General features: G+C 70.7%; 94 protein-coding genes and 4 pseudogenes (2 of these 98 only partly in view). 53 read left to right on the forward strand and 45 right to left on the reverse strand.

The genetic code is table 11. The features are described from left to right. Together AB0O76_RS06525 and AB0O76_RS06530 are read right to left on the reverse strand one after the other, a co-directional pair. Positions 1–303, reverse strand: partial view of a hypothetical protein gene (locus AB0O76_RS06525; RefSeq protein ID WP_365486090.1) — the start only. It extends 1,119 nt beyond the left edge of the window; only the first 303 of its 1,422 coding nucleotides appear in the window; the start codon lies at positions 301–303; its stop codon lies beyond the left edge, outside the window. Between the two features lie 702 nt (positions 304–1,005). Then, positions 1,006–1,422: a hypothetical protein gene (locus tag AB0O76_RS06530; protein WP_365486092.1), complete on the reverse strand. Its 417-nt coding sequence runs from the start codon at positions 1,420–1,422 to the stop codon at positions 1,006–1,008. A 281-nt stretch (positions 1,423–1,703) separates the two neighbouring features. On the opposite strand from AB0O76_RS06530, the gene AB0O76_RS06535 reads away from it, so the two are divergent. Continuing rightward, positions 1,704–2,051: a hypothetical protein gene (locus tag AB0O76_RS06535; RefSeq protein WP_365486093.1), complete on the forward strand. Its 348-nt coding sequence runs from the start codon at positions 1,704–1,706 to the stop codon at positions 2,049–2,051. A gap of 159 nt (positions 2,052–2,210) precedes the next feature. Here the strand turns inward: AB0O76_RS06535 and AB0O76_RS06540 are convergent, their stop codons facing one another. After that, entirely contained in the window at positions 2,211–3,971 is a 1,761-nt protein-coding gene (locus tag AB0O76_RS06540; RefSeq protein WP_365486095.1) for a coagulation factor 5/8 type domain-containing protein, read from the reverse strand. Positions 3,972–4,174: 203 nt separating this feature from the next. Continuing rightward, complete coding sequence (locus AB0O76_RS06545) at positions 4,175–5,203, reverse strand: helix-turn-helix domain-containing protein (RefSeq protein ID WP_365486097.1); 1,029 nt, start codon at positions 5,201–5,203, stop codon at positions 4,175–4,177. Between the two features lie 143 nt (positions 5,204–5,346). Here AB0O76_RS06545 and AB0O76_RS06550 point away from each other — a divergent pair, with 143 nt between their 5' ends. Beyond that, on the forward strand, positions 5,347–6,348 hold the full coding sequence (locus tag AB0O76_RS06550; RefSeq protein WP_365486099.1) for a hypothetical protein: 1,002 nt from the start codon (positions 5,347–5,349) through the stop codon (positions 6,346–6,348). Positions 6,349–6,592: 244 nt separating this feature from the next. Continuing rightward, positions 6,593–6,790, forward strand: coding sequence for an antitoxin (locus AB0O76_RS06555; protein ID WP_365486100.1), 198 nt, complete (start codon positions 6,593–6,595; stop codon positions 6,788–6,790). A gap of 63 nt (positions 6,791–6,853) precedes the next feature. On the opposite strand, the gene AB0O76_RS06560 is transcribed toward AB0O76_RS06555, so the two are convergent. Then, positions 6,854–7,360 carry a hypothetical protein gene (locus tag AB0O76_RS06560; protein ID WP_365486101.1) on the reverse strand — a complete coding sequence of 169 codons (507 nt, stop codon included), beginning with the start codon at positions 7,358–7,360 and terminating at the stop codon, positions 6,854–6,856. A gap of 226 nt (positions 7,361–7,586) precedes the next feature. Between AB0O76_RS06560 and pstS the strand changes: the two genes are divergently transcribed. Next, complete coding sequence (pstS, locus tag AB0O76_RS06565) at positions 7,587–8,729, forward strand: phosphate ABC transporter substrate-binding protein PstS (RefSeq protein WP_365486103.1); 1,143 nt, start codon at positions 7,587–7,589, stop codon at positions 8,727–8,729. A gap of 25 nt (positions 8,730–8,754) precedes the next feature. Here pstS and AB0O76_RS06570 read toward each other — a convergent pair. Both AB0O76_RS06570 and AB0O76_RS06575 read right to left on the reverse strand, forming a co-directional pair. After that, positions 8,755–9,027 (reverse strand): annotated as a pseudogene (locus AB0O76_RS06570) (arsenical-resistance protein); the annotation flags it as partial. A gap of 139 nt (positions 9,028–9,166) precedes the next feature. Beyond that, positions 9,167–9,250 (reverse strand): annotated as a pseudogene (locus tag AB0O76_RS06575) (transcriptional regulator); the annotation flags it as partial. A gap of 139 nt (positions 9,251–9,389) precedes the next feature. Here AB0O76_RS06575 and AB0O76_RS06580 point away from each other — a divergent pair. Beyond that, positions 9,390–9,836: an arsenate reductase ArsC gene (locus AB0O76_RS06580; RefSeq protein WP_365486105.1), complete on the forward strand. Its 447-nt coding sequence runs from the start codon at positions 9,390–9,392 to the stop codon at positions 9,834–9,836. Between the two features lie 142 nt (positions 9,837–9,978). Next, a complete protein-coding gene (locus AB0O76_RS06585) occupies positions 9,979–11,559 on the forward strand; it encodes a phosphodiester glycosidase family protein (RefSeq protein WP_365486107.1) in 1,581 nt (526 codons plus the stop codon). Positions 11,560–11,874: 315 nt separating this feature from the next. On the opposite strand, the gene AB0O76_RS06590 is transcribed toward AB0O76_RS06585, so the two are convergent. Continuing rightward, positions 11,875–13,308: a cytochrome P450 gene (locus AB0O76_RS06590; protein WP_365486108.1), complete on the reverse strand. Its 1,434-nt coding sequence runs from the start codon at positions 13,306–13,308 to the stop codon at positions 11,875–11,877. Between the two features lie 232 nt (positions 13,309–13,540). On the opposite strand from AB0O76_RS06590, the gene AB0O76_RS06595 reads away from it, so the two are divergent. From AB0O76_RS06595 to AB0O76_RS06610, 4 genes are all read left to right on the forward strand, one after another. Then, positions 13,541–15,517 carry a tetratricopeptide repeat protein gene (locus AB0O76_RS06595; protein ID WP_365486110.1) on the forward strand — a complete coding sequence of 659 codons (1,977 nt, stop codon included), beginning with the start codon at positions 13,541–13,543 and terminating at the stop codon, positions 15,515–15,517. 81 nt (positions 15,518–15,598) lie between these two features. Continuing rightward, positions 15,599–16,438, forward strand: coding sequence for a hypothetical protein (locus tag AB0O76_RS06600; RefSeq protein WP_365486111.1), 840 nt, complete (start codon positions 15,599–15,601; stop codon positions 16,436–16,438). A 37-nt stretch (positions 16,439–16,475) separates the two neighbouring features. Next, complete coding sequence (locus tag AB0O76_RS06605) at positions 16,476–17,387, forward strand: AraC family transcriptional regulator (protein ID WP_365486113.1); 912 nt, start codon at positions 16,476–16,478, stop codon at positions 17,385–17,387. 115 nt (positions 17,388–17,502) lie between these two features. Continuing rightward, positions 17,503–18,135 (forward strand): NAD(P)-dependent oxidoreductase, encoded by a 633-nt coding sequence (locus AB0O76_RS06610; protein WP_365486115.1) that lies wholly within the window; start codon positions 17,503–17,505, stop codon positions 18,133–18,135. Positions 18,136–18,161: 26 nt separating this feature from the next. On the opposite strand, the gene AB0O76_RS06615 is transcribed toward AB0O76_RS06610, so the two are convergent. Then, positions 18,162–18,761: an XRE family transcriptional regulator gene (locus AB0O76_RS06615; RefSeq protein ID WP_365486116.1), complete on the reverse strand. Its 600-nt coding sequence runs from the start codon at positions 18,759–18,761 to the stop codon at positions 18,162–18,164. Positions 18,762–18,872: 111 nt separating this feature from the next. Between AB0O76_RS06615 and AB0O76_RS06620 the strand changes: the two genes are divergently transcribed. The 3 genes from AB0O76_RS06620 to AB0O76_RS06630 all read left to right on the forward strand — a co-directional run bounded on the left by AB0O76_RS06620 (position 18,873) and on the right by AB0O76_RS06630 (position 23,331). Next, positions 18,873–19,511: a class I SAM-dependent methyltransferase gene (locus tag AB0O76_RS06620; protein ID WP_365486118.1), complete on the forward strand. Its 639-nt coding sequence runs from the start codon at positions 18,873–18,875 to the stop codon at positions 19,509–19,511. A 224-nt stretch (positions 19,512–19,735) separates the two neighbouring features. Next, positions 19,736–21,955, forward strand: coding sequence for an NADP-dependent isocitrate dehydrogenase (locus AB0O76_RS06625; protein WP_365486120.1), 2,220 nt, complete (start codon positions 19,736–19,738; stop codon positions 21,953–21,955). Positions 21,956–22,131: 176 nt separating this feature from the next. Further along, complete coding sequence (locus AB0O76_RS06630) at positions 22,132–23,331, forward strand: acyl-CoA dehydrogenase family protein (protein ID WP_365486122.1); 1,200 nt, start codon at positions 22,132–22,134, stop codon at positions 23,329–23,331. A 26-nt stretch (positions 23,332–23,357) separates the two neighbouring features. Here the strand turns inward: AB0O76_RS06630 and AB0O76_RS06635 are convergent, their stop codons facing one another. Continuing rightward, entirely contained in the window at positions 23,358–24,143 is a 786-nt protein-coding gene (locus AB0O76_RS06635; protein WP_365486124.1) for a DeoR/GlpR family DNA-binding transcription regulator, read from the reverse strand. Between the two features lie 221 nt (positions 24,144–24,364). On the opposite strand from AB0O76_RS06635, the gene AB0O76_RS06640 reads away from it, so the two are divergent. From AB0O76_RS06640 to AB0O76_RS06680, 9 genes are all read left to right on the forward strand, one after another. Beyond that, the gene (locus tag AB0O76_RS06640) at positions 24,365–25,669 is read left to right on the forward strand and encodes an MFS transporter (protein ID WP_365486126.1); all 1,305 of its coding nucleotides are present in this window, start codon (positions 24,365–24,367) and stop codon (positions 25,667–25,669) included. 13 nt (positions 25,670–25,682) lie between these two features. Further along, complete coding sequence (locus tag AB0O76_RS06645) at positions 25,683–27,245, forward strand: FGGY-family carbohydrate kinase (protein WP_365486127.1); 1,563 nt, start codon at positions 25,683–25,685, stop codon at positions 27,243–27,245. After that, positions 27,238–28,752, forward strand: a complete 1,515-nt coding sequence (locus AB0O76_RS06650; protein WP_365486129.1) for an FGGY family carbohydrate kinase — start codon at positions 27,238–27,240, stop codon at positions 28,750–28,752. Before AB0O76_RS06645 ends, AB0O76_RS06650 begins: the two co-directional genes overlap by 8 nt. Further along, a complete protein-coding gene (locus AB0O76_RS06655) occupies positions 28,749–29,378 on the forward strand; it encodes a histidine phosphatase family protein (RefSeq protein ID WP_365486131.1) in 630 nt (209 codons plus the stop codon). The genes AB0O76_RS06650 and AB0O76_RS06655 overlap by 4 nt, the downstream gene beginning before the upstream one ends. Before the next feature lie 41 nt (positions 29,379–29,419). Then, positions 29,420–30,460, forward strand: a complete 1,041-nt coding sequence (locus AB0O76_RS06660; RefSeq protein ID WP_365486133.1) for a 2-hydroxyacid dehydrogenase — start codon at positions 29,420–29,422, stop codon at positions 30,458–30,460. 42 nt (positions 30,461–30,502) lie between these two features. Continuing rightward, a complete protein-coding gene (locus AB0O76_RS06665) occupies positions 30,503–31,456 on the forward strand; it encodes an oxygenase MpaB family protein (protein WP_365486135.1) in 954 nt (317 codons plus the stop codon). Then, positions 31,438–33,675, forward strand: a complete 2,238-nt coding sequence (locus tag AB0O76_RS06670) for a serine/threonine-protein kinase (protein WP_365486137.1) — start codon at positions 31,438–31,440, stop codon at positions 33,673–33,675. The genes AB0O76_RS06665 and AB0O76_RS06670 overlap by 19 nt, the downstream gene beginning before the upstream one ends. Positions 33,676–33,780: 105 nt before the next feature. Further along, complete coding sequence (locus AB0O76_RS06675; RefSeq protein WP_365486139.1) at positions 33,781–35,331, forward strand: NAD(P)/FAD-dependent oxidoreductase; 1,551 nt, start codon at positions 33,781–33,783, stop codon at positions 35,329–35,331. Between the two features lie 73 nt (positions 35,332–35,404). After that, the gene (locus AB0O76_RS06680) at positions 35,405–36,022 is read left to right on the forward strand and encodes a TetR/AcrR family transcriptional regulator (RefSeq protein WP_365486352.1); all 618 of its coding nucleotides are present in this window, start codon (positions 35,405–35,407) and stop codon (positions 36,020–36,022) included. A 147-nt stretch (positions 36,023–36,169) separates the two neighbouring features. Here the strand turns inward: AB0O76_RS06680 and AB0O76_RS06685 are convergent. Continuing rightward, positions 36,170–37,267, reverse strand: a pseudogene (locus AB0O76_RS06685) (FAD-dependent oxidoreductase); the annotation flags it as partial. Positions 37,268–37,417: 150 nt separating this feature from the next. Next, positions 37,418–39,226: a serine hydrolase gene (locus AB0O76_RS06690; RefSeq protein WP_365486141.1), complete on the reverse strand. Its 1,809-nt coding sequence runs from the start codon at positions 39,224–39,226 to the stop codon at positions 37,418–37,420. A 160-nt stretch (positions 39,227–39,386) separates the two neighbouring features. On the opposite strand from AB0O76_RS06690, the gene AB0O76_RS06695 reads away from it, so the two are divergent. Together AB0O76_RS06695 and AB0O76_RS06700 are read left to right on the forward strand one after the other, a co-directional pair. Further along, positions 39,387–40,490, forward strand: a complete 1,104-nt coding sequence (locus AB0O76_RS06695; protein WP_365486143.1) for a nitronate monooxygenase family protein — start codon at positions 39,387–39,389, stop codon at positions 40,488–40,490. A 20-nt stretch (positions 40,491–40,510) separates the two neighbouring features. Next, on the forward strand, positions 40,511–42,052 hold the full coding sequence (locus AB0O76_RS06700) for an acyl-CoA synthetase (RefSeq protein ID WP_365486145.1): 1,542 nt from the start codon (positions 40,511–40,513) through the stop codon (positions 42,050–42,052). A gap of 57 nt (positions 42,053–42,109) precedes the next feature. On the opposite strand, the gene AB0O76_RS06705 is transcribed toward AB0O76_RS06700, so the two are convergent. Then, the gene (locus AB0O76_RS06705; protein ID WP_365486147.1) at positions 42,110–44,563 is read right to left on the reverse strand and encodes a penicillin acylase family protein; all 2,454 of its coding nucleotides are present in this window, start codon (positions 44,561–44,563) and stop codon (positions 42,110–42,112) included. A 139-nt stretch (positions 44,564–44,702) separates the two neighbouring features. Between AB0O76_RS06705 and AB0O76_RS06710 the strand changes: the two genes are divergently transcribed. After that, positions 44,703–46,202 carry an acyl-CoA synthetase gene (locus tag AB0O76_RS06710; RefSeq protein ID WP_365486149.1) on the forward strand — a complete coding sequence of 500 codons (1,500 nt, stop codon included), beginning with the start codon at positions 44,703–44,705 and terminating at the stop codon, positions 46,200–46,202. A gap of 15 nt (positions 46,203–46,217) precedes the next feature. Here the strand turns inward: AB0O76_RS06710 and AB0O76_RS06715 are convergent, their stop codons facing one another. Both AB0O76_RS06715 and paaK read right to left on the reverse strand, forming a co-directional pair. Next, complete coding sequence (locus AB0O76_RS06715; RefSeq protein WP_365486151.1) at positions 46,218–46,871, reverse strand: hypothetical protein; 654 nt, start codon at positions 46,869–46,871, stop codon at positions 46,218–46,220. 30 nt (positions 46,872–46,901) lie between these two features. After that, on the reverse strand, positions 46,902–48,191 hold the full coding sequence (paaK, locus tag AB0O76_RS06720; RefSeq protein WP_365486152.1) for a phenylacetate--CoA ligase PaaK: 1,290 nt from the start codon (positions 48,189–48,191) through the stop codon (positions 46,902–46,904). A gap of 266 nt (positions 48,192–48,457) precedes the next feature. Here paaK and AB0O76_RS06725 point away from each other — a divergent pair, with 266 nt between their 5' ends. Continuing rightward, entirely contained in the window at positions 48,458–49,081 is a 624-nt protein-coding gene (locus AB0O76_RS06725) for a chorismate mutase (protein ID WP_365486154.1), read from the forward strand. On the opposite strand, the gene AB0O76_RS06730 is transcribed toward AB0O76_RS06725, so the two are convergent. The 5 genes from AB0O76_RS06730 to AB0O76_RS06750 form a co-directional block, all read right to left on the reverse strand. Then, positions 49,078–50,454, reverse strand: a complete 1,377-nt coding sequence (locus AB0O76_RS06730; protein WP_365486156.1) for a cytochrome P450 — start codon at positions 50,452–50,454, stop codon at positions 49,078–49,080. The two genes, AB0O76_RS06725 and AB0O76_RS06730, sit on opposite strands and share 4 nt — an antisense overlap. 15 nt (positions 50,455–50,469) lie before the next feature. Then, positions 50,470–51,510, reverse strand: coding sequence for a terpene synthase family protein (locus AB0O76_RS06735; RefSeq protein ID WP_365486158.1), 1,041 nt, complete (start codon positions 51,508–51,510; stop codon positions 50,470–50,472). A gap of 19 nt (positions 51,511–51,529) precedes the next feature. Next, complete coding sequence (gene uppS / locus AB0O76_RS06740; RefSeq protein WP_365486160.1) at positions 51,530–52,270, reverse strand: polyprenyl diphosphate synthase; 741 nt, start codon at positions 52,268–52,270, stop codon at positions 51,530–51,532. A 316-nt stretch (positions 52,271–52,586) separates the two neighbouring features. Next, positions 52,587–53,177 (reverse strand): alpha/beta hydrolase, encoded by a 591-nt coding sequence (locus tag AB0O76_RS06745; protein ID WP_365486162.1) that lies wholly within the window; start codon positions 53,175–53,177, stop codon positions 52,587–52,589. Positions 53,178–53,224: 47 nt separating this feature from the next. Next, positions 53,225–54,841, reverse strand: coding sequence for an acyl-CoA synthetase (locus AB0O76_RS06750; RefSeq protein ID WP_365486164.1), 1,617 nt, complete (start codon positions 54,839–54,841; stop codon positions 53,225–53,227). A 194-nt stretch (positions 54,842–55,035) separates the two neighbouring features. Here AB0O76_RS06750 and AB0O76_RS06755 point away from each other — a divergent pair, with 194 nt between their 5' ends. From AB0O76_RS06755 to AB0O76_RS06780, 6 genes are all read left to right on the forward strand, one after another. Continuing rightward, complete coding sequence (locus AB0O76_RS06755; protein ID WP_365486166.1) at positions 55,036–55,836, forward strand: crotonase/enoyl-CoA hydratase family protein; 801 nt, start codon at positions 55,036–55,038, stop codon at positions 55,834–55,836. Positions 55,837–55,973: 137 nt separating this feature from the next. After that, positions 55,974–56,945 carry an OB-fold domain-containing protein gene (locus tag AB0O76_RS06760; RefSeq protein ID WP_365486168.1) on the forward strand — a complete coding sequence of 324 codons (972 nt, stop codon included), beginning with the start codon at positions 55,974–55,976 and terminating at the stop codon, positions 56,943–56,945. Further along, positions 56,946–58,013, forward strand: a complete 1,068-nt coding sequence (locus AB0O76_RS06765; RefSeq protein ID WP_365486170.1) for a thiolase domain-containing protein — start codon at positions 56,946–56,948, stop codon at positions 58,011–58,013. After that, a complete protein-coding gene (locus AB0O76_RS06770) occupies positions 58,010–59,176 on the forward strand; it encodes a thiolase domain-containing protein (RefSeq protein WP_365486172.1) in 1,167 nt (388 codons plus the stop codon). The genes AB0O76_RS06765 and AB0O76_RS06770 overlap by 4 nt, the downstream gene beginning before the upstream one ends. A 107-nt stretch (positions 59,177–59,283) precedes the next feature. Beyond that, positions 59,284–59,526 carry a DUF397 domain-containing protein gene (locus AB0O76_RS06775; protein ID WP_363272805.1) on the forward strand — a complete coding sequence of 81 codons (243 nt, stop codon included), beginning with the start codon at positions 59,284–59,286 and terminating at the stop codon, positions 59,524–59,526. Between the two features lie 185 nt (positions 59,527–59,711). Continuing rightward, a complete protein-coding gene (locus tag AB0O76_RS06780; RefSeq protein WP_365486174.1) occupies positions 59,712–60,620 on the forward strand; it encodes a universal stress protein in 909 nt (302 codons plus the stop codon). Positions 60,621–60,663: 43 nt separating this feature from the next. On the opposite strand, the gene AB0O76_RS06785 is transcribed toward AB0O76_RS06780, so the two are convergent. After that, on the reverse strand, positions 60,664–61,395 hold the full coding sequence (locus AB0O76_RS06785; protein WP_365486176.1) for a leucine-rich repeat domain-containing protein: 732 nt from the start codon (positions 61,393–61,395) through the stop codon (positions 60,664–60,666). A 176-nt stretch (positions 61,396–61,571) separates the two neighbouring features. Between AB0O76_RS06785 and AB0O76_RS06790 the strand changes: the two genes are divergently transcribed. From AB0O76_RS06790 to AB0O76_RS06800, 3 genes are all read left to right on the forward strand, one after another. Continuing rightward, on the forward strand, positions 61,572–64,466 hold the full coding sequence (locus tag AB0O76_RS06790; RefSeq protein WP_365486178.1) for an AAA family ATPase: 2,895 nt from the start codon (positions 61,572–61,574) through the stop codon (positions 64,464–64,466). A 128-nt stretch (positions 64,467–64,594) separates the two neighbouring features. Beyond that, the gene (locus AB0O76_RS06795) at positions 64,595–65,095 is read left to right on the forward strand and encodes a hypothetical protein (protein WP_365486180.1); all 501 of its coding nucleotides are present in this window, start codon (positions 64,595–64,597) and stop codon (positions 65,093–65,095) included. A gap of 89 nt (positions 65,096–65,184) precedes the next feature. Beyond that, on the forward strand, positions 65,185–67,518 hold the full coding sequence (locus AB0O76_RS06800) for a glycoside hydrolase family 95 protein (RefSeq protein WP_365486182.1): 2,334 nt from the start codon (positions 65,185–65,187) through the stop codon (positions 67,516–67,518). Between the two features lie 93 nt (positions 67,519–67,611). On the opposite strand, the gene AB0O76_RS06805 is transcribed toward AB0O76_RS06800, so the two are convergent. Then, entirely contained in the window at positions 67,612–69,642 is a 2,031-nt protein-coding gene (locus AB0O76_RS06805; RefSeq protein ID WP_365486183.1) for an N-acetylmuramoyl-L-alanine amidase, read from the reverse strand. A 345-nt stretch (positions 69,643–69,987) separates the two neighbouring features. Between AB0O76_RS06805 and AB0O76_RS06810 the strand changes: the two genes are divergently transcribed. Further along, positions 69,988–70,989, forward strand: coding sequence for a zinc-binding dehydrogenase (locus AB0O76_RS06810; protein ID WP_365486185.1), 1,002 nt, complete (start codon positions 69,988–69,990; stop codon positions 70,987–70,989). A gap of 454 nt (positions 70,990–71,443) precedes the next feature. On the opposite strand, the gene AB0O76_RS06815 is transcribed toward AB0O76_RS06810, so the two are convergent. Beyond that, positions 71,444–71,707: a hypothetical protein gene (locus AB0O76_RS06815; RefSeq protein WP_365486187.1), complete on the reverse strand. Its 264-nt coding sequence runs from the start codon at positions 71,705–71,707 to the stop codon at positions 71,444–71,446. Positions 71,708–72,233: 526 nt separating this feature from the next. On the opposite strand from AB0O76_RS06815, the gene AB0O76_RS06820 reads away from it, so the two are divergent. Together AB0O76_RS06820 and AB0O76_RS06825 are read left to right on the forward strand one after the other, a co-directional pair. After that, on the forward strand, positions 72,234–73,649 hold the full coding sequence (locus tag AB0O76_RS06820; protein ID WP_365486189.1) for a PepSY domain-containing protein: 1,416 nt from the start codon (positions 72,234–72,236) through the stop codon (positions 73,647–73,649). Between the two features lie 87 nt (positions 73,650–73,736). Continuing rightward, positions 73,737–74,645, forward strand: coding sequence for a DNA-binding protein (locus AB0O76_RS06825; protein WP_365486191.1), 909 nt, complete (start codon positions 73,737–73,739; stop codon positions 74,643–74,645). 22 nt (positions 74,646–74,667) lie between these two features. Here the strand turns inward: AB0O76_RS06825 and AB0O76_RS06830 are convergent, their stop codons facing one another. Then, complete coding sequence (locus tag AB0O76_RS06830) at positions 74,668–75,018, reverse strand: MerR family transcriptional regulator (protein WP_365486193.1); 351 nt, start codon at positions 75,016–75,018, stop codon at positions 74,668–74,670. 80 nt (positions 75,019–75,098) lie between these two features. Here AB0O76_RS06830 and AB0O76_RS06835 point away from each other — a divergent pair, with 80 nt between their 5' ends. After that, positions 75,099–75,668 (forward strand): alpha/beta hydrolase, encoded by a 570-nt coding sequence (locus AB0O76_RS06835; RefSeq protein WP_365486195.1) that lies wholly within the window; start codon positions 75,099–75,101, stop codon positions 75,666–75,668. A gap of 24 nt (positions 75,669–75,692) precedes the next feature. On the opposite strand, the gene AB0O76_RS06840 is transcribed toward AB0O76_RS06835, so the two are convergent. Further along, positions 75,693–77,570, reverse strand: coding sequence for a cytochrome P450 (locus AB0O76_RS06840; protein ID WP_365486197.1), 1,878 nt, complete (start codon positions 77,568–77,570; stop codon positions 75,693–75,695). Between the two features lie 140 nt (positions 77,571–77,710). Here AB0O76_RS06840 and AB0O76_RS06845 point away from each other — a divergent pair, with 140 nt between their 5' ends. Next, on the forward strand, positions 77,711–78,355 hold the full coding sequence (locus tag AB0O76_RS06845) for a TetR/AcrR family transcriptional regulator (RefSeq protein WP_365486199.1): 645 nt from the start codon (positions 77,711–77,713) through the stop codon (positions 78,353–78,355). On the opposite strand, the gene AB0O76_RS06850 is transcribed toward AB0O76_RS06845, so the two are convergent. Further along, complete coding sequence (locus tag AB0O76_RS06850; RefSeq protein WP_365486201.1) at positions 78,339–78,509, reverse strand: hypothetical protein; 171 nt, start codon at positions 78,507–78,509, stop codon at positions 78,339–78,341. The genes AB0O76_RS06845 and AB0O76_RS06850 overlap by 17 nt on opposite strands. A 28-nt stretch (positions 78,510–78,537) precedes the next feature. Here AB0O76_RS06850 and AB0O76_RS06855 point away from each other — a divergent pair. Then, a pseudogene (locus tag AB0O76_RS06855) lies at positions 78,538–79,164 on the forward strand (alkene reductase); the annotation flags it as partial. Here the strand turns inward: AB0O76_RS06855 and AB0O76_RS06860 are convergent. After that, positions 79,137–81,371, reverse strand: coding sequence for an FUSC family protein (locus tag AB0O76_RS06860; RefSeq protein WP_365486354.1), 2,235 nt, complete (start codon positions 81,369–81,371; stop codon positions 79,137–79,139). The pseudogene AB0O76_RS06855 and the gene AB0O76_RS06860 sit on opposite strands and share 28 nt — an antisense overlap. 221 nt (positions 81,372–81,592) lie before the next feature. Here AB0O76_RS06860 and AB0O76_RS06865 point away from each other — a divergent pair, with 221 nt between their 5' ends. Next, entirely contained in the window at positions 81,593–83,095 is a 1,503-nt protein-coding gene (locus AB0O76_RS06865; RefSeq protein WP_365486203.1) for an MFS transporter, read from the forward strand. Here the strand turns inward: AB0O76_RS06865 and AB0O76_RS06870 are convergent. Then, complete coding sequence (locus tag AB0O76_RS06870) at positions 83,058–83,636, reverse strand: TetR/AcrR family transcriptional regulator (protein ID WP_365486205.1); 579 nt, start codon at positions 83,634–83,636, stop codon at positions 83,058–83,060. The genes AB0O76_RS06865 and AB0O76_RS06870 overlap by 38 nt on opposite strands. Positions 83,637–83,959: 323 nt before the next feature. Here AB0O76_RS06870 and AB0O76_RS06875 point away from each other — a divergent pair, with 323 nt between their 5' ends. The 4 genes from AB0O76_RS06875 to AB0O76_RS06890 are packed head-to-tail and all read left to right on the forward strand — an operon-like array spanning position 83,960 to position 88,791. Continuing rightward, positions 83,960–84,517 carry a 2Fe-2S iron-sulfur cluster-binding protein gene (locus AB0O76_RS06875; RefSeq protein WP_365486206.1) on the forward strand — a complete coding sequence of 186 codons (558 nt, stop codon included), beginning with the start codon at positions 83,960–83,962 and terminating at the stop codon, positions 84,515–84,517. Continuing rightward, positions 84,514–85,506 (forward strand): xanthine dehydrogenase family protein subunit M, encoded by a 993-nt coding sequence (locus tag AB0O76_RS06880; RefSeq protein ID WP_365486208.1) that lies wholly within the window; start codon positions 84,514–84,516, stop codon positions 85,504–85,506. Before AB0O76_RS06875 ends, AB0O76_RS06880 begins: the two co-directional genes overlap by 4 nt. Continuing rightward, a complete protein-coding gene (locus AB0O76_RS06885; protein WP_365486210.1) occupies positions 85,503–87,650 on the forward strand; it encodes a xanthine dehydrogenase family protein molybdopterin-binding subunit in 2,148 nt (715 codons plus the stop codon). Before AB0O76_RS06880 ends, AB0O76_RS06885 begins: the two co-directional genes overlap by 4 nt. Next, positions 87,643–88,791 carry an XdhC/CoxI family protein gene (locus AB0O76_RS06890; protein ID WP_365486212.1) on the forward strand — a complete coding sequence of 383 codons (1,149 nt, stop codon included), beginning with the start codon at positions 87,643–87,645 and terminating at the stop codon, positions 88,789–88,791. The genes AB0O76_RS06885 and AB0O76_RS06890 overlap by 8 nt, the downstream gene beginning before the upstream one ends. A gap of 37 nt (positions 88,792–88,828) precedes the next feature. Here the strand turns inward: AB0O76_RS06890 and AB0O76_RS06895 are convergent, their stop codons facing one another. Beyond that, entirely contained in the window at positions 88,829–89,947 is a 1,119-nt protein-coding gene (locus tag AB0O76_RS06895) for a substrate-binding domain-containing protein (protein ID WP_365486214.1), read from the reverse strand. Between the two features lie 509 nt (positions 89,948–90,456). On the opposite strand from AB0O76_RS06895, the gene AB0O76_RS06900 reads away from it, so the two are divergent. From AB0O76_RS06900 to AB0O76_RS06915, 4 genes are all read left to right on the forward strand, one after another. Then, positions 90,457–90,660, forward strand: coding sequence for a cold-shock protein (locus AB0O76_RS06900; RefSeq protein WP_150210372.1), 204 nt, complete (start codon positions 90,457–90,459; stop codon positions 90,658–90,660). Positions 90,661–90,822: 162 nt separating this feature from the next. Continuing rightward, a complete protein-coding gene (locus AB0O76_RS06905) occupies positions 90,823–92,328 on the forward strand; it encodes a DEAD/DEAH box helicase (RefSeq protein ID WP_365486216.1) in 1,506 nt (501 codons plus the stop codon). Between the two features lie 70 nt (positions 92,329–92,398). Continuing rightward, positions 92,399–92,977, forward strand: coding sequence for a TetR/AcrR family transcriptional regulator (locus AB0O76_RS06910; protein WP_365486218.1), 579 nt, complete (start codon positions 92,399–92,401; stop codon positions 92,975–92,977). 130 nt (positions 92,978–93,107) lie between these two features. Next, positions 93,108–93,890 carry an oxidoreductase gene (locus AB0O76_RS06915; RefSeq protein WP_365486220.1) on the forward strand — a complete coding sequence of 261 codons (783 nt, stop codon included), beginning with the start codon at positions 93,108–93,110 and terminating at the stop codon, positions 93,888–93,890. A 55-nt stretch (positions 93,891–93,945) separates the two neighbouring features. On the opposite strand, the gene AB0O76_RS06920 is transcribed toward AB0O76_RS06915, so the two are convergent. Beyond that, positions 93,946–94,695, reverse strand: coding sequence for an ankyrin repeat domain-containing protein (locus AB0O76_RS06920; protein ID WP_365486222.1), 750 nt, complete (start codon positions 94,693–94,695; stop codon positions 93,946–93,948). Between the two features lie 216 nt (positions 94,696–94,911). Between AB0O76_RS06920 and AB0O76_RS06925 the strand changes: the two genes are divergently transcribed. Beyond that, positions 94,912–95,952, forward strand: a complete 1,041-nt coding sequence (locus AB0O76_RS06925; RefSeq protein WP_365486356.1) for a chitinase — start codon at positions 94,912–94,914, stop codon at positions 95,950–95,952. Positions 95,953–97,401: 1,449 nt separating this feature from the next. On the opposite strand, the gene AB0O76_RS06930 is transcribed toward AB0O76_RS06925, so the two are convergent. Beyond that, the gene (locus AB0O76_RS06930) at positions 97,402–97,701 is read right to left on the reverse strand and encodes a hypothetical protein (protein WP_365486224.1); all 300 of its coding nucleotides are present in this window, start codon (positions 97,699–97,701) and stop codon (positions 97,402–97,404) included. A 315-nt stretch (positions 97,702–98,016) separates the two neighbouring features. Between AB0O76_RS06930 and AB0O76_RS06935 the strand changes: the two genes are divergently transcribed. Beyond that, positions 98,017–98,520, forward strand: a complete 504-nt coding sequence (locus AB0O76_RS06935) for a hypothetical protein (RefSeq protein WP_365486226.1) — start codon at positions 98,017–98,019, stop codon at positions 98,518–98,520. On the opposite strand, the gene AB0O76_RS06940 is transcribed toward AB0O76_RS06935, so the two are convergent. From AB0O76_RS06940 to AB0O76_RS06960, 5 genes are all read right to left on the reverse strand, one after another. Then, positions 98,439–99,485: a teichoic acid biosynthesis protein C gene (locus tag AB0O76_RS06940; RefSeq protein WP_365486228.1), complete on the reverse strand. Its 1,047-nt coding sequence runs from the start codon at positions 99,483–99,485 to the stop codon at positions 98,439–98,441. The genes AB0O76_RS06935 and AB0O76_RS06940 overlap by 82 nt on opposite strands. A 940-nt stretch (positions 99,486–100,425) precedes the next feature. Next, complete coding sequence (locus tag AB0O76_RS06945; protein WP_365486229.1) at positions 100,426–101,271, reverse strand: GNAT family N-acetyltransferase; 846 nt, start codon at positions 101,269–101,271, stop codon at positions 100,426–100,428. Next, positions 101,268–102,524 (reverse strand): ATP-grasp domain-containing protein, encoded by a 1,257-nt coding sequence (locus AB0O76_RS06950; protein ID WP_365486231.1) that lies wholly within the window; start codon positions 102,522–102,524, stop codon positions 101,268–101,270. The genes AB0O76_RS06945 and AB0O76_RS06950 overlap by 4 nt, the downstream gene beginning before the upstream one ends. Positions 102,525–102,555: 31 nt before the next feature. After that, positions 102,556–103,764 (reverse strand): hypothetical protein, encoded by a 1,209-nt coding sequence (locus tag AB0O76_RS06955; protein WP_365486233.1) that lies wholly within the window; start codon positions 103,762–103,764, stop codon positions 102,556–102,558. Continuing rightward, positions 103,761–105,071 carry an ATP-grasp domain-containing protein gene (locus tag AB0O76_RS06960; protein WP_365486234.1) on the reverse strand — a complete coding sequence of 437 codons (1,311 nt, stop codon included), beginning with the start codon at positions 105,069–105,071 and terminating at the stop codon, positions 103,761–103,763. Before AB0O76_RS06960 ends, AB0O76_RS06955 begins: the two co-directional genes overlap by 4 nt. Before the next feature lie 284 nt (positions 105,072–105,355). Here AB0O76_RS06960 and AB0O76_RS06965 point away from each other — a divergent pair, with 284 nt between their 5' ends. Beyond that, on the forward strand, positions 105,356–106,123 hold the full coding sequence (locus AB0O76_RS06965) for a class II aldolase/adducin family protein (protein WP_365486358.1): 768 nt from the start codon (positions 105,356–105,358) through the stop codon (positions 106,121–106,123). Between the two features lie 47 nt (positions 106,124–106,170). Here the strand turns inward: AB0O76_RS06965 and AB0O76_RS06970 are convergent, their stop codons facing one another. The 9 genes from AB0O76_RS06970 to AB0O76_RS07010 all read right to left on the reverse strand — a co-directional run. Further along, positions 106,171–107,385: an MFS transporter gene (locus tag AB0O76_RS06970; RefSeq protein ID WP_365486236.1), complete on the reverse strand. Its 1,215-nt coding sequence runs from the start codon at positions 107,383–107,385 to the stop codon at positions 106,171–106,173. Between the two features lie 106 nt (positions 107,386–107,491). Further along, positions 107,492–108,736: an ATP-grasp domain-containing protein gene (locus AB0O76_RS06975; protein WP_365486237.1), complete on the reverse strand. Its 1,245-nt coding sequence runs from the start codon at positions 108,734–108,736 to the stop codon at positions 107,492–107,494. Further along, complete coding sequence (locus AB0O76_RS06980) at positions 108,733–110,136, reverse strand: methylaspartate mutase (protein WP_365486239.1); 1,404 nt, start codon at positions 110,134–110,136, stop codon at positions 108,733–108,735. Before AB0O76_RS06980 ends, AB0O76_RS06975 begins: the two co-directional genes overlap by 4 nt. Further along, positions 110,133–110,621 (reverse strand): cobalamin-dependent protein, encoded by a 489-nt coding sequence (locus AB0O76_RS06985; RefSeq protein WP_365486241.1) that lies wholly within the window; start codon positions 110,619–110,621, stop codon positions 110,133–110,135. The genes AB0O76_RS06980 and AB0O76_RS06985 overlap by 4 nt, the downstream gene beginning before the upstream one ends. Positions 110,622–110,626: 5 nt before the next feature. After that, the gene (locus AB0O76_RS06990) at positions 110,627–111,136 is read right to left on the reverse strand and encodes a hypothetical protein (protein WP_365486243.1); all 510 of its coding nucleotides are present in this window, start codon (positions 111,134–111,136) and stop codon (positions 110,627–110,629) included. A gap of 36 nt (positions 111,137–111,172) precedes the next feature. Further along, entirely contained in the window at positions 111,173–112,429 is a 1,257-nt protein-coding gene (locus AB0O76_RS06995) for an ATP-grasp domain-containing protein (RefSeq protein WP_365486245.1), read from the reverse strand. Further along, positions 112,426–113,793, reverse strand: coding sequence for a TrpB-like pyridoxal phosphate-dependent enzyme (locus tag AB0O76_RS07000; RefSeq protein ID WP_365486247.1), 1,368 nt, complete (start codon positions 113,791–113,793; stop codon positions 112,426–112,428). Before AB0O76_RS07000 ends, AB0O76_RS06995 begins: the two co-directional genes overlap by 4 nt. A gap of 1 nt (position 113,794) precedes the next feature. Beyond that, a complete protein-coding gene (locus tag AB0O76_RS07005) occupies positions 113,795–114,481 on the reverse strand; it encodes a transglutaminase-like domain-containing protein (protein ID WP_365486249.1) in 687 nt (228 codons plus the stop codon). Between the two features lie 12 nt (positions 114,482–114,493). Next, positions 114,494–115,343, reverse strand: the 3' portion of a protein-coding gene (locus tag AB0O76_RS07010; protein ID WP_365486250.1) for an acyl-CoA dehydrogenase family protein. The gene runs 317 nt beyond the window's last position; the window shows 850 of its 1,167 coding nt (coding positions 318–1,167); its start codon lies off the right edge, out of view — the gene reads right to left on this strand; its stop codon occupies positions 114,494–114,496.

Below are 115,343 nucleotides of genomic sequence, written 5' to 3' on the forward strand. Positions count from 1 at the left end.
TATGACGGGCTGGAGCGTGGCAGTCGACCGGGCGTCGGCGACGCCGGCCAGCAGCGCGGGCACCACCTCGTCGGCCCGCTCCGTGAGGAGCGCGAGGACGGCCTCGGCCCGGGCCCGCTCGTCACCGTCGGCGCCGGTCGGATCCCCGAGGTCACGGAGACCACCAAGGTCACGGAGACCACCAAGGTTACGGAGACCGTCGAGGGCACCCGGATCGCCGAGGTCTTCCCGCTCGTCCACGGTGCCCAAGGCGCCGCGGTCGCGCAGCGTACGGAGGTCGTCGAGAAGGGATTCGATCTTCATGCCGCGCACGGTATCCGGCCCCACCGACACTGCAACGGCCCACCCCGGCCGAACGTCGCGCGACGGTCCGATCAGCCGCCCGCGGACCTCAACTCAAGGCTCCCGGAGCGGCTTTCGCCGACCGGTGGCACCTAGGGGTCCTCGCAACGGCGTTGGACGTGTCGATGGGTGATGAGGCGGGTGGCGAGGCTGAGGAAGGCTTTGTGGACGTCGTCGCGTCGCCCCCTGCAGTCCTCCCGACAGAAGCCGGGCACGAGGCTCAGTCACACGGGCGTGAGGTGGCACCTCGGGCCCGTGAGGCCTCCACCCCCGCCTGCGCGACGGGGAGGCGGGCGTGAAGACGCGGCCTTCCTGCCCCGCTGACGGCCACCAGGGGTGAGGGTGAGCCGGTCCGGTGTGGGACGGGTCGCCCAGCCGTCGGCGATCACGGTGTCGATGGCCGCGATCAGCGTGGGGATGTCGGCGTTCGCGGCAGGAGTCGACCGGACTTCGGTGTCGGTGGCCTGGGGGGTGTCGTGGATGACGTTGAGGACCTGCCAGGCGATCCTGGTGAGACCGAATCCCTCCAGCTGTCGTTCATGTAGCGGGTGAGGGCTTTGTCGGTGCGGTTGAGCCAGTAGCCGATGGGCTTCATGAAGGTGCTTCTTCAGCGGTGGTGCCGGGTATTTGTGCGGCATCAGCTGGCCAAGGCCGCAGGTGAGGTCACTGATGTGCGGGCGCGGAGGCCAGGAGCGTCCAGTCCTGGTCGGCGGCCCAGTCGGTGGAGCTGTGCCGGCCGACTTCGGGGTAGTCACGGCGCAGCCCGGCGACGTCGGCATCGAGGCCCGAGGTGGTGAGTGCCAAGACCGGCGACGGCGAGGGCGGCGGGCAGCACTGCCGGGTAGCCGGCGGGGCCCGCGGCGCGGTGCGCGAGGACGGCGGTTGCCAGGCCGATCGCGAGGACGGCGATGCCGGGTGCATGATGCGCGTCCCGTACCGGGGGACCAGGTGGGTGCCGGCGGCCCAGGAGCCGATCGCCAGTCCGGCGGACCACGGCAGCAGGGTGAGTCCCGCGGTGAGCGGGCCGTCGTGGAGGCCGAGTTCGGGGTGCAGCACGACGGTGATCATGACGCCGTTCATGACGGCGAAGAACAGCGTCGAGGTGGCCGGCGCGGCGGGGAACGCCCGGCCGCGCAGCAGGGCCGGTTCGATCAGGGGGGCGTGGCCGCGGCGGGCGGCACGATCAAGACACCGCCCGGGGGGGGGGAAGTCGCGGTGGTCGGCGGATGATGCGAAGCGGGGCAGACGACGCCATCTTCAACAGCCGCACGGTTCTGGCTGGTTGGAGCCTCCGGACCGGGCCGGGCCACCGGGAGGGTGCGTGAGACGATCGTGAAACAGACCTCAAGGAGAGGAATTTCATGGGGGGCAAGGGTCGGCTGCATGTCAGTGCGGAACTGGCGGGGGTGCTGGAGCGGATCGACGCGCTCGGCGGGATGCTCGATGAACGGGCCGATGCTGCCGAGGAGTTGGGGAGGCTGCCGGAGGACACGGCGCGGGCGCTGCTTGACACGGGGATCGTACGGGCCGGGCTGCCGCTGAGCCTCGGCGGATACGAGTTCGCCCTCAAGGAGCTTGATCAGGGCCATCTCGGGGCTGACCACGGCGACCGAGTCGGTCTCGGCCTGGGACGGCTCGCCCGCGGCGAGGGCGAGCCGGTCGTCGTGCTGGGCGCCGGTCGGCACGACGAGTCCCGCAACTCCGCGTAGAGGGCGAGCGCCAGATCCTCGGTGCGCGCCCCGGTTCTCTCCACGGCCCTGACGACTGTCACCGCACCGCCCCCTCGCTGTCGGTTCCCCTTCCCTGCGCGCGATCCTACGTGAACCAAGATCACGTGCTTCGGGACCCGAACGGCGGTCAAACGGCCGTCAGGGGAAGGAGACCACCGTGGAGGGCACGGTGTCGCTGCCCGACGTGGGGGCGCCGGTGGCGTTGATGACGTGGGCGTACTGGCCCTTGCCGCCGAGCGAGACGACCAGGAGGTGGTGGAACTTCACGCCCGGTGTGTTCGGGGCGGCGAAGCCGTGCTCCTGGACGATGGTCGGGTCGACGTTGTAGTAGCAGTAACTGCCAAGGCCCCAGCCCTCGTGGGCGGTGACGGAGTCGGCCACCTTGTAGGCGGCGAAGCCGCGGAGGTCGCCGTTCTGGATGGCGGCCTGGTTCGGGGCGTCGTAGGCCTTCTCGTTCTGGTAGAAGATCGTGCGGCCGCGCTCGCCCTTCCACTGCACGTCGTACTTGTTGAAGTGCTCCACGAACAGGCCGGTGGCCAGGACGTCGTCGCCGTTGACGACGAGGCCGTAGTCGGCCCGGTTGGTCTCCCAGCCGACGCCCTCGCCGTGGTCGGCGCGCCAGATCCAGGTGTGGTCGACGACGGTGTGCCGGCTGTTGATCACCATGCTGGTGGTGGCCTTGCCCGCGCCCGCGCCGCCGATGCGGACGAACACGTCCTGGACGGTGGTCGGGTTGCCGGCGTGGGCGGCGCTCGCGCCCTGCGGACCGATCTCCACCAGGGTCTCGGAGTTGGCCGCTCCGGCATCGACCAGGAAGCCCGCGAGCCGCACCCCGTCCACGTCGGCGGTCTTCACGGCGGTCACCCCGCCGTTGGGGACGAGGGTGGCGTAACCGATGCCCAGGACCACGGAGTTCGCCCGCTTGACCTCGATCGGCCGGTCGAGGTGGTAGATGCCGGGGGTGAGCAGCAGGTGCAGGCCCTGGTCGAGGGCGGCGTTGAGGGTGGCAGCGGTGTCGCCCTCCTTGGCGAGGTGGAAGGCGGACAGGGAGAGGGATTCGCCCTGCGGGGTGCCGTCGCCCCAGCTGGTGCCGCGCGCGTCGGTGCGCGGCGCGGGCAGGAAGACCTTGTACTCCTGGCCGTCCAGGTGGAGGAAGGGCTTCTCGCGGGAGTACGGGGTGGTGTCCAAGGTGGTGTACGGCGGGTCGGGGAAGGCGTTGGCAGGGGCGCCGTCGACGCCGGAGAAGACCATGTTCCAGACGCCGTTGAGCCAGCCGCCGACCGAGCTGTCGCGGGTGTACCACTGCTGCTGGGAGTAGGGCTTGACGGTGCCGTCGATGCGGCTGTCGGCGATGTAGCCGCCGCTGGCCCAGCCGTAGCCGTCGGGCGCCAGATTCAGGTCGCCGCGCACATGCATCCTGCGGAACGGGGCGGCCTGGGAGACCGCCCAGCGATTGGCGCCGCTGACCGGGGCGAGGGAGAGATTCTCCGCCGAACGCCAGAAGTTCTGCGTGGCGTTGCCGTTGAACCAGCCGGCGTCGACGGTGACGTCGCCGTTGATGTGGGTGTCGTCGGGGGAGAGGCCAAGGCCCATGATCGAGGTGTAGAAGCCGATCTGGGCGTTGAGCCCGCTGTAGGTGCCGGGCTTGAAAAGCAGCGCGTAGCGGTCCGTGCCGAACTGCGCCGACTCCTGCCGCTTGAACACCTCGTCCAGCTTCGCCTGGATCCCGGCGGTGGACGGGTCGAAGACGATGACGTTCGGACCGAAGTCCGGGTCGGCGGCGGATGTCGCAGGCGTCTCGCCGGCGGTGGCCATGCGCGAGCCGAGCAATCCGGTGGCCGGAACGGCCAGGGCGGCGGCCAGGGCACCGCGGCGTGAGAGGGGAAGGTGCGTTGACATTGGCAACTCGCTTCGCTGATGGGGGGATTGCCGTGCCGCTCTGCGTTCGGAACGTGAACGAAGAGCGCTCTGAGAGCGCTCTCTCGCGTTGGATAGTTGTGTCTGAGGCGGGGCGCGTCAAGGGGGTGCGCGTGATGTGGTGCGGACTTCAGCGAAGGAAGTCAACTATGTGATGGTGTACGTGAGTTGGGGAGACGGTTCCCTCAGGAAGCCGGGGCCGGGGCCGGGGCCGGGGCCGGAGCCGGGGCCGGGGCCGACCGGTCGGCGCGGACCACGCCGAAGGCGTCCGCCATTCGCAGCGCCGCCTCCAAGTCGCCGTCGACGGTGATGACTTCGGCGCTCAGCGCGTCCTCGAGCGGCAGGGCGCCCGCGCCCATCTGGAGCAGCGTTCCCAGGTCGGTGACCAGGGTTGCGGCCGCGTCCGCGGCGGGGCCGATGGCCGTCTCGACGGTGCCGTCGTCGACACGGGCGTGGAAGACGAGCCCGTCGACCACGAACTCATAGGTCTCGCGCACCCCACGCGCGTGCTCGGGGCGGAAGGTCGCACCGACCGCGCCCACGATGCCGTGACGGCCGCCAGTGGCCTCGGGGTGCGCGCCCAGTATCGCGATCGCCCGTGCGGCCGCCGGGAGTTCGCCGTCGAGCCGGGCGAGCCCGCGCGCCACCGCGTCCTCGACGTCCATCAGGCGGGCACCGACGGCGAGGAACGTCCCGAGGTCGGAGGTCATCGAGCAGACGGCGTCCGGCGCCGAGCCGTGCCGGATGTCGAGTACGCCGTCGTCGACACGGAGGTGGAACACGTACTCGCTCACGGAGAACTGGTACGTCTCCCGTACGCCCCGCGCTTCTTCCGGCCGGAAGCTCGCGCGCAGGCACCCGAGCACCCAGCTGAGCCGGAAGGTGTCGCCGGGCCGGGACGTGACCGGAAGGCGCATGCCCCAGCGGGTGAGTTCATCGATCAACGGGCGCATGGCGGCACCGAGTTCGGTCAGCTCGTAGACCGTGGACGCCGCCGGTGCGGGCAGCTTGGTCTGGCTCAGAATGCCCGCGTCGCGCAGCCCGCGCAGCCGCTCCGCCAGGACGTTGGGGCCGATGCCGGGCAGTCCCGCGACGAGGTCGGTGTAGCGGCGGGGGCCGAGCAGCAGCTCGCGCACGATCAGCAGCGACCAGCGGCCACCGACGACGTCCAGGGCCCGTGCTGCGGGACAGAGCTGGTCGTAGCTGCGTGTCATGCGAGAGAGCTGCCTTTCTCATTGGTAGCGGCTACTTAGATTTTCTACAGTAGCCGTGAACTCGGGGGCACTAGTGGCCTGTTGGGTCGCGTCGGGCTGACCACCCGCGCCGAACACTCGACCAAGTTTCGAAGGGACCACTTGTGACTGAATTGAGCTCTCGCACGGGCCGACGTCCGGGCCGACGTCCGGGCCGACGCCCGGTCCGCTCCGCCGCGCGCACCGTGACGTCCGCGGGCCTGCTGTCGGCGCTGCTCGTGGGCGGTGTGCAGGCACCTGCGCAGGCATCGGGGGCGACGCGGGCGGCCTCGGCGCCGTGTGCCGAGCAGGGCCGTGTGGAGGTGTTCCGGAAAGGCGGCGTTCCGCTCCTGGACTGGCGGGAGAACCTGGAGTTCGACGGGCGCGGCACGCTCTGGGTCACCCACCTGATGGAGCACCGGGTCGAGGGGTACGCCCCGGACGGGACGCTCAGGGCCAGTTTCCCGCTCAACGGTCCGGGCGGGATCGAACGCGGCCCGGACGGCATGATGTACGTCAACTATGGCGCGAACCCGCTGACTTCGGTCCTCACCGGCGGGGGCGTCGTGCGCTTCGACCCCACCGCGGCCGAGCCCAAGCCCGAGAAGTTCGCGGACGGCCTCTCCGGCATCAACGGCCTGGCCGTAGACGCCGATGGCAACTTCTACCTCAGCCGTGAACTGTCCGCCGGCATCATCAAGATCCGCCCGGACGGCACACGGGACGAGGCGTGGACGCGGGCGGCGGACCTTTTCGGCACCAACGGCCTGGAGATCGTCGGCGACCAGCTCTACAGCACCAGCATCATCGACGCCACGTCCTCGATCGTGCGCACGCCGCTGAACAACCCCGCGGGCCGCACCACGATCGCCCGCCTCACGCCCAACCTCCTGGACAGCAAGGTTCTCGACGGCCTGACCTCCTTCGACGGCGACCTGCTGGTCGTCGGCTTCCGCAGCGGCGAGCTCATCAGGGTGGACCCGGCCACCGGCCGCTCCTGCGTGCTGGTGTCCGGACTGCACATGCCGAGCAGCGTCCGCGTACCGCGCGGCTTCGGCGACCACGACCCGCGGCGCGAGCTGTTCGTGGCGGAGACGTCGGGACGCATCGTGAAGGTGACGGTCTGAGCGCGACGCAGGTCCGGGCGGACCCCCGCTGAATGTCCCGCTGGGTCAGATGTCCCAGCGGGACATCTGGAGGAGTGCAGTCGGAGAACGACCCCGCACGACGCCGCGGTCCGCGCCCCCTACTGGGGCAGCAGGGCCGACGGCTGACCGCCCGGCGCCCACGGGGCGCGGAGGCCACCGGATGCGAAGTGCGCCGTATGCCGGGAACCTGGATATGGGGGCGACGCACAAAGGAAGGTTCCCCATGTCAGTCATGGACAAGCTCAAGCAGATGCTCAAGGGCCACGAGGACCAGGCAGGGCAGGGCATCGACAAGGCAGGCGACTTCGTCGACGACAAGACCCAGGGCAAGTACAGCAGCCAGGTCGACACCGCCCAGGACAAGCTGAAGGACCAGCTCGGCAGGGACCAGGGCGAGCAGGGGCAACCCCCGCAGTCATAGGGGTGGACGGCAGGACGGCGCCGGTGACGAACCCGGCGCCGTCGCCGTCTAGCGCAGTGACGGCTACCGGGTGAGCTGCCGTTCCTCCGCGAGGCCCGGGATCAGGGGGCGTGACGCCGCGATGTAGTCGTAGATCAACGTACGTGAGGTGTGCCGTACGCCCTGGAGTTCGTCGCGTGAATCCGCGCTCGGAATGGCGTCCACGGCCTCGAGCGCTTCTCGGCCAAGGGTGGCCAAGTCCGGTGCGTCGGTGAGCAGTTCGGCACGGAACATGGCCTCCATCGCCACCGCCCTCAACCGCTGTGCCTCGCGGCGCAGTTCGTGAAGCTCGACCTCTTCCCTGATCCGGCCGTCGTCGTGCCGGGCGAACCAGTAGTCCATCTGCCCCCGGCGGTAGTTCGCCAGCGTGCCGCCGAAGGAGCAGTAGGCGTCGATCCGTTCCTGCCGCAGGCGCTCGTCGCGCGTGAACTGCTCTGCCCGCAGTGCCGTTCGGTGCTGGAGGAGATGAGTCAGCCCGGCGCCCAGGAGGGTACCGAGTACGGCGACGACACTTGTGGCTACGACATCCATGGAGCCAGGGAAGCATGCGTGGCCGCCGCACCGGGCGTACGGGGGCGAGCGTGGCCGGATAGGCGCTCTTGCGCGCCGTCCCTGACCCGCTCGCACCGTCTCGGAGGGTCCCGCTCGATTGTCGGACGACTGAGTGTCGCCTGATGTTCGCCTCTGCTTCACCGGCCCGCATCCATGATCAGCGAGCATCTGGGTTCCATGTGCAGTAGCTCCAGGGGGGACAACGGTGCAGCGCCCACGCCCGACACGTACCAACTCATCGATCGTCGCGGTCGCTTCGGCCTCCATGGCGGTGGTGGTGTCACTGGCGGGATGCGGGGTCATCGGTCTCGGCGAGAGCGACGACAAGGCGAGCGCGTCCGCAAGCCCCTCCGCGCTGCCCCACATCGACTGTGCCAAGAAGGCGCAGGTCGCGGGGTCGGGATCGAGCGCCCAGCAGAACGTGATGAAGTACTGGATGAAGCAGTACCAGCAGGCGTGCCCCGGCGTTCAGCTCGCCTACAACCCGCTGGGCTCGGGCGCGGGCGCCGCCCAATTCCTGCGGGGCGCGACCGCGTTCGGCGGCTCCGACAGTGCGCTGAAGCCGTCGGAGGCCCACAAGGCGCCGGGCGTCTGCCCGGGCGGCAGGGTGATCAATCTGCCGATGGTGGGCGGTCCCATCGCGATCGGTTATAATCTGCCGGGCGTGGACGACCTGGTGCTCGACGCGCCGACCCTCGCCAAGATCTTCGACTCGCGCATCAGCAGCTGGGACGACCCCGAGATCCAGGAGCTGAACCCCGGCACGAAACTGCCGTCGATTCCGGTCCGGCCGCTGCACCGGTCGGACGACTCGGGCACCACCCAGAACTTCCAGGCGTATCTCGCAGGCGCCGCCCCCGAGGCCTGGCCGTACGAGGCGGAGAGGTCCTGGCAGGGCAGGGGCGGCGGTTCGGCGAGCGGCACCAGCGGGGTCGCCTCCGAAGTGAACTCCGCCTTCGGCACGATCGGTTACTTCGAGCTGTCCTTCGCGGAGAGCAAGGACATCAAGACGGTCCGCATCGACACGGGGGCGGCGGAGCCCGTCGCCCCGACCCCGGAGACCGCTTCCGCCGGTATCGCCGCGGCCCAAGTCATCGGCAAGGGCAAGGACTTGACACTGAAGTTCCGCCATGACCTGTCGGCCGATGGCGCCTACCCGATCTCCCTCGTCACGTACGAGATCGTCTGCGACAAGGGAAACCAGCGCGCGACACTGCCCGCCCTGAAGTCCTTTCTGACCTACACGGCGGGTGACGAAGGGCAGCGGCTCCTTTCCGAGATCAACTACGCGCCGCTGCCGAATTCCGTCGCGGAGCAGGTGCGGCAGGTAATCCGGGAACTGGCCTGACGGCCGGGCCCGGCCCACCTGCCGGTCAGTACCGCGCGGCCTGGGCGAACTTCTTGCGCCAGGCCAGCGACACGTACGCGAGGCCGATCAGGACCGGCACTTCGATGGGCGGGCCGACGACGCCGGACAGGGCCTGGCCGGAGGTCACGCCGAGGGTGGCGATGGCGACCGCGATGGCCAGCTCGAAGTTGTTGCCCGCCGCCGTGAAGGCGAGCGTGGCCGTGCGATCGTAGGCGAGGCCGAGTCCCTTGGCCGGCAGGAACGTGCCGAAGAACATCACGGCGAAGAGGACGACGATCGCGCGGAGATCGCTCCGAAGGGGGCGCACGGCAACTCGGCCTAGGACATGCCGGGTTCGGCATCCTCGCCGCCCTTCGGCGGTGCGGTGGTGCCGGGGTCGGTCGCGGTCATCAGCAGGCCCGCTTTCGGTCTGTCTGCTTGTAGTAGGTGAAGCGACAGGGTTCCGTCTCCACGACGCCGACCTCGCGCAGGACGCGCAGGTGGTTGGAGAGGTTCGTCCGGCTCGCGGCGTCCAGCGCCCGGCGTCCCCCGACCTGACTGATACTTTCACATCAGTGGCTGGTGATACCACTGGACGCTGTTGTCATCGAGTCCGGGTTCGAATCCGCGCCCCGGTCCCCTCTGTGAGAGAGAGTCCTGATGTCCGAGAAGCCCTCCGTCCTGTTCGTGTGCGTCCACAACGCGGGCCGCTCGCAGATGGCGGCCGCGTGGCTGACCCACCTCGCCGGAGACCGTGTCGAGGTCCGCTCGGCGGGCTCCGCCCCGGGCAAGGAGGTGAACCCGGCAGCGGTCGAGGCCATGCGCGAGGTCGGCATCGACATCTCCGCCGAGACCCCGAAGATCCTCACCGTGGACGCGGTCAAGGAGTCGGACGTCTGCATCACCATGGGCTGCGGCGACACCTGCCCGGTGTTCCCCGGCAAGCGGTACCTCGACTGGACGCTTGAGGACCCGGCGGGCCAGGGCGTGGAGGCCGTCCGCCCGATCCGCGACGAGATCAAGGTCCTGGTGGAAGGCCTGATCGCGGAGATCGCTCCGAAGGGGACGGGCGGCAACTCGGCCCAGGACACGCCGGGTTCGGCGTGAGTATCGGTATGAGTAATGGAGCGGCGGGTGCTCTTCGGCGTGTTTTCCGGGCGGACTTCTGGTATTCACGCCTGGGATCAACTGCCGCCCGCGAACTCGCGTTCGCTGCGCAGGACATCGCGTACTCGACCGAGGAGTTCTCGTGGCCCCAGCACGCCGTCCGCTCGGAACCACCGTCAAGGCGTCAGTGATCGGCCTCGCCGCGGCGGGGTTCATCGCCCCCGGTGTCGTCGCCGCTCCGTACGCGGACACCGCGGCCGCCGTGTCCCCGGCCTCGGTGCCGCCGCCCCTCGCGGGCTGGCAGCACGACCGCCTCGCCTCCGGGGTCGACCTCTACCAGGGGACGATCGCCGGCCGTCCGGGCGCCGACCACTGGACGGTCACGGTACGTGCGAACGGCGCCCAACTCGCCGCCGAGCAGGACGCCCAGGCGCTGGCGGAACGGCTGCGCGGGGCCGGCTTCGGCGCGCGCACCGAGCCGGTCGCCTGGCCCGAGAGGGCTGATCGCAGCGGGTTGATCGGCGTACGGGTCCGGGTGGGCGAGTTCGCGGCCCGGGCCGATGCCGACGCCCAGCGGCAGACGCTCGCCGCGGCGGGCTTCGACGCGGTCAGCGAGTGGACCGGCGCCGACGGCGCCCCCGGCACGGGAACCGCCCGGGTCAAGGTGGCGCTCGTCGACCCGAAGCGGTACGGCGGTGCACTGAAGGCGACCTACGGCACGGCGGTCGCAGGCCGCGAGAAGGTGTCCGACATGGCGGCGGGCGAGGACGCCCTGCTCGGCATCAACGCGGGCTTCTTCGTCATGGAGGGCAAGGACGGCGTGCCGGGGGCATCGGCCGGGATCGCCGCGTACGACGGTGAGTTGCAGAGCGCGGCTACCGACGGCCGGGTCGCGGCCGTGCTGCGTGGCGACGGCCTGCGCCCGGAGTTCAAGAAGCTCAGCACGGTGCTCCGGGTCCGGTCGGGCAAGGTGTCGGCGGTCGTGGACGGGGTCAACCGCGTGCCCGGCCTGGTGCGGAACTGCGGTGGCGTCGGCGGGGACGCCCCGACGCAGCGGCCGCAGCACGACGTGACCTGCACCGATCCCGACGAGATCGTCGAGTTCACGGACGAGCTCGGCACCGCGACCCCGGCCGGTGCGGGCCTGGAGGCGGTCCTCGACGCGAGCGGCCGGGTACGCGAACTGCGCCCGCGCGGCGGCGACGTACCGGAGGGCGGCAGCGTCCTCGCGGGCATCGGCGACGGCGCATCCTGGCTGCGTACGCACGCGAAGCCGGGCGGCACCCTGACCGTGCACCGGCAGATCACGGACGAGCGCGGCCGCACACTCAAGCTGGGCCCGCACGACGACATCGTCAACGGCGGCCCCGAGCTGGTCCGAGACGGCAAGGTGGCCGTGAACTACGGCGCCGACGGCATCGAGCGGATCGGCGACCGTTCGTTCGCGTACACGTGGGGCCTCAAGCGCAATCCACGCGCCCTCCTGGGCGTCGACGGGCAGGGCCGCATGATCGTCGTCGCCGTGGACGGCCGACAGCCCGGCAGCAGCGACGGCTTCGGCCTCAACGAGGGCGCGGAGCTCATGAAGTCGCTCGGCGCGGTACGTGCGATGGCACTGGACGGCGGCGGATCGGTCGCCATGACGGTGAACGGCAAGGTGATCAACTCACCTTCGGACGGCACTGAGCGCGCGGTGGGCGACGCGCTGCTGTTGTCGCGCTGAGGGGCTGTTGGGCGGGGGTGCGGCGGGGGAGGCGGACGCGCTGCTGTCCTCGCGCTGACGGGCTACCGGACGGGGACGTGGCGTGGTCCGCGCGTCAGCAGGGCGGTTTGGTGGGGGAGTTGCTCGGGATCGGTGGCCGGTGGGGTGCGGGGAGGGGGGGGAGGCGCTGCTGTTCTCGCCCGGTGAGGGCTACCGGACGGGGGCGTGGCGTGGTCCGCGCGTCAGCAGGCCGGTTCGGTGGGGGAGTTGCTCTGGATCGGTGGCCGGTCGGAGTGCGGGGAGGGTGGGCGCGCTGTTGTTCTTGCCCGGTGGAGGCTACCGGACCGGGACGTGGCGCGGTCCGCGCACCAACAGACCCGGCCGGTAAGGGAGTTGCTCCGGATCGGTCGTCAGCTGGAGTCCGGGGAAGGCGTCGAAGAGTCGGGGCAGGGCGATGGCGGCTTCGAGGCGGGCCAGGCGTGATCCGACGCAGAAGTGCGGGCCGTGGCCGAACGCGGCGTGCGGCGCGGCACGGGTGCCGGGGGATTCCGCGGCGGAGGACGCCATACTGGCTCCTGCTCCAGCCGGAGCGGTCGCCGCGCGAGTCGACGTGCCGGTCCCTGCCCCCACCGGGGCGGCGGCCGTACCAGCCCCCGCCGTAGCCGTCGCCCCACAAGTCACCGCCCCAGCCCCCGCCCCCGCCAAGTACCTCTCCGGGCGGAAGGCGTCCGGATCCGGGAAGTGGTGGGGGTCGCGGCTCGCCGCGGCGAGTACGGCGAGGACGGACGCGTCCGCGGGTATGACCGTGCCCCCGCCGAGGTCCACCTCCTCGGTGGTCCGTCGCCAGGTCGTGCCCTCCAGCGGGCTCGCATGCCGCAGCGTCTCCTCGACGACGGCCGGCCAGCGCGCGGGGGCCCGGCGCGCGGCCGCCAGTTCCTCGGGGTGGGTGAGCAGCAGCAGGGACGCCGAAGCCAGCAGGTTCATGGTCGTCTCGTAACCCGCGAACAGGAGCAGGAACGCCATCGCGAGCAGCTCGCCGTCGTCGAGCCCGCCCTCCGTCGCGTCGTGCGTCAGCGCGCTGAACAGATCCGGTCCCGGCGTACGTCGCTTACGGGCGATCAGCTCGGTGAAGTAGGCGTGCAGGGACGTCCATGCCGCGTCCACCGCGCCCGGCGTCAGCGCGTCGGCGGGCGAGCCGACCCGGTAGGTCCAGTCCCGCAGGTCCGCCCGGTCGGCCTCCGGCACCCCGAGCACCTCGCCGATCACCAGGACGGGCAGCGGGAAGGCGAAGGCGTCCACGAGGTCCACGCTCCCGTCGCGCCGCAGCCGCTCCGCCACGTCGGCAAGGAGTCCGTCGGTCAGCTCCTCGATCCGCGGCCGCAGCGCGTCGACGCGGCGCGGCGTGAACGCGGCGGCGGTCAGCCTGCGCAGCCGGGTGTGATCGGGGGCGTCGGAGTTGAGCATGTGGCGGGCAAGGCACGCGCGGGCGTGCCGCGCGGGGGAGTCGGCCTTCGGCCGTCCTGCGTCCAACGGCGGCACGTTCGAGAAGCGGGGGTCGGCGAGCACGGCCCGCGTCTCCTCGTACCCGGTGACGAGCCAGGCGTGCGTGCCGTTCGCCAGCGGCACCCGCACCGCGGGCCCTCGGCCGCGCAGCCGCGCGTAGTACGGATACGGGTCGCGCGCGAAGGCGGGATCCGCCGGGTCCAATGGGGCCAGGACGTCTATGCCGTCTGCGCCATCTATGCCGTCTACACCGTCTGCAACGATCACCCGCCCATCTTCGCCGGGCCGGGCCCGCCACAGGGGGCTGCCCTTGGCCAGGAACCGGGTGCCGTACCTGTCGGGACCGGACAACAATCTGGGATGGCCGGACGATGCCGGACGACAACCCGGGATGGCCGGACGACAACCCCGGAGGGCCCGACGACAATCCGGGAGGGCCCGACGACAAGGGCACTGCGGAACCCTCCTGCCAGGGGGCCCATTGGGCTACAAAGAGACGGTGAACCAGTCGTCCAATGATCTGAGCGGAACCGTCGGCGGTCCGGTCGTCCAGGCGGGCCACGTGGGGCAGTTGCACATCGCGCCCGCGGCGCCCGCCGTGCCCACCGCGCTCGCGGGCCTGCCCCCGGACGTGCCGGAGTTCACCGGCCGGGGCACGGCCCTGGACACCGTCACCGCCGCGCTGCGCCCCGACTCCGCTTCCTCCCCGCTCGTGGTGTCCACGCTGGCCGGCACCGCGGGCATCGGAAAGACCGCCCTCGCCGTGCGCGCCGCCCACGACGCCGTGGCGGCGGGCTGGTTCCCCGGCGGCGTGCTCTTCATCAACCTCCAGGGGTACGACGCCGACCGCGCCGTGGGGCCCGACATCGCGCTGTCCGTGTTCCTGAGCGCCCTCGGCGTCCCCGACGAACTCTTCCCGCCCACCTTCGACGGCCGCCTCTCCCTCTACCGCTCGAAACTCGCGGAGGTCGCAGCCCGGCACGGCGCGGTCCTGGTGTTCCTCGACAACGCCTCGTCGAGCGAGCAGATAGGCCCCCTGCTCCCCGCCACACCGACGCACCGGGTCCTCGTCACCAGCCGCCACACACTCGGTGATCTGCCCGGTTCGCGGATCGTCGACGTCGGCGTCCTGGAACCGGCCGAGGCCGCCGCACTGATCAGCCGCACGCTCCGCACACGCCGCCCCGGCGACACCCGGGCCCAGGACGAACCGGACGCCGTGGATGATCTCGCCGCCCTGTGCGGCCACCTCCCGCTCGCGCTCGCCGTCGTGGCCTCGATCCTGGCGGGCGATCCGGACCAGTCGGTCGGCGAACTCACCGCGGCGCTGCGCGACCGCGCGACCCGCCTGGAAGAGCTGGCGTACGGGGAACGCCGCTCCGTCGCCGCCGCCTTCGAGCTGTCGTACGCGCGCCTCGCCCCCGAAGAAGCGAGGACGTTCCGGCTTCTCTCGCTCAACCTCGGGCAGCAGGTGAGCGTGGCGGCCGCCGCCGCGCTGGCCGGTGGGTCCGTGCCCCGCGCGCGGAAACAGCTGCGTGCCCTGCGCGACGCCCACATGATCGAGCCGGGCGAACCGCGCGGCTGGGTGCGCTTCCACGACCTGCTGCGCCTGTTCGCCGAGCGGCGCCGCCAGGAGGAGGACGACGAGGCGAGCGTCGAGCGAGCCGTCGACGGTCTGCTCGTCCACTACCGGGACAGCGCGCGCGACGCCGTCGAGCGGCTGGTCACGGCGGCGCGGGCGGGAGAGAGCGACGAGGCCACGGAGGAGTGGCTGGACACCGAGCGGCTCAATCTGCGCTCGGCACTCCACCTGGCCCAGCTGCACGGCCGGTCCGCGGTGGTCCTGCCGCTGGCCCACAACGTCAGCTGGCTCCTGCGCCGCAGGCAGGACTGGCGCGCCGGGCTTGAGGTGTGCGAGATGGCGGTGGGGTTCGCCCGCGCAGGTACGGACCGCGCGCAGCTGGCGCTCGCCCTCTACAACAAGGGCGACTTCCTCAAGCACAAGCAGGACTACGGCCGGGCGTCGCCCGTCTTCGCCGAGGCCCTCGACGGCTACCGGCAGCTCGGCGACCTGACCGGCGAGGCCAGGACACTGCACAGCATGGGCACGGTCGCCCGGCGCGACCACCGGTACGCGGAGGCGGTACGGCACTACACCGCCGCCCTGCCGCTCTTCCGCGCGACAGACGACCAACAGGCCACCGCCCACACGCTGTTCAACCTGGGACACGCGGCCAGGGGGCAGGGCGACCAGGGGCTGGCGGAGGACCGCTACCGGCAGGCGCTCGACGCGTACCAGCAGGTCGGCCATCTGGTCGGCCGGGCCCGCACCCTGCACCGGCTCGGCCTGCTCGCCGCCGCCACGGACCGGCCGGACCTGGCCCGCGACTACTGGGAGCAGGCCGGGACGGCGTACGAAGCGGCAGGACATGCGGACTGCTGCGGTCGCAAGGTGGGCGCCCTCCTCGCCGACTGACCGACTCCCTCACCTGCGAGGACGGTTAAGATCGCGGGAAATTCGGCACGAATGACAGGGAAAAAGAGAACAGTGCGCGCAATGGGGAGGGGCATCGTGATGGCAGCCGTGGGGGCGGCGCTCACGGTGACGGTCGCGGGATGCGGCGGCGACGGCGGATCCGACCGCGGATCCGACCGCGGTGACGCGGGCAAGGGCCAGGGCCAGGGCGGGGACAACAAGAGCGACGCGCGGACCGACGCGCGCACCGTGCTGCTCGCGGCGGCGAAGAAGACCGGTGCGCAGAGCTCGTACAAGACGGTCCAGACGGGACAGGGCGGCTCGGACCGGTCCGAGATGCTCTACCAGCGCAAGCCCGCCGCCACGGTCATCAAGGCCGAGGTGACGAAGTCCGCGGCCAACCCGGACGGCATCAGCCACATGCTGTCCCTCGGCGGCACGACGTATGTGAAGACGGACAAGGTGCCCGGAAAGAGCTGGTACAGCATGGATGTCGGCGGTGGTGGTGGCGCCCCGCGCGCGGCCGGATACGTCCCCGAGTTCGCCGGTGCGCTCGCCGCGACGAAGTCCACGAAGTGGATCGCCGAGGAGAAGATCGCCGGGCGCACCGCCGACCACTACCGCGGCACGGTCGTGCTCAGCGAACTCGCCGAGTACACGGGCGCCGCCCTGGACGAGGACCTCCGCGACGCCTACGTAGAGGGCGCCCAGAAGCAGGGGATGAAGTCCGTCGTCATCGACATGTGGGTCGGCAAGGACGATCTCGTCCTCAAGTCCCGTGAGACCGGCGAGAGTTCCAAGGGCCGAGAGGTCATCAACGAGGAGTACTCGCACTTTGGGGCCGTCCCGAAGATCGCCGCTCCGGCGCCCGGAACCGTCGCCACCTGGGACGAGTTCATCTCGGCCCGGGCGACGCCGTGACGCGTCGGCCCGGTCGCGCGGGTGGTATTGAGGAGCCATGACGGTCCCTCACCGGTCGGCGGCCTCGCGGGAGATCCCCGAGGTCGCCTTCGCCGCCCCGGCCGGTACCCGCGCCCCGGTGGAGGTGCTCTCGCTCGCCGCGCTGCGCGAGCGGGCCCGCGGCAGGCCCTTGCAGCTCATGCGGCAGCCGCAGCGACCGGACTTCCACCATCTGCTCACCGTGGGCGCGGGCTCGCTTGAGCACATGGTCGACTTCACCGGATACGTCCTCGAACCGGGCTCCTGGCTGTGGGTGCGGCCCGGCCAGGTCCACCAGTGGGGCGACCTCGACGGCGCCGAGGGCACCGTCGTCTTCTTCGAACGGGGGTTCCTCGACCCCGCCACCGTCGCCGCCTCCGGGGCCGACGACGCATACGCCCCGGCCGTGCGGCTTCCGGCCGGTGACGACGCCGAGGGGCTGCGGATCGCCATCGCCCACCTGGAACACGAGTTCCGCGCGCTGCGCCAACTGCCCCTGGAGATCCACGTCGCGGTGCTCCGGCATCTGCTCGGCGTACTCGTCCTGCGCGTCGCCCATGTGTCCGTGCCCGGCAGCGCGGCCCCGGAGCCGGGGGAGACCTTCCTGCGCTTCCGGGACGCGGTGGAGCGCGACTTCACCCGCAGCAGACGGCTCGACGACTACGCCCACGCCCTGGGCTACTCCCCGCGCACCCTCTCGCGCGCCACCCTCGCCGGCGCCGGGGTCGGGGCGAAGGAATTCATCGACCGCCGGGTGATCCTGGAGGCCAAGCGGCTGCTCGCGCACAGCGACCAGCCGGCGGCGCGGATCGCCGACCGGCTCGGCTTCTCCAGCGCCACCAACTTCAGCAAGTTCTTCCACAAGCGCACCGGCCAGACGCCGATCGACTTCCGCGGAGCCATGCGGGGGCGCGGACCGCGCCCCTCGTAGCGTGTCGGATTTTGACCATACGGCGTCCGTAGCTCACCTCGCTCACCTGCGTAAACGCCCGTAGCGTCGTAGGTGCAGACGGAAACAGGAACTCCGAGAAAAGCGAGAAGAACTCATGCGCATCCTCCTCTTCGGCGCCACCGGCATGGTCGGCTCCCGCATCGCGGCCGAGGCCCTGTCCCGCGGCCACGCCGTCACCGCCGTCAGCCGCTCCGGCAAGCCGGTCGGCGACGCCACCCCCGTCACCGGCGACGCATCCGACGCGGTCAAGGTCGCCGAACTGGCCGCAGGACACGACGCCGTGGCATCGGCGCTCGCCCCGCCGCGCGACGGATCCGCGCCGGCCGTGCCCTTCCTCGCGGTCAACGCGGCGGTCGTCGACGGCGTACGCACCAGCGGGATCAACCGCCTGGTCGTCGTCGGCGGCGCCGGCAGCCTTGAGGTCGCCCCCGGCCAGGACCTCGTCGACCAGCCGGACTTCCCGGACCTGTACAAGGCGGAGAGCCTGGCCCAGCGCGATGCCCTCGGCTACTACCGCACCGTGAACGACATCAACTGGACCTACATATCCCCCGCCGCCCTCATCGAGCCCGGCGAGCGCACCGGCACCTTCCGCATCGGCGGCGACCAGCTCCTGGCCGACGCCGAGGGGAACAGCCGGATCACCGCCGAGGACTACGCGATCGCGTTCGTCGACGTGCTGGAGAAGAACACCCACCCGCGCGCCCGCATCGGCGTCGCGTACTGATCGGTTGCGCGTACCGATCGAGCGGGTCAGGCCCGCGCGGAGGGCCTGACCCGCACATGCACGCGCTCGCCCTGGGCCCCGTACAGGGCGAGGAACTCGACAGGATGGTCGCCCGCGTTGGCGAAGCCGTGCGGGGTCCGCGTGTCGAACTCCGCCGCCTCGCCCGCCGTGAGGACGAGATCGTGCTCGCCCAGGGCAAGCAGCAGACGGCCGGAGAGGACGTACAGCCACTCGTACCCGTCGTGCGAGCCCTGCTCGGGGCGGGCGCCGCTCCCCGCGTCCTCGTCGACGGGCATGATCTGCTTGTAGGCGTGCATGCCGCCCAGATGCCGGGTGAGCGGCACCCATGTCTTGCCCTGGCGGGTGAACGGGCGGGGGTGGATGCGCGGGTCACCGGTGGCGGGCGCGCCGACCAGCTCGTCGAGGGGCACGCCGTGCGCCTTGGCCAGCGGCAGCAGGTGCTTGAGGGTCGGCTCGCGCTGTCCGCCCTCGAGCCGGGAGAGGGTGCTCAGAGAGATCCCGGTCTCCTCACTGAGCCGGGCCAGCGTGGTCCCGCGTGCGGTCCGCAGCGCCCGCAGCCGTGGCCCGACGGCGGTCAGGACCTGCGAGAGATCGTCGTCGCTCATCTCTCCATTTGCTGCATCGGCAAAGAACTTTGTCAAGGCGCCCGGGGCGGGCGCACGGTGGGCACCGGGCGGTGAACGACACCGTCCACCGCTCACAGAAGGAGCGCAGCGATGACCGACCTCACCGCCGCATCGGCCGCAGAGTTCTGGGACGACCGCTACCGCGACAGCGACCGGATGTGGAGCGGCGAGCCCAACGCGTCTCTTGTCCGCGAGACCGCGGGCCTGACGCCGGGCAGCGCCCTCGATCTGGGCTGCGGCGAGGGCGGCGACGCCATCTGGCTGGCCCGGCAGGGCTGGCGCGTCACCGCGACCGACGTCTCCCGCGTCGCCCTCGACCGCGCGGCCGGCCACGCCGACCGGGCCGGTGTCGCCGAGCGGATCGACTGGCAGCGCCACGATCTCGCCACCTCCTTCCCCGCGGGCTCCTACGACCTGGTCTCCGCGCACTTCCTGCACTCCCTCGTCGACATGCCCCGCGAGCAGATCCTGCGCAACGCCGCGGCGGCGGTCGCACCGGGCGGCGTCCTGCTGGTCGTCGGCCACGAGGGATTCCCCTCCTGGGAGCCGGGCCCGCACCCCGAGGTGCACCTCCCCACGCCACAGGAGGTCCTCGCCTCCCTCGACCTGGCGGCCGGGGCGTGGGACGTGCTGGTCAGCGACAGCTACGAGCACCACCTCACCGCGCCCGACGGGCAGCCGTCCGTCCGTACGAACAACACCCTCGCGGTGCGCCGCACAGCGGCGTGAGCCGCCCCCGCACACCAGCTCCGCACGGCGTCGACCGGCCCACTGGCCGCCTCCTGTCGCACCCCGGGTGGGGGTGGGACATGAGCGTCCACGGAGCTCTTCGACTGGCTGCATGAGCACTACGGACTGTGATCGCGCCAGTACAACAGGGCCGCTTCGTGGAAGAGGGCGATCAGGAGATATCTTGATGTCGAGCAATGTTGCAGACGTGGAGCGGAGCACCGGTGACTGACTCGACCATCATCTACACCCACACTGACGAGGCCCCGGCCCTGGCGACGTATTCGTTCTTGCCGGTGGTCGAGGCCTACGCCTCGACGGCCGGGGTCACTGTGGAGAGCCGTGACATCTCCCTGGCGGGGCGCATCATCGCCCTCTTCCCCGAGTTCCTCGAGGAGAGCCAGCGCATCGACGACGCCCTGGCCGAGCTCGGCGAGCTGGCCAAGACGCCCGGCGCGAACATCATCAAGCTGCCGAATGTCTCGGCCTCGATCCCGCAGCTGAAGGCGGCCGTCGCCGAGCTGCAGTCGCAGGGCTACGCGCTGCCGAACTACCCGGACGACCCGAAGACCGACGCGGAGAGGGACATCCGCGCCCGGTACGACAAGGTCAAGGGCAGCGCCGTGAACCCGGTCCTGCGCGAGGGCAACTCCGACCGCCGCGCCCCCGCGTCGGTCAAGAACTACGCCAAGGCGCACCCGCACCGCATGGGCGCCTGGACGGCCGACTCGAAGACGAACGTCGCCACCATGGGTGCCGACGACTTCCGCTCCACCGAGAAGTCCGTGACGATCACCGACGCCGGTTCGCTGCGCATCGAGTTCACCGGTGAGGACGGCGCGACGACCGTCCTGCGCGAGTCCGTACCGGTCCTCGCGGGCGAGGTCGTCGACGCGTCCGTGCTGCGCGTGGCCGCGCTGCGCGAGTTCCTCACCGCGCAGATCGCCAAGGCCAAGGCCGAAGGCGTGCTGTTCTCCGTGCACCTCAAGGCCACGATGATGAAGGTCTCCGACCCGATCATCTTCGGTCACGTCGTGCGCGCCTTCTTCCCGAAGACCTTCGCGGCGTACGGCGAGAAGCTGGCCGCGGCCGGCCTGAGCCCGAACGACGGTCTCGGCGGCATCCTCAACGGCCTGGCCGCGCTGCCCGAGGGCGCGGAGATCAAGGCTTCCTTCGAGGCCGAGATCGCCGAGGGCCCCGAGCTCGCGATGGTCGACTCCGACAAGGGCATCACCAACCTGCACGTGCCGTCCGACGTCATCGTCGACGCCTCGATGCCCGCGATGATCCGTACGTCCGGCCACATGTGGGGCCCGGACGGCGGCGAGGCCGACACCCTGGCCGTGCTGCCCGACAGCAGCTACTCGGGCGTGTACCAGGTCGTCATCGACGACTGCCGCGCCCACGGCGCCTTCGACCCGGCCACCATGGGCTCGGTGCCCAACGTCGGCCTGATGGCGCAGAAGGCCGAGGAGTACGGCAGCCACGACAAGACCTTCGAGCTCGCCGCCGCCGGTACGGTGCGCGCGGTCGACGAGGCCGGCAACGTCGTCCTGGAGCAGTCCGTCGCCCCCGGTGACATCTTCCGGATGTGCCAGGCCAAGGACGCGCCGATCCGCGACTGGGTCAAGCTCGCCGTCTCCCGCGCCCGCGCGACCGGTGACCCGGCCGTGTTCTGGCTCGACGAGAACCGCGCGCACGACGCGCAGCTCATCGAGAAGGTCAAGGCGTACCTCCCGGAGCACGACACCGATGGCCTGCAGATCGAGATCATGTCGCCGGTCGACGCGACCAAGTTCTCCCTGGAGCGCATCCGCCGCGGCGAGAACACCATCTCGGTCACCGGCAACGTACTGCGCGACTACCTGACGGACCTGTTCCCGATCCTCGAGCTCGGCACCAGCGCCAAGATGCTCTCGATCGTCCCGCTGATGAACGGCGGCGGCCTCTTCGAGACGGGCGCCGGCGGCTCCGCGCCGAAGCACGTCCAGCAGCTGGTCAAGGAGAACTACCTGCGCTGGGACAGCCTGGGCGAGTTCCTCGCCCTTGCGTCCAGCTTCGAGCACCTGGCGCAGACCACGGACAACGCGCGCGCCCAGATCCTCGCCGACACGCTCGACCGCGCGACCGCCTCGTTCCTGGAGAACGACAAGTCGCCCAGCCGTCGCCTCGGTGGCATCGACAACCGCGGCAGCCACTTCTACCTGGCCCTGTACTGGGCCCAGGAGCTGGCCAAGCAGACCGCCGACGCGCAGCTCGCCGAGGCGTTCGGCCCGCTCGCCAAGACGCTGGCCGAGCAGGAGCAGACGATCGTCGACGAGCTGATCGCGGTCCAGGGCTCGCCCGCCGACATCGGCGGCTACTACCAGCCCGACTCGGCCAAGGCGGCGTCCGTGATGCGCCCCTCGGCCACGCTGAACAAGGCCCTCGCCATCCTCGGCTGAACGCCTTCCGGCTGAACCGACTCCGCCCCGGCCGCACTTGTGCGCGGCCGGGGCGGAGTCGTATGTCACTGTCCCGTACCGCTGCCATTCCCTATTTCTGAAACGAGTTCTACTGTGTGCGCCGTCAGTCCGCGGCCGCCCCGAGGCCGCCGGAGCAAGCGAACGCAGGAGGGGCCGTGCACCTCGAATACACGCCTGAGCAGCGGCAGTTGCGCACCGAACTGCGCGCCTACTTCGCCGAGCTTGTGCCCGACAACGCCTACGCCCGGTACGCCGACCCCGCGGCACAGAAGCGGTTCTACCGGGAGACCGTCCGCCGTCTCGGCATCGACGGCTGGCTCGGCGTCGGCTGGCCCAAGGAGTACGGCGGGCGCGGGCTCACGCCCATGGAGCAGTTCATCTTCTTCGACGAGGCCGCCCAGGCCGGGGTCCCGCTGCCGCTGATGGCCCTGAACACCGTCGGGCCGACGATCATGCAGTTCGGCACGGAGGAGCAGAAGACGTACTTCCTGCCGCGGATCCTCTCCGGGGAACTGGACTTCGCGATCGGCTACAGCGAGCCCGACGCGGGCACCGACCTGGCGGCCCTGAAGACCAGGGCGGTCAGGGAGGGCGACGAGGCCACCGGCCACTACACGGTCAACGGCCAGAAGATCTGGACCACCAACGGCGACACCGCCGACTGGGTCTGGCTCGCCGTCCGCACTGCCTTCGAGGACCCAGCCGCCCCGCCGCACAAGGGCATCACCATGCTCCTCGTGCCGACCTCCGACCCCGGCTACTCCTGCACCATCATCAACACCCTTGCCTCGCACGACACCACGGCCAGCTACTACGAGAACATCCGCGTCCCGGTCTCGCGCCGCGTCGGCGACGAGAACAAGGGCTGGCGGCTCATCACCAACCAGCTCAACCACGAACGCGTCACCCTCGCCGCCCACGGCACCATGGCCATCCGCGCCTTCCACAACGTGCAGCGCTGGGCAGCCGACACCAAGCTCGCCGACGGCCGCCGCGTCATCGACCTGGGCTGGGTACGCCAGCGCCTGGCCAGGACCCACACCAAGCTGGACGCGATGAAACTCCTCAACTGGCAGATGGTGAACGCCGTCCAGGAAGGCACCCTCACCCCCCAGGACGCCTCCGCCGTCAAGGTGTACGGCTCCGAGGCCCGCCGCGACGCGTACGCCTGGCTCATGGAGATCGTCGGCGCGGCCGGCGCACTGAAGGAGGGCTCCGCGGGCACCGTGCTCCACGGCGAACTGGAGCGCGGCTACCGCAGCGCCGTCATCTTCACCTTCGGCGGCGGCAACAACGAGATCCAGCGGGAGATCATCTCCTGGATCGGCCTTGGGATGCCGCGAGTGCGCCGCTGACGCCGACGCTGCCCGGGCCCCACCCTTCACTGATCGCGGCCCGGCACCACCATCACCTCGGTGCCGGCCGCGCGGATCGCGCGCACCTGCTCTGCCGCCAGGCCGTCGTCCACGATCAGCAGATCGAAGTCGGTCAGCGGCGCAAGGGCGTACAGACCGTCCTTGCAGAACTTGGTGTGGTCCGCGACCAGCACCCGACGCGCGGCGCACTCCATCATCGCCCGCTTGACCTGCACTGTTTCCGGCGAGGTGTGATAGCAGCGGCCGTTGGTGACGGCCGTCGTGGACATGAAGAGGACATCGGCACGGAAGGCACGGACCGCGTCCGCGGTGTGCAGGCCCATGAACGCGTCGTACGCCGGGAAGTACGCGCCGCCCAGCGTGATCAGTGAGATGCCGGGTTCCTTCGCGAGCGTGGTGATGGCGGGCAGCGAGTTGGTGATCACGGTCAGCGGGGTGTGCTCGGTGGCCTGGTGCGCGAGGAGCAGACAGGTCGTGCTGTCGTCGAGCAGTACCGTCTGGCCCGGCACGAGCAGGGTCGCGGCGGCCCGCGCGAGCAGCTGCTTCGTCTGCGCCATGGTGGCCATCCGCTCCGCGACGCTGCCGTGGAACTGCGCCGACGGCAGTCCGGTGGCACCGCCCCGCACCTTGCGCAGCCACCCCTGCGCCTGAAGGGCGTCCAGATCGCGGTGCGCGGTCATCAGGCTGACGCGGAACTCCTCGGCGAGGTCCGCGGTGCGCACGAAGCCGCGGCCGACGACGGCCTCACGCATCTGCCGCCGCCGCTCCTCCTGAGCCTCGACCCTGTCCATCGCAGAACTCCCTCCGGTGTGAACTCGCCACGTTATGTTCGCACGGATTTAACGCGCCTCTCCTGAGGAGTGCGGCGTCCGGGAGCGGTTCAGGTTCGACGCAACACGGCAGGTCGCCGCCCCGATGGGAAGATTTCGGCCGCCATTGACTCGCCTTTCCGGCCAGCTGTTCCATCACCTCGTCCGTCCCTCCTGCCCCCGCCGCAGAAAGGGGAGAGTCGATGCCGACCCCTCCTCCGCGTTCGCTGATCACACGCCTGGGCATTCCGCCGACACTCGCCTGGGGCTACCTCGGGCTCCTCCTCTTCATGATCGGAGACGGGGTCGAGTCGGGCTATCTCTCGCCTTACCTGATCGACGAGGGAATCTCGCAGCCCCGGGTCGCTCTGCTGTTCACCGTGTACGGTGCCGCCGCGGCCATCGCCGCCTGGCTCTCCGGAGTCCTTTCCGACCTGTGGGGCCCGCGCCGCGTCATGTGGACCGGCCTGGCCATCTGGGGCGTCTTCCAGCTCCTCTTCCTCGTCCTGGCCATCCCCATGACGAGCTATCCGCTGATGATGCTCGGGTACGGCCTGCGCGGCCTGGGCTACCCGCTGTTCGCCTACGGCTTCCTGGTCTGGATCGCCTCGGTGGCGCCGCGCGCCCGGCTCGGCACGGCCATGGGCTGGTTCTGGTTCGCCTTCACCGGCGGTCTGCCCACCCTCGGTTCGCTGGTGGCCAGCGGACTCATCCCGCAGATCGGCGCTTACGCCACACTCTGGTCCGCGCTTGCGCTGGTGGCCGCGGGCGGACTCATCGCCCTGCTGCTCGTCCGTGACGACCGGGGCGCGAAGCAGCCGCGGGGCGAGAGTGAGGGGCCGCTCGCCACGCTCATCGGCAGCGTCACGGTCCTGTGGCGCAATCCCCGGGTCGGCGCGGGATCGCTCGCCCGGGTCATCAACACGGCCTCGCAGTTCGGCTTCTTCGTGATCATGCCGATCCACTTCACGAAGACGGTCGGCTTCAGCCTCACCGAGTGGCTGCATCTGCTCAGCGCCATGTTCGCGACCAACATCTTCGCCAACCTGCTGTTCGGCGTGGTGGGGGACCGGTTCGGCTGGCGCAGGACCATCGCATGGTTCGGAGGCATCGGCTGCACCGTCAGCACGCTCGTGCTCTTCTACGTCCCGAACGCGGCGGGCGACAACTTCCCGCTCGCCCTGCTGGCCGCCGCCTTCTACGGCGCTACGCTTGCCGGATATGTACCGCTTTCGGCACTGGTGCCCTCGCTGGAGCCGTGGCACAAGGGACAGGCGCTCTCCGCGCTCAACCTGGGCGCCGGAGCCAGCACCTTCGTCGGCCCCGCGGTCGTCGCCGTCTTCGTCGGGCCGCTCGGCGTCACAGGGGTGGTGTGGATTTTCGCGGGGATGCATGCGGTGAGCACCGTGCTCGCGCTCTTCCTGAAGCTGCCGGACGACCCGGGCGCGGCGGAGACGGCCAGTGCCTCGGCGGACGCCGCGCCCGCCACCGCCCCGGCCCCGGCGTGAAAGGACCCACCTGATGTCCGTACTGACCATTGACGTCGGCACCACGATGATCAAGTCGGTCGTCTTCGACGACCAGGGCAAGGAGATCGCGGTGTCCCGGCTCGCCACCGAGGTCCTCCGGCCCCACCCGGGCTGGGCGGAACAGGACATGGACGCCGTCTGGAACGCCGTCGTCCACACCGTCCGCAGCGTGCTGGCCCAACTCGCCGACCCCGTCTGGCTGGTGTCCTTCACCGCCCAGGGCGACGGCGCCTGGCTCGTCGACAAGGACGGCCGCCCCACCGGGCCCGCGATCCTGTGGTCCGACGGCCGGGCCGGGGACCAGCTCATCGCCTGGCAGCGGGAGGGCGTTCTCGAAGCGGCCTTCCGTCGCAACGGCTCGCTGACCTGCGCCGGCATGCCCAACGCCCTCTTCAGCTGGCTCGCCGCCCACGACCCGGACCGCCTCGCGCGCTCCACCACCTCACTCACCGCCGCCGGCTGGCTCTTCCTGCGCCTCACCGGTGTCCGCGCCTGCGACGAATCCGACGCCTCCGCCCCGTTCCTCGACCACACCACCGGGGACTACGACCCACAGATCCTCGAACTGTTCGGCCTGAGCGCGTACCGCCGGCTCCTGCCGACCGTCCTCGGCGAGTCGGAGCGGATCGCCGAGATCACCGGCGACGCCGCGGGCCAACTGGGCCTCCCCGCCGGTCTTCCGGTCGTGATGTCCCCGTACGACATCGCCGCCACCGCCCGCGGCGTCGGCGTAGTCAACCCCGGCCAGGCGTGCAGCATCCTGGGCACCACCCTGTGCACGGAGATCGTCCGCACGGACGTCGACACCAGCGGCGAACCGTCCGGCATCAACATCGCCTACCGCGGCCGCGAGCGCGTACTGCGCGCATTTCCGACCCTCAACGGCGCCGAGGTGCTCGGCTGGGCAGCGCGGACGCTGGGTCTCTCCGGGCCGCCGGAGCTGGCGCGCCTGGCCTTCGAGTCCGAACCAGGCGCCCGCGGGCTGATGTTCCTGCCCTACCTCTCCCCGGCAGGCGAACGTGCCCCGTTCCTCGACCCGCGCGCCCGCGGCTCCTTCTGGGGGCTTTCCCTGGAGCACTCCCGCGCCGACCTGGCCCGCGCCGTGTTCGACGGGCTCTCCCTGGTCCTGCGCGACTCGCTGGCCGCCGCCCGTACGGACGTGAGCGAGCTGCGGCTGTGCGGCGGCGGCGCCAACAGCGACGCGTGGTGCGTGCTGATCGCCGACGCGACCGGCGTGCCGACCGCCCGCTCCGGCGACACCGAACTGGGCGCCAAGGGCGCCTTCCTCACCGGCCTCGTCCGCTCCGGCGCCGAGAGCAGCATGCACTCGGCCGCCGCCAAGTACGTCCGGATGCAGAGCAGTTGGGAACCCGACCCGGAGCGCGCACAGTTCTACGCCGCCCTGTACGAGGACTTCATCGGCCGGCGCGCCATCGCCCGCGAGGCCGGCTGGCGGGGCGGCGCCGTATGGCCGGGGAGCCGCGCCACCGGGCCTGCCGGGACGCAGCACGACGGAGACAGCAGCCCCACCGCCCCAGGAGACATCCATGTCTGAGACCCCTGCCGCCGACCACGCCCCCGCTTCCCTCGACGGCATCTGGCTCGGCCTCGACCTCGGCACCCAGAGCGCCCGCTGCGTCGCCGTCGACGGCACGGGGAAGACGCTTGCCGCCGCCTCCCGGCCGCTGATCAGCCACCGCGACGGCGTACGCCACGAGCAGGACCCCGAGCAGTGGTGGACCGCGCTGTCCGCCGCCTGCCGCGAGGCCCTGAGCGGCCTCGACACGCGGCGGATCCGCGGGCTCGCCATCGACGGTACCTCCGGGACGATCCTCATCGCCGACGCCGCAGGACGCCCGCTCACCCCCGCCCTGATGTACGACGACGGGCGCGCCGCCGATCAGGCGGCGACCGTCAACAACGCGGGCGGAGAAGTCTGGCGGGAGCTCGGCTACCGCAGCATGCAGCCGTCCTGGGCGCTGCCCAAGCTGCGCTGGCTCCTGGACCATGACGCCGCGGCGTCCGGCGCGGGCGTCCGGCTGCTGCACCAGGTCGACCTGATCACCTGGCGTCTTGCCGGACATCAGGTCGCCGCCGACGCCAGCCACGCCCTCAAGACCGGCTACCACCTGGTCGATGAGCGCTGGCCCCACAAGGTCATGGCCGAACTCGGCGTCCCCGAAGGTCTGTTGCCCGACGTCCTACGCCCCGGTAGCGTCCTCGGAACCGTGTGCGCCGATGCCGCGAAAGCCACCGGCATCCCCGAGGGCACCCCCCTCGTCGCCGGGATGACCGACGGCTGCGCCGCCCAGATCGGCGCCGGAGCCCTCGAACCCGGCGCGTGGAACTCCGTGCTCGGCACCACCCTCGTCCTCAAGGGCACCAGCACGCACCTGGTCCGCGACCCGGCGGGCGTCGTGTACTGCCACCGCGGCCCTGGAGAGAACTGGCTGCCGGGCGGCGCCTCCAGCAGCGGCGCGGGTGTCATCTCCCAGCACTTCCACGGCGAGAACCTGGACCTGCTCACCGAGCAGGCCGCCGCGCTCGACCCTGACGCGGTCGCCTACCCCCTGGTCTCCACCGGCGGTGAACGCTTCCCCTTCCGCGCCCCCGAAGCCGAACCCTTCATCCTCGGGCAAGTCCCCACCCGCGCGGCCGAGTTCCACGCCTATCTGCTCGGCGTGGCTTGCCTGGAACGGCTCTGCCTCGACTACCTCGACCACCTCGGCGCCCCCGTCGACGGACCGCTCACCCTCACCGGCGGCGGCGCCCGCAACCGCTACTGGTGCCGACTGCGCGCCGAGGTCCTCGGGCGTCCCGTACGCCTGCCGGAACAGGCCGAGGGTGCCATCGGCATGGCGGTGCTCGCCGCCACCTCCTCCGGTGCGAGCCTCCAGGATGCGGCCGCCGCCATGGTCCGGATCGGCGCGGAGATCGATCCGTCGCCGGACCGCACCGCCCGCTACCTCCCCCTCTACCTCCGCTTCATCGACGAACTCACCCGCCGCGGCTGGCTCGACCAGACCGTGGCCGACCACGCCCGCAGGAGGGCAGCGCAGTGACCGACTTCATCCTCGTACGCCATGGCGAAACCGTCTGGCACGCGGAGAACCGCTACGCGGGACGCACCGACGTGCCCCTCACCCGGCAGGGGCGAGAGCAGGCCGCCGCGCTCGCCGAGTGGGCCGTCACCGCGGAGCTCACGGCCGTCTGGAGCTCCCCGCTCTCCCGCGCCCGGCTCACCGCCGCCCCCGCGGCCGACGCCTGCGGACTCACCCCGCGCGTCGACGAGCGGCTCTACGAACTCGACTTCGGCGAAGGCGATGGCCTGACCAGGGACGAGATGCGGCAGCGCTTCCCGGAGCAGCTGGCCGCCTTCCTCGACGACCCGGTCGAGCACCATCTGCCCGGCGGCGAGGACCCGCGCAAGGCCGCCGCACGCGCCGCCGAGTGCCTGGCCGACATCGCCCGCGAACAGCCGAACGGCAGGGTCCTCCTCGTCGCCCACTCCACCCTCGTCCGGGTCCTGCTCTGCCACCTCATCGGCATCCCGCTCGCCGACTACCGCCGGGTCTTCCCCCAACTGCTCAACGGCGCGCTCACGGAGATCCGGATCGAGGACGGGCAGACCGCACTGCTGTGTCTCAACACCCCCGCGACGACCCCCCGGCCGCCCGCCTGCCACTGACCGGCCACTCGCCCGCACCGCCCTTCAGGAGAGACCCACCCATGAGCACCACCGTCCTCGCCGCCGGCAACCACTTCATCCGCCCGAGCCTGTTCACCGAGGCCGTGCGCGGCGCCGCCGGGGAGCTGCCGCTGGACGTCCGCGAGCTCCAATTCCCCTGGCCGCACACGCCGTTCGGCCCGGTCGCCGAGGTCATCGAGGCATCCGGCAGCGAGGACGAGATGATCGAGGCGCTCCAGGGCGTACAGATCTGCGTCACCGAGCACGGCCCGCTCACCGAGCGCATCCTCGCCAACTGCCCCGACCTGAAGCTGTTCTGCACCAGCCGCGGCGGCCCGGTCAACGCCAACCTCGACGCCGCGACCCGGCACGGCGTGGCGGTCTGCTACGCCCCCGGCCGCAACGCCACCGCCACCGCGGAACACACCCTCACCCTGCTGCTCGCCGCCGCCCGCGGCGTCGGCGACACCCACACCGACCTGCGCAAGGGCACCTGGCGCGGCGACTACTACGACTACGACAACTGCGGCATCGAGATCGACGGCGCGACCGTCGGCCTGATCGGCTACGGCGCCATCGGCAGCCGGGTCGCCAAGGTGCTGCGCGCCATGGGCGCCGAGGTCCTGGTGCACGACCCGTACGTACGGCCCGAGGCGCTGGAGGGTGTCGCCGAACAGGTCTCTCTGGACGAACTGCTGCGCCGCTCGCGCATGGTCTCCCTGCACGCCCGCGTCACCGACGAGACCAAGGGCATGATCGGCCGCGAGCAGATCGCCGCGATGCCCCGCGGGTCGATCCTGGTCAACTGCGCCCGCGGCGCGCTGCTCGACTACGACGCCGTCTGCGACGCGCTGGACTCGGGCCACCTCTCCGGCGCGGGCTTCGACGTCTTCCCCGAGGAGCCGCTGCCCGCCGACTCCCGGATCCTGACCGCCCCCGGCGTCGTCCTCACCCCGCACATCGCGGGCGGCAGCCAGCAGGTCGCGCACAAGGCCGCCGGCATCGTGGCCGCGGAGGTCGGCCGCTTCCTGCGCGGCGAGCCCTTGGAGCACTGCGCCAACCCCGAGGCGTTCAAGGGCTGAGGCCGGTCCGGGCGGCGTAGCCTGCCGTCAGGAGGTGGTTGTATGCGCGAGGCATCCTCATCGGGGCGCCCGGTGGCGGCCGACCCCGGGCTCTTCGGGCCCGCATCGGTGACCTGGCAGATGCACGGCGACCCGATGATGTGGGTCGCCGGGGTGCGCGCCCTGTATCTGCAGGCCCTGCATCCGCGCGCGGTCCGCGGCGTCATGCAGAACTCCGACTTCCGTAGGGACGCCTGGGGCCGCCTCATGCGTACCGCGAACTTCGTCGGCACCATCACGTACGGCACCACCGAGGCCGCCGAGCACGCGGGCGCGCGCGTACGGAAGATACATACGATGCTCAAGGCCACCGACCCGGACACGGGGGAGCGGTACCGCGTCGACGAGCCCGAACTGCTGCTCTGGGTGCACTGCGCGGAGATCGACTCCTATCTCCACGTCGCACGCCGGTCGGGGTTCCGGCTGACCGACGAGCTGGCCGACCGCTACGTCGCCGAGCACCGGGAGAGCGCCCGGCTCGTCGGGCTCGAGCCCGCCGACGTCCCCGCGACGACGGCCGAACTCGCCGCGTACTTCGAGCGCGTCAGGCCCGAGCTCGCCGCGGGACCCGAGGCGCGCGACGTCGACGACTTCCTCCAACGACCGCCCACCCACCCGCTGTTGGTCCCGGCGCGCGCCCTGCTGTGGCGCCGGGTGGCGAACCTTGCGTACGCCTCGCTGCCGCCGTACGCCCACGAGCTGTACGGCAGAACGGCCCCGCCGCCCGCGACGGTGACCCGGCGGCTCGTCACCACCGGCACCATCCTGCGCACCGTCCCCGCGCGTCTACGCTGGCAACTTCCGCCGAAGCACATTCTGCGAGCCATGGCCCGACTCGGGCCCGGCAGCCGCCCTGCCCCGTACAAACTCGACAGCCGGGCAGCCATACTGGACGGGCCGGGGAGGGCGCAGCGAGGCAACGGGGGCGACGGCACGAGATGGCGGACACCAGGCTGATCCAGGGCCGGTACCGGCTGCTCGATCTCATCGGGCGCGGTGGCATGGGCGAGGTGTGGCGGGCGCGCGACGAGTCCTTGGGGCGCAGAGTCGCCGTCAAGTGCCTCAAGCCCCTCGGGCCCCAGCACGACCAGTCCTTCACCCGGGTGCTGCGCGAACGCTTCCGGCGCGAGGCCCGCGTCGCGGCGGCGCTGCAGCACAGAGGGGTCACCGTCGTCCATGACTTCGGGGAGCACGACGGCGTCCTGTATCTGGTCATGGAACTCCTGGAGGGGCGCAACCTCAGCCAGCTCCTTGAGGACAACAAACAGCACCCTCTGCCCGTCGCGGACGTCGTGGAGATCGCCGACCAGGTCTCCTCCGCGCTCGCGTACACCCACGAACAGGGCATCGTGCACCGCGACCTGAAGCCCGCCAACATCATGCGGCTCACCGACGGCACCGTGAAGATCTGCGACTTCGGGATCGCCAGACTCGGCGCCGACATCGGCTTCACCTCCCGCCTGACCGGCACGGGCATCGCGATGGGCACCCCGCACTACATGTCACCCGAGCAGATCAGCGGCGCCCAGGTCGACCAGCGCAGCGACCTCTACTCCTTCGGATGCGTGCTGTACGAGATCGCCACCGGCGCCCCGCCGTTCGACCTGGAGGACGCCTGGGCGGTCCTCGTCGGACACCGCGACACACGGCCCGAGCCGCCGCGCAGCCACCGCGACGAACTGCCCGAGTACTTCGACAGGATCGTCCTCGACCTGCTCGCCAAGGAGCCCGACGAACGGCCCCGGGACGCACGGGAGCTGGGCCGCCGCATCACCGCGGGGCGCACCGTCCCCACGTACGTACCGACGGTCGTCACCCCGCCCGTGCACCGGCCCGAGCAGCCGCCGTCGCGCGAGCCGCGGCTGCCGTCGTGGACGCGCGGCATGACGACGGGCCACAAGGCGAACGGCACCTCCGAGCTGCGCACCACGCCGCCCGACGCGGCGGCGGGCCTGACCGGCGAGTGGATCCCGCGCGCCGACGCGCGCCGCGCCGCAGCGCCCCACCGGCCCGAACGGCCCACGCCGCCCCCGGAGTTGGTGGCCAGCCTCACCAGCAGACACAACGCGGGCCTGAGCCTGGGGCGGCTCGGGCGCTGGGCCGAGGCCGGCGAGGTGCACCGTGCGGTGGCGGCGGAGCGCGAGCACGCCCTCGGACCCGACCACCCCGACACGCTCGCAAGCCGCTACGAGGTCGGCTTCACACTCAGCCGCACCGGGCGGGCCGCCGACGCCCTGCGCGAGTACGGACGCGTCGCGCAGGGCAGGGAGCGCACCCTCGGCCCCGACCATCCGGACACGCTCGCCGCCCGGCAGGAAATGGCGTACGTGATGGGGCAGTTGGGTCGGCATTTCGAGGCGCACCAGCTGTACACATCGGTGCTCGCCGTACGGGAACGGACGGCTGGCCCCGACCATCCCGACACCCTGCGCTGCCGGCACAACCTGGCGTACAACCTCAGCAGACTGGGCCGCCTCGAGGACTCCTACCGGCTGGCCCGGCAGGTCGCCACGGCCCGGGCGCGCGTCCTCGGCGAAACGCACCCCGACACGCTCGTCACCCGCTACGAAGTCGCTTACGCCCTCGGCCAGTTGGGCCGCTGGCCCGAAGCCCTCCAGACGTACCGGGAGGTCGCCGACGCGCGGGTGCGGGCCCTCGGAGTCGACCACCCCGACACGCTCGCCGCCCGCTACGAGGTGGGGATCAGCCTGGGGCGCCTCGGGCGCAGCGGCGAGGCCCTTGAGCTGTACCGCGACCTGATCGACGACCGCACCCGGGTGAACGGTCCCTCCGACCCGGAGACCCTGCGCGCCCGGCACGGCCTCGGCGTGAACCTGGGCCGTCAGGGCCGCTGGGAAGAGGCCCTGGCCGAGGCCCGCGACGTCTGCGCGATCCGCGAGCGGATCCTCGGCGGCGACCACCCGGACACCCTGGTCAGCCGCCGCGAGGTCGCCGTGGGGCTCGGCTGGCTCGGCCGCTGGGCGGATGCGCTGACCGAATACCGGCGGGTCGCTGCCGCGCGGGAGCAGGTACTTGGCGCGGACCATCCGGACGCCCTCGCCAGCCGCAACGACGAGGCGCACTGTCTTGAGCAGCTTGGCCGTGGGACGGAGGCAGTGGAGTTGTACCGCCGGGTGGCGGCGTTGCGGCAGCAGCGGGCTTCTGGGGGGCACTAGCAGCGCCCCGAAGGGGCGCGGGGAACTGCGCGACCAGCCACGATGCACCCGCAGTAGTCAGTCGACGGTCCTGCCGCGCGCCGCGCGAACGTGCTACCAAGAGCTATGTCTCCTCGCGATCGCTACGACGCAGTCATCATCGGCGGTGGTCACAACGGACTCGTCGCCGCCGCCTATCTCGCCCGCGCCGGACGCACGGTGCTGCTCCTGGAACGGCTCTCCGGAACCGGAGGGGCGGCCGTGTCCAGCAGGCCCTTCGCCGGTGTGGACGCCCGGCTCTCCCGCTACTCGTATCTGGTCAGCCTGCTGCCGCGGAAGATCGTCCGGGAGCTCGACCTGGACTTCCGGGTGCGCACCCGCACCGTCTCCTCGTACACCCCGACCGAACGCGACGGCGTACCGACGGGGCTGCTCGTCGGCGGCGGCGATGCGCGGACGAAGGAGGCCTTCGCGCGGCTCACCGGAGGGCCGCGGGAGTACGAGGCGTGGCGTGAGTTCTACGGGATGACGGGGCGGGTGGCCCAGCGGGTCTTCCCCACGCTCACCGAACCGCTGCCCACCCGCGAGGCGCTGCGCGAGCAGGTCGGGGACGAGGAGGCCTGGCGGGTTCTGTTCGATGAGCCGATCGGTGTCGCCGTCGAGGAGCGCTTCGCCGACGACCTCGTACGCGGTGTCGTCCTCACCGACGCCCTCATCGGGACCTTCGCCGACGCCCACGACCCGTCCCTACGCCAGAACCGCTGCTTCCTCTACCACGTCATCGGCGGCGGCACCGGCGACTGGAACGTGCCCGTCGGCGGCATGGGCGCGCTCACCGGCGCCCTCGCCGCGGCGGCCCGCACGGCGGGCGCCGAGCTCGCCACCGACCACGAGGCCACCCGCATCGACACGGACGGCACGACCGCCGAGGTCACTTACCGGACGGCCGACCGCGAAGCCACCGTCGCCGCCCGTCACGTCCTGGTCAACGCATCGCCGCAGGAACTCGCGGCCCTGCTCGGCGACACACCGCCCGCCACGGCCGAAGGCGCCCAGCTCAAGGTCAACATGCTTCTCGAACGGCTGCCGCGGCTGCGCGACACCTCCGTCGACCCGCACGAGGCCTTCGCAGGGACCTTCCACATCGCGGAGGGCTATGGGGAGTTGGCGACCGCGTACGCCCAGGCCGCGGCCGGTGAGCTGCCCTCCGCCCCGCCGTCGGAGATCTACTGCCACTCCCTGACGGACCCCAGCATCCTCGCCCCGGACCTGGCGGAGCGCGGCTACCAGACCCTCACCCTGTTCGGGCTGCACACCCCTGCCCGGCTGTTCGCGGGGGACAACGACGCCGTACGGGAGGAACTGCTGAAGTCGACACTCGCCCAGCTGGACGCCCACCTCGCCGAGCCGATCGCCGACTGTCTGGCCACCGACGCCGAAGGGTGCCCGTGCATCGAGGCGAAGACCCCGCTCGACCTGGAACGGGACCTGCGTCTGCCCGGCGGCAACATCTTCCACCGGGACCTCGCCTTCCCCTACGCCCAAGCCGACACCGGCCGCTGGGGCGTGGAGACGCGGCACGCGAACGTCCTGCTGTGCGGCGCGGGCGCGGTGCGCGGCGGCGGGGTCAGCGGCGTCCCCGGGCACAATGCCGCCATGGCCGCGATGGGCGAATAGGCCCTGGTGGACTGGTGTACGGTCATGTGTCGTTGTCGTCAGGGGTGCGAGGCAGGAGAGGGGTGGCGTCACGATGGCCGCTCGTCGCGCGGAGGGTGCGCCGACCTTCACCGAGCAGGCCCGCCGCCGCCAGCTCATCGAGTGCACGATCGACCTGATCTCCACCAAGGGGCATCCGGTGACGTCCCTCGCGGCCATCGCGGAGCGGGCGGGCCTGTCCAAGGCCGCCGTCCTCTACCACTTCTCGTCCAAGGACAACCTCACCCGGGCGACGCTGGAGCACGTCCTTGCGGAGTTCACGTCGTACGTCAATGAGCGGGTGGCCGCCGAGCCCGACCCGCGCGCGGCCGTCGTCGCCCACGTCCGCGCGATGATCGGCTACCAGCAGGCGAACCGCCGCCACGTGCGTGTGATCACCGAGATGCTCCTCGACGACGAGGGCGGCACCCGGCTCAAGACGCCCGGCGGCCACGACACGGCGGGCCGCTGGAACGCCCTGGCCGACCTGCTCGCCGCAGGGCAGAAGGCCGGACAGTTCAGGGAGTTCGACCCCGCCACCGTGGCCCTCGCCATCGGCGGCGCGATCGACGGCGTGGTCGCGCACTGGCTCGCCCACCCCGAACTCGACCTGGACGCGGCGGCGGACGAGCTGGAGACGTTCACGCTGTACGCGATCGAGCGACGCGGCTGAGCCACAGGCCGCCCTCCAAGCGGGTGCGCCCCGAAGGGGCGCGGGGAACTGCGCGGCCAGCCACGACACAGCCGCAGACGAGCGACGGCATCCTCGCGGCACTTCCCGCGGAGCGCTCAGCGGCACCGGAAGCCGGTCACCCCTGAGCGTGCCGTCCAGGGCGGGCCTGAGCAGCATCTCGTGCTCGCCCAACTGCTGTTTCTGCGTCACCGCCATCGGCAGCCTGCGCCGCTTCTGCACCCGCTCCAAGTCGCGTACGCCGACCTCGCCGCGCCGCAGCGGCCCCGCGAGGAGCCGGGCGGCCGCGACGGCGTCCTGCACCGCGAGGTTGACCCCGACGCCGCCGACCGGCGACATGATGTGCGCCGCGTCGCCGATGCACAGCAGCCCGTCCCGATACCAGCGCGGCAGCCGCCCCATGGTGACTTCGAGCAGCTTGACGTCGTCCCAGGAACGGATGGCCTCCATCGCATCCCGGTCCCAGCCGAGCAGTCCGCCGAGCCGCTCGCGGAACCACCCGATGCCGCGGGCCCGCAGCTCGCCGTCCGTGCCCTTCTTGATGAGGTAGGAGGTCTGGTAGTAGTCGCCGCGATCCATCGTGGCCGCCACCTGACCGTCACGGATGCTCATGAACACCCGCCCGCTCTTGGTGTCGTCGCGCGGCGCGGGCACCCGGACCTGCCACACGTCGATGGGTACGTCGAAGAAGTCGGGCCGCAGTCCCGCCGCCTCGCGCACCAGGGAGTGCCGCCCGTCGCAGGCGACCGTGAGATCGGCCGCGAGCTCGCCGGGTGTGCCGTCCGGGTCGGTGTAGTGGACCCCGGTGACCCGTCCGTCCTCGTCGGTGCGCAGACCGGTGACTTCGGTCCGCATGCGCAGCGTGAACGACAGCTCCTGTGCGGCCGCGCCCGCGAGCAGATCGAGGAAGTCCCACTGCGGGACCATCGCGATGTACTTGTGCCGGCCGGGGATGCGCCGCAGGTCGCCCGCGACGACGGTGGTCCCGTCGATGTGCATCCGCATCTCCCGCAGCTTGCGGGCGGGCAGCCGGGCGAAGCGTGCGCCGAGGCCGAGCTCGTCGAGCAGCCGGAGCGTCGAGGGGTGGACGGTGTCCCCGCGGAAGTCGCGCAGAAAGTCCCCGTGCTTCTCCAGAACCGTCACCTCGACACCGGCCCTGGCGAGCAGCAGCCCGAGCATCATTCCCGCGGGCCCGCCGCCCACCACACAGCACGTCGTACGTTCCATGCTTGCGCCCTCCCTCGTCGCGTGCGGCCACTCTAACCGATCGGTCAGATGTCTGACCGATCGGTTAGAGCCCGCGTCGCGCCCGGGAGTTGGGGCTGTTGCTCAGTCGGTTGCTCAGCCGGTTCCTCAGTCGATTCCTCGGCCAGATTCTCAGTCGGCCGATGTCGCCCAGCCCACCGCCTCGATGCGCGCGGCGTCGGCGGGCCGTGCCTCGTCGAAGGCCGTACGGTCGCCGTCCTCGACCCGCAGCCCGTCGGCGTACGCGCCGCGCCCCACGTACAGCTGGTCCGTCGTGTACCGCCAGCGCAGCCGCACCTGCTCGCCCTGCCAGGCCGCGAGGTCCGCGGTGAGGCGGTGCCAGACGCGGCCCGACCAGCCGGTGGCCGTGCCGTCGGGGTGCGGGAGCGGGTCCGCGCCATCGCGCGCGGTGGTGAAGGGCACCGCCTGCCAGGTCCCGCCGTCGTCGCGCGATGCCTCCAGACGCAGCAGGTCCGAGCCGGGCTCGGTGTCCCACCACAGCGCGCAGCGCAGCCGCGCCCGGTCCGTGGTGAGGGTGAGCGGCGGCAGGGCCAGCGTGGCCGATGTCGCGTTCGCCATGCCGGAGAACCAGGCGGTGCGGCCGCGCGCGGGGCGCACCGGGACGGCGCGGGCCATGCGGTTCGCGGCGGCCACCCTGGGCGCCGAGCCCGAGCGCCAACTGCGCACCGGGTGAACCGAGTTGCCGAGTACGACCAGGAAGGAGTCGGTCGTCGGGTCGAGGACGAGCGAGGTGCCCGTGAAGCCGGTGTGGCCCGCGGTGCGCGGAGTGGCCATCGCTCCCATGTACCAGTGCTGGTAGAGCTCGAAGCCGAGGCCGTGCTCGTCGCCGGGGAAGGCGGTGTTGAAGTCGGTGAACATCAGCTTCACGGACTCGGCGGTGAGGATGCGGGAGCGGCCGTAGGCCCCGCCGTTGAGCAGCGTACGGCCGAGGATCGCGAGGTCCCAGGCGCAGGAGAAGACGCCCGCGTGTCCGGCGACGCCGCCGAGCCCGAAGGCGTTCTCGTCGTGCACCTCGCCCCAGACGAGCCCGCGGTCGAGGCCCGACCAGGGCAGTCGGGCGTCCTCGGTGGCGGCGATCTTCGGCTGCCAGGAGGCGGGCGGGTTGTAGCGGGTGCGGCGCATCCCGAGGGGAGCAGTGATCTCGTCGTGGAGCAGTGCATCCAGCTGACGACCCGTGATCTCCTCAAGGACCAGCTGGAGCGAGATCAGATTCAGGTCCGAGTAGAGGTACTTGGTGCCCGGCGGGTTCAGCGGAGCCTCGTTCCAGATGAGGCGCAACTGCCCCTCGCGGGTGGGCTCCTTGTAGAGGGGGATCCAGGCGCGGAACCCCGAGGTGTGCGTGAGCAGTTGGCGGACGGTGATGTCCTGCTTGCCCGCGCCCCCGAAGTCGGGGAGGTACGAGGCGACTTCGGCCTCAAGCTCCAGCTTGCCCCGCTCGATCTGCTGCACGGCGAGCAGTGAGGTGAACAGCTTGGAGACGGAGGCGAGATCGAAGACCGTGTCCTTGGCCATGGCGATCTGCCGGTCGGCGGGGAACTCGACGCCGGTGTCGGTCTTCTCGTCGTACGCCGCGTAGCGCACGGCCTTGCCGATGGGCTGGTGCAGGGCGACGGTGCCGCCGCGGCCCGCGAGCAGGACGGCGCCCGCGTACCACGGGTGCTTGGGGGAGGGGTCGAGGAACCGCTCGGCGTCGACGACCAGTTGCCGCAGATGTCCGGCGAGCAGCCCGGCCCGCTCGGGGGTGCCGGGGCGCAGTGTCGGATGCCCGTCGCCGGTCGCGGACCCCGCCGCCGCTGCGGCAGGACCCGCGGGGAACGGCACCAGGGCGAGCGCCCCGCCCAAGGCCAGGGCCCTGGTGCCCAGTTGGCGTCGGCTCAGCCCGCCATCTGCTCTGTCCGCCGCCCCGCCGTCCTCGGCCATGACCGTGCCCCCCCCCTGAAACTATCTTTCGAGATCGCCAGAGACTGCTGAAACTTTCATGTCAGGGTCGATTCCTGTCAACCATGGGTGCAGAGCAAGAATCTGACACTGCATCAGAAAATCTCTTCCGTCGTCCGCACCGCTGCGGCATCCTGCGCCCATGCAGACAGAGCTGAGCAAGAAACTGGGAGTCGAGCACGCCATCTTCGGCTTCACGCCCTTCCCGGCGGTGGCGGCCGCCATCAGCAGGGCGGGTGGATTCGGTGTGCTCGGCGCGGTCCGTTACACGGCACCGGACGAACTGGCCCGCGACCTCGACTGGATGCAGGAGCATGTCGACGACCGGCCCTACGGCCTCGATGTCGTCATGCCCGCGAAGAAGGTCGAGGGGGTGACCGAGGCCGACGTGGAGGCGATGATCCCGGAAGGCCACCGGCAGTTCGTCAAGGACACCCTCGGCAAATACGGCGTACCCGAACTCGCCGAGGGGGAGGCATCCGGCTGGCGCATCACCGGGTGGATGGAGCAGGTCGCCCGCAATCAACTGGACGTCGCCTTCGACTACCCGATCAAACTGCTCGCCAACGCGCTCGGCTCACCGCCCGCCGACGTGATCCAGCGCGCCCACGACCACGACGTACTCGTCGCGGCGCTCGCCGGCAGCGCCCGGCACGCGCGCAAGCACGTGGACGCGGGCATCGACATCGTCGTCGCGCAGGGCTACGAGGCGGGCGGCCACACCGGTGAGATCGCCTCCATGGTGCTCACCCCGGAGGCCGTCGAGGCCGTCGCGCCGCTGCCGGTGCTCGCCGCGGGCGGCATCGGCAGCGGGCAGCAGATCGCCGCCGCCTTCGCGCTCGGCGCGCAGGGGGTGTGGCTCGGCTCCCTCTGGCTCACCACGACCGAGGCCGACCTGCACTCGCGGGCGCTCACCCAGAAGCTCCTCGCGGCCGGTTCCGGCGACACGGTCCGCTCCCGCGCACTGACCGGCAAGCCCGCACGCCAGTTGCGCACCGACTGGACGGACGCCTGGGACGACCCGGACGGGCCAGGCACCCTGCCCATGCCACTCCAGGGCCTGCTGGTCGCCGAGGCCGTATCGCGCATTCAGAAGTACGAGGTCCAGCCGCTGCTCGGCACGCCCGTCGGGCAGATCGTCGGCCGGATGAACAGCGAACGCAGCGTCCAGTCCGTCTTCGACGAGCTGACCCGCGGCTTCGAGCAGGCCATCGACCGCGTGAACCGCATCGCCGGACGCGACTGACCAGACGGAGGAGAGGCCCCATGAGCAGTACGCCCCCCAACGGCTTCTGGGCGCAGGCCGGGGCTGACCCGGACCGCGTCATGCTGATCGCACCCGATGGAGAGGAGTGGACCGCCCGGCGCCTGCACGCGGCGGCCAACCGGCTCGTCCACGGACTGCGCGCCGCGGGCCTGGAGCGCGGCGACGCGTTCGCCGTGGTCCTGCCCAACGGCGTCGAGTTCCTCACCGCGTACCTGGCCGCCTCCCAGGCCGGCCTCTATCTCGTCCCCGTCAACCACCACCTCGTCGGCCCCGAGATCGCCTGGATCGTCGCCGACTCGGGCGCGAAGGTGCTCATCGCCCACGAGCGGTTCGCCGACGCCGCGACCGCGGCCGCCGACGAGGCGAAGCTCCCGGCCACCCATCGCTACGCCGTGGGCGAGGTGCCCGGCTTCCGCCCGTACGCCGAACTCCTCGCCGGACAGCCCGAGTCGGCGCCCGACGACCGCACGCTCGGCTGGGTCATGAACTACACATCCGGTACGACGGGACGCCCGCGCGGCATCCGCCGCCCACTGTCCGGGAAGCTCCCCGAGGAGTCGTACCTCGGCGGCTTCCTCGGCATCTTCGGGGTGAAGCCCTTCGACGGCAACGTGCACCTGGTCTGCTCGCCGCTCTACCACACGGCCGTCCTCCAATTCGCGGGCGCCGCCCTGCACATCGGCCACCCGCTGGTCCTGATGGACAAGTGGACGCCCGAGGAGATGCTCCGCCTCATCGACACGTACAAGTGCACGCACACCCACATGGTGCCGACCCAGTTCCACCGCCTCCTCGCGCTGCCGGACGCGACGAAGGCGGCGTACGACGTGTCGTCGATGCGGCACGCCATCCACGGCGCCGCGCCCTGCCCCGACCACGTCAAGCGGGCGATGATCGAGTGGTGGGGCGAGTGCGTCGAGGAGTACTACGCGGCGAGCGAGGGCGGCGGCGCCTTCGCCACCGCCCAGGACTGGCTGAAGCGGCCCGGTACGGTCGGCAAGGCCTGGCCGATCAGCGAACTTGCCGTCTTCGACGACGACGGCAACCGGCTGCCGCCCGGCGAACTCGGCACCGTCTACATGAAGATGAGCACCGGCGGCTTCTCGTACCACAAGGACGAGTCCAAGACGAAGAAGAACCGCATCGGCGACTTCTTCACCGTCGGAGACCTCGGCGTGCTCGACGAGGACGGCTATCTCTACCTCCGCGACCGCAAGATCGACATGATCATCTCGGGTGGCGTCAACATCTACCCCGCCGAGATCGAGTCCGCGCTGCTCACCCACCCCGCTGTGGCGGACGCCGCCGCGTTCGGCATCCCGCACGACGAGTGGGGCGAGCAGGTCAAGGCGGTGGTGGAATTGGCCGATGGCCATGCGGCGGGCGACACGCTGGCCGCCGAGATCCTCGGCCACTGCGAGCGCCAACTGGCGGGCTACAAGCGGCCGAAGAGCGTCGACTTCATCGAGGTGATGCCGCGCGACCCGAACGGCAAGCTGTACAAGCGACGGCTGCGTGAGCCGTACTGGGAGGGGCGGTAACGAAAGTGCGCGACCAGCCACGAAGCACCCGCAGCCGAACAACGGCACCTCACGGCACTACCCGCGGAGCGCCTTGCGCTCCCGCACCTTCACCACCTCCAGCTTCGGGTCGCTCAGAATGTCCTTCTCGCAGAACCGCGAGGTGACCCAGCGCTCATCGGTGTACAGGCGCGTCTGATCGCTGAAATGCGGCGAGTTGGGATTCGAGGACTGCGCGTACGTCAGGAGCGTGCGGGCCTCGGGGCAGCGGCCCTTGCCCCAGCCCACCGCCTGGATGTGGCTCGATCCATGCGCGACCTCGGTGTAGCCGCCGGCCTCCGCGTCCCAGACCGGCTCCACCTTGTTCCACACGCCGATGGACTCCGTGCCGCCGTGGATCGGGATGCGCTGTCCGCCGCGTACGACGAACTGGTTCTGCCCCAGCGGAGCGTCGACCGCGATCCCCGCCCCCTCCAGCTCGGACACCGCGTCGGCGAGCGCGGTCGCGAAGCCCGGCGCGGCCGTGTTCAGCGTGTTCGGGGTGCGCACCGGGTCGGCGGCCGAGAACGGCACCTTCCACAGCTGGGCGCTCGGCACGGCGGCCGTCAGCTTGCGCCAGAAGCGGTCGAAGAGCAGCGCGCCCCTGCTGTCCGTGTTCATGGTGTGGTCCCAGCCCTTGAGGGCCTCACAGGCCTTGCGTACGTCAACTGCCGTGCCGTCACTGCCTGTTGCGGACCCTCCGGGCAGTGCCGCGCAGGCGCGTGCCGCGTCGTCGGCCGCCAGGTCGCCTGCGGGCGCACGGTTGGCGAACTGCTGCTTCTGAAGGTCCTTGACGGTCAGGCCGCCCTTCGCGGCCATCGCCGCGACGTCCTCGATCGCGCCGCGCGTCCGCAGGGAGCGCTGCGTGCCGATGGTCCCGAAGACCCGCTCGTAGCCGGTGATCGGCCGGTCCGCGTTGGTCAGCCAGGCGCTGTCGTTGGAATTCTCTGCGTACGGGGCGTCCTTGAGGGTCGGCATCTTCGACGGGCCGAAGACACCCGGCTGTACCGCGTCCTTGTCCGAGCCGAGCGCGCAGTCGCCGCGCGAGCCGTCGAGCACGGCCACACCCGATGCCGGATAGGTGACCTTGCCCAGATCGGTGGAGCAGCGCTTGGCCAGATCGTCGGTGATGCGGGGCAGCACCTGCGACTGGGTGAGCAGCGAGTGCCCCGCGCGGTCCGCGGCCACCGTGTTCACCCACGGGAGCCCCTGGGTCTCGCGCAGGGACTTCAGGATGCCGTCGGTGGAGCGGGCCTTGCCGAAGCCGAGGTCGGTGTCGTTGCCGCGCAGATTCACCGCGTTGGGGTCGTTCAGCGCGTACGCCGTCTTCGCCGACCAGGGCAGCGGGAGCTGCGAGCCGAGCCCGGTGGTGACCGGGCCGTACCGGGTCCACCACTGTGTACGGGTCACCGGTGCGCCGTCCTTGACCGGCACCTCGACCGTCCGCTTCGTCATCTTCTCCGGCTTGCCGTCCACCAGATAGCTGGTCGGGTCGGCCGGATCGAGTGTCAGCTGGTGCAGATTGAGGGTGACGCCGGTGGCCACCGTGTGGCTCCAGGCGACATCGCCGTTGAAGCCGATGTTGACCACACTCGTGCCGAGCAGCGAGCCGCCCGAGACGTTCAGTTCGCCGGGGATCGTCTGCTGCGACTGCCAGAAGCGGCGGCCTCCCTGCCAGGGGTAGTGCGGATTGCCGAGCAGCAGGCCCTTGCCGTTCGCGGTGGTCTTCCCGCTGAACGCCACGGCGTTGGAACCCATGTCGGCGTCGTCCGCCGAGAACATCTCGCGTGCGGCCTTCGCCGTCCGCTCCGGGTCGGGCGCGCCCTGGTCCGCGGTCTTCGCGGTCTTCGTGGTCTTTGCGATCTTTGCGGTCGGCGGCTGCGCGGCGGTGATGCCGTCGATGCCCCGCCCCTGGCCGCCGAGTACCTGGACGGCGAAGCCCTGCCGGGCCACGTCCAGGGAGGTGATCGGGCGCAGCCACTTGGCGCCCTTGCAGGCCGGGTCGGTGACGCGGTTCTGCTTCAGCCAGGCGTTGTAGCCCGCGGCGAAGCCACGCATCAGCTTCTTCGACGCGGCGCTCGGACCTGCCGGGGCGGGCTGCTTCAGAAGCTTCTCGACCGTGCCCGTGTCGCGGACGCCACCGAAGTACAGGTCGCTGGAGAGGTTCGTGGTCGCCGACGACAGCGAGCCGTCGGGCTTGCCGTCAGGGCCGAAGAAACGTGACCGCTCCCCGCGCACGGTCACATATCCCTCGGCGAGGGTGCACACCTGATCGGCGGCCTGCGCCCAGCCGGTGCCGAAGCCGAGGTTCTCGTAGTCCTTGGCGAGGATGTGCGGAATGCCGTACTGGGTGTAGCGGACGGTGGCGGAAAGGCCGCTACGCGATGGGTTGGTGTCGCGCTGTTCGGCCGTGGCGGCGGACGACGGCAGGAGGGCCGTGGCGGTCAACAGGCTGATGCCGAGGGCCGTCAGGCGTCTGGTGCGGGTACGCATGGTGCCTCCCAACTGGTGTGGCGGAAGGGGCGGTTGAGCGTACCAACCGGTATGTCACTTGATCGAGTGCCGAACCGGCCTTGTTCGCGACCCGTCCGGAGCCTTGACCGCCGTGACGGGCGGGGCACAGGATCACGCCATGACGGGTGTACGCGGAAACACGGTCGACGGGGTCCTTCGGCGGAGCGCGCGACGCGTGCCGGGGCGGGTGGCGCTGCGCTACGGCGAGCGGTCCTGGACGTACGCGGAACTGGACGACGCCGTCTCCCGCGCGGCGCGGGTGCTGCGCGACGCGGGTCTCGGCCACGGGGACCGCGTCGGCGCCTACGCACACAACTCGGACGCCTATCTCATCGGCTTTCTCGCCTGCTCGCGGGCGGGCCTGGTCCATGTGCCGGTCAATCAGAACCTCGTCGGCGACGACCTGGCGTACATCGTGGGCCAGTCGGGCAGCTCCCTCGTCCTCGCCGACCCAGATCTCGCCGTGCGCCTCCCCGCCGACGCACGCGTCCTGGCCCTGCGCGACACGGACGACTCCCTGCTCGCCCGGCTCGCTTCCGCAGCGCCGTACGACGGGGACGAGCCCGGCACGGACGACTTGGCGCAGCTGCTCTACACGTCCGGCACCACAGCCCTCCCCAAGGGCGCGATGATGACCCACCGCGCTTTGGTGCACGAATACGTCAGCGCCATCACCGCCCTTGACCTCAAGGAGGCGGACAAGCCCGTCCACTCGCTGCCGCTCTACCACTCGGCGCAGATGCACGTCTTCCTGCTGCCCTACCTCGCGGTGGGCGCCGAGAACACGATCCTCGACGCGCCCGACGCCGAGCGGATCTTCGACCTGGTCGAGGCGGGCCGCGCCGACAGCCTCTTCGCGCCGCCCACGGTGTGGATCGGCCTGTCGAACCACCCCGGCTTCGCCACGCGCGACCTCGGCGCCCTGCGCAAGGCCTACTACGGGGCGTCGATCATGCCCGTACCCGTCCTTGAACGGCTGCGCGAGCGCCTCCCGTCGCTCGGCTTCTACAACTGCTTCGGGCAGAGCGAGATCGGCCCCCTCGCCACGGTCCTCGGGCCCGACGAGCACGAGGGGCGGATGGACTCCTGCGGGCGCCCCGTCCTCTTCGTCGAGGCACGGGTCGTGGATGAGCGGGGCCAGGAGGTGCCCGACGGCACACAGGGGGAAGTCGTCTACCGCTCCCCGCAGTTGTGCGAGGGCTACTGGGACAAACCCGAGGAGACCAAGGAGGCGTTCCGCGACGGATGGTTCCACTCCGGGGACCTGGTCGTGCGGGACGAGGAGGGCTACTTCACGGTGGTCGACCGGGTGAAGGACGTCATCAACTCGGGCGGTGTCCTTGTCGCGTCACGCCAGGTCGAGGACGCGCTCTACACCCACGAGCGGGTCGCGGAGACCGCCGTGATCGGTCTGCCGGACGAGCGCTGGATCGAGGCGGTCACCGCCGTCGTCGTACGCAATGGTGAAGTCACGGAGGACGAACTGATCGCCCACGCACGCGAGAAGCTCGCCCACTTCAAGGCACCCAAACGGATCCTCTTCGTGGACGAGCTGCCGCGCAACGCGAGCGGGAAGATCCTCAAGCGGGAACTGCGGGACCGGTTCAGCGGTCAGTGAGGCAGCCGCACGGGGTCACGGAGGGGTGACTCTCCTGGCGTGCTTCCAGACCAGTTCCACCTCGCGGCTGAGGTAGTCGTACATGTCGCCGCGGCGGTACTTCTTGACGGGCGTCGAATGGCCGTGCCGGTTGCTCTGATAGCGCGTCAGATAGGCGGCACGGTCGGTGAGGATGATGCGGCCCACGTGCGGCAGGTGGTATAGGCGAAGCTCCAGGAAACCGGGATTCATGTATCCCTCCAGGAAGGTCACATTCTGCCGGACCTGTTCCCGCAGCAGGCCGTTTCCGTAGGCGTGGTCGAACGCGCTGATCTCCTCCTCCCGGTCGGCGATCCAATCCGGCTGCTGAGTGCTGTCCGGGTCGGGGAGAAGAACGCGCACATCCTTGGAGCCTCCCCGTCCCGCGCGAAGAGTGTCGGCGAACACCTGCCGTTGCAGGTCGTTGCCACGGCTCGTGATCACGGTCACCCAGCGCGCCCGGTCCAGCTCCGCTTGAAGGTCGCTCGCGACCGCGCCGGAATCGCGGAAGGTGTCTTCGAGATCGAGGCCGAGAACCCTTGTCGCCATGAGTCTTGTCGCCTGCCGTGCGGTGCGCGAGAAGACCCAGATGAGTACGAGGAATATCGCGCTGCCCGCAATGGAGATCACGATCTCTTTGAGTACCCCCATGCGGTGAAGGTAGCAGCGCGGAAGTGCTGGCTAGGCCTCCCCGCGCAGATCCACGATCCGCTTGAACTTGCCCACCGACCGTTCGATCGTCTCCGGATCGACGATCTCGACCGTCACCGAGACGCCGATGCCGTCCTTCACCGCCGACGCGATCTCCCGTGCCGCCGCCTCGCGCCGCTCGGGGGTCGTGTCCGTGCGGGACTCCGCCCGGACCGTCAGCGCGTCCATCCGGCCTTCGCGGGTCAGGCGCAGCTGGAAGTGCGGGGCGACGCCCGGTGTGCGCAGGACGATCTCCTCGATCTGAGTGGGGAAGAGGTTCACCCCGCGCAGGATCACCATGTCGTCCGTGCGGCCCGTGACCTTCTCCATGCGGCGGAAGTTCCGTGCCGTGCCGGGGAGCAGGCGGGTCAGATCCCTGGTGCGGTAGCGGATGACGGGCATGGCCTCCTTGGTGAGGGACGTGAAGACCAGCTCGCCGCGCTCGCCGTCCGGAAGGACCTCGCCGGTGATCGGGTCCACCACCTCCGGGTAGAAGTGGTCCTCCCAGATGTGCAGGCCGTCCTTGGTCTCCACGCACTCCTGGGCGACACCGGGGCCGATGACCTCGGAGAGCCCGTATATGTCGACCGCGTCGATCGCGAACCGCTCCTCGATCTCGCGCCGCATCTCCTCCGTCCACGGCTCGGCGCCGAAGATGCCGACCTTGAGGGAGGTCGTACGAGGGTCGACGCCCTGGCGTTCGAACTCCTCCAGGAGCGTCAGCATGTACGACGGCGTCACCATGATGATCTCGGGACGGAAGTCCTGGATCAGCTGGACCTGACGTGCCGTCATGCCGCCGGAGGCGGGAATCACCGTGCAGCCGAGCCGCTCCGCGCCGTAGTGCGCGCCGAGACCGCCGGTGAACAGGCCGTAGCCGTACGCCACATGGACCTTGTGCCCGGGTCGGCCGCCCGCCGCGCGGATCGAGCGGGCCACGACGTCCGCCCACATCGACAGGTCCTGCTCGGTGTAGCCGACGACCGTCGCCCGGCCCGTGGTGCCGCTCGACGCGTGCAGGCGCCGCACCTCGGACTGCTCCACCGCGAACATTCCGAAGGGGTAGTTGTCGCGCAGATCGGCCTTGGCCGTGAACGGGAAGCGGGCCAGGTCGGCGAGCGTACGGCAGTCGTCGGGGCGGAGCCCCGCCTTGTCGAACGCCGCCCGGTAGAAGGGCACGTTCTCGTACGCGTGCAGCAAGGTGTCCTGCAGGCGCTCCAGCTGCAGCGCCTCGAGCTCCTCGCGCCCGAGGCGCTCCGCCGCGTCCAGCATGGCCGTCATATGGAGTTTCTCCCGTCCCAAACGGGCGACCGATCATTCGGTCGTGGATCTTCTGTCGAGCTCAGTAATCCAGTCGTGGGGGCGGCCGTCAAGAGATCGCACACGACGGCTTCCCGCGTCGCCCTGCCCACGGTGTGAGCTGCGTGTACGGCTTTTGCCGGGGGCAGCTGCGCGCGAGGGCCGAGGGCCCTGCCGTGCGCGCCGCGGGGTCGTACGATGGCGGCGATCCGGCACGATCAACACGGCCATCTCCAGGGGGACATCCCGTGCAGCGCACCTCGTCCGCAGTCCGATTCCTGACCGCCGGAGCTCTCGCGGCCGTACTCCTCGGAGGAGCCGGCGCCGGGCAGGCCGCTGCCGCACCGGCCGCTTCCGTTCAGCGGACCGCCGTCGCGCACGGCACGCCGTACGACCTGCTCCATCCGCTCGCCGATCTCTCCGCCCAGCGTTTGGCCACCGCCGACCTCGTCGCCGCCGCCAAGTACGGCACGGACAGCCCCATCGACGACCCGGCCCGCGAGAAGCAGGTCCTCGACGACGTCGCGCGGCAGGCGCGGGAGGTGGGTGCGGACCCCGAGGTGATGGTGCGGATCTTCCGCGACCAGATCGAGGCGAACAAGGTGGTGCAGCGCGCGCTGCACCACCGGTGGGACGCGGACCCGTCCCAGGCGCCGACCGAGCGGCCGGACCTCGCGGAGGTCCGCAAGGAGATCAACCGGGTGAACGGCGAACTCGTCCGCGCCGTCGCCGCCTCGCCGTCCGCGCGCATGGCCCCCTACTGCGGCGGACTGCTGACCGCGGCGGCCGTGCATGTACGGCACGACCGCCGGCTCGACGCGCTGCACACCGTCGCCTTGGAGCGGGCGCTTCGGTCCGTCTGCGGGGCTTAGACGGCAGTTGGCACGACACCTGAATGAGTGTCAGTGCGGGGCTCTGCCTGCATGTGCAGCCTGCCGGGCCGCAATGCCAACCCCAGGGCGGGGCGGACCTGTTGTTGTCCTGGCAGGTGTGCCAGGCGCCATCGGGCGGTGATGGTCGCGAGGGCGAGGACGGCCTCGGTCACCGCGAAGTCGTCGCCGATGCATTTGCGGGCGCCGGCGGCGAAGGGGAGGAGGGCGTGGCGGGGCGGCTGAGGGCGCTTGGGGTCCCAGCGGTCGGGGTCGAAGGTTTCGGAGTTGTCGTAGAGGTCCGGCCGGTGGTGGATGAGGTAGGGGCTGTAGGCGACGCAGCTCCCGGCGGGCAGCAGGTGCCCGCCCAGGCGGGTGTCGGCGGTGACGGTGCGAGTGAAGATCCAGCCCGGCGGTCGGAGCCGGAGGGTTTCGGTGACGATGCGGTGCGTCAGTTCCAGGCGCGGCAGGTCGGCGTGGGTGGCCGTGGCTCCGTCCAGGACGGCATCGACCTCGGCGTGCAGCCGCCGCGCCATCTGGGGGTGCCGGGCCAGCAGGTCGAGGGCCCACGCCAGCAGGGCGGCCGTGGTCTCCGTACCGGCGAGGAAGAAGGTGACGATCGTGTCGCTGATCTCCGCGTCGGTCATGCGGGGACTGTCGTCTTCGGGGTCATGGGCCGCGATCAGAGCCGAGAGCAAGTCGTCGTGGTCGACGCCCTCGGCGCGGCGCTGGGCGATGATCTGGTCGAAGGCGTCGCGCAGGCGGGTGCGTGCGCGCACGTGGGAGCGGTTGCCCGAGGTGGGGAGCCGGTCCAGCGGGGGGACCATGAACATGCGCTGGTAGAAGCCGTCGAAGAAGGTCTTTACGTCGTTGAGGACCGGGCCGAGTTCGCCGGGGGGCAGCGCACCGGAGAACAGGGTGGCGGCCGTGATCTTGGATGTGATCGTCATCATTTCGGTGGGCACGTCCAGGACCTGTCCGGCATGCCAGGAACCGGTCACCTCCTCGACGCAGGCGCTCATGGCCTTTGTGTAGCCGGGGAACCGTTCCGGGCGGAAGGCGGGCTGGGCCAGCCGGCGCAGCCGCCGGTGCGCGCCGTGCGGACAGCTGGCAAGACCGTCATCACCCACAACTTCCCGTACGCGGTCGAAGATCGGGCCGCCTTTGTCGAAGACGCGGTCATCGACCAAGGCATGCCGGGTCAGTTCTGGATCGCAGATCATCACCAGGGTGAAGGGGCCGAGCCGGATGCGGACGAGTTCTCCGTGGGTGGGCAGGGAGTTGATGAACTCCAGCGGGTTCCGCAGCAGCGGAATCAGATGGCCGACGAGGGGCAGCGCCTTGGGCGCGATGGGGACCGAACGCAGGCTCGCCATTTTCCACTCCGTGGTCTAGTGACCGGATTCGGTGCTCTGCAGCCCGTAGCGGGGCGTCTCCAATGACCATGTGTAGACGGGGTCGACCCAGTAGAAGATCGCCTGGGCGTGCCTCCTGACTTCCTCCGGCAGGGAGGCGTCCGAGCAGATCGAGGCAGCGGCGTTGGCGTTCTCGTAGCGCATGGCCGCGTTGAGGGTGAGCGAGCAGGAGAAGGCCATGTCCACGGGAATTCCGTATTCCTGGCAGATGACGCCGATGAGGCTGAGCCTTTCTCCCGATTCGGCCCCCACGTGGCAACTGTGCAGGTCGTTGTCGAGACCGACGAGGAGACTTCCCTGCTTCATGAGGTGAAGCAGTGGTTCGGGAAGGGCCTTCCCCGGCCCGACGAGGCCGGGCTGAAGCCTCTGTACCCACATGCCGAGGACGATCCCCGCCGTGCGCGTCCGGTGCCTCAAGTACCGGTCCAGGCTCGGGAGGGGTTCCCCGTTCTCCCACGCCTGCCGAGCCGTGTACTCATGCAGGAATCCCAGCAGCAGGTCTGTGAAGCCGGGGATCAGCGCGGCTCCGTCCGCCGCGACGATGTCGTCGCGCAGACTGGCCAGCGGCCTCAGGATGTCAGGCCCGTCGGACGGCACATGCCCCGTCTCCAAGGTTTCCCTCACGGGTTCCATGAGATGACCGACCGGCTGATCACCGCCGAGGTCGACGGTGTTCAGCCAGAACAGGATCATCTGCAGCTTGGCCAGCGCGAGCAGCACATTCCAGGGGGCATGTGGGGCGAAAAGGCCCACCAGGTGCCCGGGGGTTGCCTGGGCCGCTATCTCGACATGGACCTTGCTCAGTCCAAGGTTCGCCGCCCAGGAGAGAATGGCGGACTCCAGTTGCTCGGTCTGCGGGTGAGCGGGGTATGTCTCGCGTCCCTTTCCCAGGTGGGAGAGAATCCAGGGTTTCAGGGGCCGAAAGGAACCGGAGATGTCGTCCGTCGTCCGGGAGTCAGTCGTCTTGGGGTCAGTCGTCCTGAGGTCAGGGAACAGAAGGGGCATCTGAGGGGGCATGCTGCAGTTCCTTCCTGCTCTACTTTCCGAAACGCCGCTGACGGGCGCCGTAGAAGGCCAGGGCGCAGTGGAGATCGGACTGGGTGAAGTCGGGCCACAGGACGGGGCAGAAATAGAGTTCGGAGAGGGCTGCCTGCCAGAGCATGAACCCGGAGAGACGTTGTTCGCCGGAGGTGCGGATCACCAGGTCCGGGTCGGGCAACCCGCTGGTGGACAGGGCCTGGGCGAATGACCTCTCGGACACGGTGAAGCCGGCGGACTTGACCGCCTGGTGGGCCAGCATGCGCGCCGCGGCGAGGATGTCCTCTCGGCCGCTGTAGCCGACTGCGAAGTTGATCTGAGGGCCCTGATTGCGACAGGTGCTGGTCTCCGCCTCGCGCAGCGAGGCTGCCAGAGAGCTGGGGAGCAGCCGGGGATCCCCGAGGTGACGCATTCTCCAGTGCCCGGCCGCCGCCAGACGGTCGGTCAGTTCGGAGATGATGTCCAGGAGTTCGTGGAGCTCAGCCGCAGCGCGACGGAGGTTGTCCGTCGAGAGCAGCCACCATGTGGTGGTCTCTATGCCAACGGCCTCACACCAGCGAACGGCCCGGCAGACGTTGTCCGCGCCCTCCCGGTGGCCCTGCTCGACGGGGCGGCCATGGGCCTGCGCCCAACGGCGGTTTCCGTCCACTATGAAGGCGACGTGACGTGGCCCCTTGCGCGGGCCGAGGTCGCGGCGGTCGTCCCGTTGTTGGGGGAGGTCGCGCGGAGGAGTACTCATCGGACACTTCCTTATCGCCTGGGACCGGTGCATACACGGCCGATACGAATCCAGCGGGCTCAACGAGCAAGGAAATGGGCGGAGTCGGTGGGTGTGCCGCAAGGGTGGCTGCGGGCGGCGGCCTGCCCTGAAGATCCTGGTCCGCTCCGCCGGGGTTGCCAAGGCGTGATCAGGGGCGCTTGACGGTGCGCACGCCTCAATCGGAGGCCGCGGCGGCTCCCGCCGAGGGCGCTCAAGTCGCCCCTCAAAGCGCGGTGTTCTCTCCGCAAGACCCACGCGCCGGCCCGCGGCCGTCGGGACCGGCCCGGCAGACCGCTCAGTGGTCGAGCGAGCCGATGAAGCGGTGCAACCGTGCGACGACCTGCCGCAGTACGTCGACGGATCCCACGGTGTCCTCCGCGAGCTCCAGGGCGTGATCCGCCGAGGGGATCTCCAGGACGTCGTGGTGCAGCGACTCGGCGACCTGGGCGTCCCACAGCGCGTCGGCGCTCCCGCCGACAAGGAGAGTCGGCGCCTTGGCCCGCCGGAGCGAGCGGGCCACCTGGTCGTACGTCAGGAGCGGGGTGAGCCAGGCGGCCGCGAGGTTCCGGTCGGCGGCGACGCCACAGGCGAGTGAGCCGAGGGACTTGCCGACGACGAGACGACAGGCCCCTTCCTCGGCGTCGACGGCCCCGGTGACCTGCCGCTCCACCCACGCGATCCGCTCGTCCAGGGTGAACTGCCGGAAGCCGTCAGGGATCTGCCACCACAGCTCCTGAACCGTCCAGCCGTGCTGGAGCAGCACGCCACGGGCGAAGTGCAGCAGCGGCCTTGCGGGCGAGTAGCCGACGCCCGGAACGATGACGGCGACGCGGTCACGGGCGCCGTCGAAGCGGGTGGGGACGGCGAAGGAGGAGGGATCGGGCATGGCCGAAGGCTACTGGGCGGGCGATACCGCGCGGGCGTTCATGTGGCTCAGCCGCCCGCCGCCACAGCCTTCGCCCACCGGTAGTCCGCCTTGCCGCTGGGGGAGCGCTGGATGCGGTCGGTGAAGACCACCGCTCGGGGGATCTTGTAGCCGGCGAGGCGGGTGCGGCAGTGGGTCTGTACGGATTCGAGGTCCAACGCGGCTGCGCCGTCGCGTAGTTGGACGACCGCGGCGACACGGTTGCCCCAGCGCTCGTCGGGCACCCCGGCGACCAGTGCGTCGTACACGTCCGGATGGGACTTCAGCGCCTGCTCGACCTCCTCCGGATACACCTTCTCGCCGCCGGTGTTGATGCACTGCGAGCCCCGGCCGAGGACGGTGACGATGCCCTCGTCGTCGACGGTCGCCATGTCGCCGAGCAGTACCCACCGCTCGTCGCCCCGCTGGAAGAAGGTCTCGGCGGTCTTCTTGGGGTCGTTGTAGTAGCCGAGCGGTACATGGCCGCGCTGGGCGATGCGTCCCGGTTCGCCGACCGGCACCGGGTCGTATGTCGCCGGATCCACCACCTGCGTACGGGCGTTGACCCGCAGCCGGAACCCCTTGTCGGGGCCCGAGTCGTCCGTCGCCGTGCCGTTGAAGCCGGACTCGGAGGAGCCGAAGTTGTTCAGGAGCATCACGTTCGGGGCGAGGGCGGCGAACTGGGCTCGCACCGTCTCCGACATGATCGCGCCGGACGACGACACACTGAACATGGCCGAGAGGTCCGTGCCCTTGCAGGGCCCGTTCAGCGCGTCTATCAGCGGCCGCAGCATCGCGTCGCCCACCAGCGACATGCTGGTGACCTTCTCCCGCTCGATCGTGCGCAGGACTTCCTCGGGCGCGAACTTGCGGTGGATGACGAGGCGTTGGCCGAAGTTGAAGCAGATGAACGCCGTCAGGGTGGATGTGCCGTGCATCAGCGGGGGAGTGGGGAAGAAGGTGATCCCGTCGCCGCCGGCGGCGACCCGCTCGGCCACCTCTTCGGGGCGCCCGACCGGCTCACCGGTGGGCGCGCCGCCGCCGAGCCCCGAGAAGAACAGGTCCTCCTGGCGCCACATCACGCCCTTGGGCATGCCGGTCGTGCCGCCGGTGTAGATGATGAACAGGTCGTCGGGCGAACGCTCCCCCGGGAAGCCCCGCTCCGGTGAGCCGGCCGCCTCCGCCTGCGCGTACGGCACCGCGTCGAGCGAGGGAGCCCCGGCGGGCGGGGTCCCCACCCGCACCAGATGCCGCAGCTTCTCCGTCCTCGGCAGTGCGGCCGCCACCCGAGCGGTGAACTCCCCGTCGAAGACGAGCGCCGCGAGATCCGCGTCGCGGTAGAGGTAGACCAACTCCTCTTCCACATAGCGGTAGTTGACGTTGACCGGCACGACCCGCGCCTTGAGGCAGGCGAGCACCGTCTGAAGGTACTCGATCCCGTTGTAGAGATGGAGCCCCAGATGTTCGCCCGGCTTGATGCCGCTGTCGATCAGATGGTGGGCGATGCGGTTCGCGGCGGCGTCGAGCTCGGCGTACGTCAGCCTGCGTTCCGCCCCCGTGCCGGGGTGATCGATGTACACGAGCGCCTCGCGGTCGGGGACCACGTCGACGACCGACTCGAACAGGTCGGCAAGGTTGTACTCCACCGCTCCTCCTGACCCCGGCGCCATCTCTTCTGGCTTCTGGCGGTCATCAGAGCAGAGGCGCCCACAACTGGGAAGGGTCCCCGTACAAGAAATCTGACTGACTGTCAGAAAACTATTGAACTGGCTCCCCGGCTACTGCAACCTGTTCCAGGTCCGAAGAGGACTGCGGTCCGTCGAGGAGAGGGAGCACGGCTATGGGTGGGACGGAACATCTCGCTGTGCAGCGCGAAGGCGCCACACTGGTACTCACGCTCAACCGGCCCGAGGCGAAGAACGCGCTCTCGCTGCCGATGCTGGTAGGCCTCTATGACGGGTGGGTGGCCGCCGACGAGGACGACGCGATCCGCTCGATCGTGCTCACCGGCGCGGGCGGCGCGTTCTGCGCGGGCATGGACCTCAAGGCCCTCGCGGGCAAGGGGATGGAGGGCGAGCAGTACCGGGACCGGCTGAAGGCCGACCCCGATCTGCACTGGAAGGCGATGCTGCGCCACCACCGGCCCCGCAAACCCGTCATCGCGGCGGTCGAGGGCCACTGCGTCGCCGGCGGCACGGAGATCCTGCAGGGCACGGATATCCGCCTCGCGGGCGAGTCCGCCACGTTCGGGCTCTTCGAGGTCAGGCGTGGTCTTTTCCCGATCGGTGGCTCGACGGTTCGGCTTCCGCGGCAGATTCCGCGTACGCATGCGCTGGAGATGTTGCTCACGGGGCGTCCCTACTCGGCGCGGGAGGCCGCGGACGTCGGACTCATCGGCCATGTCGTGCCGGACGGCACCGCGCTGGAGGAGGCCCTCGTCATCGCCGAGCGGATCAACGCGTGCGGGCCGCTCGCCGTCGAGGCGATCAAGGCTTCGGTGTACGAGACCGCGGAGATGTCCGAGGCGGACGGCCTTGCGGCGGAGTTGAAGCGGGGGTGGCCGATCTTTGACACCGCTGATGCGAAGGAGGGCTCCAGAGCCTTTGCGGAGAAGCGGGACCCGGTGTTTCGGCGGGCCTAGGTCGCTCTTTGTCTGCGGGTCCGTCGTGGCTGGTCGCGCCCACGCGGCGGAGCCGCACATGTCACAGCCCCGCGCCCCTGACGGGGCGCTCCCGCCGCGCCCGTCTCATCGTCACCCTGAGAAATGGAGTTCCGCTGATGGCATCCGCCCCCTCGCCCGAGGTCCTGCGCGCCCCTCTCGTCGTCGAGTTTCCGTTCACGCGCTCTCTCGGGCCCGTGCAGAGTGCCTTTCTGACCGGGCTGCGTGAGCGGACCGTACTCGGAGTGAAGGCCGGTGACGGGCGGACGCTCGTGCCGCCCGTCGAGTACGACCCCGTCACCGCCGAGGAGATACGCGACCTGGTGGAGGTCTCGTCGACCGGCACCGTCACCACCTGGGCCTGGAACCACGAGCCCCGTCGCGGCCAGCCACTCGAAACGCCCTTCGCCTGGGTCCTGGTGAAGCTCGACGGCGCCGACACCGGCCTCCTGCACGCCCTGGACGCGCCAGGACCGGACGCGGTGACGACCGGCATGCGCGTGCGGATCCGGTGGGCCGCCGAACGGAGCGGTGCCATCACCGACATCGCCTGCTTCGAGGCGTACGAAGGGGAATCGGGCGGCGCCGAAAGTGCCCCGCACGACGGGGTGTTCGGCGATCCCGTCACCGGGATCGTCGCGCCCGCACGCCTCGACTACACCTACTCGCCAGGCCGCGCCCAGAGCGACTACCTGGGCGCCCTCGCCGACCGGAAGGTCGTCGGCGAACGCTGCCCCTCCTGCCACAAGGTCTACGTCCCGCCCCGGGGCGCCTGCCCCACCTGCGGCGTCGCCACGACGGAGGCGGTCGAGGTCGGGCCGCGCGGCACCGTCACGACGTACTGCATTGTCAACATCAAGGCGAAGAACGCAATGAACGACGCCATCGAAGTGCCCTATGTCTACGCGCACATCGCGCTCGACGGCGCCGATCTCGCCCTGCACGCGCGCATCGCGGGGATTCCGTACGACCAGGTGCGGATGGGCCTGCGCGTCGAGCCCGTGTGGAGCGACGGCGGCCGCTTCCCCGATCACTACCGGCCCACCGGTGAGCCGGACGCCGACTACGACACGTACAAGGAGCTGGTGTAGATGCCGTCCGCCATGCGGCCCGCCCGCGACATCGCCATCGTCGCCTTCGGGCAGACCGATCACCGGCGTTCCTCCGACGAGCTCTCCGAGGTGGAGATGCTCATGCCGGTCCTGCACCAGGTCCTCGACGCCACCGGCCTGAAGACCAGCGACATCGGCTTCACCTGCTCGGGCTCGTCGGACTATCTCGCGGGACGCGCCTTCTCCTTCACCATGGCCCTTGACGGGGTCGGTGCCTGGCCGCCGATCTCCGAGTCTCATGTCGAGATGGATGGCGCGTGGGCGCTGTACGAGGCGTGGACGAAGCTGCTCACCGGCGAGGCCGACACCGCGCTCGTGTACGCGTACGGCAAGTCGTCCCCCGGATCGGTGCGCGACGTGCTGACCCGGCAGCTCGACCCGTACTACGTGGCCCCGCTGTGGCCCGACGCGGTCGCGCTCGCCGCCCTCCAGGCGCAGGCCCTGATCGACGCGGGCGACACCGACGAGCCCGCGCTCGCCGGGGTGGCATCCCGCAGCCGCCGGGATGCGTCCGCCAACTCCCGTGCGCAGCTGAGTGGTTCGGTGCCTCAGGGTGACTACGTCGTACGTCCCCTCCGCACGGGTGACTGCCCGCCGATCGGTGACGGCGCCGCAGCCGTGATCCTCGCCGCGGGGGACCGGGCCCGCGAGCTGTGCGAGCGGCCCGCGTGGATCCGCGGGATCGACCACCGGATCGAGGCGCACAGCCTCGGTGTGCGCGACCTCACCGACTCGCCGTCCAGCCGGCTCGCCGCCGAGCGGGCCGGAGCCTTTGAACGGCCCGTCGACACCGCCGAGTTGCACGCTCCGTTCACCGCGCAGGAAGTCGTCCTGCGCAAGGCGCTGAGGCTCGGCGACGACGTCGCGGTCAACCCGTCCGGCGGCGCGCTCGCCGCCAACCCCGTGATGGCCGCAGGCCTGATCCGGCTCGGCGAGGCGGCCGCCCGCATCCACCGTGGCGCATCGGAACGCGCGCTCGCCCACGCCACGTCCGGCCCCTGCCTGCAGCAGAACCTGGTCGCCGTCCTCGAAGGAGACGCCCGATGAACAAGGAGCCCGTGGCCGTCGTCGGGATCGGCCAGACCAAGCATGTCGCGGCGCGGAGGGACGTCTCCATCGCGGGCCTCGTCCGGGAAGCGGCCAAAGAAGCCCTGAAGGACGCCGAGTTGACCTGGGCGGACATCGACGCCGTCGTCATCGGCAAGGCGCCCGACTTCTTCGAGGGCGTGATGATGCCGGAGCTGTACCTGGCTGACGCCCTCGGCGCGGTCGGCAAGCCGATGCTGCGCGTGCACACCGCCGGATCGGTCGGCGGGTCCACCGCGCTCGTCGCCGCGAACCTCGTCGCGGGCCGCGTCCACGGCACCGTACTGACCCTCGCCTTCGAGAAACAGTCCGAATCCAACGCGATGTGGGGCCTCTCCCTGCCCATCCCCTTCCAGCAGCCGCTCCTGGCGGGCGCCGGCGGCTTCTTCGCCCCGCATGTACGCGCGTACATGCGGCGCACCGGCGCCCCCGACACGGTCGGCTCGCTCGTCGCCTACAAGGACCGCCGCAACGCCCTGAAGAACCCCTACGCCCACCTGCACGAGCAGGACATCACCCTGGAGAAGGTCCAGGCGTCGCCCATGCTGTGGGACCCGATCCGCTACTCGGAGACCTGCCCGTCGTCCGACGGCGCCTGCGCGATGATCCTCACCGACCGTGCGGGCGCGGCCCGTTCACCCAGGCCGCCCGCCTGGATGCACGGCGGCGCCATGCGCAGCGAACCGACGCTCTTCGCGGGCAAGGACTTCGTGTCCCCGCAGGCGGGCAAGGACTGCGCGGCCGACGTCTACCGGCAGGCGGGCATCAGCGACCCGCGGCGCGACATCGACGCCGTCGAGATGTACGTGCCGTTCTCCTGGTACGAGCCGATGTGGCTGGAGAACCTCGGCTTCGCCGATGAGGGCGAGGGCTGGAAGCTCACCGAGGCGGGCGTCACGGAACTCGACGGGGACCTCCCCGTCAACATGTCGGGCGGTGTCCTGTCCACCAATCCCATCGGCGCCTCCGGCATGATCCGCTTCGCCGAAGCGGCACTTCAGGTGCGCGGCCAGGCCGGCGAGCACCAGATCGACGGGGCCCGCAGGGCGCTCGGGCACGCCTACGGCGGCGGCGCGCAGTTCTTCTCCATGTGGCTGGTCGGCGCGGAGCCGCCCACGACCTGAGCGCTCCGTCATGCCGGGCAGGCGTTCGTCCTCCTTCCGCGGCCTGTCCGGCGCAGGAACCGAAAGCTAGGCTGGCGGGCGGACGACGCATCGGGAGGAGCACGGACGTGGCCGAAGGCACCATTCAGCAGCATCCGCTCGCAGGCTGGGACAAGCCGGAGCTCGACCTCAGCACCGCGGACTGGCGATCGAGCAGCGAGGGGCGGGGAGACGTGGAGATCGCCTTTGTCGAAGGGTTCATCGCGATGCGCAACGCGGGCCGGCCCGAGAGCCCGTCCCTGATCTTCACCCCGGCGGAGTGGGGTGCCTTCGTGCACGGCGCGCGCGAGGGCCAGTTCGATCTGACGTAGGCCGCCGATCCGACGTAGGCCGTACGGGCGTTGTGCGCCCTCGTCTCCGGCTGTCGCGGCCGACCGCGCCGCAGGCCGTGCTGACCTGGTGACTTTGGACTCTGCCCCCGGACCCGCCGCCGCGCGGGTCCGGGCCCGGGAGCGGAGCCGGTCGACCTTGGCCTTGCGCCGGAGACGAGGAAGCCATGAGCGACGCCGTGAACGGCGATGCCACCGTCCAGCCTGTTGTCGTCGCCGTGGACGGATCAGCCGGCAGCGATCACGCCCTGGAGTGGGCGCTGACCGCCGCGCGGCTGCGCCGTGCACCGCTGAGGATCGTGCATGTGCGGCAGTACGCGCTGCCGCTGGCCGACGGGCCGCGCATGCCGACCATCGACCACCGCCACGACGCCGACCCGGTCATCGACCGTACGCGCGGGCTCCTGGAGGGGCGGGCGGACCTGCCCCCGCTGACGTTCGAGATCGTGGACGGCTCGCCGGGCAAGGACATTCCAAAGCTCGGCGACGGGGCGCAGGTCCTTGTCCTGGGGTCGCGGGGGCGTGGCGGGTTCAGGAGCCTGCTGCTCGGCTCGAACGGCCTGGCCTGCGCGCGCGAGGCGGCGTGCCCCGTCGTGGTCGTGCGGCCGGGGGAGGAGCCGTCGGCGGATGAGGAGAGGTACGTGGTGCTCGGCCTCGACGCGCTGACCCCGGACGACGGCACCATCGGCTTCGCCTTCGCCGAAGCGCAGATGCGGGGCCTTCCGCTGCGCATCATCTGCGCCTACGCATCGCCCACCCTCGTCTACACCGCCACCGGCGACTTCGTGACCTCGGCGAGCGCGGACGCGGCGGCCGCGGCCGATCACACGGAACGCGCGGACGTCCGGCTCGCGCCCTTCAAGGAGCGCCATCCGAAGGTGAGCGTCGAGCTGCTCGTCCTGCCGGGTGACGCGGCCGGGCTCCTGGTGGAGGCGTCGCTGAACGCGGAACTCGTGGTGGTGGGACGGCATCACCGGCGGATGCTGGCCGGCCGCCTTGTCGGCTCGGTGACCAACGCGGTGCTGTTGCACGCGGAGGGTGCGGTGGCCGTGGTGCCGGTCAGCGAAGAGGAGTGAGCGGGGCGGGGTGAGAGGGATGGGATGAGAGCGTGCGGGGCGCTCATCCCAGCACGACACAGCCCCGCCCCTCCAGCCTCCGCAGGAGTTCGTCCGGCACCTGGACGTCGTTCCAGCGCAGGTCCAGCTTCTCCAGGGCGGGCAGCTCCGCGATCCAGTGCGGCAGCTCCCGCAGCCGGTTGGCGCGCAGGTCGACTCTGCGCAGCAGCGGCAGGTCGCGCAGTGCGTCCGGTACGGCGGTGAACTCGTTCTCGCGCAGCTCCAGTTCGCGCAACTGGCGCAGGTGGCGGAACGTGGCGGGGAGCGCGCCGAGACGGTTGCCGCGCAGCCACAGCTCACGCAGGGCCGTGAGGCGGCCGAGGGACGCGGGCAGTGCGGTCAGGTGGTTGTGCTGGGCGCGTAGTTCCAGCAGGGCGGTGAGCGAACCCAGCGAGTCCGGCAGCTCGGTGAGCCGGTTCTCGCCCACGTTCAGATACCTCAGCCGCGTCAGCCCGCCCAGTGACTCCGGCAGCGAGGCGAGGTCGTTGTCGTGGAGGTAGAGAAAGCGGCTCAGGCCCGTCAGGTCGCCCAGCTCGGGCGGTACCGAGGCGAGCCGGTTGTGGCCGAGGTCCAGGGTGTGCAGCGCGGTCAGGGTGCCGATCCGCGCGGGCAGCCGCGTGAGCGCGTTGTCGGGCAGGAGCAGGACCTCCAGGGACGGGTGCCGCCACACCTCGTCGGGGATCTCGCTCAGCCCGCCGTGCCAGTAATTGAGTACGCGTTCGGCGCCGACCGTCACGTGAGGTTCCCTTCGTCCGCGCGTCCGCTTGTCCGCGAAGAGGCGACGTTAGCCAACCGCACCGCTGTCGGCGAATCGGCTCCCGGCGACCCGCGCGGGCGTAGTGTGAAGTGCCTGAAGGCCAAGGCGTGCGCCGCGGTAAGCGCCCGGCGCACCACCGTGGCGGGGGGTGTCCCATGGTGCAGCACTTCAGTCACGGCAAGCGGATCCTCTTCGAGCGCGAGAGCGAACTGGCCGCACTCGACGAGGCGTTGAGCGAGCTGTGCGGGCTGCCGCGCGACGGCGTGGAACCCCCGGACCGGCGGCGCGGCGCACTGATCTCCTTCGCGGGGCGCGCAGGCCTCGGCAAGACCTCCCTCCTCGCCGAGGCGCGCCGGCGCGCGGCGGGCAAAGGGTGCACGGTGGCGTCCGCGCGCGGCAGCGACCAGGAGCAGCGCGTCGCCTTCCACGTGGCACGCCAGCTGGTGCAGCCGCTGCTCGCCCCGGTCCCGGACGCGGAACTGCGCGCGGCACTGGGCAGTTGGTACGCCATCGTCGGTCCCGCTCTCGGGCTCTGCGCACCGTCGGACGGCGCGCCACCCGACCCGCAGGGCCTGCGCGACGGGCTCGACTGGGTGCTCACCTATCTCGCCGTGCAGCGAGCCCCGTTGGTGGTGGTCGTCGACGACGCGCACTGGGCCGACACCGAGTCGCTGAGCTGGCTCGCCGCCTTCGCACCCCGCGCCGAGGCGCTGCCGCTGCTGCTGATCGTCGCCTACCGGCCCGAGGAACTGCCCGCCCACGCCGAGGAGTTCAGAGGGCTGCCCGGGCGGGCCGGGCAGCGGCCCATCGGCCTCGAACCGCTCAGCGCCGTCGCCGTCGCCCGCCTTGTCCGCGACGCGCTCGGCGCCCGCGCCGACGACGCATTCTGCCGCGAGTGCTGGGCGGTCACCGCGGGCAACCCGTTCGAGGCGGTGGAGTTGACCGCGAAGGTGCGCGACCGCGGCCTGATCCCCGACGAGGCCGCGGCACATCTGCTGCGCGACCTCGCGGCCGCCGTCAAGGGCAGCGGTCTCGTCGCCCGCCTGGAACGCCTGGGCACCTCCACCGTCCGGTTCGCCTGGGCCTGCGCCGTACTCGGCACCGAGATCTCCCCTGCGCTCGCCGCCGCCGTCGCGGGCATCGGCGAGCGGGAGGGCGCCGACTGCGCCGACCGGCTGCGCCGCGCCCGCGTCCTGACCGGCGCCGACCGGCTCGAGTTCGTGCACCCGCTGATCGCCACCGCCGTCTACCGCGCCATCCCCTGCGGGGTGCGCGTCGCCCTGCACGGCCAGGCCGCCTGGTCCGTCGTCAACGCCGGGTTCGGCGCGTCCGCCGCCGCCCGCCATCTCCTGGAGGTCCACCCCGACGGCGACACCTGGGTCGTACAGCAACTGCGGGCCGCCGCCGGTGAGACCGTCCGGGCGGGGGCGCCCGACGCGGCCCGCCGCTATCTCGCCCGCGCGCTGCGCGAACCACCGCCCTGGGAGGACCGTGCCGCCGTCCTCTACGAACTGGGCTGCGCCTCGCTGCTCACCGAGCCGGCGACGACCGTCAACCATCTGCGGGCCGCCCTCGAAGAACCCATCACTGACCCCGCCCTGCGCCACGGCATCGTCTACCGCCTCTCCCAGGTCCTCGCCCACTCCGACCGGCTCGACGAGGCCTCCGGCACCCTCGCCCGCGAGATCCGCCTCACCACCGACCCACGGGTACGGATCCGGATGCAGGCCGAGCAGTTCATGTGGGACGCCTTCCGCGCCGACGAACCCGACTCGCCCGCCCGCTCCCGGCGCCTTGCCCGGCTCGCCGACCGGCTGCCGGGCCGCGACCTCACCGAGCGGTACATCATCGGGCTCCGCGCCTGGGACGCCACGCTGCGCGCCGAACCCGCGGGGACCGCGGTGCGGCACGCCGAGCGGGCCCTGGTCGGCGGGCTCGGCTGGGCGGAGAAGGACCGCGGCTTCGAGGTCCCCGTCCTGGTCGCCCTCACCTTCCTGTACGCCGACCGTCCTGGCCGCGCCGAGGAGCTATTCGCCGCAGGGATCGCCGACTTCGAGCGGCAGGGCTGGCGCGGCGCCCATCTGTCCTTCGCGTACACCCTGCTCGCGTACATACGCTTCCGGCGCGGGCGTCTCGCAGAGGCCGAGGACTTCGTGCGCGCCGGCCTTCGGATCGCCGGGCGGGTGGGTCCCGGCACCCCCGCCCACTGGTACGCGGTGGGCATCCTCATCGAGACCCTGCTGGCCCGCGGCCGGGTCGTCGAGGCGACGCGGACCGCCGAGCAGTACTCCTTCGGCGCGCCGTTCCCCGCGGCCGTCGTCTTCCCCGACGCGCAGGCCGTGCACGGCGAACTGCTCCTCGCGCGCGGGCTCACCAAGGACGCGGCCGCCGAACTCGCCGCGGCGGGCCGCCGCCTCGACCCGCGCGGCATGCGCAACCCCGCCTGGTGCCCCTGGCAGCTGCACCTCGCGCTCGCCGAGGCCGATGACGCACCCGAGCGCGCGCTCGCCACCGCACACGAGGCGACCCGGCGGGCCCGCGGATTCGCCACCGCCTCGGCGGTCGGGCAGGCGCTGCGGATCAGCGCCGAGGTCTCATCGGGCTCGGCGCGCGTCAAGCTCCTGGAGGAAGCGGTCGGTCATCTGGAGCGCTCTCCCGCTGCGTACGAACTGGCCTGCGCGCTGGTGGGCCTGGGCGGTGAACTGCGCCGCGCCGGACGCCCCAAGGAGGCCGCGGAGCCGCTCTACCGAGGGCTCGACGCGGCCGTCCAGTGCGGGGCCGACGGCCTGGTCGAGCGGGCCCGCGACGAGCTCGCGGCCGCGGGCCTGCGTCCCCGGCTCCTGCACAGCACCGAGACGGACACACTCACCGCGCGCGAGCGCACCGCCGCCACGCTCACCGTCCGCGGCGAGCCGGTCGCCCGGATCGCCGCGGAGCTGCACACCGACGAGCCTGCCGTCGTCCGGCTGCTGTCCGCCGTTTACCGGAAGGTGGGGACCGACCATGCTGGTCTCTCAGCTGCGCTGGGCACTCCACTGGATGGGCGGTGATGGATCTGCGCCGCGCCCCTTACGGGGCGCTGACCTCCGACGGAGCGGTATCGCGCCCTCCGCTTGGCTGCTGCCGAACCGCGCCGCCCCCGCGCCGACAAACACCGCGGGCCACGTACCATTGGCGCATGTCCTTCCTCCGCCGCCGCAGCTCCGCCACTCCCGCGGGCCCGGACTTCGATGTCCTGGCCATGGACCCCGGTGACTGGCCCGGCAACCTCGGCGCGGGCCTGCTGCCCGCACCCGACGGCAGCTGCCAGGGTGTCTTCCTGCGCTACGACCTCTTCGGCGGCCGCGGCCCCGCGATGATCATCGGCAATCTGCCCGAGGGCTCCCCGGCCCGCGAGACGGCCGACGGCGAGGTGCCCTTCGAGGTGGCCCAGCTGCTGCTCGCGCTGGAGAACGACGAGGAGGTCACCGTCGTCACCACCGAGGACATGCCGGTGATGCAGGGCGACAACCTCCTGATCGTGCGCCGCCTCAAGCTCTCCGAAAGCCGCATCTCCTGCGTGCAGTTCGACCGCAGCGACGGCGTCCTCGTCACCATCGCCGCCTGGGACCGGCCGATCACCGACGATCTGTACGCACTGCTCAAGCCGCTGCCCGCGGAGCTTTTCCAGCAGGGCTGAAGGGCGCCGTTTGTTGTGTGTCTTGCCACTGAGTCATCGGACTTTTAACGTGACCGGTCATGACTCCTGGGATCTCCCGAAGAATCACCATGAAGTCCGCCGTCGGCGGTGCGGCCGTACTGGCTACGGGTGGAGGCGTACTGGCCGATACCGCAGATGCAGCCGAACGCCGACGTGATACATCCGATGAATCGCTGCTCTGGTATGCGGCGCCCGCCGCCGACTGGGAGCGCGAGGCCCTCCCCATCGGCAACGGCGCGCTCGGCGCCATGGTCTTCGGCACCCTCGTATCCGAGCGGCTCCAGTTCAACGAGAAGACCCTGTGGACCGGCGGCCCCGGCTCCCGCGACGGCTACGACTTCGGCAACTGGCGGGAGGCCAGACCGGGCGCCATCGACGCCGTACGCGAAGAGCTCGACGCGAAGGGCAGCCTCGGACCCGACGCCGTCGCGGCGCGGCTCGGCCAGGCGCGGCGCGGCTACGGCGCCCACCAGACCTTCGGCGACCTGCACATCGACCTGCCGGGCGCGCCGCAGGCCCCCGACGCCACCTACCGCCGCTCCCTCGACCTCCGCCGGGGCCTGGCGACCGTCACGTACACCCACCAACAGGTGCGCCACGAGCGGGAGTTCTTCGCAAGCCACCCTGACGGCGTGCTCGTCGGGCGCCTGACCGCGGACCGCCCCGCGAGCGTCACCTGCACCCTGCGCCACACCTCGCCGCGCACCGACTTCACCGCGCAGGCCGACGGCGACCGCATGACCGTACGCGGTGAACTCGCCGACAACGGGCTGAAGTTCGAGGCGCAGATGCGGGTCGTCCACCAGGGCGGCAAGCGCACCGCGAACGCCGACGGCAGCATCACCGTCAGCGGCGCCGACCACGTCTGGTTCGCGCTCGCCGCGGGCACCGACTACGCCGACACCTCCCCCGACTACCGCGGCGACGACCCGCACGCCGCCGTCACCCGCACCGTCGACGAGGCCGTAGCCCGGGGCCACGGCGCGCTCCGGGCCCGCCATCTCCGCGACCACGGCGACCTGTTCGGCCGGGTCACCCTCGACATCCGCCAGTCCCTGCCCGCCGACGTCCCGACCGACCGGCTGCTCAAGGAGTACGGCGGAGGGGCGAGCGCGTCCGACCGTGCCCTGGAAGCCCTCTTCTTCCAGTACGGGCGCTACCTCCTCATCGCCTCGTCGCGCGCGGGATCGCTGCCCGCCAACCTCCAGGGCGTGTGGAACAACAGCACCACCCCGCCCTGGTCGGCCGACTACCACACCAACATCAATCTCCAGATGAACTACTGGCTCGCCGAGGCCGCCAACCTCCCCGAGACCACCGCTCCGTACGACCGCTTCGTCGAAGCGCTGCGCGCGCCGGGCCGGCGTACGGCCAAGGAGATGTTCGGCTCGCGGGGCTGGGTCGTGCACAACGAGACCAACCCCTACGGCTTCACCGGGGTGCACGACTGGTCCACCGCCTTCTGGTTCCCCGAGGCGGCCGCCTGGCTCACCGCACAGCTCTACGAGCACTACCGCTTCGGCGGCTCCACGGACTATCTGCGCTCCACCGCCTACCCGGCGATGAAGGAGGCCACCGAGTTCTGGCTCGACAATCTGCGCACCGACCCGCGCGACGGCACCCTCGTCGTCACCCCCAGCTACTCGCCCGAGCACGGCGACTTCACCGCGGGCGACTCCATGGCCCAGCAGATCGTCCACGACCTGCTCACCAACACCCTGGAGGCCGCCCGCGTCCTCGGCGACTCGGCCGCCTTCCGCGGCGAACTCGAGCAGACCCTCGGCAAGCTCGATCCCGGCCTGCGCATCGGCTCCTGGGGCCAACTCCAGGAGTGGAAGGCCGACTTGGACGACAGGACCAACGACCACCGGCACGTCTCCCACCTGTACGCCCTGCACCCCGGACGGCAGATCAAGCCGGGCAGCAAGTGGGCCGACGCCGCGAAGGTGTCGCTGACCGCGCGCGGCGACGGCGGCACCGGCTGGTCCAAGGCATGGAAGGTCAACTTCTGGGCGCGGCTTCGCGACGGCGATCACGCGCACAAGATGCTGAGCGAGCAGCTCAAGTCCTCGACGCTGCCCAACCTCTGGGACACCCACCCGCCGTTCCAGATCGACGGCAACTTCGGTGCGACATCGGGCGTCGTGGAGATGCTGCTGCAGAGCCAGTACGACGTCATCGAGGTGCTGCCCGCGCTGCCCGCGAGCTGGCCCGAGGGATCGGTGCGCGGGCTGCGGGCGCGCGGCGGGGCACGGCTCGACATCGAGTGGTCGGGCGGGCGCGCAACGCGCATCGTGCTCACCGCGTCGCGGACCCGCGAACTGACCCTGCGCAGCAGCCTGTTGAGCGGCGGCGAGAAGACGTTCAAGGCGCGGTCGGGGGAGCGGTACGTCTTCGACTGAGCCCGCGCACGGCGTACATACGCCGGGGCCGGGCCTGCCCCCACGCAGACCCGGCCCCGACTGACCTTGGCGGCTCCAGGAGCCCTGGAAGCCCTAGGAGCCCGACGGCACCACCCGTACGTCGGCCGCCCGCACATACGCCACGCGGTGCCCGAACTGGACCTCGTAGTACATGTCCTTGCCGCGCACCACCTTGTGCGGCGCCGTGTCGAACGTCGGGGCGTAGAAGTACTCGCCCGGCATCTTGTCGCCGACCGCGTACTTCTGCCCTGCCAGGAGCTTGTACGGCAACGGGGTGACCGGCTGTGCCGGGACGCCCGCCGGGTACGCCTCCTTCTCCGGGTAGGCGCGACCGTAGACCGGGACGCTGTCCGCACCGGACTTCGGCGTGATCACGGGCCCGGCGGCGTCGAGGGCGGTCGGCTGCTTCTTCGGGTTCTTGAACCAGGCCTTCTGGCCCAGGTACCAGACGGCCGTCCAGTCGCCCTTGCGGTCCGCGACCGCGTACTGCTGGCCGGTGGAGAGCCGGGCGCCGATGTCGTTCACGCCGATCGTCGAGTCGCCGCCGCCGGGCCGCAGGCCGATGTCCTTGATGAGCGGTGCGTCGTCGCGCGGCTCGGTGTGCACGCGCACCGCTGCCGATCCGTGCGTCTCGCACTTCTCGCCCGGCTTCACGCAACCCGTGTACTCGGGCCGGTTCTTGGCGTAATCGGGCGCCACCGTCACCAGGCCGCCGTCCGGGCCCGCCGTGCGCACGAACGGCTTGTCCATCAGCGTGAAGTAGTGCTGCCAGTCCCAGTAGGGGCCGGGGTCGGTGTGCATGCCCGCGATCGTCGAAGGCACCGTGCCCTGGACGTTGTCATGCCCGATGATGTGCTGGCGGTCCAGCGGGATGTCGTACTTCTTGGCGAGGTACTTCACCAGGCGTGCCGACGAGCGGTACATCGCCTCCGTGTACCAACTGTCGGGCTGCGAGAGGAATCCCTCGTGCTCCAGGCCGATCGACTTGGCGTTGACGTACCAGTTGCCCGCGTGCCAGGCGACGTCCTTGGCCTTCACATGCTGGGCGATGTGCCCGTCGGTGGAGCGCAGGGTGTACTGCCACGACACGTACGTGGGGTCCTGCACCATCTTGAGGACGCCTTCCCAGCGCCCCTCGGTGTCATGGATGACGATCGTGTCGATGCTCTGGCTCTTGGGGCGGTTCGACAGATCGTGGTTGCCGTAGTCGTCGCTGCCGTCCGGAGCCTTGAACTCCTCGTACGGCGCGGGGATCCACTCGCACGACACGGTCTTCGGGCACTCGGTCGCGCCCGCGGCCGCCTTCCGCAGCCCCATGCCTTGCACCTGCGCCGCGTCCGGCCGCAGGCCGCTGTCCGCCGCGAGCGCCACGCGCTCCCCGGCGTCCGTGGTGCGAGCCTGGCCGTCGCGGATGACCGCGAACACGTCATTGGCGTACGTCGCCGCCGTGGCTTGGTCGTCGGCTCCGGAGAAGCGGGCGATCGCGCCGTACCAGTCGGCCGGATCGTCGCTGAGCGGTTTGCCGAGCTTCTTCTGAGCGGCGGCGAGCAGGGCGGCTCCGCCGCGCACATTGGCGGCGGGGTCGGTGCGCAGGCGCTCGGCGGACAGGCCGCTGAGTTTCGCGGCGCGGGGCAACGTCTTGAGCCGGGCGGGCAGTTGGGAGTTCTCCGGCACGTCGGCCGCCGACTCCTTTGACTCCTTTGACTCCTTGGGCTTCAGTACGCCACGCGACGCGTCGCCGCGGGGGTCCTCCGCGCCCTCGCTGTGGTGCGGTGCGCCGGCGCCGGCGATGGCGATGGCGGTGCGCGCGTCTGTGAGATGCATCGGGCCGTAGCCGCCGGTGACGCTCGGCGCGCCGCCGTGCGCGTCCCAGCGGGACTGCAGATAGGAGACGCCGAGCAGCACGCTCCGCGGCACCTGGTACTCGGCGGCGGCCGACGCGAAGGCGTCCTGCAGCCGGGCCGAAGCGGCAGGGGCGGCGGCGCCGGACGACGGCGCGGCACCGAGCAGCGGGAACAGCAGACCGGCGGAGACAAGGGCGCCCGCGGCCCTGACGGAGCGTCTGTGGACGGCAGGGGTGCGGGCGTTGGCGGATCCTCGCAATGCAGCCTCCTGGGACGATGAAGCGTGATGGGGCGTGCGGGGCTGGGCGTGCGTCAGTGGTACCGGCTCCCCGACGATCCGTCAATCATGCCCAGGAACAAGGATTTCCCATGTCAGCGCCGGTCCGGGCGGGTTTCGCCCGAGGAGGCCGCACGGCCTGCGACGCGTCAGTGGAATGGACCAATGAGCAGCGGGAACACGGCGATGATCACAGGGCGGACACCCGGCCCTGCCAGAGGTCCGGTCCACCTGTTCGGGGGAGAGACCGGCGCCGAGCCTGGTGGTGTCACGCCCAGGATGAGCCGACACTGTCAGCCGCCGGACGGGTCGTGCACGATGGTGATCATGATGAACAGCGCGCACAGCACGCACACCATGCAGGCCATGACCATTCCCGAGTTCGGCACCGCGGACGTTCTGCGCCTCGCCGAGGTCAAGACGCCCGAGCCCGGTCCGGGGCAGGTGTCGGTCGAGGTGGCGTACGCGGGCGCCAACTTCGCGGAGGTCCTCTTCCGGCAGGGTGTGGTGGACGTACCGCTGCCGTACGTACCCGGGATCGAGGTGTCCGGTCACGTACGGGCGCTGGGCGAAGGGGTCCGGGGGCTGAGCGTGGGACAGCCGGTCGCCGCCCTGACCATCGTCGACGGCGGCGGCTACGGCGAGGTCGTGACCACGGCGGCGGAGCTCGTCGCGCCGCTGGACGGTTCAGGACTCGACCTCGACGTCGCCGCGGTGCTCCCGTCGAACAGCACCACCGCGTTCCTGGTCCTTGAGCGGGTGGCCCGGCTGCAGCGCGGTGAGAGCGTCCTGGTGCACGCGGCGGCCGGCGGCGTGGGCAGCCAGCTCGGCCAGGTCGCCCGGCTGCTCGGCGCGGGCCGGGTCGTCGGCACGGTGGGCAGCGCGGCGAAGATCGATGCCGCCAAGGGCTTCGGCTACGACGAAGTGATCCTGCGCGACGAGCTCGCCGGCGCGGGGGAGTTCGACATCGTGGTCGACATGGTCGGCGGACCCGCCCGCCGGACCGGTCTGGATGCGCTCGCCCCGATGGGCCGACTGATCGTCATGGGCAACGCGTCGGGCGCCGACGACGTCGCGGTCCCCGCCAACGAGCTGTGGTTCACCAACAAGACGGTCTCCGGCTTCAACCTGGCCGCGTTCTCCGGCGCCTTCCCCGCGGACGCGGGCCGTGCGCTGCGCCGTGCGATCGCCGCGGCCGCGAGCGGGGAGCTGCGCGTGCGCGTCGAGGAACTGCCGCTGACCCGGGCCGCCGAGGCGCACCGCCGCATCGAGTCGGGGTCCACGACCGGCAAGCTGGTGCTCGCGGTGGGAGCTGACGACACGGTCTGAGGCCGCGTTGCCGGTGCCGCGGCAACGGTCTGGGGTTGGTTGGGGTCATCGGGACGGTCTGAGGTCGGTTGGTTGGGGCTGCCGGGACGGTCTGTGGCTGGTTGGTTGGGGCCGCCGGGACGGTCTGAGCCCTCGTCGGTCGGGGACACCGGGACCTCTGAGGCCGCTCGATCGGGGCCGCCGCAACGGTCTGAGGCCGGGGCGCCGCGTGCCCCGGCAGCGGGCGTCCGGGCGATCCTCCGGCAAGGATGACGTCCGGCGCGGATCCCCCTCAGGGATGGCGGTGCGGCCGCACCGGTGGACATCGGCCCTCCGGTGCGGCCGTCGACGGATACTGACCCCCGCGCCGACCGGCTCGGCGGCCGCCGCCCATGCCCTTCCGGTGCGCCGTCGGGACCGTCGCCGACCTCCCGGACCCGCGTCAGGCCCCGGCCGCCGGACGATCAGCGCGGCCTCACTCGGGCTCTGCCCGCCCCGCGTGGCGATCGACCTGCCGCTCCACCTCGCGTGCCTCGTCGGTCAGCATCTGAAGCCTGGCCTCGGCCTGGTCCGCGCGGGCCTGGATGCGGGCCGTGTCGTCGGCGATGACACGGCACGCCAGATCCATGGCGGCGTCGACGTCTTCGGGGGAACCGCGCTCCGCCAGCTCCTCCAGGGCGCTCTTGACCGCGGGGATGCCGCCGCGTGCGTGGATGTCGTTCCAGAACTCATAGTCCATCCGGGCATTTTGACGCATCCACGGGGGTGCTCGCGGACGGTCCCCGCGACAAGCCCCGCCGCGACCGCGGCGCTGCGCTGCGCCCGCAGCTCTACAGCACCTCACTACGCCCGCAAGCTCTCCAGCGCGTGCCGGGCGCACAGCCCATGGCTGCGCTCGCAGGCGATCACGTACGCCTCCAACTGCGCGGTCAGCAGCGCGTGGCCGCCGTCCGAGGCGCGCGGTGGTCGGCCCGAGAGGCAAGGCTGTCGAACCCCTCGCGTGTCTGGAGCATCGCGTCTCCAACGGAGTCGGGGCGGGAGGAGAGGGAGAACTCTCCCGATCTCCCGACGCTAGTCCTGGCCGCCGCGCGGGTGAAGGCGCGGCCGGGCGAATCGACGCCGTTCCCCCACCCCCTTTCTGTGTGGCGTACATCACAAAGGAATTGCGGATCGGAGGGAACTCTTCCGTCGCTTAGGCCGACTCATGGACCGGCCCGATGGCGGCCGACCGCGTCCGCACCACCCGTGACCCAGGAGAGCCCCTCATGTCCGCCGAACCCACACTTCTCGCCCCGGACGACGGGCAGGAGACCCCGGGGGATGCACCCTCCGCAGGCCGGTCCGGATGGGCGTCGCTGCGTCCGCTGGTGCTGCGGCTGCACTTCTACGCCGGGGTACTCATCGCGCCCTTCCTGCTCATCGCCGCCACGACGGGACTTCTCTACGCCGGCTCCTTCCAGGCCGAGAAGATCGTGTACGACCATGAAATGCGCGTCCCTGTGAGCGCGAACGGCACCGAACTCCCCGTCTCGCGGCAGGTCGCCGCCGCCCGCAAGGCGTACCCCGAAGGCGAGATCGGCGCGGTGCGCCCCTCGCCGGAGGAGGGCGCCACGACGCGCGTCCTGCTGAGCGGAGCGCCCGGCGTGGACGAAGACCACAAGCTCGCCGTCTTCGTGAACCCGTACAACGGGGAGGTCCGCGGCGCCCTTGAGCAGTACGGCTCCACCGGCGCCCTGCCGCTGCGCACCTGGGTCTCCGAACTCCACCGCAATCTGCACCTCGGCGAGCCCGGCCGCCTCTACAGCGAACTCGCCGCAAGCTGGCTGTGGGTGATCGCCGGCGGCGGCCTCGTCCTGTGGTTCGGACGGCGAAGGGCCCGCCGCAAGCTGCGCGGCACCACCGGCCGCCGGCGCACGCTGTCGCTGCACGGTTCGGTCGGAGTATGGGCCGCCGTCGGACTGATCTTCCTGTCGGCGACGGGCCTCACCTGGTCGACGTACGCCGGAGAGAGCATCAGCGACCTGCGCGAGGCCATCGGGCAGACGACACCGACGGTGACGGCGGGCGTCGCGGGCGGCGGCGGGGAACACGCCGAGCACGACGCGTCCGGCTCGGCGGGCGCCGCGAAGGGCGACGACGTCGGCCTGGACGCCGTGCTGAAGACGGCCCGCGCCGAGGGGCTCGGCAACCCGGTGGAGATCGTCGCGCCCGCCGACGCGTCATCTGCGTACGTCGTCAGTCAGGTCCAGCGCAGCTGGCCCACGAAGCAGGACTCCGTCGCCGTCGACCCGGCCACCGGAGAGGTCACCGACGTACAGCGGTTCGCCGACTATCCCGTGCTCGCCAAGCTCACCCGCTGGGGCATCGACGCGCACACCGGCGTCCTGTTCGGCCTCGCCAACCAGATCGCCCTCGCCGCGCTCGCCCTCTGCTTGATCCTGCTGATCGTGTGGGGCTACCGCATGTGGTGGCAGCGCGGCCGCGGCACCGCCTTCGGCCGCCCGCTGCCGCGCGGCGCGTGGCAGAACGTACCGGCGTACGTCCTGGTCCCGCTGATGGCGGCGATCGCCGCACTCGGCTACTTCGTCCCGCTGCTCGGCATCCCCCTGGCGGCCTTCCTCGCCGTGGACATCGTCCTGGGGGAGATCGCCTACCGGCGCGGGCGGCGGAGCTACGCCTGAGCGAAGCCCGCAGCGGACCGGCCAGGTCGGGGAACTCGGCGACTGGCCCGGCCGGAGGCATGCCGCACCGAGTCGTACGGTAGGCGGATGGTCCCCCTGGCCGTACGCGTCGTGAAGCGTCTGGTGGTCCTCGACGCCGAGTGCGGTGCGAGGGCGGCATTGCCCCTCGTGCGCGAGGCGATACGGCGCCTGCCGGAGCTGTCCGCCGATCCCCGGGCCCTGCGCCACCAGGACAGCGACCGGCTCGCGGCGCTCGCCGAGCTGTGCGAGGTCGTCGGCTGGATCCTCTTCGACGCGGGCCGCTACCGTGCGGCCCACCGGATGAACGTCCGCGCGGCGGCCCTGGCCGAACTCTGCGGCGACCGCTGGATGGCCCGCTTCGTGTTCCTGAACCACAGCATGCTCAAGGCCCACACCGGAGAACCCCGGGCAGCTCTGGACGCCGCCGCCCGCACGGCCGGGGCGCGGGCGCTGCCCGCTCGGGTCGGCAGTCTCGTCCTGGTGCGGCAGGCCCACGCGGTCGCCATGCTGGGCGGCCGCAGCGAGTCCGTGAAGCTGATCTCCCGCGCGCACAGCCGGTTCCTGGACGGCGTCTCGCGCCACGATCCGCCCTGGGCCTGGTGGTTCGACGAGACCGAACTCGTCGGCCACCAGGGCTGGGTCCAGGCCAGACTGGGCCGCTGGGACCGGGCCGTCCCCTCGCTGCACCGCGCCGCCACCGCGCCCGGGCCGTCCTACCGCAAGGTGTTCACGGCGCAGCTCCTCGCGGCCCTCGTGGGGGCGGGGGCCTGGAGCGAGGCGGAAGATCTCATCGCGGAGATCGCTCCTGACGCCGCCCGCATCGGTTCCGTACGCACGACCGAGACACTCGGCGGAACGGCGACCCGGCTGCGCGGGCGCACGGACGTGCCGACCTCACTGCGGGACGCGGCGGTCTTCCTCCTGGAGTCGCTGCCGGGTGGTGCACGAACATTGCCTCCACCCGGACAACCGTGACCCACGCAGGCGCCGAACCGCCTCAGCCCGCAGCCGCGAGCCCGCTCAACCGGCGCTGTGTCTCACGGAGTTGGGCCTGTTGGGCGGCGAGACGTCCGGCCAGGGCGTCAAGCTCGGCCCGCAGGTCGGGGCACATCTCCAGGGAAGTGCCGTGCTCGCCGGTGCGGGCGCAGTCGAGGTACCGCTGGATGGTCGCGGTCCCCAGACCGGCGGAGATCATCGTCCGGATCTGGGCGACGCGGGTGACATCGGACGCGGAGTAGTCCCGGTACCCGCTGCTGTTGCGATCCGGAACCAGCAGTCCCCGCTCCTCGTAGTGGCGCAGCGCCCGCGCGCTCACGCCGGTCAGATCGGCGAGTTCGCTGATCAGCACCGTCGATTCCCCTCATCGGCTTGACTCGGACGGATTCGGCTTGACCTTCACGCCGGCGTGAACCCATACCGTCCTGCGACATGACCCTTCGAACAACGCAGCGGCGCGCCTCGATCATCCACGGGTACGGCGCGTCCCCCGAGGACCACTGGTTCGGCTGGCTGGCCGGGCAACTCGACGCGGACGGCATCCCGGCCACCGTCCCGGCCCTCCCGAACCCGCTTGTCCCGGACCCCGCACAGTGGACGGAGGCCGTACGCGCCGACGTGGGAGTCCCCGACCAGAACTCGATCGTCGTCGCGCACAGCCTGGGCTGCCTGACCGTGCTGCGCCATCTGCGATCGCTCACGGAACCCTGGCAGTTGGGCACCCTCGTACTCGTCGCCGGGTTCGTCGACCGACTGCCCGCGCTCCCGGACCTGGACGCCTACATCGGGGACGGCTGTGACGTGGCAGGGCTCGGCGGCCGCATCGGCCGGCTCACCGTCATCCGGTCCGACGCGGACCCGTACGTACCCGTCGGCCACACCGACCGCCTCGCCGGGCTCCTGGGGACCTCGGCGGACGTCGTCCCCGGAGCCGGTCATTTTCTGGCCTCCGACGGCGTCACTTCGCTCCGCGAGGTGCGTGGGGCCATCGCGGCGGATTGACCGTCCGCCCACTCGGCCCGTTCCTCAGGCCGTGGCCGGTTCCAGGGGAGTCGTGCGGGCCGATTCCAGATGCTGTTTGAGCGCCGTGAGCGTGGCGCGCATACCGCGTTCGTTGTGGTCGGCGCGGGGACCCGTGCGCAGTCCCGCCTCGCCGAGACGGGCCGCCAGTGCCCCGAAGGGTCCGACGCGCAGATCGCGCCAGGTCTGTTCGACGAGGGTGCCGCTCTCGGTGGGCGTGAGTGTGAAGCTCCAACGGGACAGCGGCACACCCACCTTCACCTCCCAGGCCAGGGCGCGACCCGGCTCCGCCAGGGTGATGGCGCAGCGGGTGGTCCAGCGGACGCGGTCCTTGCGGTTGGCGCCCTCGAACCGGGCGCCTGCCGCGGCCCGCGTGGCACCGCCGATCCAGCGCCCGCCGGTGCACTCGGGGCTCCACTCGCCCATCCTGGTCACATCGGCCAAGGCCGCCCACACCACGTCCGGAGAGGCCGCGATCTCTTCTCGTACGGTCACGGTCCTGCGCCTGCCCACGATGCTTCCTTTGGTGTTTCCCCCGGTGTTCTCGCGCCGCGCCACGACCCGGGTGCCGCGTGCGGGAACCAGGGTGACATGCCGCATCCGCGGCTTCTCCGGCGCCGGGTCCGGCACGGTCAGATCGGTCCGCTCCAACACCTCACGGATGATCACTTTCATTTCGAGCAGGGCGAGTTGGGCGCCCACGCAGTAGCGCCGACCACCGCCGAAGGGCATCCACGACTGCTGTGCGCGGGCGGCCTCATCGCCCAGGAAACGTTCGGGCCGGAACTCGTCCGGCTGCGGGAAGGCGTCCGGGTCACGGTGGATCAGGGAGATGAGCGGCCCGGCGTACCAGCCCGCCGGGACCTCGTACGCGCCGAGTTTCAGCGGGACGTCAAGGAGGCGCGGAGCGTCGTACACCACCGGCCGGGAGCGCAGCGCTTCCTTGACGACCGCGTCCAAGTACCGTTCGTCCGCGCCGAGTTCGAGCTCGGCGTGCAGCTTCGCGAGGACGTCAGGGGTGCGCAGGAGGCGTTCGAAGGCCCAGGCGAGCCCCGTCGCCGTGGTCTCGTGCCCGGCCTCCAGCAGGGTGATCAGCTCGTCGCGCAACTCCTGGTCGCCGAGGGGAGTGCCGTCCTCGTCACGGGCTTCCAGGAGGCGGGAGAGTACGTCGGTCGCGCCGGGCACCGGCTCGCGGCGCCGCCGCGCGATCTCCTCGTACAGGATCGCGTCCACCGCGTCGCGCACCCGCAGGAACCGCGTGGTAGGCAGGAACGTCATCCGGCGCAGCACGGGGGAGGTCTGGGTCCAGGCGCTGACCCGGGGCGGGGTCATGAGGAGCGCCGCCGACCCGCCGACCTCGATCAACTCCGGTATCAGGGCGCGCAGTCGGTCGAGGCGGGCGGCGTCGCGGATGCCGAAGACCAGGCGCAGGATGACCTCGAGGGTGATGCTCTGCAGGGAGTCGCGCAGGACAAACGGCCGGTCGTGCGGCCAGCGCGCGATCTCCGTGGCGGCGATGTCGGCTATCTCCTGCCGGTAGCGGGCGATGGACCTGCCGTGCAGCGGCGGGCTGAGCAGACGCCGGTGCCGCCACCACGGGTCGCCGTCGAGGCTGAGCAGGGAGTGCTTGCCGACCATCGGCTCCAGGAACTGCCGCCGCACCTCGCCGGCGCGCCCGCCGCCCGCGTCGACGGTGTAGATCTCCGCCGCCAACTCGGCGTTCGTGACGAGTACTTCGGGCGGGAAGCCGAGGAAGCGGACCTGGAAGGCGGGTCCATAGCGCCGCTGGGCGGCGCGCGTGAAGCGGCCCGGCGCGGCGAGGAACAGCGCCGTCTGGAGCGGCGCGGGCAGGCGCGGGCCCGGAGGCGGAGAGGCGGGAGTCATCGGCACGCTCCTCGTCGGTGAGGTCGATGCGAAAGTCCGAACCGCCAACAGAGTCCGAACAGCCGCAGAGACTGAACAGCCCGTGGAGACTGAACACTTGTACCGTACGGATGTGCGGTACGCCTGTATAGATTGGGCTCATGCCGAAGCAGCCCGCACCCGTGCCGCCCGTGCCGCCCGTGCCCGTGTCGAAGTCGAGAAGTCACCGCGACAAGATCCTGGACGGGGCACTCTTCTGCCTTCAGGAGAAGGGGTACGCGCGCACGACGGCGCGCGATGTCGCCGAGGCGTCCGGCGCCGGACTCGGCTCGATCGGCTATCACTTCGGCGGCATGGAGGGCCTGCTGGACGAGGCGCTCGGCCGGTGCTTCGAGGTGTGGACGGATCGCGTGCGCGACGCGGTGTCCGCGAGCGCAGGTCAGGGGCCTCGGGCGCAGTTGGAGTCGGCGCTCGTCGCGCTGATCGACTCGTTCGACGAGCTGCGGCCCGTGGTCGTCAGCTACATCGAGGCGTTCCCGCCGGCCGTGCGGTCCGGCGCCCTGCGCGAGCGGCTCGCCGCCGGTTACGCGGAGGCGCGCAGGGCGGGCTTCGCGATGACCGCCGACGCCTGCGCCGAGCTGGGGATCGCGCCGCCTCCCGGTGCCGAGGTCGTCTCCTCGGTGGTCATCGCGCTGTGCGACGGCCTGATGCTGCAGTGGATGGCCGACCCGGAGGCCACGCCGGACGCGCACGAGGTCCTGGAGGCGTTGACGCTGCTCGCCCCGTTCCTCACGCCCGCCGACTGAGTTCGGCGGCGGCCGTCCGCGCGGCCTCTGTGGGGTCCGTCGCGGTGCCGCGCTCGTACTCCTCCGTGAAGGCCGCCCGGCCGAGGGCCGCGAGCGCCGCCGCGGTGACCCGGTCGATGTCGGCCCGCTCGGACTCCGGCAGCGGGGCGTCCACGCTCCGGCGCGCCGCGGTCGCCGCGAACGGGCATCAAGCCGCCGCCGTACCGCGGGAGATGACCGGCGAGGAGATCCAGTCCACCGTGGTGGACTTCGCCGCGGCCGCCCGCCACGCCATCGACGCCGGTTTCGCCGGAGTGGAGGTGCACGCCGCCAATGGCTACCTCCTCCACCAGTTCCTGGCGAAGGGCACCAACCACCGCACCGACGCCTACGGCGGCCCGGTCGCCGCCCGCATCCGCTTCGTCGTGGAGGTCGTCGAGGCCGTCGCCGCCGCGATCGGGCCCGAGCGCGTCGGCGTACGCATCGCCCCCGGACACGTGGTCTTCGCCGACCCGGAGCAGCCGGTTTTCCAGGACATTCGTAAGAACTGGCCCGGCACGCTCATCGCCAACCCGGTGCTCGGCTGGGGAGGTCCGCTGCTCACCGACGGCGGACGGCAGGCGGGCGAGCGGCTCCTCGCCGCGGGCGCCGACCTGATCTCGCTCGGCCGCTCGTTCCTCGCCAACCCCGACATGGTCGAGCGGATGCGCATCGGGGCGCCGCTCAATCCCGTACGCGAGAAGGGGCTGATGTACACGGGCGGGGAGGCCGGTTACACCGACTACCCGGTGCTCGCCGAGGCTCAGGTGCCTGTGCTGTCCGCTCCTTGAACAGGCACCGCGCGGGCGCGCTTCGCCTTGCTCCCCGGACGTCCCGCGACCGGTACGTCGAGGGGGCGGGCGAGGCCCACCACGCCTTCGTCGAGGCGCTGGAGATGGCGCAGGACGCGGTAGGTCACCGTGCCCGAGCGCAGCGCGCCGGAGCCGTCGGCCTCCAGCATGGAGGCGATGCTGGCGCCGGCCTTGACCTCGCCGTTCGCCTTGTCGTCGTCGACGTACGCGGTGATGACGTCGAGGTTGCGGGCGATGAGGCGACCGGCCTTGGCGAGGCGCGGATCGGCCGCGACGGTCTTGCTGTACGGCACGAGTTCGGCGGTCGCCGCCAGCGAACGGGCGTGGTACGCGCAGGTCTCCAGGAGCGCCACCAGATAGCGGGCGGTCCGGCGGCGGCCGCGCAGCGGGGTGATCGGGTGGGTCAGCGGCTGGGTGGAGGCGCGCAGATCGTCGAGCGCGGTGTCCAAGTCCCGCGCCTTGTCCAGGAGATCGACCGCGGGGCCGCCGCTGAGCTGCTCCACCGACGCGGAGACGACGTCGGCGAGCCGGGCAAGGACCGTGCTCAGCAGCTCGTCGGTGCGGCGGTCGGTGTGCACCGGCAGGACGAGGACGGCGGCGATGATGCCGCAGGCCGCGCCGAGTGCCGTCTCCTCGATGCGCAGCCAGAGCACGGCGAGGCTGTAGGTGTTCAGGAGGGTGTAGAGCAGGCCCAGCATCGCCGTGACGAAGAAGGACATCAGCGCGTACGACAGGGGAGCGGTGAAGAACATCGCGAAGATGAAGAGCAGTACGAGGCCGAACGCGAGCCAGGTGTGGTTGCCGACGAGCCCCGCGAGGGCCACACCGGCGACCACGCCGAGCACGGTGCCGAGCAGCCGCCGGTAGCCCTTGACCATGATCTCGCCGGTGGACGCGGTGTTGAGGAACACCACCCAGCAGGTCAGCACCGCCCAGTACCAGCGCTGCGTGGAGAGGAACTCGCCGCCGATGATGGCGAGCGTCGAGCCCACCGCGACCTGGAAGGCGGCCCGCGTGGTGGGGCGCCGAAGGCCGGAGGGTTCCTCGTCCGCCGCCTCGTCGATCTGCTCGACGCCGGCGATCGCGATGTCCTCGGCGTCGAACTCCTCGCGGGATCGGGTCGTCGCCGGAGAGTCGTCGGACTCGTCCTGCGGCCCGTCCAGGGCGAGGCGCAGGCCGAGCACGGCGCGGGCGGACTCACCGATGCCGCGGAAGACGTCCTGTACGGCGATCGAGGCCCGCGGCAGATTGTCCTCGTCGCGGTAGCCGAGCAGCCTGTTGCGCACATGCGCGAGGGCCGTGCCCCGGTCGGCGGCGACCGGCCGGGACACCAGCAGGTGCAGCGCCCGCAGGTCCCGGCGCAGGGTGACCGTCGCGTCGTCCTCGGGGCGGATCCGCGTGCCGGTCTCCGGTACGGGCGCGTGCGGCAGATGCAGGGTGAGGGTGTCCGCGCGTTCGGCGCTGCGCGCGTTGAGGAGGAGTACGCCGAGACGTTCGGCGGCGATCTCCGCGTCCGCGACACGGCGTTGCACGAGGGCCGCGGTGGCCGCGTCCGGTGTGCCCTCCTCCAGGCGGCCCTGGATCATCAGGGCCGTCTCGTGCAGCCGGGCGGTGCCCCGGCGCAGCTCGTCGAGGACCTTCTCCAACTGCTCGGGGGTCGCGTCCAGGAGCTCGATCTGGGTGGCCACAAGCTGCGCGAGCCGCGCCCGGAAGGCGACCCGGAGCCGGCCGAGGTCGCGCTCGGGCGACTCCGGCACGACGGCGAACCGGACGACGGCGCTGCATACGAAGGCGACGGTCAGGGCCAGATACAGCTCGGGCAGCGCCGCGCTGGTGGCGCCGACGAAGAGGGAGACGAAGTAGACCTGGAAGCCGATCAGGCCGAGGGCCGTGCCCCGGTCGCCGAAGCGGCGGCTGTAGACGGCGCCGAAGATCAGCGCCACGAAGAACACGTCACCCGCGATGACCTGGTCGTGAAGGAGCGCGGCGAGCGATATCGCCGCCAGTGAGACGGGCAGGCCGAGCGCGAGCGTGACCGCCTGGTCGCGGACCTCCTTCTCCTTGATGGCGAAGGTGGCGACCATGGCCGTCATGGCGCCCGCGACCATGTGCGTGACGTCCGTGCCGAACAGGGCGAGGACGACGAGCGTCAGGGCGATCGCCGCGACCGTACGCAGGCCCGCCATCAGCCGCAGCAGCCCCGGGTCCGACGCCACGAAGCGGTCCCATGTGCCGGTCCTGGTCCGCCGTGTCACTGCGCTCACACCCTCATCGCCGCTGTTCAGGCCGAGATTCTGTCACGGCAGGACGCAACCGGGGCTTGAGGGTTGGGTGCGTCTCGACCCGTAAGACGAGGGGTGGAAGCGGCGAAAGTCTCCGGATTCACTTCAACGAAAGACTTGAAGTCATGAATCCGGCAGACAAGGAAATCTCCGGGGCACAGCTGCGCCCCGACACCACTGACGCCCGCCCCACTGCGGTGGGGCAGGCATCCGGCCCCCGCCGCTGGTGGACCCTCCTCGCGGTCAGCGCCGCCCAGCTCCTCGTCGTCCTCGACGGGACCATCGTGAACATCGCACTGCCCTCCGCGCAGAGCGCGCTGGGGATGTCCGACGCGAGCCGCCAGTGGGCCATCACCGCGTACGCGCTGGCCTTCGGCGGGCTGCTGCTGATCGGCGGACGCGTCAGCGGGGCGCTCGGCCACCGGCGTACGTTCCTCATCGGTCTCATCGGCTTCGCCGCGGCGTCCGCGCTCGGCGGGGCCGCGGCGAACCCCGGGATGCTGTTCGGGGCGAGGGCCCTGCAGGGAGCGTTCGCCGCGGTGCTCGCGCCCGCCGGGCTCTCCCTCCTCACGATCACCTTCTCCGAACCGGGGGAACGGGGCCGGGCGTTCGGCGTGTTCGCCGCGGTGGGAGCCGCCGGATCGGCCGTCGGCCTGGTCGCAGGGGGACTGCTCACCGAGTACGCGAGCTGGCGCTGGTGCCTCTACGTCAACGTCCCCGTCGCGCTGTTCGCCGTACTCGGCGCGGCCTTCGTGCCACGGGACCGCCCGGTGCGCGGGGCGGGCAGGCTCGATGTGGCGGGCGCCCTGCTCAGCGCCACGGGCTTCGCCGCGATTGTGTACGCCTTCAACGAGGCTGAGCCGCGCGGATGGGACGCGCCGCGGGTCCTCGCCCTGCTCGTGGCCGGCGTCCTGCTGCTCGTCGCGTTCGCGGCCGTGGAGGTCAGGGCGCCGCAGCCGCTGCTGCCGATGCGGGTGCTCCTGGACCGTGCGCGGGCCGGGGCGTTCGTCGCCATCACCCTGCTGTTCGTCGCGATGTTCGGCTTCTACCTCTTCATGAGCTACTACACGCAGACGGTCCTCGGCTATGCGCCGGTCAAGGCGGGCCTGACGCTGATCGTGAACGCCGTGGCCGCGCTGGTCGGCGCGACGCTCGTCGCCGGGCGGCTGCACGGACGCGTCGCACCCGCGGCGCTGATCCTGCCGGGGCTGCTCGCGGCGGCCGCCGGGATGTTCGTCCTGACCCGGCTCACCGCGCAGAGCACGCACGTCCTTCCGGCGTACCTGTTGCCCGCGTTGGTCCTGACGGGCCTCGGCCTCGGCTGCGTCATGCCGCCGACCGCGAGCCTGGCCACCGCGGGAATGCGCCCGCAGGACATCGGAGCCGCGGCTGCGGCCTACAACGCGTCGCAGCAACTGGGAGCCGCACTCGGCACCGCCCTGCTCAACACCGTCGCGGCGAGCGCGGCCGCCTCCTACCTGGCGTCCCGGGGCGACGCCACGCCGACGGCGGCGTCCGTGCACGGCTATGCGGTGGCCCTGACGGTGGCCTTCGGCATCCTCGTCGCGGCCGCGTGCGTCACCGCACCGCTCATCGTCCGGGGGCGCCGGCCCGCAGTCCGTCCATGACGAGGTCGAGGAGCCGTCCGGCGCGCGCCTGCCAGTCGCTGTGCGGGTCGATCTGCCAGAGGCCCGCGATGGCGAGCATGAAGTCGTCGGGGGTCACGCCGGGGCGGATGGTGCCGGCTTCCTCGTTCGCCCTCAGGAGGAGCTCGACGGCCGAGGACAGCGAGCCCTTGCTCATTCCGATCAGGGTGCCCTGCGCGAGGGTCGCCTTGCGCATCGCGTCCGCAAGGCCCGCCTTGGCCATCGCGTACTGCGCGAGCCGGCCCATCCAGTCCCGCAGGGCCTGGTCGGGCGCGCGGGTCTCGAGCAGTTGGCACGCCGTGTCGCAGACCTGCTGGACCTCGTAGCGGTAGACCTCGAGGACGAGTGCCTCGCGGTTGGGGAAGTTGCGGTAGAAGGTCCCCTGCCCGACGCCCGCCTTCTTCGCGATCGCGCTCAGCGGGGCGTCGGCCGATCGCGTCAGCTCCGCGAGGGCCACTTCCAGGATGCGCTCGCGATTCCGTTGCGCGTCCGAGCGCAGCTGTGGGTCCTTCTGCTCCCGCACTCGTCCTCCTCCCGGGAATCACGGTGTGGGCCGGTTCGTTGCAGCCCGTGCCGGCCTTGCTAAGCGGACAGCTGTCCGCTAAATTCAATTCTTGCGGACAGCTGTCCGCTTAGGCTCACCATACCGGCAGAATCGGCCGGCGGGGACGGCCGGTCGCGATCCGGCCGACCGCCTGCTCGCCGCACGTCATCGGTGCCGCAGCCGGCACCCCTACGTACAGCGCCATCTCCTCCCGAACTCACCGTCGGGATCGCCTCGTTCCACGCTCCCGCTCTTGAGCGGCAGTTGCTGAAGAAGCTGACAGAAGCGAAAGAAGGCTGATCGTGGCTCCATCGACGTCCAGCGCCATCACTTTGAACATCAACGGCGAAAAGCACACGCTGCCCGTCGACCACCGCACCACCCTGCTCGACGCGCTGCGCGAGCGCCTCGATCTGACCGGCACCAAGAAGGGCTGCGACCAGGGCCAGTGCGGCGCCTGCACGGTCCTGATCGACGGCCGCAGGGCCGTCTCCTGTCTGCAACTCGCGGTCGCCGCCGAAGGCCGGGAGATCACCACCATCGAAGGCGTGGCCGACGGCGATCGGCTGCACCCCGTGCAGCAGGCCTTCCTCGACCTCGACGGATTCCAGTGCGGCTACTGCACGCCGGGACAGATCTGTTCGGCCATCGCGGTGATCGAGGAGCACGCCGCAGGCTGGCCGAGCGCCGCGACCGCCGACGTACGGCCCGATGCTGTCGTGCCGCAGCTGACGGCCGACGAGATCAGGGAGCGGATGAGCGGCAATCTCTGCCGCTGCGGCGCGTATGTGTCGATCGTGCAGGCGGTCGCCCAGGCGGCCGCGAACGAGACCGCGGGCAGTACGGAGGCTGTGGCATGAGGGAATTCGACTACCGGCGCGCGATCGACGTCCCCGGCACGGTCGCGCTGCTCGGCGCCGACCCCGACGCGCGCGTTCTCGGCGGCGGCACCAACCTCGTCGACCTGATGAAGACGGGCGTGGAACGGCCCGCCCTGCTCGTCGACGTCCGTGAGCTGCCCCTCGACCGGATCGAGGTCACCGACGACGGCGGGCTGCGGATCGGCGCGACCGTCACCAACAGCGACCTCGCCGCCCACCCCGAAGTGCGCCTCCGCTACCCGGCGTTGGCGCAGGCCGTGCTCGCCGGCGCGTCGGGACAGCTGCGCAACATGGCCACGGTCGGCGGGAACCTGCTCCAGCGCACCCGCTGCGGCTACTTCACCGATCTGTCGAAGCCGTGCAACAAGCGCGCCCCCGGCAGCGGTTGCCCCGCCATCGAGGGCGAGCACCACAACCACGCCATCCTCGGCGCCTCCGGGCACTGCGTGGCCATCCATCCCTCGGACATGGGGGTGGCGCTCGCCGCCTTCGACGCCGTCGTCTCGTACGAAACGTCCGACGGGACCGGCGAGTTGGCGCTCGCCGAGTTCTACCTCCCGGTGGGCGAGACACCCCACCTGGAGACCGCGCTGCCGTCCGGCGCGCTGATCACCGGCATCACCCTGCCCCCGGCCCCGGTCGCCGCCGTCTCCCGCTACCGCAAGGTGCGCGAGCGCGCGTCGTACGCCTTCGCGATCGGCTCGATCGCCGCCGCGCTCGACGTCCAGGACGGCGTCGTACGCGAAGTGCGCCTGGCCTTCGGGGCGGTGGCGTCCCGGCCGTGGCGGGCTCTGGAGGCCGAGCGTGTGCTGACCGGGGGCCCGGCGACCGCCGAGGCGTTCGCCGCCGCCGCGGACGCCGAACTGGCGGCCGCGCAGACGCTGCCCCACAACGGCTACAAGGTGACGCTGCTGCGCAACCTCGTCGTCGCGATGCTGACCGAGCTCACCGAGGAGGCAACCCGATGAGGGCGCAGTCGATGCCGACCAGGACGACCACGACCAGCGCGGTGACGGGCGGCGCCGTCGGCGCCTCGTACACCCGCGTGGAGGGCCGCGACAAAGTCACCGGAACGGCCAGGTACGCGGGGGAGATCCCCTACGCCGAACTCGCCCATGGCTGGCTGGTGTTGTCCACCATCGCCCGCGGCCGCATCCGCTCGATCGAGTCGGACGCCGTCCGCGAGATGCCCGGCGTCCTGGCCGTGCTGCACCACGGCAACGCGCCGCGCGTCGACGGTGACTACTTCGGCATGATGGGGAAGCCCGACCCGATCGTCGAGGTCTTCCAGCACGACCGGGTGCCGTTCGTCGGCTGGCCGGTGGCGCTGGTCGTCGCCGAGACCTCCGAGCAGGCAAGGGAGGCCGCCGAGGCGCTGGTGGTGCGGTACGACGAGGAGCCGCACGACATCGCGTTCTCCTCCGGACACCCCGACACCTACACGCCGGACGGCGAAGGCCACCTGATGGAGAAGGGCGACCTGGAGGCCGAACTCGCCGCGTCCGCCCATGTCGTGGACGAGGAGTACACCACCCCCGAAGAACACCACAGCTCGATGGAACCGCACGCGGCGATGGCACGCTGGGACAGCGGACGCCTCGAAGTCGTCGACTCCAACCAGGGCAGCACCTGGGTCGCCGAAGAGCTGGCCAAGCTGTTCTCGCTCGACCCGGCCTCGGTACGGGTGCGCTCCGAACACATCGGTGGCGCCTTCGGATCCAAGGGCCTGCGCGTGCACCAGATCCTCGCCGTGATGGCGGCGACCGTGCTCGACCGCCCCGTCAGGGTCGTCTTCACCCGCCGTCAGATGTTCTCGCTCGTCGGCTACCGCAGCCCCACCGCACAGCGCGTCCGGCTCGGCGCCGACGCCGACGGGCGGCTGCGCGCCGTCGACCACCGGGCGCACAGCCTCACCTCGACCGTCCATGAATTCGTCGAGGGGAGCGCCGGGTTCGGGCGTCCCATGTACGCCACCGACGCCCATCACAGCGTCAACCGCGTGGTACGCCTCGATGTGCCGACGCCGACCTATATGCGTGCACCCGGTGAGGCTCCGGGCTCGTTCGCCCTGGAATCCGCGCTCGACGAACTCGCCGAGCGGAGCGGCATGGACCCGATCGCGCTGCGTGTCCGCAACGAACCGGACGTCGGCCCCCTCTCCGGACTGCCGTTCGCCTCCCGTAACCTGCTGGCCTGCTTCGACGAGGGCGCCCGCAGGTTCGGCTGGGCGGAGCGTGACCCGCGTCCCGGAGTGCGCCGCGAAGGGCGCTGGCTGCTCGGCACCGGCACGGCCGCGGCCACCTTCCCGGTGATCGTCATGCCGTCCACGGCGGCCATCACGGCGGAGGCCGACGGCACCTTCACCGTACGGATCACCGCGTCGGACGTCGGCACGGGGGCGCGGACCGCGCTGACCCTCATCGCCGCCGAAGCCCTCGACGTGGCGCAGGACCGCGTCCATGTGCGCATCGGCGACAGCGACTTCGGCCCGGCCGCGATCTCCGGGGGCTCGATGGGCACCCGCTCCTGGGCCTGGGCCATCAGGGTCGCGGCCGCCGACCTGCGGGAGCAACTGGCCCTGGGCGGCGACATTCCGTCGCAGGGAATCACCGTGCGCTCCGACACCAGCTCGGCCCTCGGCACCCTCTCCCAGAAGGAACGGCACTCCTTCGGGGCGCAGTTCGCCGAGGTCGCCGTGGACGTCACCACCGGTGAGGTGCGCGTACGCCGGATGCTCGGGATGTTCGCGGCGGGCCGGATCATCAACCCCCTGACGGCACGCAGCCAGTTGATCGGCGGCATGACCTGGGGCCTGTCCATGGCGCTGCACGAGGAGGCGGTGCGGGACCAGGCGACGGGCGGCCATGTCGGCGCCGACTTCGCGAGCTACCACTTCGCCGCCAACGCGGATGTGCCGGACATCGAGGCGGACTGGGTGGACGACCCGGACGCGGACGACCCCGTCGGCATCAAGGGCATCGGCGAGATCGGCATCGTGGGCGCCGCCGCGGCGATCGCCAACGCGGTCTGGCACGCGACCGGCGTACGCCATCGGGCGCTGCCGATCCGCCCCGACCGCGTCCTGGACGCGGCAGGAGCCCGGGATGCTTGACATCGCCGCCGACCTGGACCGCTGGGTGCGGGAGGGCCGGGCGTTCGCCGTCGCCACCGTCGTGGCGGTGGGCGGCAGCGCGCCGCGCCCGCCCGGCGCCGCCATGGCCGTCGACAGCGAGGGCACCGCCATCGGTTCGGTGTCCGGGGGCTGTGTGGAAGGGGCCGTGTACGACCTGTGCGTCCAGGCCCTTGAGGACGGCACGGCGGTGCGCGAACGCTTCGGCTACAGCGACGAGGACGCCTTCGCCGTGGGGCTGACCTGCGGCGGGGTCATCGAGGTCCTGGTCACGCCGGTGGCCGCGGACGTGCCCGCGAGGGCCGTGTTCGCGGCGGCGCTCTCGGCCGCCGCGCGCGGCGGGACAGCGGCGATCGCCCGCGTGGCCCAGGGTCCGGCGGAACTCCTGGGCCGGGCCCTGCTGGTGCGCGCCGACGGATCGTACGAGAGCGGCCTGGCCGGGCATCCGGATCTCGACCGGACGGTGGCGGGGGAGACCCGCGCGATGCTGGAGGCGGGCCGGACGGGCGAGTTCGTCGTCTCGGCGGACGGATCACGGTGCGGGGAGCCGCTGACCCTGTTCGTCGAATCCAGCGTGCCGCCGCCCCGCATGATCGTCTTCGGCGCGGTCGACTTCGCCGCCGCCCTGGTGCGCACGGGCAAGTTCCTCGGCTACGAGGTGACGGTGTGCGACGCCCGTCCGGTCTTCGCCACGCGGGCCCGCTTCCCCGAGGCCGACGAAGTCGTCGTCGACTGGCCGCACCGCTACCTGCGGCGCACCAGGACGGACGCCCGCACGGTCCTGTGCGTGCTCACGCACGACGCCAAGTTCGACATCCCGCTCCTGGAGGCGGCGCTGCGCATGCCGGTCGCGTTCGTCGGCGCCATGGGCTCGCGCCGCACCCACGAGGACCGCAACCGGCGGCTGCGCGAAGTCGGCGTGACAGAAGGGGAGCTGGCGCGGCTGCGCTCCCCGATCGGCCTGGACATCGGTGCCCGTACGCCGGAGGAAACCGCCCTGTCCATCGCGGCCGAGATCGTCGCGTCCCGCCGCGGCGGCACCGGCATGCCGCTGACCGGATCGGGCACGCCGATCCACCACGACGGGGAGGGCGGTTCGGCAGGGGCCGACGCGGCGGCGTGACGAGGCCGGGAGCCGTGGCTCCCGGCCGTATCCGCTGCTAGCGCTTGAGGCCGATCGCGGCGCAGGCCGTCTTGTACTCGGCCGTGCAGATCTCCGACGTCTTGTAGATGCCGTCCGCGATGACCGTGGACTTGATGGTGTCCTGGGTCAGGGGGCGGACCGACACCAGGAGGGACGGGATGTCCTTCGTGGTGGCGTTGTCGGACTGGTCGCCGGCCAGGGCATCGAACTCGACCATGCGGCCCTGGGCGATCCTGACCGCCATCTGCGCGGCGCCCACCGCCTCGTCGGGGTACGACTTGTAGACGCTCATGTACTGCTCGCCCGCGACGACGCGCTGCACGGCCGGCAGCTCCGCGTCCTGGCCGGTGACCGGGGGGAGCTCGGTGAGGCCCGATGCCTTCAGGGCCTTGATGATGCCGCCCGCCATGCCGTCGTTGGCGGAGTAGACGCCCGCGATGTTGTCCTTGCCGAGCGCGGTGATCGCGTCGTTCATATGGGCGCGCGCCGTCTCCGGCTTCCAGCCCTCGGTGTCGTACGACTTGGCGACGTCCAGCTGATTGCCGAGCTGGGAGAGCGCGCCTTCCTTGAAGACGGCGGCGTTCGGGTCGGTCGGCGAACCGTTGATCATGACGATCTTGCTGTTCTTGCTTGCGCGGCTCCCGAGCGCCTTGATGAGCCCCTGGCCCTGGACCTGGCCCACCAGCTCGTTGTCGAAGGCCACGTAACCGGAGACGGGCCCCTCGGCGAGCCGGTCGTACGCGATCACGGGGATGTCCGCGTCCTTCGCCTTCTTGACGGCCGGGGCGATCTTCTTCGCGTCCACCGCGCTGACCAGCACCACGTCGACCTTGTCGGCGACCATCTTGGCGAGCTGGCTGCTCTGCTTGGCGGCGTCCTGATCGGCGTTGGCGTAGACGACCTTGCCCTTGCCGTTGGTGAGCTTCTTGACCTGCTTCTCGATGATGGGGTGGTCGAACTTCTCGTAGCGTGCCGTCTCTGATTCGGGCAGCAGCAGGCCGACGGTGACGTCGTCGCCCTTCCTGTCGTCCTTGGTTCCGTCGTCGCTGTCGAACAGGCCGCCACATCCGGCGAGCGAGAGGGCGAGCACGCCCACGGTCACGACGACGGTGGCTTCACGTCTACGGGTTTTCATTCGTCCACTTCCTAGACCTGACCGCTTCCTTGCGGTCCGAGGTGGCTGAAAGCCAACCCGGCGACCCTCCTGACGTCAAGGAGTCAAGTGATAACGAGATGACAATGGCACCATGTGTTTCAGAGTTGAACTGTTCTGGATATGCCGGACCTGTGGGCGTCGAGGCGCGGGCGTCGGCTCGACGCGCGGGTGGCGCCGACCGGCGAGCCGACCACGCCGCGGGGCCCTCCGTGCCGTGTGCGACCGCTCCGCCAGGGCGGTTCTCCCCGCATTTCTCGTTCTCGCGGGAGAAATATTTAGCGTCTGACCGTGCCGTGAAGCTCATACCGTGCTACTGTTGATCGAAGTTGCAGTTGTGGTTCCCATAAGACTTCAAGTGCCTTAGGTGGATCTGATCCGCCGGGCACTTTTGTATTTCCGGTGCAGTTTTCCGGACGGGGCAATCAACGTGGCGACGCCGGGGTTCACACAGTGTGGACTCCGGGCTTTGCCCCGAAGGAGATTTTGGTATGGCTAACGGCACCGTGAAGTGGTTCAACTCGGAAAAGGGCTTCGGCTTCATCGAGCAGGAGGGTGGCGGCCCGGACGTCTTCGCCCACTACTCGAACATCGCCACCCAGGGCTTCCGTGAGCTCCAGGAAGGTCAGAAGGTGACCTTCGACGTCACGCAGGGCCAGAAGGGCCCGCAGGCGGAGAACATCCTCCCCGCCTGACGCTGACGCGTTGACACGAGGCTGGTGCCCGCACCGTGAGGTGCGGGCACCAGCTCGTTGCTGTTTACAGAGTTTTTCTTTTTTTCGGCTCGTACTTGCAATTCGTTCGGCTGGTTTTCGCCGAGAATTCCTCGATGCGTGCCATATCGAGGAAGGTTCTCCTTGAACCGTTCAGGTCGTACGAACGATCGCTATTCCGGCAAGTCCAATCCCCGCGGTTTCGCCGCGCAGCGTTCTCGTGGCGCAGGCGGCCGTCCCGGCGGGCAGAGCCGCCGCCCCGCCGCACCGCAGGGTGAGTTCGCGCTCCCCGTCACCGTCACCCCGGGCCTGCCCGCCGTCGAGGCCTTCGGTGACCTCGACATGCCGGACATTCTCCTGAAGACGCTGACCGGTCTCGGCGTGACGGAGCCGTTCCCGATCCAGGCGGCAACGCTGCCGAACGCGCTCGCAGGCCGGGACATACTGGGCCGTGGCCGCACCGGATCCGGTAAGACCCTCGCCTTCGGGCTCCCGCTCCTCGCCCGCACCGCCGGGCAGCGCGCCGACTCGAAGCAGCCGCTGGCCCTGGTCCTCGTGCCCACGCGTGAGCTCGCCCAGCAGGTCACCGAGGCGCTCACCCCGTACGCGAGGGCGCTGAAGCTGCGTATCGCCACCGTCGTCGGCGGCATGTCGATCGGCAGGCAGGCCGGCGCGCTGCGCAGCGGTGCCGAGGTGCTCGTCGCGACGCCCGGCCGCCTGAAGGACCTCATCGAGCGCCGGGACTGCCGCCTCGACCGGGTGGCCATCACCGTCCTCGACGAGGCCGACCAGATGGCCGACATGGGCTTCATGCCCCAGGTCACCGAACTGCTCGACCAGGTGCGCCCCAACGGCCAGCGGATGCTGTTCTCGGCCACCCTCGACCGCAACGTCGACCTCCTGGTCCGCCGCTACCTCCAGGACCCGGTCGTCCACTCCGTCGACCCCTCGGCGGGCGCGGTCACCACGATGCGCCACCACGAGCTGCATGTGCACGGCGCCGACAAGACCGCCGCCGCCACCGAGATCGCGGCCCGCGACGGCCGCGTGATCATGTTCCTGGACACCAAGCACGCCGTCGACCAGTTCACCCGGCACCTGCTGGGCAGCGGCGTACGCGCGGCCGCGCTGCACGGCGGCAAGTCGCAGCCGCAGCGCACCCGCACGCTCGCCCAGTTCAAGACCGGCGACGTCACGGTCCTGGTGGCGACGAACGTCGCGGCGCGCGGCATCCACGTCGACAACCTCGATCTGGTGGTCAACGTCGACCCGCCCAGCGACCACAAGGACTATCTGCACCGCGGCGGCCGCACCGCCCGCGCCGGCGAGTCCGGCAGCGTGGTGACCCTCGTCCTGCCCAACCAGCGGCGCGACATGAGCCGCCTGATGGCCGCTGCCGGGATCCGGCCGCAGATCACCCAAGTCCGCTCCGGCGAGGCGGAGTTGAGCCGCATCACCGGTGCGAAGGCGCCCTCCGGCATCCCCATCAGCGGCGCCGCGCCCACCGTCGAGCGCCCCAAGCGGGGCGGCGCGCCCTTCCGTGGGATGGGTACGCGTCCGGGGCGGGCCGCCGGCGGCTCGCGGCGGACCGCCGAGACCCGTGAGATGGCCGAGGCCCGCAAGGCGGCGCGGGTGCGGCGCAGCGCCTGACGTCTGACGCCTGATTCTTGACGTAGACCTTTCTTGACCTTCAGGTCAAGAAAGGTCTACTGTTCTGATCATGGGAAGGCCGAAGCAGTTCGATCCGGACGCCGCCGTCGAGCAGGCCATGGACGTGTTCTGGCGCAAGGGTTACGCCGCCACCACGCCGCAGGACCTCGTCGACGCGCTCGGCATCGGCAAGGGCAGTCTCTACAACACCTTCGGCAGCAAGCACGCCCTGTTCGAGCGGGCGCTGCGCCGCTACCGCGACAGTCAGGCCCTGGCCCTCATCGAGATGCTCGAGGAGTCGGGGCCCGTCAAGGAGCGGTTGCGCGCGGCGCTCTGGCGCCTCGTCGACATGGACCTCGCCGACCCGAACCGCCGTGGCTGCATGGCGGTGAACACCGCGGCCGAGCTGGCGGGGGTGGACGAGGTGGCGACCGAACTGGTGCGGCGGATGTTCGACCGCACCGAAGAGGCGTTCCAGGCGCTGATCGAAAAGGGGCAGCGGGCGGGGGAGATCGACCCCGCCCGCGACGCCCGGGACGTGGGGAGCCTGCTCCTGACGACGGTCGTCGGCCTGCGGCTCATGGCCCGCGTCGCCGAGGGGCCGGACCGTCTCTCCCGGGTGATCGACGCGACGGTCGACGCGCTCTGACGTACGCGAGCTCAAGTAACTGAGCGGAATCCAGGCCTGATTGAGCAACCTTCTGGCTGCCCATATTTTGTACCTCTAGTTCAAGAACTGTCCGAACTCCACTGAACTCCACCCAAAGGACCGGGGAAACATGAAGCTCGACCTGAACTCCAAGACCGCCGTCGTCACCGGCGCGAGCCGCGGCATCGGCCTGGCCACCGTCAGGACCCTCATCGACGAAGGCGTACGAGTCGTGGGCGCCGCCCGCACCATCACCCCCGAACTCAAGGAGACGGGAGCCTTCGCGGTCTCCGCCGACCTCAGCACCGCCGAGGGAGTGGCCTCCCTCATGGACGCCGCCTTCGCCGAACTCGGCGGCATCGACCTGCTGGTGAACAACGTCGGCGCCGGGGATGCGGTGGAGCCGGTCGGCTTCCTCGACACCGGTGACGCGCAATGGCAGGGCATCTTCGACCTCAACCTGCTCAGCGCGGTCCGTGTCACCCGCACCGCGCTGCCCAGCCTGATCGAGCGGCGGGGCGCGATCGTCAACGTCTCGTCCATCAACTCCCGGCTCCCCGCGGCCGGTCCCGTCGCCTACAGCGCGGCCAAGGCGGCGCTCACCGCCCTCGGCAAGTCCCTGGCCGAGGAGTTCGGACCGAAGGGCGTACGCGTCAACACGGTCTCGCCCGGCGTGGTGCGCACCGCCATCTGGGAGGACCCCGAGGGCTTCGGCGGCAAGGTGGCCGCCGGTGCCGGGGCCGAGCACGGCGCGTTCCTCGAGCAGATCCCCGACGCGTTCGGCATCACGACCGGGCGGATCACCGAAGCGCGCGAAGTGGCGTCCCTGATCACGTTCTTGCTCTCCGACGTGGCCGGGAACATCACGGGCGCCGACCATGTGATCGACGGCGGCACGGTGAAGACGATCTGACGCGACGGCGCTCAACTGTGGCGTCTGGCTGAGGGTTAGAGGCAGAGGGCCTGCGTCACTCCGGCCGTACGTTCCCCAACTCGGCCCGGGTCCTTGCACCTTGGGCGAGCAGCCACCGTACGACGTCGTCGGCGTCCTGGGTGCGGGCGATGTCCAGGGGTGTCATGTCGTCGTAGCCGATCCAGTCGAGATCGGCTCCCTGCTGGAACAGGCGCCGTGCGGTGGGGAGTTGGCCGCCGTGGCAGGCGCCCCAGAAAGCGCTGGTGATCGCCGGTTCCGTGGGCGGTTCGGGTGCGGTGAGGAAGGCCTCGACCTGGTCGAGCAGGCCCAACGTTGCCGCGTCCTGGAGGTCCGTACGGGCGCCGTGCTCCAGCAGGCGGCGGGCGGCACGCCACTGGCCGAAGCCGCGGGCGTCGGCGAGCGGGGTGCCGCCGCCGATGACGGCGCCGGTCGCCTCGATGTCGGCGCCCGCGGCGATCAGCGCGTCCAGGGCGATGACGTCGTCGTTGCTCGCAGCCCAGTGGAGCGGCGTCTCGGCGTGGGAGCCGACGAACCGGGCGTTGGGGTCGGCGCCTGCCGCGGCGAGGGCGGCGATGACCTCCGGGGCCTGCGGGTAGTGCCCCGGCCAGTCGGTCGCGATGTGCAGCAGGCTTCGCCCGCCCGCGGCTGAACCTTCCGTGGTGATGGTGCCGGCGGCCAGGCCCGGGTGATCGGCGAGGAGTCGGCGAAGCGCCTGGACGTCGCCCTTCCGGATCGTCTCGGTCACCGTGATGGCAAGCGGGTCAAGGGAGTTGAGATTCTTCACGAGGTGGTCGGCTTCCTGCTCTGGCCCTCTCGGGCGGCCTGGTCCAGACCTATTGACGGCAGGTCTGGACCACTTTACGGTGTGGCGCACCGCACCACATACGTCTCCAGGCATACAGTCCAGGAGGTCAGCGTGTCACCCAGAACCTCTCGCCGCTCCCAGGTTTCCCTGGCCACGCTCCGCGCGCCGTCCCGGCTGTTCGCGGTCGGCCTGGCGATGGTCGTCGCCGTGTCGACGCTCGTCGGTGCCGCGCCGGGCCCGTCGCAGGACGGCCGCACCGCCCAGGGCCGCCGTACCGTCCAGGACGAGACCTGCGCGGTCAAGTCGAAGCCCGCGGGTAAGGTGCTCCAGGGCTACTGGGAGAACTGGGACGGCGCCGCCAACGGCGTACATCCGCCGTTCGGCTGGACCCCCATCACCGACACCCGCATCCGCGAGCACGGCTACAACGTCATCAACGCCGCATTCCCCGTCATCCGCTCGGACGGCACCGTCCTGTGGGAGGACGGCATGGACTCGACGGTGAAGGTCGCCACGCCCGCCGAGATGTGCCAGGCCAAGGCGGACGGCGCCACGATCCTGATGTCGATCGGCGGCGCGACGGCCGGTATCGACCTCAGCTCGAGCACGGTCGCCGACCGGTTCGTCGAGACCGTGGTGCCCATCCTGAAGAAGTACAACTTCGACGGCATCGACATCGACATCGAGACCGGCCTGGTCGGCAGCGGAAACATCACCAACCTGTCCGCCTCGCAGTCCAACCTCATCCGCATCATCGACGGCGTACTCGCGCAGATGCCCTCCAACTTCGGCCTGACGATGGCCCCCGAGACGGCGTACGTCACCGGAGGCAGCGTGACGTACGGCTCCATCTGGGGTGCCTACCTCCCCATCGTGAAGAAGTACGCGGACAACGGCCGCCTCTGGTGGCTGAACATGCAGTACTACAACGGCAGCATGTACGGCTGCTCCGGAGACTCCTACTCCGCCGGAACCGTCGAAGGCTTCACCGCCCAGACGGACTGCCTGAACAAGGGCCTCGTCGTCCAGGGCACCACAATCAAGGTCCCCTACGACAAACAGGTCCCGGGCCTGCCCGCCCAACCCGGCGCGGGCGGCGGCTACATGGCCCCGAACCTGGTGGCCCAGGCGTGGAACCACTACAACGGGGCGCTGAAGGGCCTGATGACGTGGTCCATCAACTGGGACGGGTCCAAGGGGTGGACGTTCGGGGATAACGTGAAGGGGCTTCCCTAGGCGTGAGTCTTCACCGAAGAGTCCTGGTCGGGGAGGGCGTTGGCAGGGTCGCCGCAGAGCGGATGAGTGAGCGGAGCGTGCTGCTGCGACTTCACCATTGAGCGCAGCGTGGCTGGCATGGGCCTCGCCGTGCACTCTCCGGACGTGTCCATCTACACCAGCCCGGTGGGCCGTTGGCTCACCCCGGCAGCCGGTCGGAATTCAGTTTACCTGCGGACGTACTCGCGGCGGCGGGCTGCGGGACCTGGGTGCGACCCATGTCCTCGACCGCTTCGGCGAGGGCAATCAGGGCGCACCGTCGGGCTTTGTACGTGCCTTCCTACGAGCGGAAGTGGCGCCGCGCCCCCTTCAGTTGGCGGGCCGTCAACAAGCGAAACCGCGGAAGGGTGCTGCCGCAGCACTGACTGACCCCGGCACAGTTGCGTCGGGCCATGTCTGAAGAACCAGCGGATTCCGGCTTCTTCCAGCGACAGAGAGTCTCTGCAGGAGGAGGCCGGACGATGCCGAGTACTCACCTCCTGCGCTGACGCGGAGATTCAGGCGGGGGCTGGCTGGCGCAGGCTGTCGTCGGGTTGATCGTTGAATACAGTCGATCAGAGGAAGCCGTCGTCGTGACAGCGGCGCCCGAGAGTGAGTCCTACCCGGACTCGCACCCCGCCCTCGTACGAGCGGTGAGGTCAGCCTCCCGACTCGGCCGGACTGCGCCCGGACTGACACTGCCCGTTCGACGGACTGGAGATCGGTGACCTGGGCGAACGCGACCGACTGGGATGAGCTGTTGTCGCCGACCGCGATCCTTGCCCTTCTCATCCACCGCGGCCGCATGCCGGACATGCAGCCGGCCCTCCCAATCGCGCGCCTCCGGGGTCTGCTTCCCTTCGACCACATCGAGTTGAGGCACGCCGACGTCCAACTCTTCATCCCCCCGGTGCCCATGCCGTTCGACGTCGACGTCGGGGGGCGTCTTATGAGCTCGCAAAGCGAGACGCCGGACGGGCGACCTACGTCGGCGGCACACAAGGGGAGTGGCTTCGCGGCGAGTTGGCCTGCGTTGTACGCGAACTTCTCGTCTGGGCCGTGGCCGCGCGGGGGCGCCGCCGGAGTCTTCTGTCTTGATGTCCGGTGACTCCGGGCGTCGGTCCAGATGCCGACTGCCCTCGAGCGTCCGAGCGTGCTGTGGACAGACGAGCCACATCCCCGTCCCGCCATCGCCACAACCCAACCGATGGGAGTGCACGGCAGAGCCGTCGACGGTGCGTGCATGGTCAACAGCGAAGGTCACGTGCAACTCATGAACTCGAAGGTCCGCGGCAGTGAGCTGGTCCCCTGGAGGAGGTGCGTCGCCTGTCCGGGGGACTCCCTTCCAGGGCCAACACGGCCGCACCTCACCGCGCATGCTCCGAATGGTGCCCCGACGATCGCGCGCCGGGGCACACAGAATCGATGAGATCACTCGCAGGACATGGTCACGCTTGCCCGGAAGATGTGGCCGTAGTTCGGGTCGTCGAAGACCTCGAAGACCTGGGGCTCACCATCGAGTTCACATTGGAACCTGCCGTCCCCGCTCGCCGAGACTTGGGCGTCGTCGATCGCGCCCTGGACCGCGACCTCGGCTGTCGGCCCGCGGCCGGCGCCGCAGTAAAGTGCTGCCGAGCCGGCGGTTGCGGGCGTAGCGACGGCCAGCAGGGCGGCGACTGCTCCGGCTACGAGGAGCCCACCCCGGGTCGTCCATCTGGTTGGTCGCAGCATCTTCGATCCCTGCCCTTCAGCGGTCGGCCCCGTCGTATGACGGGGATGCGGTCGCGTACTCAATCAGTGATACGGACGCCGCATGCCATGTGTTCACCGCCTGGCCGTAGGCGGTGAGCGCGAAAGGGACGCTGTTCCCAATCAGGAGACGATTGAGGTTTGTGGATGGCGTGTCGGGGAGCGAGGGACTTCCGGGTGTCAGCTGACCTGGGGCGCTCAGTGCCTGCCCTGCTTCCTCTCCGAGGACATCGACGGCCATGCCCACTTCGACGCCGCCACTGCCGGGCGACGGGAGTTGACGCTCCGAGAGGTCAAGTGCGCGGAGGTGTGGGCCTCTTCGGCGAGTCCACTCTGGTCGAGTCCATGGACGGCTGCTGCCGTGACCCTGCTTCCCCAAGCTCGACCCCTGCGACACCGACAGCCTCGCCGAGCAGTTCCAGCGCGTCCTGCCCCACACCAAGGTTCAAGTCCTTCGTCACCCAGGAACAGGACGCCGTCGTCGACCCCAAGGCCATCGGCGGTGGCGACCACACCATGTTCGTCGCCTCCGACCACGCCGACGCCAAGCAGGCCACCACCGAGCTCCTCACCACGTACGGCTGGACCGACGTCCTCGACCTCGCCCTCGGCATGGACCACCACTTCGGCGTCAAGGTCATCCGCAACTCCCATGAGACAAGCGTGAATGCCCATGTCATGGAGCTGTCCAGGCCGCCGGAGGCCGGACTGTGTGTCGGTCAGGTTCGAGGAGGCTCGTCAGGTACGGCCGTTTCGGTGGCCGCCAGGTGGGCGCCATGGCTAAGGGTGGGCAGGCCGTAGAGGGAGAACTTTCGTCCGCCGGGCGGGCCCGAGGCGAAGCCCATGCACAGCTGCGGTTCCCTCGCCCGGGGCCCGTGCAGCACGGCAAGGCCTTCGGGCTCGCGGTGCGTGAGCCCGTAGCCGGCCTGGGACTTGTGCTCCTGCACTACCGCCCCCGTGCGCACGTCGATGCAGTGCAGCAGCACCGTGTTGTCCGGCTCTGAGGAGCGGTTGGCGTCGCGGCCGGAGCCCATCAACTGGTACGCGTAGTCGCCGTCCAGTGTCATGCCCTGAAAGGGCAGGCCGAGGTCCATGCCCGGCTGAACGAAGTCGATCAGCGGCCAGAAGACCCCGGCAGTGAAGGCGTCCAGGTTGTAGAGCGCGTAGCGACGGCGCTCGGGGAGCCCGTGGCGCAGCAGCAGACGGCGGTTGTTCAGGTCAAGGGCGGCGCAGTTGGCGGTCGAGCCGGGGTGCGGGCGGTAGACGGTCACACGGCGGTCGGCGCTGTGCAGCACGGTGTTCTCGGCGTACGGGAAGCGGCCGATCGCGCGCCCGAACCCGGAGGCCGGGTTGGCATCGCACTCGACCCACAGCGTGACGGCTCCGCCCCGGCTGCGGCGGGAGCTGTCCACGCTGATCGCGGTGCCGTGGCCGAAGCCCTTGAGGTACATCTTGCCCAGCACGTCGCCGCGCATCGACAGCCGGTTCAGGCAAAGGTCACCGGCAGCGCGCCGCTCAGCATGATCGTAGGTGCGCGATTCGCCCGGGAGCTGGACCTCGCTGGGGATCACCTGGAGCGCGTAGACGTGCCCGTGGAGCTCGTCGAAGGCGAAGGACTGCATCACCGTCGCGTGATGCAGCGTCTTCTCGTGGATCAGGCGGGCGCCGGAGTCGGCCAGGTTGAAGCGATCGCCCAGAACGTCCGGGGCGCTGTCCCGGCCAGCGGCAAGGGCCTTTGGGACGCTGAGCGCTGCTGTCGCAAGCACCGCACCGCTGAGACCGAGTACAGTTCTGCGGCTTGGCGACGTGAGGCCAGGCGCTGTCGATGAATCGGTAACCTGTCGAAGTCGCATTTCAGCACTTTCAACGCCCGTACACCTGAGTGGGGAACTGGCGCGCGGCGGTGCCGTGAAGTTCAGCCATTCGCTGTGCCCGGCTACGGCCGACCTCCGGGGGACAGCCGCGGCGGCATGGTCGGGAGTACCGGCAGACTCGTTGACATCCAATCCAGTCGCCGCAGGTCCGCCACGAATCTGAGACTGGCTGGTCAGACCGTTGGTCTGCCGTCGGCATCTTTGAACCGCACCTCTGATCCGCAGCCCTGGACGTTGCTGCCGGTGACGCCGCGCTCGGCGGGGCCTCGCCCGGCCACACGTACAGCGTTGTGCACACCACCAACACAACGGCCGATCGATCGACTACGGCATCACATGGGACACCACCTGCGTCAGGTGGTGTAGGTGATGACGACGCAGCCTGGGTTTCCGGTCTTGTCGCTGTCGCCGCCGCTGCGTTTGGTGCCGCATTCGGCTGGAGCGTTTGAGTTGCCGCTGGCCAGCGCACTGGCGGCGGCTTGGGAGGGCCCGGCGGCAAGAAGGCCGGTGGCCCGCCCATGCGCAGGGAGCGGACATCATCAGCCAGAGCACACCGGCGCACTACTCAACGTCGATCGACTACACCATCAGGCGGGACACGGCGGCGGAGCGCTGAGCATCGGCTTACCAAGGTGCCGGCCTGCTCGTCCGCGTTCGCTTCCGGGGCCATCGACTGAAGCGATGGAAGCGACGGCACAACAGCACCCACGTCAAGATCCGGTGCGTCGGCCACGAACCGCATCACCGACACCGTGAACGCCATCCTCGTCCTGCATCACGCGTCAGCATGAGGTTGGAAAATCCTCAGGACATCTCATGCCGCCGCGATTGCCTACTTGGGCGCGATCTTCCTGTAAAAGCAGACTCGGTCCTGTCCCGGACCGTCGTAGTCGATGCACACGGGCAAGCCGTCGACGTCGCGATCGCCCGGCTCGAGAGCGAACCCCATAGCCTGGTGAAACGCGATGGAACCGGTGTTGCCCGGCGAGGTGATCGCACGTGCCTCGCGGCGGTCGGCTTCGGCAGCGCGTTGGAGGAATGCCGTGTAGAGCCTGCGAGCGAGGCCCTGCCCGCGCAGTGTCGGATCGACTCCTACGAAGTGGATGTAGGCCTCCTCCTCATTGTCCGCGGCGTAGAAGCCGATGAGGAACGCTCTGATGCCTGCATCATCCTCCAGCACCAGACTGGTCCCGGAGAAGAACTGCAGGAAGAGCTTCGGCAGCAGCAGAGACAGTTCGCGGGCCTGAGCAGGCGTGCGGGAGTCACTCCACCACTGCTGGACGCACCCGACCATCGCACGGTGATCAGAGACGCGCGCCTGGCGCAGCTCGAGTGCCGCGTTCACTTCCGGCTCCTTTCGTCCTCCCCGACCGGAACGACAGGCCGCGAGGTCTTTACGATGTGCAGGGAATTCCGGTTGTCCGTCCGGGGTGTCGCGCGCCATCTCCAAGAGCAGCAGTCCCAGCCGGACGCCCAGTGGCCCCAACTCGGCGCGGTAGCGCCACAGGGCCTCATTCTCCCAGGCGAGCTCGGACTTCGGCCAACCCATGGCCGTGCGCAGCTCGCCCAACCGGCGCGCCGCTTCTGTACGTTGTCCCATCAGTGCGGCGATGGTCCGGTCCATACCTGCGATGAGGGCGCGTTGCTCTTCGACCGTGGAGCAGGAGACCTCCGTCATGAGAACGGATCCAGCGCTTCGTGGGCCTCGGCGAGGACCTCCCCCATGGTCGGCGCGGGTTCGTCGGCCACCGGTGTGGTCCGGATGACAACCGACTCGGCGATCTCCTGGACGCGCCGCACGGCCTCCTCACCGGTGGGTGCCTGCACCAGAACATGGCCACGCCTGTCGTCGGACCACTGCACGGGCCGGACGACGCCCCCGACCTCGGCCCGCACGCTCAGTTCCACCACCCCCTCCGCCGCTCGGGCGGAGTCGACTCCGGACACCTCTGTGATCCGGCCCGGCGCCACATCGAGGAACTGGACAGCCGCCCCGCCACGCAGCCGGGGGACCGGAACGGTGAAGTCCGGGTCGGCGGCCACCCGGAACGGCAGGGCCTCAAGGTCGATCCCGGTGGCCAGCTCGACGAGCTTGCTGATGCGGTCGCCTCCGGCTCTGCTATGTGACTCGATCACCCGCGGCCCCTGCGCCGTCAGCATGATCTCGGTGTGGGCCACACCGTCCACGAGGCCCACCGCGTCCAGCACTTCACAGGTGAACTCGCTGACTGAGGCCGTGTCCCGTTCGCCCAGCGGCGCCGGCACGACGTGCCCCTGCTCGATCAAGCCGTCCCTCGTGTCCTTCCCCGTGACCGCGAGGACGGTGTGGCGTCCGGCGAGGGAGAAGGTCTCTACGCTCAGCTCCTCGCCGGTCAGCAGCGCCTCGATCATGAACTCGCCGACGCCGTACGAGTCGATCCACTCCCAGATCTCGGACACCTCGTCGATCGAGTGGATCTTGCGCACGCCCAGACTCCCGGAGCCCATCAGCGGTTTGACGACCGCGCTGCCGTGCTCGGCCACGAAGGCGCGGAGTTCCTCGCGGGTGGTCCTTGGGGCGGCGGGAACGGGCCCGAGGCCCTTGTCGTTCAGCCGTTCCCGCAGCGCCAGCTTGTTGTGCAGGGTCCGGGTGACCTCCAGGCCGTTGCCCGGGAGTCCCAGGGTCGTGTTGAGGTGCCCGGAGATCACCTGCCCGATCTCGCTGTGCGTGATGATCCTGGAAAAGGGGTCGACGGAGTGGAGCGCCCGGGCCAGCTCCGTCACGAGCCGGATGTTCTGGAAGTCGAAGAGATGCAGCTGGGAGCAGTACTGAGCCACCTGCGGGTCGAATGTGCCGGGCTTCTCAAAATTCGTGACGCGCAGACCGAGGTTCGCCGCCTTCTCAAGAATGCGGGCGTTTCCGGCGAGAACAAGTATGTGAGGATGTGCCATTTCCTACCTCTTACCAGGAGCGTTGACTTTTTCATTTCGCTGGGATGTCGATTTCAGCGGAAATTTCCCGGCGGAACCGGCGAGCGCCAGCGAAATACAGTGCGCAGGCCGTCGCCACCGCTGCCGCGGGAACCCAGCTGCCGACGGAACTGCCCGCGTGCTCCGCCGCATAGCCGCCCAGCGCGCTTCCGCAGGCCACGCCGATGTTCGCGCTGGAACCTGCCCAGGTGAACACCTCTTGCAGCCGCGCCTCCGAGTCGGCGACCCGGCTGAGCAGATTGAATTCCTCGATTCCGATCGCGGCCATAGGAATACCGGCGAGGAAAAGGGCGCCCGCGAGCAGCCAGGGATCTGACTGCAGGGCGACGAGAGCGAAGAGGGGTACCCACACGAGCAGCAGCCGACCGAATCGGCGGCCGGGCGCCGGTTCGGTCGGCAGCAACCCGTAGGCGATGCCGCTCAGCACACTCGCCAGTGCGGGCGCCAGCAGCACGAACCCCGCTGCCTCCGCGTCGCCCGCCTCGTCAAGCACCGACACGACGGACACGTCCATGGCTCCGGTCACGGCCGCCGTCACCCCGCCGACGCCCACCAGCCACGCCACCGGCAGCGAAGCCCCCCGGGAGGAGCGCCGGCGCCGGGGACCACCGTCCGGGCCCAGGCACTCCCGTACGAGCCGCGTGCACGAAAGCCCCACCCCTCCGACGACGACGCAGCCGTCGGCGACGGCCAGAGCCAGTCCAGGGTGGACGGCGGCCAGCACTCCGGTCACCGGCGGCGCGACGACGAAGAGCAGTTCCGTGACCACGGACTCCAAGGAGTTCGCCGTACCCCGCAGTCGTTCCGGCGTCCCCGACTTCGGCCACAGCGCGCGCATGGCCGCCCCGATCGGCGGCGTCGTCATGCCGATGACGCAGCAGCCGGCGACGAACGAACGGACCGACCGGCCGTCTGCACCGGCCAGCGCCAGCGCGGTGCCCGACACGCTGACGCAGGCCATCGTGGCGTAGACCGCGGAGGTGCCGTACCGGGAGCTCAGCCGTCCTGCGATGGGGCTGCCGACGGCGACCCCGAGTGTCAGTCCGCCGGCGCCCAGACCACCGACGCCGATGCCGAGGCGGGCGGTCCCCAGGAAGAGGGCTCCAAGACCGCACGCGACGTAGCCGAACCGGCCCAGGACCGAGAAGAACTCGGCTTGTCTCAGCCCCGGGCGGTGGAAGAGTTCGGCGTACTGCCTCATGGCGTGGCGGGACCGGAACGCTGTCGTAGCGGGACCAGTTCCAGGGTGATGGCGTCTTCGATCGCCTTCAGCCGGGTGAAGAAGTCGCCGAAGTCCTCGCTCGTCGCAAGGACCCGGAACGGGTGCGAGATGGTCCCCTCGTCCGCGACAAGCCGGTCCCCGCGCCGCTTGGCCCGTACCACCTCCAGTACGCCCGGGAGCTGGGCGATCTTCTCCTCGCCGCCGATCTCGACGACCTCGTACTCTCCCTGCGGCGGCTGTGGCGTGTAGTAGAAGGCGTGGCCGCGAAACGGCGGCAGGCCCGCCGGCGGCTGTCCGAGCGCGATCCGTGCCAGCTGTTCCACGATGTCGTACCCGGCGGCCGCGCGAAGGAGTTCGGAAACGCCCCCGCCGATACGCCCGTTGACCTCGATGACGACCGGGCCGGAGGCAGTGAGCATGAGTTCCGTGTGGGTGGCACCACGGGTGACGCCCAGGGCCCGCAGCGAGTCGGAGGTGGCCTGCCGGATCTCCGTGAGCCGGGGCTCCGGCAGACCGGACGGCATCACGTCCCCCACTTCCCGGAAGGGGGGCGCAAGGGGCAGCTTGTCGGTGACCGCCAGGTGGTGGACCGTGCCGTCGTCGATCAGGGACTCGACGCTGACCCGGGTGCCCATGCGGTCGTCGGCGTGCCAGTTGTCGCCCTCGATGACCTCCTCCACGATGAACACCGGCGGAGCACCGATGACGCGCGGGTCCGTCGCGTACATCCCGGCGGCCCGCCGGAAGGCTGCGACCAGCTCGGGCAGGTCGTGCACGAGGGTCACGCAGAGGCTGCCGACACCGACGGCAGGCTTGAGCACCACCGGGAACGTCAGGTCTGCGGCGGCGGACTTGAGGCCGTCCTCGTCGGACACGACGGCAAACGCCGGGCACGGCACCCCCGCCGCACGCAACGCCTCTCGCTGCAGGTCCTTGCGGCGCAGGCGAGCGGTCGCACCGGGCGGGTTGGACGGCAGCCCGAGGGCGGCGGCTGCCACGGCTGCGTGGTAGCTCACCAGCTCGCTCAGACAGAGGACGCCGTCCACGGACTCGGGCCGAGAGGCGATTCGGAGCACCTCGTCGATGGCCTGATCCGGTCGCTCGACGACCTGGACGGGACCGAGTGCCGCCAACTGCCCGACCCGCCGGTCCTGGTCCTCCCGTGTGCCCCATCGCAGCGTGACGACACTGCAGCGGGCCACGCCCCGCAGGGCGCCCAGGATGTCCGGTAATCCCGGTCCGGGAGGCGCGTCCACCAGGATCAGATGCGGCTTCGACTGCGGCACTGCTTTCTCCCTTGCTACCCATATTTCGGAACGGACTGACAAGCGTGGATCGGCAAGCGTGTATCAGTGATCGACAAGCACGGATCAACGTCCCCGAAAAGGCCGCCGGAAGCGTATCCCGCATCCTTTCCGGCCAACACCGCATTTCACGCCAGTCGATCGTCGCCGCCCGGTCCCGGAACTTTCCGGAATCCACTGGTCGGCGGCGGACGAATACGGCATGATGACTTCGCCGAACCACCTTCCCGAAGGAGGATTGAGTGAGTCTCGTAGATCTGAAACCGATACCGAGGGACCAGCTGGCCTTGCGGACGCCGCGGATTTTCGAGGATCTCGCGGTAGAGCGACGCCACCGTCAGGAGAGTCTGGTCATTGCATTTCGACTCTTCGGAAAGTTCGGGTTCGAGGAGGGAATAGCCGGCCATATTACGGCTCGCGATCCTGAACACACCGATCACTTCTGGGTAAACCCGTACGGAATGTCTTTCAAGCACATCCGGGTCAGTGATCTGGTCCTTGTCAACTCCGCGGGCGATGTGGTGCACGGCCGGTACGACATCAACGAGGCCGCGTTCGCGATCCACTCGCAGATCCACGCCGCGCGCCCCGAGGTGGTCGCGGCCGCACACAGTCACTCCCTGCACGGCAAGGCACTCTCCGCACTGGGCGAGAAACTGGAGCCGATCACCCAGGACGTATGCGCGTTCTACGAGGATCACAGCCTGTACGAGGAGTACAACGGTCTGGTGGACGACACGGAGGAGGGCCGCCGCATCGCTCGCGCCCTCGGTGGCCACAAGGCAGTGATCCTGCGCAACCACGGGATCCTCACCGTGGGGCGCTCGGTGGAGGCCGCCGCATGGTGGTTCGTCACCATGGAACGTTCCTCCCAGGCTCAGCTGCTGGCCAAGGCGGCGGGCAAGGTGGTGCACATCGACCACGAAACGGCCGCGGCGACGTGCCGTGACATCGGCACCGACGCGTTCGCGTGGGTCAATTTCCAGCCGTTGCGCGACCAGATCGTCCGGGACGAGACCGACCTCTTCGACTGACACCTCCGACGCGCCCCGGCGGCCGTCCACCACCCGGCCCCCGCCGCTCACCGCTGCTCCTCCCTGGTCGCTGTACGTTGCCTGCCCACTGCCGCTCGGTCCCACCAGGCCGGGACGACGGCCGTCAGCATCAGGGCTGCGGTCAGAACGAACGCCCAGGGGTAGCCGGTCAGGCCGGCCACCGCGCCGAAGCCGACCGCGCCGATGCCCATACCCGCGTCGTAGGCGACGTTCCACAGGGCGCTCACCGTCCCGTACCCGGAGGGCGGGACCCGGGAGTACATCAGCGTGATGGTCGCGTTCTGGGTGATGCCGAAGCCGATCCCGAACACGGCCACGCCCACGACGACCGCGATGGGGACGTCTGTGAGAGCGACGACGAGAATGCCGGCAGCCGAGGCGAGCAGCCCCGGCATGACCAGTCCGGCGGGCCCGTGCCTGTCGCCGTGTCGGCCGGCGAACCAGCGCGAGACTGTCGCGGCGGCCGGCTGGACGAACAACGCCGCGGCGACCACGCCGGAATGGCGCGATGCCATGGCCAGCGGCAGGAACGTGACGACGATCCCCGCGCCCAGCGCCGTCACCGCGAAGACGACCGCAGGCCGGGTGATCGCGCCGGAACGGGCCCCCGCGAACACACCGAGGGGCGGGCCCGCAGACGCCTCCCGGTCGGGCAGGCCCGGTACGGCGGCGATGGAGACCAGCGCGAGCAGGGCCGCCACCGCGCAGACCGGCCCGTATCCCGTGTGCGAGGCCAGCCACGCCCCGAGCGGCAGACCCACGAGCGACGGCACACCGGCCACAATGCCGGTCAGGGCAAGACCCTCGCCCCGACGCTCGGGCGGGATCAGCGACACCGTCAACGCCCCGCCCGCCACGACGGTGAACGCGAAGCCGAGACCGCGGACGAGACACACCGCGACGATCCACACCATGCTCTGCGACACCGTCAGAACCAGCGCCGGAGCACCCAGCAACAGCAGCCCCGCGCCCAGCGCCACGCGATAGCCGCAGCGTGCGGCGAGCCACGGGGCCATCAGCTCGCCGACGACCGTCGCCAGCATCAGCGCGCCGGTGGCCAGGCCCGCCTCGTCGCTGCCTCGACCCGGCACGCTCTGCGCGTACATCGGGACAACGGAGAGCAGCAGGAAGAAGCTGGCCGAGGCGCCGACGACCGTGACGAAGCGCATCAGCAGCGCCCGGCTCAGCAGCCGCGGTCGTGCCTCGGCGGCCGGGTGCTGCGGATCGGCAGATGCCGTCATACGGTGCACCTGAGGATCGGACGGCCCATCAGTAAGGTCCCCTTCCATGCCTCTTGGGTGGGCCGGCTCGTCGCCGGACCTGTTGCCGGTGATCGACCCACGACCGTCATTCCGGGCGGGTGTGCATCACGAGCCGGCCGGCGGCCCGGCGGGACCGGGCGACGGCGGTGTCCGTGTCAGGGCCCCGGGTGGCCACGTGTCCAAGGCCGTCCCACTGACCGGCGAACGGCCGCACCAGGTCGCCGGGGCCGACCCACAGGTCGACCGCCACCGTGTCCCGTTCCGCCCGCACCGTGTCGAGGCCGTCGACGCGGTCCACCCGTCCCTCGTCGGCCAGCAGCAGCCAACTGGCTGCTGCCCCGTGCGGCACCGGCCGCTCCGGCAGCGATTCCACCAGGCCAACCGGCCAGCCGATGGCCATCGACATCGGGTCGTGCCCGTAGACGTCCTCGATCATGTCGGTCAGCAGCGCGCCGCCGACCCGGTTCTGCGACTCACAGATCACCGGGCCGCGCGGGCCGAGGATGATCTCCGTGTGCGTGGGGCCGTCCCGGAAGCCCATGGCGTCGAGGAACGCCACCGCCGTGTCGGCGACCGCCTGCTCGACGTCAGGGCTGAGCCGGGCCGGGATGGCGTGTCCGACATGGACGTGGTTCGACTTCTCCGTGATCGCCTCCGTCACGGCCATCACCACGTGGCGGCCGCCGAAGCTGAACGCCTCGGCGCTGTAGAGCGGTCCCTCGACGTACTCCTCCATGACGAAACGGTCGATCCGGTAGGCGTCGATCAGCGGATGCCCGGAGCCGACCCGCAGGTGCTGGACCTGACGCCAGACCGATTCGGTGGTGGCGCCGTCCCGCACCACCATCACGCCGAAACTGGCAGTGCCGTTGGTGGGCTTGACCATGAACGGGTAGCCGTGTGCCGCGCCGAACCGGACGAGGCTCTCGTGGCCGTCCACCAGCTCCGCGGCCACGGGCAGCAGGCCGTCGTGCGCCGTCTCGGCGAGGCGGCGGCGCATCAGCCACTTGTCGGTGAACCGATGGCTCACCTCGTACGGCGTTCCGCCAAGACCCAGCAGGTCGTTGACGCGCGCGACGGGGTCGAGGCCGGGCTCGGTCAGCGAGACGGCGGCCGAGAAGCCCCACTTCTCGTACGCCTCTTCCACCAGCGGCCGCAGGGTCGTCCAGTCGGTGTAGTCGGTGAGGAGGACGTCGTCGACCAGGCCCCGCTGTTCGGGAGCGAAGTCCTGCTCGAACTGGCAGTACACGACGTCAAGACCCAGGTCCTTGGCCTTCTGGAGCTGGTACCCCGGGCCTCCGACGAGGAGGATGCGTTTCGGATTCGTCACGAGGACTCCTCGTTGAACAGGTTCGGGAAGTAGTTGATGTCGGCGGTCAGATCGGCGAACAGGCGGGCCGGCAGGCCGGGTCTCGCGGGCAGGCGCAGCAGTTCCCGGTGGCGGGCCAGCGAGCAGACGGACAGTGGAAGGCCGCCGGCGGACAGGTAGCGGACGGCTCCCTCGGGGTCCCTCTTCGGGATGACCCGGGACCGGGCGAACCGGCTGGCGCTGAACGGGATGTCGAGGGTGCCCCGTTCGAAGGCCTCGACAATCGCCGGAATCAAGTCCCGGTGTGCCAGGACCGGTTCGACGATCTCTTCGACCTCGGCGAGGATCCACTCCCGCTCACGGCGTACCTGGTCCCGGTCCACGGACAGGAATCCGAGCAACGGGGAGTTGCACCGGTCGGCGAGCCTGAGCCCCTCGATGTTCGCGCGTGCGCCGGGGATGCCCAGCGCCTCCTGGTGGGTCTTGGCGATGATCTTGGAGGCGCCGCCCAACCTTGCCACCAGGGCGCCATAGAGGATCAGGTCTTCTGCGTTGCGGCGGAGCCGGGGGAAGACGCCCATGAATTCGTGCAGCACGGGGTGGACGTCGACGCCCGCCGGCAGGTATCTCGCGACCAGCGCCGGGATGGCCTCCAGTGCGGCCACGTCCTGGGCCAGATGACCGCCTTGCGGATAGGCGACGGAGACGCACCGCACCCCGGCGCCGACGGCGAGCACCGCCTCAAGGACGCTCACAGCCAGGCTGACCGACGGCGGCACCAGCACGGCCGTCAGGGTGCCGAAGAGCTCCCGGTCGACCACGACCCCCGCCTCGGCCAGTTCCCCGCACCTTCTGTCCACGGCCTGCCAGGCGGCCAGCGACTCGGCCAGCGGCACTGCCTTCGCGTAGGGCAAGTTGTACGAGATCCCGCCCCCCTCGAACGACGTGATGCCGCTGGCGAGGGAGACGTCGAAGAGGATCCGGGGGTCCGGCGAGCCGTGCCGCACCTCCAGCGGCGCCGCGACCGCCTCGTTGAGCTCCCGGCCTCGGCGCCACCCGTGGGCGACGAGTGGATAGCCGTTGAGGTCCTCCGGCCGCGTGGCGAGGGTGTGCGCCGCCTGTTCGAAGCGCCGCAGCCGGGTGTGGGAGTCGATGGTCACGGTGAGGACGTCGGGTTCGGCCTCAGTCTCCAGGTCGAGCAACAGCGCCTTCATCTCTTTGTGGCCGCCCACTCCGCATCGAGGCTGAACGGCCACCCGCCGCCGGGCTCGCACCTCGCCGAGCACCTGCGCCACAGTGGGTTTGCCCAGCGAGGCGATGTAGGAGACGGTCTCCCGCAGATCGGGCAGGGCTCTGGCCACTCCGGCGCCGCGCCGCTGCCCCCGGCGCCCCGCCGAGGTGAGGGAACTGGGCCGGTTCATGACGCGGCCGGCTGCGCAAACCGCCCGTCCGTGGCCCGGGCGGCGCGCAGTTCGTCCAGTACGGCGGGCAGGTCGGCGGGGTCCGCCACGATCCGGTCCACGCCGCAGGCGTACAGCCGGGCCAGGGCCGATGGGTCTTTCCGGCTGCCCACCGACAAGTTCCCGCCGACCACGACCGGGCAGCGGATGCGTCCCGACAACTTGGCATCCGCCAGGTCGCGCAGGTCGTCGTGGGCATGGCCATTGAGACTGCCGATCAGGAGCGCCTCGGCCTCCGGGTGCTGCGTGCAGGCATCGGCGAACTCCTCTACGGAGGTGCACGCGCCCAGGTTGACCACATGGAACCCGATCTCGCCCAGGAAATGAGCGATGAGCTGATTGGCCACCACGTGGCAATCGCTGGCGGCCACGCCGAGGACGACCAGCCTGCGGCCGCCGGGCGCACGGAGTGCGGGGGTCCGCGGATGCTCCCATGGCGTCGACATGTGAACTAGACCAGTTCGCCGGTGCACAGGTCGTCGATGTACGCCTGCTTGGCGGCGTGGTCGCGGGCCGAGAGCAGGTAGCGGGACCAGCCGCGCCGCTCGTGGGCGGTGGCGTCGAGTTCCTCGATGCTCTGGGTGGGCCGCAGGAAGCCGGCCTTCGGGGGGTAGGGAAGGAAGCCCGCGTCGTCCTTGTAGTACAGGCCCTGCCACATCTCGTTCTTGTCCCGCCAGACGCAGACGAGCATGAAGTACTTGGCGCCGTCCCGGTGCAGCAGGACGAACCCCAGTTCCTGGCGGAACTCGAGCCGTTCGGCCACGACCTCCGTTGCGAGGAAGTCCCGTGCCTCCGCGCTGACTTCGGGGGTGGCTTCCTGGTCGGCGCCTCGGACGTCGTACCACTTCAGACAGGCTCCGGGCAGGTGCAGGGGCTCGCCCGGGAAGATCCGCTTGGCGTGGTGCGTCCAGTCCGCCGGGTAGTCCGCGAGACCGTCGAGGGAGGACGTCGTCTGGGTCATGGGAGCGGGTGCCTTTCGGTGGGAGGTGATGCCGGGTCAGGCCGGCCGGTCGCCCGGGGGTGCGACGTAGAGGCCGTTCTTCTCGAAGTCGCGCAGTCTCCGGTAGTCCGCCTCGACCCGGTCGGTGTCGGCGGCGGCGAGGTACAGGTAGCCGGGTGAGGTGAACAGGTCGACGGTGCGGGGCAGCGGTGCGTCCTGCGGGAGGGTGAGCACCAGGTCGACGAAGGAGTCGAGCGACCGCACGGCCGCCAGGTGCTCGGCCGAAAGGACCGCCGCCTCGTACGGGTTGATGAGGGTCACGTACCGCAACCGGGACCGGGGCCGGTAGCGCGGCAGCCGGCGTTCGGTGAGGTCCTCGGGCCGGGCGATCGCCCGTGCCATGCAGTCGAGCTGGTCGGTGCCGAGGAAGCGCGAGACCACTGCGGGGGCGTGCGATCCGCCGGCCCGCGCGGCGCATTCGACCAGTACCGGGCCGCGCGCGGTGAGGATCAGCTCGGTGTGCGACGCCCCGTTGCGGATCTCCAGCGCGTCCAGGACGGACAGGGCGTACGGCACGACGATGCGGACGGACGGGTCCTCCGGCGGCACCGGCTCCTCGAAGTCGTACATCGGACGGGCGCCGTCGACGGGGCTCTTGTGGTATCTCCACACCTCCACCATGTGGTGGGCTCCGCCGCGGCTGACGGTGTTGACGAAGTACTCGTCACCGTGCAGGTACTCCTGGGCGAGCACCGTCGTGTTGTGACCGCCGTAGCGGTCGGTGCCTGCGGTGACGGCCTCGAACGCCTCCTTCATGTCCTGCTCCGAGTGGCAGAAACGGACGTTGTCCGTACCGGCGCTGGCCCTCGGTTTGAGCACCACCGGCCAGGAGTCGTGGTCCCGCGCCCACCGTGTGAGCTCCGCCATGGACGAGGTGGCGATGCTCGCCGCGGCGGCCAGGCCGGCCTCGCGGACGGCCGTGGTCATCTCGTATTTGTCCCGCCTGGCCGTTGGCCGCGCCATGCCGTTGCCGGGCGTGCCGAGTTCGGCCGAAAGCCGGTCGGCGAGCAGGACGCCCGACTCGGTCCCTGCGATGACGAAGCCGACACCGTGCGTCCGTAGCTCCCGGGCGGTGGCGGCCACATCGCCGTGGTGCCGTATCTCCACCGCGAAGTCCCCGGCAGCCCGGCCCGCCATCTGGAGGTCCGGGGTGTCGGAGCACACGTGGACGCACGCGACCCCGTGCCGGGCCAAGGCCGTCGGCAGGAAGGCCCCTATGCCGTGGGCATCCACGACGGCGGCCGTCGTCGTCATACGGCGGCCACCTGAGGGATGCTCGCCGCGGCCCGGGCCAGCGCCTTGTCGTCGGCCTCGGCTTCGGTCAGTTCACCGGCGAAGTACGAGTCGTAGGCGGCCAGGTCGAAGTGGCCGTGGCCGGACAGGCCGAACACGATGGCCCGGGAGACGCCCTCTTCCCGGCACCGCACCGCCTCGTCGATGGCGACCCGGACGGCGTGCGTCGACTCGGGTGCCGGCAGGACTCCTTCGGCGCGGGCGAAGGTGACGCCCGCCTCAAGACAGGCGACCTGGCCGACGGCGACGGGCTCGATCAACCCGTCCTCCACCGCACGGCTGATCAGCGGAGCCATACCGTGCGCGCGCAGCCCGCCGGCGTGCACGGCCGGCGGCACGAACTCATGGCCGAGCGAGTGCATCCGGAACAACGGGCCGAGCCGACCGGTGTCGGCGTAGTCGTACACGATCGAGCCCTTGGTCAGGGTGGGGCAGGCGGCCGGCTCCGCCGCGATCACCCGCACCGGTGTGCCGCCGCGCAGCATGGCGCCCAGGAAGGGGAACGCGAGTCCTGCAAGGTTGCTGCCGCCGCCCGCGCAGCCGACCACGATGTCCGGGTAGTCGTCGGCCAACTCCAGTTGCCGGACGGCCTCCTGGCCGATCACCGTCTGGTGCAGCAGGACGTGCTGGGCCCCGCTGCCGAGCACATAGCCGAGCGAGGGGTCCTGGGCGAACGCCTCCAGCGCCTCCGAGGTGGCGATGCCGAGGCTGCCGGGGCAGTCCGGGTCGTCGGCGAGCACGGCCCGGCCGACCGCCGTGTCCGGGCTTGGGCTCGGCACACAGACCGCGCCGTACGTCTCCATCAGCGCCCTGCGGTACGGCTTTTGACGGTAGCTCACCTTGACCATGTAGATCTTCGCGGCCATGCCGAAGAACGAGGCGCTCAGCGCGGTGGCGCTGCCCCACTGGCCGGCGCCCGTCTCGGTGACCAGGCCCGTCTTGCCGGCCAGATGGTTGTAGTAGGCCTGGGGGATACCCGTGTTGGGCTTGTGACTGCCGGTCGGTGCCACACCTTCGTACTTGTAGTAGATCCGTGCCGGAGTGTCCAAGGTCCGCTCCAGGCGGTGGGCGCGGAACAGCGGGGAGGGCCGCCATAGCGCGTACAACTCCCGTACCTGCTCCGGGATTTCGTAGGTGCGGTCCGTGCCGGTCTCCTGCTCGATCAGCGGCTCCGGCATGGTGTGGGCCATCTCGTCGAGCGTCAGGGGCTTGCCCGTCCGCGCGTTGAGGGCCGGTGCGAGCGGCGGTCCCGGCAGGTCCGCGGCGATGTTGTACCAGTGGGTCGGCAGGTCGGCATCGGCCAGCGAGAACTTTGTCCTCGGCATGTCAGGAACCTTCCGCAATAGTGGCCTCCGCGGCAAGCGAGCCCGCAGCCGTCCGGTCCGCGCTCGCGAAGAGCAGCGGATGCGCCTGCCTGAGGCCATCGGTGACCAGGGAATAGGGAACGTCGTCGAACTCACCGCGCAGGGCGAGGAACTCCATGTGCCGCCGCCCCTGCTCGTCGTACGGGTGGTAGAGGCTGTCCGTCCGGCCGTCGAAGTCGAGCGGCTTGATGCCGTAGAGGCGGCAGAGCAGTTTGTTGAAGACCGGTGTCGCCTTGAGCCACGCGCCGCCGAGGTGGACCGATGTGAGGCTGTGGAAGCGGAAGACGTCACCCCCGACCAGCTCCCGCAGTCGCGGGGATGCGAGGTGGTTGCGTACGTCCGCGTAGACGATCCGGCTGGGGATGCCTACGGCGCGCAGCGCGGCCGCGTACAGGATGGACTTGTGGACGCAGAATCCGGCACCCCGCTCGATGACCGCGCTCGCCGTCAGCCCCCGGCGGGACAGGTCGGCGTCGTAGACGTCGTACCGGATGCCGTCCCGGACCGCGTAGTACAGCGCGACGGCCCGGTCCGTGGCCGTGGCCGCGCCGGTGCCCGAAAGGGTCCGGTCGACGAACTCGCCGACCACCGGCGAATCGTGATCGAGGAACTCCGTCGGGCTCATCGTCGCACCGAGGCTTTCCGTCATGTGCGCACTCCTCTAACCGCCCTGCACCGCAGGGGACTTGTGCAGGCCCATGAACGTGGCGAGGCGCTGCCTTTGCATTTCCGAGGTGCCCGAGTAGATGGTCCCGGCGACCGCGTTCCGCAGCTCCTTCTCGATCCCGTACTCGGCGCTGTATCCGGCTCCGCCGAATATCTGCACCGCCGCCAGCGCGGACCGTACGTTCGCCTCGCTGACCACGAGTTTGGTGATGGCCAGGTCGGTGGCTATGCCCTGCTTGTCGGTGAACTTCTCCGCCGTGTCGTAGAGCCACTTCCGGGATGTCTCCAGGTCCATCCGCATATCGACGATCCGGTGTGAGATCGCCTGGTTGGAGCCGATGTTCACACCGAACTGGACTCGGTTGCGGACGTGATCGACACAGCGTTCAAGGCGGTGGGACATCTCACCGAGGGTGCCTGCGAACGAGCAAAGGATCTCCCACTTCATCACCTCGTCGAGGACGAGAAATCCCGAACCCACCGCGCCCAAAAGGTGGGTGCGGGGCACCCGGACGTCGTCGAGGAACAGTTCCGAGGTGGGCGAGGTGCGCAGCCCCATCTTGGCGGTCGGTGCGCCGACGGCGAGGCCAGGTGTGTCCGTCGGGACCAGGAACGCGGTGATGCCGTCCAGGGCACCCGCCGCCGCAGTACGTGCATACACGACCACCAGATCGGCGATCGGGCCGTTGCTCACGAACGACTTGGTGCCCTTGACCACGAACGCGTCGCCATCGGCGACGGCCGTGGTGCGCATGTTCAGCACGTCGGAACCGCCTTCCGGCTCGGTGATCGCGTGTGCTCCGATCAGCGACCCGGCGCAGACGGCCGGCAGGTAGCGCGCCTTC

This window comes from Streptomyces sp. NPDC086554, from assembly GCF_040686095.1.
GTDB lineage: Bacteria > Actinomycetota > Actinomycetes > Streptomycetales > Streptomycetaceae > Streptomyces.

Bases quoted from the DNA above. Each gene is read 5' to 3' on its own strand.
- AB0O76_RS06535 (WP_365486093.1), top strand. From the start codon at position 1,704: ATGGGGGGCAAGGGTCGGCTGCATGTCAGTGCGGAACTGGCGGGGGTG.
- AB0O76_RS06925 (WP_365486356.1), top strand. From the start codon at position 94,912: ATGGTCGTCGCCGTGTCGACGCTCGTCGGTGCCGCGCCGGGCCCGTCG.
- AB0O76_RS06815 (WP_365486187.1), bottom strand. From the start codon at position 71,707: ATGGACTATGAGTTCTGGAACGACATCCACGCACGCGGCGGCATCCCC.
- AB0O76_RS06690 (WP_365486141.1), bottom strand. From the start codon at position 39,226: ATGGCCGAGGACGGCGGGGCGGCGGACAGAGCAGATGGCGGGCTGAGC.
- AB0O76_RS06865 (WP_365486203.1), top strand. From the start codon at position 81,593: ATGAATCCGGCAGACAAGGAAATCTCCGGGGCACAGCTGCGCCCCGAC.
- AB0O76_RS06610 (WP_365486115.1), top strand. From the start codon at position 17,503: ATGCGCATCCTCCTCTTCGGCGCCACCGGCATGGTCGGCTCCCGCATC.
- AB0O76_RS06755 (WP_365486166.1), top strand. From the start codon at position 55,036: ATGGGTGGGACGGAACATCTCGCTGTGCAGCGCGAAGGCGCCACACTG.
- AB0O76_RS06895 (WP_365486214.1), bottom strand. From the start codon at position 89,947: ATGAAAACCCGTAGACGTGAAGCCACCGTCGTCGTGACCGTGGGCGTG.
- AB0O76_RS06800 (WP_365486182.1), top strand. From the start codon at position 65,185: ATGAAGTCCGCCGTCGGCGGTGCGGCCGTACTGGCTACGGGTGGAGGC.
- AB0O76_RS06745 (WP_365486162.1), bottom strand. From the start codon at position 53,177: ATGCCCGATCCCTCCTCCTTCGCCGTCCCCACCCGCTTCGACGGCGCC.
- AB0O76_RS06710 (WP_365486149.1), top strand. From the start codon at position 44,703: ATGACGGGTGTACGCGGAAACACGGTCGACGGGGTCCTTCGGCGGAGC.
- AB0O76_RS06615 (WP_365486116.1), bottom strand. From the start codon at position 18,761: ATGAGCGACGACGATCTCTCGCAGGTCCTGACCGCCGTCGGGCCACGG.
- AB0O76_RS06820 (WP_365486189.1), top strand. From the start codon at position 72,234: ATGTCCGCCGAACCCACACTTCTCGCCCCGGACGACGGGCAGGAGACC.
- AB0O76_RS06840 (WP_365486197.1), bottom strand. From the start codon at position 77,570: ATGACTCCCGCCTCTCCGCCTCCGGGCCCGCGCCTGCCCGCGCCGCTC.
- uppS (WP_365486160.1), bottom strand. From the start codon at position 52,270: ATGAGTACTCCTCCGCGCGACCTCCCCCAACAACGGGACGACCGCCGC.
- AB0O76_RS06955 (WP_365486233.1), bottom strand. From the start codon at position 103,764: ATGAGGCAGTACGCCGAACTCTTCCACCGCCCGGGGCTGAGACAAGCC.
- AB0O76_RS07005 (WP_365486249.1), bottom strand. From the start codon at position 114,481: ATGACGGAAAGCCTCGGTGCGACGATGAGCCCGACGGAGTTCCTCGAT.
- AB0O76_RS06600 (WP_365486111.1), top strand. From the start codon at position 15,599: ATGGGGAGGGGCATCGTGATGGCAGCCGTGGGGGCGGCGCTCACGGTG.
- AB0O76_RS06635 (WP_365486124.1), bottom strand. From the start codon at position 24,143: ATGGACAGGGTCGAGGCTCAGGAGGAGCGGCGGCGGCAGATGCGTGAG.
- paaK (WP_365486152.1), bottom strand. From the start codon at position 48,191: ATGACGGCCATGCTGGACGCGGCGGAGCGCCTCGGGCGCGAGGAGCTC.
- AB0O76_RS06915 (WP_365486220.1), top strand. From the start codon at position 93,108: ATGAAGCTCGACCTGAACTCCAAGACCGCCGTCGTCACCGGCGCGAGC.
- AB0O76_RS06760 (WP_365486168.1), top strand. From the start codon at position 55,974: ATGGCATCCGCCCCCTCGCCCGAGGTCCTGCGCGCCCCTCTCGTCGTC.
- AB0O76_RS06795 (WP_365486180.1), top strand. From the start codon at position 64,595: ATGTCCTTCCTCCGCCGCCGCAGCTCCGCCACTCCCGCGGGCCCGGAC.
- AB0O76_RS06770 (WP_365486172.1), top strand. From the start codon at position 58,010: ATGAACAAGGAGCCCGTGGCCGTCGTCGGGATCGGCCAGACCAAGCAT.
- AB0O76_RS06530 (WP_365486092.1), bottom strand. From the start codon at position 1,422: ATGAACGGCGTCATGATCACCGTCGTGCTGCACCCCGAACTCGGCCTC.
- AB0O76_RS06835 (WP_365486195.1), top strand. From the start codon at position 75,099: ATGACCCTTCGAACAACGCAGCGGCGCGCCTCGATCATCCACGGGTAC.
- AB0O76_RS06890 (WP_365486212.1), top strand. From the start codon at position 87,643: ATGCTTGACATCGCCGCCGACCTGGACCGCTGGGTGCGGGAGGGCCGG.
- AB0O76_RS06645 (WP_365486127.1), top strand. From the start codon at position 25,683: ATGTCCGTACTGACCATTGACGTCGGCACCACGATGATCAAGTCGGTC.
- AB0O76_RS06825 (WP_365486191.1), top strand. From the start codon at position 73,737: ATGGTCCCCCTGGCCGTACGCGTCGTGAAGCGTCTGGTGGTCCTCGAC.
- AB0O76_RS06945 (WP_365486229.1), bottom strand. From the start codon at position 101,271: ATGACGGAGGTCTCCTGCTCCACGGTCGAAGAGCAACGCGCCCTCATC.
- AB0O76_RS06995 (WP_365486245.1), bottom strand. From the start codon at position 112,429: ATGACGACGACGGCCGCCGTCGTGGATGCCCACGGCATAGGGGCCTTC.
- AB0O76_RS06980 (WP_365486239.1), bottom strand. From the start codon at position 110,136: ATGAACCGGCCCAGTTCCCTCACCTCGGCGGGGCGCCGGGGGCAGCGG.
- AB0O76_RS06985 (WP_365486241.1), bottom strand. From the start codon at position 110,621: ATGTCGACGCCATGGGAGCATCCGCGGACCCCCGCACTCCGTGCGCCC.
- AB0O76_RS06780 (WP_365486174.1), top strand. From the start codon at position 59,712: ATGAGCGACGCCGTGAACGGCGATGCCACCGTCCAGCCTGTTGTCGTC.
- AB0O76_RS06990 (WP_365486243.1), bottom strand. From the start codon at position 111,136: ATGACCCAGACGACGTCCTCCCTCGACGGTCTCGCGGACTACCCGGCG.
- AB0O76_RS06650 (WP_365486129.1), top strand. From the start codon at position 27,238: ATGTCTGAGACCCCTGCCGCCGACCACGCCCCCGCTTCCCTCGACGGC.
- AB0O76_RS07000 (WP_365486247.1), bottom strand. From the start codon at position 113,793: ATGCCGAGGACAAAGTTCTCGCTGGCCGATGCCGACCTGCCGACCCAC.
- AB0O76_RS06880 (WP_365486208.1), top strand. From the start codon at position 84,514: ATGAGGGAATTCGACTACCGGCGCGCGATCGACGTCCCCGGCACGGTC.
- AB0O76_RS06620 (WP_365486118.1), top strand. From the start codon at position 18,873: ATGACCGACCTCACCGCCGCATCGGCCGCAGAGTTCTGGGACGACCGC.
- AB0O76_RS06970 (WP_365486236.1), bottom strand. From the start codon at position 107,385: ATGACGGCATCTGCCGATCCGCAGCACCCGGCCGCCGAGGCACGACCG.
- AB0O76_RS06660 (WP_365486133.1), top strand. From the start codon at position 29,420: ATGAGCACCACCGTCCTCGCCGCCGGCAACCACTTCATCCGCCCGAGC.
- AB0O76_RS06580 (WP_365486105.1), top strand. From the start codon at position 9,390: ATGTCCGAGAAGCCCTCCGTCCTGTTCGTGTGCGTCCACAACGCGGGC.
- AB0O76_RS06665 (WP_365486135.1), top strand. From the start codon at position 30,503: ATGCGCGAGGCATCCTCATCGGGGCGCCCGGTGGCGGCCGACCCCGGG.
- AB0O76_RS06555 (WP_365486100.1), top strand. From the start codon at position 6,593: ATGTCAGTCATGGACAAGCTCAAGCAGATGCTCAAGGGCCACGAGGAC.
- AB0O76_RS06705 (WP_365486147.1), bottom strand. From the start codon at position 44,563: ATGCGTACCCGCACCAGACGCCTGACGGCCCTCGGCATCAGCCTGTTG.
- AB0O76_RS06845 (WP_365486199.1), top strand. From the start codon at position 77,711: ATGCCGAAGCAGCCCGCACCCGTGCCGCCCGTGCCGCCCGTGCCCGTG.
- AB0O76_RS06540 (WP_365486095.1), bottom strand. From the start codon at position 3,971: ATGTCAACGCACCTTCCCCTCTCACGCCGCGGTGCCCTGGCCGCCGCC.
- AB0O76_RS06930 (WP_365486224.1), bottom strand. From the start codon at position 97,701: ATGCTGCGACCAACCAGATGGACGACCCGGGGTGGGCTCCTCGTAGCC.
- AB0O76_RS06675 (WP_365486139.1), top strand. From the start codon at position 33,781: ATGTCTCCTCGCGATCGCTACGACGCAGTCATCATCGGCGGTGGTCAC.
- AB0O76_RS06810 (WP_365486185.1), top strand. From the start codon at position 69,988: ATGATGAACAGCGCGCACAGCACGCACACCATGCAGGCCATGACCATT.
- AB0O76_RS06560 (WP_365486101.1), bottom strand. From the start codon at position 7,360: ATGGATGTCGTAGCCACAAGTGTCGTCGCCGTACTCGGTACCCTCCTG.
- AB0O76_RS06950 (WP_365486231.1), bottom strand. From the start codon at position 102,524: ATGGCACATCCTCACATACTTGTTCTCGCCGGAAACGCCCGCATTCTT.
- AB0O76_RS06885 (WP_365486210.1), top strand. From the start codon at position 85,503: ATGAGGGCGCAGTCGATGCCGACCAGGACGACCACGACCAGCGCGGTG.
- AB0O76_RS06790 (WP_365486178.1), top strand. From the start codon at position 61,572: ATGGTGCAGCACTTCAGTCACGGCAAGCGGATCCTCTTCGAGCGCGAG.
- AB0O76_RS06735 (WP_365486158.1), bottom strand. From the start codon at position 51,510: ATGCCCCCTCAGATGCCCCTTCTGTTCCCTGACCTCAGGACGACTGAC.
- AB0O76_RS06680 (WP_365486352.1), top strand. From the start codon at position 35,405: ATGGCCGCTCGTCGCGCGGAGGGTGCGCCGACCTTCACCGAGCAGGCC.
- AB0O76_RS06545 (WP_365486097.1), bottom strand. From the start codon at position 5,203: ATGACACGCAGCTACGACCAGCTCTGTCCCGCAGCACGGGCCCTGGAC.
- AB0O76_RS06910 (WP_365486218.1), top strand. From the start codon at position 92,399: ATGGGAAGGCCGAAGCAGTTCGATCCGGACGCCGCCGTCGAGCAGGCC.
- AB0O76_RS06670 (WP_365486137.1), top strand. From the start codon at position 31,438: ATGGCGGACACCAGGCTGATCCAGGGCCGGTACCGGCTGCTCGATCTC.
- AB0O76_RS06765 (WP_365486170.1), top strand. From the start codon at position 56,946: ATGCCGTCCGCCATGCGGCCCGCCCGCGACATCGCCATCGTCGCCTTC.
- AB0O76_RS06730 (WP_365486156.1), bottom strand. From the start codon at position 50,454: ATGGCGAGCCTGCGTTCGGTCCCCATCGCGCCCAAGGCGCTGCCCCTC.
- AB0O76_RS06715 (WP_365486151.1), bottom strand. From the start codon at position 46,871: ATGGGGGTACTCAAAGAGATCGTGATCTCCATTGCGGGCAGCGCGATA.
- AB0O76_RS06640 (WP_365486126.1), top strand. From the start codon at position 24,365: ATGCCGACCCCTCCTCCGCGTTCGCTGATCACACGCCTGGGCATTCCG.
- AB0O76_RS06695 (WP_365486143.1), top strand. From the start codon at position 39,387: ATGCAGACAGAGCTGAGCAAGAAACTGGGAGTCGAGCACGCCATCTTC.
- AB0O76_RS06860 (WP_365486354.1), bottom strand. From the start codon at position 81,371: ATGGCGGGCCTGCGTACGGTCGCGGCGATCGCCCTGACGCTCGTCGTC.
- AB0O76_RS06900 (WP_150210372.1), top strand. From the start codon at position 90,457: ATGGCTAACGGCACCGTGAAGTGGTTCAACTCGGAAAAGGGCTTCGGC.
- AB0O76_RS06605 (WP_365486113.1), top strand. From the start codon at position 16,476: ATGACGGTCCCTCACCGGTCGGCGGCCTCGCGGGAGATCCCCGAGGTC.
- AB0O76_RS06700 (WP_365486145.1), top strand. From the start codon at position 40,511: ATGAGCAGTACGCCCCCCAACGGCTTCTGGGCGCAGGCCGGGGCTGAC.